Here is an 85,480-nt window from a genome sequence, read left to right as displayed (position 1 = left end):
ATCCGAAGACTTATACCCCTCGACTTGCATGTGTTAAGCCTGCCGCTAGCGTTCATCCTGAGCCAGGATCAAACTCTTCATCGTATATTTTTATATTATATCTCGATGGTATCTATCGGTTCTCTTCGAATCTCTCGATTCCATTACTCTTATTTTTTCTGTTCCGATTTGCATCGGAACGGCTGTCAATTCAATATGTCTACGAACGTGTATTTCTTTTTGTCTTCGCCTGTGTCTCAAAGCGGGTGCAAAAGTAGAACCTTTATTTAGATTTACAATGCTTTTTAAAGACTTTTTTATTTTTTTTTTCAACGTTTAACTTAACAATCTGATAATGCAAATTTTAACTTTAAATTTATTTTTCTGTTTCGAAAGAACTTTCTTTCTTTTATTTATGATTCACTAATTTCATGATTGGAAACACCTTTGCATTTACGGATTTCGCATTCTTATTAAATGCCTATCATATATAATGTACAATATTTGAAAGAAACAAATTTGCTCCTATTCCTTCAAAAATCGAATAAAAACTAACATCAATTCTTAAACAACCAATTATATTCAGATCTAAACTTTATTTTACCAGTACACTCCTATATTTAGTAATATTTTTTAATACAATACCAGTTCCCCTAACAACTGCCCTTAACGGATCTTCTGCAATATATACTGGAAGATCTGTTTTCTGAGAAATTCTTTTGTCGAGACCACGAAGCATTGCTCCTCCTCCTGCAAGATACAAACCAGTATTATAAATATCTGCTGCTAACTCAGGTGGCGTTACTGAAAGCGTTACCATAATAGCATCTTCAATTCTAAGTACTGATTTATCCAATGCCCTTGCAATTTCTCTTGATGTAATCTGCACCTCTTTGGGTTTACCTGTAAGTAAATCTCTTCCGCGAACCATCATATCAGCAGGAGCATCTTCTAAAACTTCTATTGCCGCACCCACTTCTATTTTTATCTGCTCAGCGGTGGCTTCTCCGATATACAGATTATGATGCGTTCTCATATAATATAGTATATCTCCCGTAAACACATCTCCAGCAATTTTTATGGATTTATCGCAAATTATTCCTCCAAGTGCCACTACAGCAATTTCTGTGGTTCCTCCTCCAATATCCACTATGATATTTCCTTTGGGTTGCATTACATCCAGCCCCATTCCGATAGCGGCTGCCATCGGCTCATGAATTAAAAAAACTTCTTTTCCATTTACTCTTTCGCAGGATTCCTTAACTGCTCTCATTTCAACTTCTGTAATACCGCTTGGGATACAAACTACCATACGCAGAGCCGGCTTAAAAAGATTTTTCTTTATGTCCGGTATGTTATTTATAAACCAGTTAATCATTTTCTCCGAAGCATCGAAATCAGCAATGACACCATCTTTAAGTGGCCGTATTGTTTTAATATTCTCATGCGTTTTACCTTGCATTAAGCTTGCTTCTTTGCCTACAGCTATAATTTTTCCGTTTCTAATATCCTTTGCTACAATTGAAGGACTGTCAACAACAATCTTTCCTCCATGAATTATCAAAGTGTTAGCAGTTCCTAAATCCATAGCGATTTCCACTATCATAAAATCAAATAAACCCATAATATCGTTTTATAAAAAAACGCCATTATGAGAGTTTTATTCTACTTTTTAAATTATTTAAGAATCAAATGAAGATAAAATATGCTTTCATTTTAATATACAAAGCTTTTTTCTCAAAGAACGAAGACTACATTTCAACGACTCATTTTGCCTGTTTACCTAAAAGTAAATACTCTGGAGATGTTTTCTAATGACCTTTACATAAGAAAACAAAGCAATACTGCTTATAACTTAAAACTCTAGATTATGAAAGCAACCATTGGTATTACAGAAAAAAACACAGATGCAGTTTCTAATGAATTGGCAAAATTATTAGCTGATGAATTTATTCTTTACACAAAAACCAGAAACGCGCATTGGAATGTTACAGGAGATAATTTTCATGCAAATCACATTTTCTTTGAAAATCAGTACAAACAATTAGATGAAATTATTGACAGTGTTGCAGAACGCATGCGTAAAATAGGTCACTATGCACCTGCAACTTTGAAAACTTATCTTGAATTGACGCATCTTACAGAATACAGCGAGAGAACAAATGACGGTTTAGGCTTTATGAAAGATTTATTGCAAGACCATGAAAGCATTATCGAATTTATTCGCGGTAACATCACTCCTTTTGCCAATGATTACAAAGATTATGGTTCAAGCGATTTTATTACTGGATTAATCGAAATTCACGAAGAAATGGCTTGGATGATTCGCTCTTACTTTAGATAAACTAACAAGGAATAAGTATATTTGTCTAAACCAAAAACCAAATACCATGAAAGCGTTAATCGTTGATGACAATGATATTGCAAGAACCACTTTGTCTCATTTGGCAAAACAAATTCCAAATCTTATTGTTATAAATGAATATTCGAATGCCATTGAGGCGTATCATCATTTGCAGGAAAATCATGTAGACTTGATCTTTTTGGATATTGAAATGCCAGAAATGACGGGAATAGAATTGACAAAAAATCTATCGGGCAAAGACATCATAATCATTTTTACATCTTCTAAAAAAGAATATGCACTGGAAGCATTTGAATTGAATATCGCAGATTACATTTTAAAACCGGTTACTCCTGCCCGATTTTTACAAGCAGTAAGTAAAGCACAGTCTATAATTGAAAGCCGAAAAGAAAATGTGCAATTTAGTAAAGAAGAGTTTTTATTTGTTAGAGATTCTAACATTACAAGACGCTTAAAACTGGATGATATTTTTTATGCCGAAGCAATGGGCGATTATGTAAAGTTTTACACGAAAGAAAAAATGTTTGCCATACACGGTAAAATGAAAACTGCCGAAGAACGTTTGCCAAAAGATGATTTCATTAGAGTACATCGTTCTTATATTGTTTCGATTGGAAAAATTGATACTTTACAGGATGGCGGTATTATGATTAACAAAAAATTCATTCCCGTTGCCGATGCTTATAGAAAAGCACTTAACACCAGAATGAATGTTTTTTAAACAATCTCTTTTTCTGCCTGCTGCGTAAATTACAATCCTCTCTTATTCAATTAAGATAACACAATTTCATTTACACTTATTTTATGATAAATACGTCTACCGTAATGGGCAATAAACGCTTTAGCTATTTTATAATAAGCAGTTTTATTTTGTGCAGTATTTTATTGATTGCAGTACAGATTAATTCAGCTCAAAATACTAAAGAGCTCATACGAAATAATAATACACTTTTGAACGAATTGCGTTCGAGCAATCATTTAAGAGAGATCGACCGTGATATTTTGGGCGTTGAAAGTCGAATTAGAGCTTCAATTGCCACCAATGACACTACGCATCTGGAAGGCATTGATCAAAAAATTAAGCAGATTAGAAATTTTCTCGATTCGCTTTCTGTAGATAACGCAGATCCAGAAGAAGAAAGACTAATACAAAGGCTGGGCGTTTTGGCGCAGGATAAAATGGCGACTAAAGGAAAACTTTTGCATCGTTACGACTCTTTAGGAAATATGGATGATGAAAGTTCAATAGCTAATCCTAGAGCCCGAATAATCTCTAATGAAATTACGGATATTACCGCTAAAATTTACCACAAGCGTCAATTACGAATGGTAGAACTCAGCGATCTAAGCCTTGAAATGGGCAAAAGAGCAAAACTGTATGACATTTCTTTATTGATCTTATTAGTCTTAAGCGGCGCGGTAATTGGCTATCATATAATGCGACAATTTAGAAGACAACATTTTCTGATTAAGGAATTGGATATTGCGGAAAAAAAAGCATCGGTTGCAGCACAAACCAAAGAAAACTTTCTCGCCAATATGAGTCATGAAATACGAACTCCGTTAAGTGGTATTTTAGGTTTTACTAATTTATTACAGAAAAGACCTTTAGACGAAACTGCTTCAGAATTTGTAACTTCTATTCAGCGTTCTGGCGAAAATCTAATGACTATTATTAACGATATACTCGATTTATCTAAAATCGAAGCAGGAATGATGCGCATTACACCTGGAATATTCAGTATCAACGGATTATTAAATTCGGTTGAAACGCTTTTTTCGGAACGGGTAAAAGAAAAAAAATTAATAATTTCCAGTAAAGTGGACAGCTCCATTCCAGATACTTTGATTGGCGATGCTACCCGACTGACTCAAATATTGGTAAATCTTATCGGTAATGCGATAAAATTTACGCATCAAGGAACAGTAAACATTGAAGTTTATAACAAAGAACAAAATGAAAATCAAGTTGTTATCGGCTTCACTATTACAGATACTGGAATTGGAATTGATAAAGAAAAACTAAACGAAGTTTTTGAAAGATTCAATCAGGGTGAAGACTCAACAACCAGAAATTACGGTGGCACCGGACTTGGATTATCGATTGTAAAAAAGTTGATTTTATTGCAGGACGGCGATATCGAAGTAAGCAGCGAACAAGGAAAAGGAACATCTTTTAGTTTTTACATTCCGTATGAAATTGCTAAAGAACAGCTCAATACAATTCCTGTAGCCAATATTGATCACTTTAAAAGTATATCTCATAAAGCTTTGAGAGTCCTAGTTGTTGATGACAATGCAATCAACCAAAGTTTAATGAAGCATTTACTCTCACAATGGAATATTGATTTTGACATGGCATCTAATGGTTTAGAAGCTGTAGAATACCTTAGAAAAAAAGACTGTGATCTTGTTCTAATGGATTTACAAATGCCACAAATGGACGGATATACCGCGGTACAGCAAATTCGAGATATGTTAAAACTAAATATTCCGATAATCGCAATGACGGCGCACGCGCTTCCTGGCGAAAAAGAAAGATGTCTAAGTCAAGGCATGAATGAATACATTTCAAAACCTATAAAGGAAGAAGAACTTTTTAAACTCATCGCTAATTTCGGATTGAAAGAAACAGATTTAGAAGAAGTAAAAGTTCCTGAATCTAATTTAATTTTTCAACATATTGATCTTACTTATATGCAATCTGTAAGCGGCGGTAATAAAGCTTTTGAAGAAACAGTGACTAATCAATTTATTGACAATGTGCCATCGCATTTAGACCAACTTATAACGGCTTATCAAAATCAGGATTTTAAAATAGTAAAACTTAGAGCCCATGATTTACAATCTAGTGCTGCTATAATGGGATTACTGCCTCTTTTAGAAGAAAAACTTGATATTCTCGAATTGGCAACAGAACAGAATACAACCTTACAGCAGATTTTAGACGATGTAGAAAATATTCTCAATTTGTCACTTTTAGAAGCTAAAGTGTTTTTAGAATCACTGCTAAACAAATAAGAAAACAACTCATTTTAAATTCAAGAAAAATCATCTTGTTACTTATTATTTCAATTGAAAGACTGTCCATTAAAGGCGGTCTTTTTTATTTTATTCTAATTTAGCAATAAACCTGATTCTCTTTGCATCACAGTGGTTGAAACCACTGGCTAAGTTTGCTCATATTGAAATGATTTTCCTCTCCTATTTTAAAACATAGCCCGAGGTTTCAACCTCGGGAAACGTATTGAATAAGTATTGAAATAATCATGTTTTAATAATCCCAGACTTGATCTTCTTTGCGTCCCAGTGGTTGAAACCACTGGCTATGTTTTCTCATATTGAGATTATATTCTTCATTTTTTTTCCTTTCCTATTTTAAACATAGCCCGAGGTTTCAACCTCGGGAAACGTATTGAATGGAAATTTCGATTACGATAAACGAGTGTTTTTGCTTATTAAACGAGTGATTTTGCCCATTCAATGAATAGTATAATGCCACACGAATGCAAGAAGGTAAATTTACTTCAGTAAAACAATTTAAACCAAGAAATCATGGAAATCATTCAAACCAAAGAAAATGCATTATCACATTCAGCAGTAACTGCAATTATCAATGCACCAATTGAAAAAGTAAATATAGCCGAATGGCTTTTAAATCTTCCAGATGCAGAATATCAACGTTGTTCTACACAGCATATCGGTGCAGGAATTACCAGCACTTATGAGGGTGAACCGATGTCAATAAACGTAGAAACAATTGGCGACGCCTTAATGGTACAACATTATGTGGCAACAGTTCACCGTCCCGATTATTGCCGTATGTTATCAATTTCAGATTCTATTACTCAAAACGGACGCACTAAAGTTCAGGTTTTATGGGAACTTAAAGTAACCAAAATAGATGAGAATACCTGTCTTTACACCAACGAAATTCACGCAACAGCAACACCAGAAATGTTCGAATATCTAAAAGAACATAACGTAAATCTTGCAGGTGCAGCAGCTTCAAGACAAGCAGCTTCTGACGCTCACAATCATGAAGAAACTCCTAACTTTGCTAAAAGCATCGAAAACAAAGCATTAACTGGCAAATACAATCAGCCTTTTTAATGATATAAAAATCGAGCGTGCTAATGTACGCTCCTTTTATTTTTGAGTATTATGAAAGAAAATTTATTTAAAAAACTGATTGGTTCCTGGATTTTGGTTGAATTGATTGAAGTACCTTTAGATGGCGGAGAAATTACATATCCGATGGGAATCAAACCAAAAGGTATTATTATTTACAATAATGACGGTTATATGTCGGCACAAATAATGAAAACTGATTCTGAAAATTCCGACGCAAAAGATAATGAGAGTTATCTCGCCTATTCAGGACCTTTCAAAACAGACGATGAAAAACAAATAGTCAGTCATACGATGTACGTTTCGCTTTTGGAAAGTTGGCGAAACCAGACACAAAACAGAATAGTTCTTTTTAAAGATAATTTATTGCATTTAGAAACAGAAGAACCTTTTATAAGTAATTCGCGTTTGGTAATTCATAAACTCACTTGGAAAAGAATCGAAAAATCTAATAAAAATCATTAATCCTAAACCAAATGAAAGCAATAGTTATAACCCAATCTGGAACTCCAGATGTACTCCAGTTAAAGGAATATCCAACTCCAGAAATAAGCGGAGATAAAGTTTTAATAGAAGTAAAAGCAGCAGGTTTAAACCGTTCTGATATTTTCCAGCGTGAAGGCAATTATCCTGCTCCGCCGGGTGCTTCATCTGAAATTCTTGGTTTGGAAGTTTCTGGAATTGTTGTAGAATGCGGACCAGATGTTACTGATTTTAAAATCGGTGATAAAGTTTGTGCCATTCTTGCTGGCGGTGGTTATGCAGAATACGTTAGCGTGCGTGAAGGCCAATGTCTTCCTATTCCTTCTGGTTTGTCTTTTGCAGAAGCGGCAAGTCTTCCCGAAACAGTTTTTACAGTTTGGTCAAACATTTTTCAGAGAGGTGCACTTAAATCTGGAGAAACCCTTTTAATTCACGGCGGTAATAGTGGCATTGGCATTACGGGAATTCAAATTGCGCATGCTTTAGGACTGCGCGTAATTGTAACAGTAGGATCCGAAGAGAAAGGTCTAAATTGTCTAGAATTAGGCGCTGATTCTTATATCAATTACAAAACACAAGACTTCGAAAATGTTTTACAGGAAGAAGGTGTTGATGTTATTTTAGATATGATTGGCGGTGATTATCTCAGTAAAAATGTCAACATCCTAAAACCTGAAGGCAGATTAGTTCATATTAATGCTGTAACTGGCAGTCATGTAGATCTTGATCTTTGGAAAGTAATGACAAAACGTTTAACGATTACCGGAAGTACATTAAGAAGCAGAGATTATGATTTTAAAAGGCAATTAGCCAAAGAAGTACAAAAAAATGTCTGGCCATTGATTGAATCAAAACAATTTAAGCCGATTATTTTTAAAACCTTTCCTTTTACAGAAGCTCCTGCAGCACATCGATTATTAGAAGAAAGCAATCATACCGGTAAAATTATCCTTGTTCGATAATATTCAAAAAACAAACCTCAATCAAAAACAGTAATATGGAAAATCAAGGCGCATCTGTTGTTATTACGCATCATATTTTGGATGGAAAAGAACTTCAATACGAAAAATGGCTAGATGAAATTGTTCCCATTACTAAGTGTTCAAATGGGTTTATTGATTTGCAGATTGTACGGCCTATTCTGCATTTAACTTTTGTTTACACAGTTATTATCCGTTTTGATACTATTGAAAACCTTAAAAACTGGATGGAATCAGAAGACCGAAAAATGCTCATTAAAAAAGCGAATCCGTTATTTAGAAAAAATGACAATTACCAGATAAAATCAGGTTTGGATTTTCTTTTTAATACCGAAAACCAAGGAAACAAAGTTCCTGTACGCTGGAAACAATTTCTTGTAACCTGGTCTGCTATTTATCCTTTATCGCTATTAATTCCGTTACTTGTATTACCCTTTTTGAGGTTTTTGAAAATTCCTGCTTATCATTATTTTGATGCATTGATAATTTCAGGATGCGTTGTTTTTTTGATGGTATTTGCCGTAATGCCAAATTATACTAAACTGATCAAAAAATGGCTGTTTAAATAATAGTTTTTAATCCTTTATATAATAAAAAAATCACTGTATATGCAGTGATTTTTTTTATGTTTTCATTTTAAAAAACAAAAACTAATGATTTAAAAAACGCATAAAATCTCTATATAATTTACTAAAGTTTCTTATACTAAATTCAACGACTCATTTTGCCCGTCTAACGAATTCAAAACATAGTCAGCGTATATCTTCAATAGCTTTACAATAGAATTAAAAACCAATACAATTAATCACCAAAAGCTATTATCATGAGCAGTGAATTATTAAGTTTTAAATACGAATTAGAAAAAAAAGAACCACGCACCAATGACGGCGGTACAACAAGAGGAGCTTCTGTAAAAGATTTTCCAGCATCTATTGGCATCGCAGGAGTTTCAATGCGATTACAGCCCGGAAGTATGCGCGAACTGCATTGGCACGCAAATGCTGCCGAATGGGCTTATGTTATTTCAGGAACGGTACGTACAACTATTATTCATCCAAACGGTCACAGTTATACTGATAATTTTGAACCAGGCGATGTTTGGTATTTCCCAAAAGGATATGGACATTCGATTCAAGCCACAGGAACAGAAGAATGTCATTTTATTTTAATTTTTGATAATGGTAATTTTTCCGAAGATCATACTTTCAGCGTAACCGATTTTGTATCGAGCATGCCACCAGAAATTGTTGCTCAAAACTTGGGAATTACTTTAGAAGAAGTGGCATCATTACCTCAAAAAGAAGCCTATTTTGCAACCGGAATTGTTCCTGACGAATTATCCTTTGCAGCCGCTTCCCGCCCTGAAGAATCAGATATTGAATTGACCAATTTGCACCGTTATCCTTTGCATGCTCAACAACCAAGAATAATTCCGGGCGGAGGCTTGCAAAGATTGGTTACAAGCAAAGAATTTCCTATCAGTACAACAATGGCAGGATCTATTATAGAATTACAGCCAGGTGCTTTAAGAGAAATGCATTGGCATCCGAACGCTGATGAGTGGCAGTATTATATTTCCGGTCAAGCCGAAATGTCTGTTTTTCTGGCAGAAAGTACCGTGGTCACCGAACAATTCAATGCAGGAGATGTTGGTTATGTATCAATGGGTGCTGGACATTATATAAAAAATACGGGGAATACAGTTTGCAAAATCTTAATCGGATTTAACAGTGGTGTCTATCAATCTATTGATTTGAGTGAATGGCTTGCAGGAAATCCAAAAGATGTTGTTATAACCAATTTTGGTCTAGCAAAAGACGAAATAGAAAAATTTCCTAAAAGCAAACTGTTTATTCAACCTGAAAAATAATCATTTTGGATGCTGAAACAGAATTCACAGTTTCGCCTGATCAAATCAGAATGCAGGAGAAACTAGCCATATTCTTAGCGTTTATTGCAGGATATTTAGATGCTGCTGGTTTTCTTAAATGGAAAATATATGTCTCTTTTATTAGCGGCAACAGTACACAATTAGGAATTGCTTTTTCAAGTGGTAAATCAGCAATCATTATTTCATCGTTAGCAATAATTGGCTGTTTTGTTTTTGGAATATATGCAGGCACTTGTCTCTCGTTATGGAGAGAATCGAAGTTTGAGTCCTTACCTTTTTATATTGTTTCAGGAATATTGATTGTCTATACAATTGCTTCTCACTATTACAATATAAATAATGGACTTTCAATACCAATAATTGTTTTTTCAACAGGAATTATGAATACGATTGTAAGTTCAGTAGGAAACCAGAAAATAAACACCGATTTCGTTACAGGAACTTTAAATAGTCTGGCAAGAAATACAGCAATGCTAAGTATGAGTACTAATGAAGTTAATAGAAAACAGTACAAACTCAATGCTATTCGGTTATTCCTCCTGTGGATTGGCTTTCTATTAGGAGCATCCGTTGTACCTCTGGCACTTCCGTTATTAAAAAACTGGACACTCGCCTTTCCTGCACTGCTATTAATTATTTGCGCATTGCTAATATCCAGTACTGATTTTAACCTAAAAACTAAATCTTATGCTACAGAAAAATGACGTTGCGCCAGATTTTACATTATTTGCAACACCCAACCAAAAAATCACTTTATCTGAAATTAAAGGAAAAAACGTGATTTTAGCTTTTTATCCTGCCGACTGGAGTCCGGTTTGCAGTGATCAGATGGCACTTTACAACGAGATGCTGAAATACTTCAAAAAATACGATGCTGAAATTTTCGGTATTTCGGTGGACAGTAAATGGTGTCATATGGCCTTTTCTCAATCTAGAAATCTGCATTTTCCTTTATTAGCCGATTTTGAACCAAAAGGAGAAACATCAAATAAATACGGTGTTTACAATAAAGAAGAAGGTGAATGCAACCGTGCTCTTTTTGTAATCGATAAAGAAGGAATTATACAATGGAGTTATCTATCTCCAATGGCAGTAAATCCAGGAGCCGATGGAATTCTGGAAGCTTTAGAAAAACTTTAAAATCAATTAATTATGTCACTAAAACCAGCGGTCAATAAAACGGACCATATACAAGGAAAAAAAAATGCTAAAATAGTAATCGTAGAGTACGGAGATTATCAATGTCCGTATTGCGGAGCAGCTTATCCGATTCTTAAAGAAATGATGAAGAAATATGGAGAGCGAATACAATTTATTTTTAGAAACTTTCCGTTGTCCGAAATGCATAAATATGCGCGCTCGGCTGCCATTGTCGCAGAAGCTGCTGCATTACAGGGAAAATTTTGGGAAATGCACGATGCTATTTATGAAAATCAAGAATATTTGAGTGAAACTTTTCTATTAGAATTAGCAGAGAAATTAGAACTAGATCCGCATCAGCTTAACATTGATATTAAAAAATCTGAACTTGCCTCTAAAGTCGATTCAGATTTTGAAAGCGGAGTTTTAAGCGGTGTAAATGGTACTCCATCTTTTTTTGTTAACGGCAGAAAATTTAACGCTGGCGCAGATGATCTGATGCAACTGATGAGCGAAATTGTAAAATAATTTGGCCTAGAATTAAACCTAAAAATCGGATAGGATTCTTTCAATTAATGAGTGAAAGTATATTTTCTGAACCTATTTTTAATTAAATTTACGTAACAACTTAAATTGCAATATCATGGAAATAAATTATACGGAATTAGTTTCCATCAAACACGTAAGTATTCAAAGAATAGACGGCACAGAAACGGCAGCTTTTTTAGATACACTTTCAGTCGAAGAACCTCTGGAAATTAGATTGTCTTATGGTTCTAACGTAGAGAGGATTCAAAAGAATATTTCGGTTACGATGCGTACGCCGGGCAATGATGTTGATCTCGCAATTGGTTTTCTGTTTACAGAAGGAATTATTACTTCTTTTGAAGACATACAAGAGGCTTATGCTATAAAAATGAATTGTTTGTCTCAAAAGCAAAACATTGTTCAAGTTGATCTTAAGGAGGATTTCATTCCAAATTTGATGCAGACCGATCGAAATTTTTACACTACTTCAAGTTGCGGCGTATGCGGGAAAAGTTCGATTCAATCTATAAAAACGGTAAGTCCTTTTGCTAATTTAATACGCCCGAAAGTTACGATTGAAGCCTCTGTTTTTTATGAATTGCCTAAAAAATTAAGAACAGCTCAAAGCGATTTTGCTTCAACTGGAGGTCTTCATGCATCGGGACTTTTTAATACAAATGGCGATTTGATTCTTTTAACTGAAGATGTTGGAAGACACAATGCATTAGACAAATTGATAGGCAAATCACTCACAAACAATTCATTGCCCTTAAGCGAACATATTTTACTTCTTAGTGGAAGAGCCAGTTTTGAGTTAATTCAAAAAGCCGCAATGGCAGGGATTTCTATTATTGCTGCTATTGGCGCTCCGTCGAGTCTGGCCGTCGAACTTGCATCAGAGTTTAATATCACACTTTTGGGATTTCTAAAAGAAAACAGATTTAATATATACAATTCCTCAGATCAAACTGTGATTGTAACAGCCTGAAAATAATTTAATCCGATAGCAATACCAATTAAACCAAAATGTAATGAAGGAAGATCAACAACAAAATACAGACGATTTAGCCAATAAATTACCCGAAGCAGAGAATCCGTATCAACTTTCAAAGCTTAAATTAACCAAAGTAGAAAAATGGGCTGCGGGTGTTCCTGCTGTTCTCGCGGCGGCGAGTGATCTTATTGAAGATAAGGCTGTTGTTCGCGGTGGTAAAGCTTTGTTTAAAATGAATCAAAAAGGAGGTTTTGACTGCTCCAGCTGTGCGTGGCCAGATCCAGATGACGATCGTTCTCCTTTGGGCGAATATTGCGAAAACGGAGCTAAAGCATTGGCAGAAGAAGCTACAACTAAAAAAGTTACGGCGGATTTCTTTAAAGAAAATTCTGTTTACAGTCTTTCAAAATTAGACGATTACCAAATTGGAAAAATGGGAAGATTAACCGAGCCCGTTTATTTACCAGTTGGCGGTACACATTATCAACCAATAAGTTGGAATGATGCTTTTGCCAAAATTGCTTCCCATTTAAATGCACTTGAATCTCCTAATGAAGCAGCTTTTTATACTTCGGGAAGAACCAGTAATGAAGCTTCTTTTTTGTATCAGCTTTTTGCAAAAGAATTTGGAACCAACAATATGCCGGATTGTTCAAATATGTGCCATGAAACTTCTGGAACAGCTTTGAAAACCACAATCGGAATTGGAAAAGGAACGGTTACTTTAGAAGATTTTTATGATACCGATGTCATTGTGATAATCGGACAAAATCCGGGAACTAATGCACCGCGAATGCTGAGCGCTTTAGAAAAAGGCAAAAAAAACGGAGCAAAAATTATTGCGGTTAATCCGTTGCCAGAAGCGGGTTTAATGGGGTTTCATAATCCGCAGGCGATAAAAGGAATACTAGGTTCTGGCGGAAAACTTACGGATCTTTTTCTTCCTATAAAAATAAATGGCGATATGGCACTTTTAAAAGCTATTGAACTTTTGTTAATTGAACTGGAAAAGAAAAATCCGGGTGAAGTTTTTGATCATGAATTTATTAAAAACAAAACAACAGGCATTGAAAATTTTGAGAAACAGTTTGAACATTTAGATTTAGATCATCTTGCTTTTCTTTCGGGAGTTCCTAAAAATTTAATTATCGAAGCGGCAGAAATCATTGCCTTCAAAAAAAGGATTATTATTTGCTGGGGAATGGGACTTACGCAACAGCCAAATGGTGTTGACATGATCCGAGAAATTGTCAATATACTATTAATTAAAGGAAGCATTGGTAAACCTGGCGCGGGAGTCTGTCCAGTCCGCGGACACAGTAATGTTCAAGGAAATAGAACTATGCTTATTGATGAGAAACCTACAAATGAACAATTAGATCGTCTTCAGGCCTATTTTGGATTTAATCCGCCAAGAAATCACGGTTATGATGTAGTTGGCACGATAAAAGCTATTCATGAAGAAAAAGTAAAATTCATGTTTTGCATGGGTGGTAATTTTCTATCGGCAGCGCCAGATACTACTTACACTGCAGAAGCTTTTAGAAAACTGAAACTGCTGGTTTGTGTATCTACAAAACTGAACAGAGGTCATTTAATACACGGAAAAGAATCTCTTATACTTCCTACGCTTTCCCGAAGTGATATGGATATTGTAAACAACGAAGTGCAGATTATTAGCACCGAAAATTCTATGGGCGTGGTACAGTCTTCAAAAGGTGTACTTAAACCGATTTCGGATCAGTTTATAAACGAAACACAAATTGTCTGCCGTATGGCGATGGCAACTCTAGGAGACAAATCAGTTATTGATTGGAAGCGTTATCACGATAGTTATGACGATGTGAGAGAAGCTATCGAAAATTGTATTCCAGGTTTTGAAAATTATAATGTTAGAGTTCGCGAAAAAGGCGGTTTTTATCTGCCAAATGCGCCTCGTCATGGTGAATTTAAAGCTGCGGCATCAGCCGATCGTGCTGCCTTTACTTTAACTGAAATTCCGGATAATGAATTGGAACCAGATCAATATATGATGGCGACAACTCGCACGCACGATCAATTTAATACTACTATTTACGGTCTGGACGATAGATATCGAGGTATTAAAAATGAAAGACGAGTTATTTTCATGAATCAAAATGATATTGATAAAGCCGGATTCAAAGCGGGAGATAAAGTAGATTTATTTAATTATAATGATGGTATCGAAAGAATTGCGCCTTTATTTCTTATCGTTTCTTATGAAATTCCAGAGCGAAATACAGTCACTTATTTTCCGGAAACAAATGTTTTGGTTTCTGTAAATAATGTGGTAAAAGAAAGCAATATGCCGGCATCTAAATACGTAAAAATAAAAGTAAAAAAACACGATCCAGCCATTTACGAAAAGATAAAACACCTGTAATCTTTTCAATACAAAACATTTAACGGAAGAATTTCAGAGCGTTTCTCTTAGATTATAAAAATAAAAATCATTACTTAATCTAGGTTAATCGACCGCTCTTCTCTTCCTCTATAAATTTGTCAAAGAAATCTAAGCCAAATAAAAAACAGATAAAAACTTAGAATTTAATGACAATACCAAAATTAGGATATTCTTAATTTTATTAATCTTAAAACCAAATAAAATGAGCACAATTACAGTAAAAGACGGAACAGAAATTTATTATAAAGATTGGGGAACAGGACAGCCGATTGTTTTTCACCATGGATGGCCTTTATCAGCAGACGACTGGGATGCACAAATGATGTTTTTCCTGAAACAAGGATATAGAGTTATTGCTCATGACAGACGCGGACATGGTCGTTCTGGTCAAAGTTCAGAAGGAAACAATATGGAAACTTACGCAGCAGACGTAGCAGAATTGACTGCAGCTCTTGACTTAAAAGATGCCATTCATATTGGTCACTCGACTGGCGGCGGCGAAGTAATTCGTTACGCTGCAAAATATGGAAAAAGCCGTGTGGCAAAAGCGATTATTATTAGTGCAGTAACGCCAATCATGATCAAAAATGAAGCTAATCCTGATGGTGTGCCATTGTCTGTTTTTGATGAAATTAGAGAAGGTACCGGATTTAGCAGAGCACAATATTTTTATGATTTCCCAATCGCTTTTTACGGATGGAATCGTGAAGGAAAAACAGTTCAGGAAGGAATCAAACATAATTGGTGGCGTCAGGGAATGATGGGTTCTGTATTGGCTCATTACGAAGGAATTAAAGCTTTCTCTGAATCAGATTTTACAGAAGATCTTAAAAGTTTAGACATTCCTGTTTTGGTGCTTCATGGAGAAGATGATCAGATTGTTCCTTACAATCAGGCTCCTAAAGCTGCCGCTCTTTTGAAAAACGGAAAATTAATTTCTTATCCTGGGTTTCCTCACGGAATGCCAACAACAGAAGCAGCAACTATTAACAAAGATATTTTGGCTTTTATTAAATCCTAAATGATACATTCTTCAATAAAAAAAGCTCCTTTGTTAGAAACTGAGGAGCTTTTTCTATATGACAACTATTACATTCGACTAATTTTAGCTAGATATAAGAATAAGATTTGTTATTTGAAGTTTTACGACAGATTTCTGGTCCTTATTGTTTGGAACATTTTCTAATTTGTCACAAAAGGTTAAGATGGTTTTAAAGTTATTCCATTAATCTAAGTTTTGAAAAAATCAATTGCTAAAGTGGCAATAAATACCATAAAAGAAGAAGCATGATTACAGCGTAGACGGCAAACAAAACAAAAAGTTCTCTGTTGTGTCGCCTTTTAATCTGGGCCAGTCTAGACTTTAGGGCGTCCTTCTCTGCTGCAATAATATCATGATATTTGTCTGTCATAACTACAAAAATTAAAAAAATCTAAATTCGATGCTCTCTACAATCCTGGCATAACCTGAATACCTACTACCACTTTACTACTTCTAATTTGCTCATCGCTTCCAAAAAAAATGTATTATGGCTGATATTCTGAATCATTCATACAATTACGTCTTAGTTTCTAATAAAGTACAACACTGGTCTAGAGTTCAAATGTATTGCTTTAACCTAATTCATCACTGAGTATTTATACGTATTTTTTTATTAAAAAAATAATTAATTATAATTCGCAGTAATAAAGTCAAGCATAATCTAAAATAGATTACTTGTAAATTATTTTCACGTCAAAGAGTATTTCTTTGATGTTGAGAGGCATACATTTCCATTTAGTTATTTAAACATGCTCTCCTTCAGCAGACTAAAATATTGTCTTTGACTTTTCCTTACACCCTTCATTTTTTGGTAAATTTGCATTCTCCAAAATATAATCATTGAATATGCTTATTTAAACCTAAATTGAACCTAAAATAAGCCATACCATATTCCAATCCGAAAGTCAGCAAATGAAATTAGACAGAATTGAAATCAAGAAAAACATTCAAAAAGCAGCAGACAAAAATTTATCTTTTCGTGTTTTTGATTTAGATAACACGAATATTGAGAATTATCTTCATCCACACAAAAAAGATCATTTCTGCATTATAATTGTTGAAAAAGGAAAAATTGATTTACAGATTGAAGAAAAAATGCATGTGCTTAAACCTGGAAAAATCTCCATTATTTTCCCAGAGCAAATTCATTTCGTATCTAATTTGCACGAAGATTCAAAAGGCCGTATTATTTTGTTTGAAGAAGTATTATTTTGCTCGGATATATTAAAAAACGAATTAAGCGCCTATAATGTTAATCTATCCGCTAATCTAAACTGTACTGCCCTGCCAACTGAAGAGTTTGAACAGATGCTTTCAATCATACAAAACATTGAGGCTGTATATCAAAACCCCAGCCTGATAAAAAAGGAACAGGCTCGTTTTTATATTAAAATATTTCTGCTCGGACTTATAGAATCTATTCATGGTAAGCATCCTGTCTTACATCAGAAAACAAATCAGCATCTCTATATTGATTTTAAAAAATTATTAAATGAACAGTTCAAAAAAGAACGGACAGTTCAGTATTACGCAGAATCTCTAAATGTTACCAGCAAAAAACTCAATGAAATAACAAAAAAACACTGCGGAGAAACAGCCATCAATGCTATCCATAATCGAATACTTATCGAAATAAAACGGCAATTATTGTTTTCTGATCTCTCTCACAAAGAAATTGCATTTGATCTCGGATTTAGTTCTCCTTCGGCACTTAACAAATTTGTGAGGGCAAAACTAAAAGAAACACCGACCGAGCTTCAGAACGAATTGGCACAAATTTATAACGCGTAGTATTGTATTTATAACATCTCACTACAAGTCTTCATCTACATTTGCAGTAATAATTAATACTAATAAAGATGAGCAAATTATTTGTTGCAGCAGAGGTTTTCCACGGTCCTGGAAGCCTTGAAGAATTAAAGAATATAAAAGGAAAAAAAGCTTTCGTAGTAACTGGAGGAAGTTCTATGAAAAAAAGCGGGACACTAGATAAAGCTATCGCATTTTTAAATGAAGCGGGAATCAAAACTGTTCTTTTTGATGGTGTCGAAGAAGATCCGTCATCTGCAACATGTTTTAAAGGCGCAGAAGCAATGAGTAAATTTCAGCCAGACTGGATTGTAGGTTTGGGAGGCTGCTCAGCAATTGATGCTGCTAAAACTATGTGGATTTTCTACGAGCATCCAGAGATTGAATTTGATTCTCTTATTAAACCTTTTAGCGTGCCAACCCTAAGAAATAAAGCTAAATTTATAGCCATTCCATCTACCAGCGGAACAGGAACAGAAACTACTGGATTAGCAGTAATTACTGATCGCGAAAAAGGAGTTAAATATCCAATTGTATCCTACGAACTGACACCCGATGTTGCAATTATTGACGGTGAGATCTGCGCATCTATGCCTGCCCATGTAACATCAAATACTGGATTAGATGCTTTAACACACTGCGTTGAAGCTTATGTATCCAACATTGATGATAATTTTGCAGATGTACTGGCTAAAGGTGGATTAGAAATTGTTTTTGATAATCTGGAAGAAGCAGTGCAAAATCCTTCAAACATAACTGCGCGCCAAAATATGCATGATGCTTCTTTTATGGGCGGACTTGCTTTTAATAATGCATGGCTTGGAATTGTACATTCGCTTTCACATCAGGTAGGGGCTTTATACGGTATTCCTCATGGATGTTCTAATGCCATTTTTTTGCCTAATGTTATTCGTTATAATGCTCTAGCTACTGATAAATATCCTGCATTAGCAAAATTAATTGGCGGAGAAACTGCTGAAGATTTAGCGCAGGCTGTTGAGCAATTGAGAAAAAAGGTAAATAATATTTCTTCTATTAAGGAATTTGGAATTTCTAAAGAAGACTGGGACAAAAATCTGGATTACATCACTGGCAATGCTTTAATTGATCCATGTACTGGTTTTAACCCAAGAGTACCTTCAGCAGAAGATTTAAAAAACATTTATAATGCATGTTATGAAGGTCTTGTATATCAAGAGACTGAAGTTTTAAGTTAATTTAGATTTTACTAAAGTATCTTTTACAAGCCACCTCGCTATTGAGGTGGCTTTTTTATAACAATTATTCAAGTGAATTCTCAAGTAATTGAAAGACTAATTTGTAACCGTAATTATTGATTGTATTTTCACAGTGCCGCAACGCCTTTAACTAATATGTTCTTAAATAAAAAACTATTTCAATTCCTTGATTTTAATACTTCTAAAACTTACTTCATTACCATGATCCTGTATTAAAATATGCCCTTTTTGCGCCTCACCAAAGTCTGGCCAAACTTTGTATTTGCTTTGCGCTACCAAATCACGGTATGCTTGCGAACCTCTGTCATATTCCAAAACTTTAACGCCATTTAGGTAATGTTCTACATGATTATTAGGATAAACAATTACACGGCCTGTATTCCAATTTCCAGGTTTACGAAAAAATCGTTTTGTTTTATTTGCTTTAATTAAATCATAAAGAGAACTAAGTGTACGGTTGCCATCTCTGCCTAATTTTGCATCAGGATGAAGATCGTCGTCAAGTAATTGATATTCTAATCCTATTGCAGAACCTTTACTCTGTTCATTTAAGGTTACAAAATATTTTATACCGCTGTTTGCTCCGTCTGTTAGTTTAAAATCGAATGATAAATCAAACGCTTCAAATTCTTTCTGAGTTACAATATCTCCTCCATTTGTAGATTCATCTCCGTTTGATGCCATTACCTGCAAAACTCCTTCCTTCAATCTCCATCCTTTATCTGGAAAAGTTTTTTTATGAGCCCCAACCCATCCATTTGTGGTTTTTCCATCAAATAATAATTTCCAACCATTTTGTTCTTCGTATGGAGTTAATTTATTAGGAATTAAACCCGCAACATAAACTCCTTTAGAAAAAGGAAGTTCTTTTATGTTTTTTGTCTGAACCCTGATATTTTTCCAGTACATTTTAATTCCTGCATCTTTAGCCTTGCCAATAGCGTGAACTTGCAGCGCAATAATTCCTTGATTTGCCGATAAAGTATCTACCAAAAAAGAAACTGGCTGCTTGTCAAGCCATGTTTTCACTTTCTGACCAATACATTCAATACGAATCTTATGAAAAACATTCGGAGTAAAAAGAATCTGTCCTTTTGGATTGTTTGAAACTGGGTAAAGCCATTCTCTTCTTCCTTCATCATAGATTCCGCCGCTCCATTTTCTTGCTGTCGGATCTACATCATATTGATAACCATACACTTTTCCTTTTCCGTCATTTGCTTTAGGGTCAAAATTACTTTTAAACTGTACTCCCGAATTAGAAATACTATCAGACATCATGGTTTCCATTTCCAGTACAAAGTCTCCCGTTATGCGCGTATCAGATGCCAAAAAAGAATTGGGTGATTTTTCTACCGTAGTACCAACGATCATTCCGTTTTCTACTTCGTAATTAGCTGAACCAGTAAGCTGTTTCCATCCATTCAGCGTTTTTCCATCAAATAACGATTGCCAGTTACCTGATTGTGCGTTGCAAAATAATGCTGTAAATAAAAAAAAGAGTGTTGCAATTTGTTTCATACTGTATGTGGTTTAGATATTAGTAAGATTAAATTCAGGTTTCCATTTTTGGATGGAGTCTTCATATATTGATTTATTCATTAAGTGTACACAGAAAGCAGTAGTTGCACCTGTAATAACATTTGATGCTGGTAAACTACCTTCGTTAATCGTTTTATAAAATTCCTGAAGTGCGTACCAGCTTCCGTCTTTTGATTTCTCTTTCAAGATTGGAATTCCTCCGTCGTTGTTCCATTCAATTTTTGTAGCACCCGTAACGCCATCGACAACTTCTAATTCTTTTCTTGTTTGTTTTTCAGGAAAGAAAACACCTTCATCAACCAATAATTGAATCGTACCTTTTGTTCCTTTAATTTTAAATAAATAATCGTCTTTTGCATTGCTGCAAGTGGCACCGAAATTTCCAATCATGCCTTCTTTGCTGTATCGCAGAATAGTCTGAACATTGTCATAAGTTTCTCTACCATCTTTATAATAATCTACTCCGCCCGTTCCGATTATTTCATCAGGATGTGTATTGAATGCCCAATTGATAAAATCAACCTGATGAGAAAGCAATTCAGCGGGCAGTCCTCCAGAGTATTCTTTATACATACGCCAGTTAATTTGCCTATCTGTACAGCCTTCGGGAACAGGTCTTCGCCAGCTTGCATTACGATCCCAGCGGCAGTCAATTTGTGTAACCTTGCCAAGATAATTTTTATCAATCATCTCTTTTACCTTAAAATAAAGCGGCGTGTATCGGTATTGATGTCCAACTTGGAGTACTTGCTTCGGATGCTGTTTCATTAAATTGACTAAAGCAAGCGCTTGATCTGCATCATAAGTCATTGTTTTTTCTAGATAAACATGCTTACCTGCTTTAATTGCAGCTGAAGCTATTTCGTAATGAAGATATAAGGGCACGGCAATAATTACAGCATCAATATTTTTGTCATCTAGAACTTTACGATAATCTGTTTCGCAATTTAAGTTCCTTGTTTTATTGATTGTTTTAGCCTGATTAAGTCGAAATGGCAAAACATCACAAACTGTTTTAAGTGTAAAATCATCTGGCATTTCTTTAAGAACAATGCTCAATCCGTTTCCTCTGTCGCCGCAGCCAATTACTGCAACGGCAATATTTTTTTTCTTCTCATTTAAAACAGCCGCTTGTAAAATCTGCTGATGCAGTAATAAGCCCGTTGTAAATAAGCCTGTTTGTCGTATAAAATCTCTGCGTGTCATGTGGTTTATAATAGTTAGTCTGTTTTTAATTTTAGAAAAGCACTGCTCGCTTTTGTGGAAACAGTGCCAGAATTATTTCTATAAATAAAATAAGCAGCAATGTTTTTTCTTTTTTCTACAAAATCCAGCGCTTTTTCGAGTCCCATTAGCATAAGGGCATTGTCATAAGCATCGGCAGTTATCGCATCATCGGCATATACAGTAACACTTATGAGTTCATTATCTTGCGGAAAACCTGTTTTAGGATTTATAATATGTGTAATTTTTCGGCCATTGCTTTCATGAAATTTTCTATAGCTTCCAGATGTGGTGACAGCTCCTTTATTTAAAGAAATAATTTCGTTAAACGGCTGAAGATCAAATTCATCTTCTGAAGGCGATTCAATACCAATTTTCATTTTCTCTCCAGAAGGCTTTTTTGTTCCTTTTACTCTTATCTCTCCTCCTAATTCTATAACATAATCATTGATGTTATATTGTTCCAATAAATCTGCCAAAACATCGACGCTGTAACCTTGAGCTATTCCATCGAGATCAATTTTTACGCATGGCTTTTTTTTAGACAGATAATTTCCTTTCAATTCTATTAATTTGCTGCTTACACAGTTTCGAAGTGAAAGTATTTCAGAATCATCTGGAATATTGTTTGTCTTTTTTTTACCAAATCCCCAAGCTTCCACTAAAGGATAAATCGTTATATCAAAAAGTCCATCTGTATCTTTATTTACGAGTAATGCTTTTTTGATAACGGAAAGTAAATGATCATCCAGAACGATTCCTTTTGCAGTATTATTAAACTGATTTATCCTCGAATAGCTTTTGTATAAGGAAAGCGAACTGTCTAACTCCATTAATTTTTCATCAATTTTTTTCTTTGTGATAATACTGTCTTTTCCATAATAAACAATACTGTAAGTTGTTCCCTGAGCTTTTCCGGTAATAGTATAACGATTCCATTCAACTGGACGAAATGATGTCAAGCAGATCAAAAAAACAATTGAGATAAATGATTTATTTAATAGAATTTTAGTCACCAGTAAATAATTAATTTGATTTTTTATTCAAGCTTACACTTTATAAAATTGTTCCCATTCTTTACGTGGCGGAGGTCCGACAAGAAGTTCATTTGCATTTTTACTACTTGTGATGATTTTATTTTTTCTATCAAAAACAATCTTTTCACCAGTCCATTGCGCTAAAACTCCAAGACAGAAAACTTGACTTAAAGGCCCAGCTATTTCAAAAGGAGATCTCGTTTTTTCTTCTCCTTTACATGCTTTTAGAAAATTAGCAAAATGATTGGATGTACTTTCTGGAACAAAAGGCAGACGTGAAGCCATTTCTTTAGCCTTCTCCTCAGGAATAATCGACAAAGTACTTCCGTGCGAACCTCCTTTAAAAGTCAAATCTTTACTATAAATAATTTTACCCGGATTTAGTTTAGCAGGTAAAACGGCACCATTGCTTGGCGGTGGAATATTCGGATCTAATCCCTGTTCTCCATAACCTGAAGGTATGGGAGGAAGATTATCGACACCATCATACCATTTTATTTCGACTGGCGGTTTACTATCTCTTTTTGGAAATTTAAATGAAAGTGTAGTCGACATCGGAAAGAAAAAATCATTGTGCCCGTCTAACTTGATAGGATCAACTTCGTAAGGAAGTCCAAGATCTAAAAACTGATGAGCCGTATCTAGAATATGTGCTCCCCAATCTCCTAAAGCTCCCATTCCAAAATCAAACCAGCAACGCCATTGACCGTTTACAAATTCTTTATTAAATTGATGTCCGTAAGTCTGCATCTGCCAAATGTTCCAATCTAAAGTCGTTGGTATAGGTTCAGCAGGTGGAAACGAATTGATTTTAGGATCCCATCCGTGCCAGCGTCTAGGCGAATTCATATGCGCAGTAATGGCAGTTACGTCTTTTATAATTCCTGCTTCCGTCCAAGCTTTAAACTGAAAATAATTAGCTTCAGAATGTCCCTGATTTCCCATTTGGGTTACTACTTTTGGATGTTTTTTTGCAGCTTTCATCATAAGCTCGACTTCGTTAAAAGTACGTGCCATTGGTTTTTCCACATAAACATGTTTCCCAAGATTAATTGCCATCATTGTAATGGGAAAATGAGAAAAATCAGGAGTACCAATGCAAACTGCTTCTATTTGATTTCCCATTTTATCGAACATTTGTCTGAAATCCTTAAATCGAGGCACATCAGGAAACTGTTTCAATATATCTAAAGTTTGAGGCGCTTCCATATCTACATCACATAGTGCTACGATATTTGCCAATCCTGTATTGTAGAGTTCACGAATTATATCTGCACCCCGATTACCAATTCCGACACAGGCAAGATTTACTTTGTCGGCAGTTTTTCCTTTAAATTTTAATTCACTTGAAAACAAGAAGCTTGGTACTGCGGTTGCAGCGGCGGCAGCTAATAAAGTATCTGCTAAAAATTTTCTTCTTGAATAATTGCTGTCTGACATATATATGTTTTTTTAGATAGTCGGTAAAGAGATGTGATTTTTTAAATAATCAGAACTTCGGCATTTGCCAAAGCATCAATAGATTTATATTTAATGGAAGAACAATCTTGGAAAAAATTCTATCAGGAATATTTTTAAAAAATTGTAAGAAAGTTCACTATTCAAAGAACAATATTATTATTGAATTTAAAAATACAAATTGTGTCAATTTTTAAACTTTTTGATTCATATAAGGGCTGAATCTATCTACAATGCATGATTTACAATAAAAAAATAAATAAATCCAATTTCAAGCTTTTTGATAAAGATAAAGAAAAGTCAGTTTCGAAAGCTCTAGTGATTATGCAACTTTTTATTATAATTCAATAGGTTGCAAAAAAATTAAATAATCCCTTCTCTTTTATGACTCAATTTTTTACAAATGAAAATTTGACAATACTGAAAGAAAATCATATAACTAATCTGATATTCTAAACTGTAATTTAGAATAATCTAATTGAAAAATTAGATATGTTTATTTACTCTTTAAAACTTATCAATATGAGATCTGACAATTACGCATCTAAAGAATTTGATTTTGAAATGAATTCTTATGAGGAACAGCTACTATTAAATTACGACGACTATTTAGAAGGGGATTACAATAATAGTCTGACATCTTCTAATCATTATAATCTAGAACTTGGAGATTTGGAAGATAATTTAGAATATGATTTCGAATCAGAGTATGATGAAAATGATTGGGAAGAAGAAGATCTAAATGAAAATTCTGCGGGAGAATACGATGCAAATGAAGAAAAGCCGGGAAGTTTTGAAATGCTCAGCTAAAATTAGTGTTTCCTTACCTATACTATAAATAAAAAAGCCACTCCGTAATGGAATGGCTTATTATTTTTCGTTGCTTTCCTTGCGATTATATTATTTCGCATAGAAAATTACTGCTGCTACAATCTAAAGTACATTTGTTATAGGGAAACATAATTTTATCCATCACTGCGCAAACTCAGTTCCGTACAAAAAAACAAGAGCTATATATATGAATAGACAAAGTGAGTCTATTATAAGATGATGTAAAAATTGTGCAAACATAATTTGAATATGATATTGCTTACACCAAAAAATGCTTTAACAACACTATGCTACTTTCGAAATCAAAAACAGTGCTATAACACCTGCAATGGATAAAACTGTGAAATTGATGATAAGATCCTTTCTTTTTCTGGATTCAGTACCATAATGCATATTATTCTTTTTATATTTTCTATTCGTTTTCATTTTCGTTTTCATATTTCTTTACAATTAGACATGAGATGCGAAGCACAAACGCTGTGCCGCAAAATTATTTACAGGATTAGATATTTGAATGAGTACAGAATCTGTTACAGCTGTTACTTAGAAGTTGGAACCGGTAAAAGTATGTGCTGTAGCAAACCAGTAAGATCTTTCAAGCTTTGCTGCTTTTTTAGAAACTGAACTTTTTTGAATTTTGTCGCAGCATCTTTAACAAGTGCTCCCGAATGTCCTGAGTAAAGCACAACAGGAATTTTTTCAAGCCCTTTAATTTTCCTGAGCAGTTTAAGAAATTCCGATCCGTCAAGATACGGCATATGATAATCTAGGAAAATTATATCAGGAGTTTTCTTTGGAGCTTGCAGCATTTTCAAAGCATCAAGCGCATTATTTTGGATTGAATATTTAATATTTAGATCAATCGCATGGAGCGCGATACCGAAAATTTCGGCATCGTCGGCATCATCATCCACCATTAAAATATTCCTGTATTTCATACTGCTAAATTAAAAAGTCCAAATGGATGTTCTTCATACAATTTCTGCGCATCATTATACAATTTCCACTTCACAATTCAGCTTGATCTTCACTAAACAAAAAAGCCTCCAAAATCAAATAACTTTGGAGGCTGTCAATTTTATAAACAGTTTACTTTTTACTTAACTGAATTTGATAATTGAAAGAAATTGACTTGGCATATAGCATAATTACGGTCGGCATAGTTTTCTATTTGACGACGGCCTAGATAATCGAATTGGTAAATTTCTTTTTCAAGAACATACGAACACCGATTCTTGCCAAAATTACTTTTTTCGACAACATCTGATCGTTTATCAGATAAAATGAAACCTTAACAAAATATTCAGCACCTGTTTTGGCTGTAATAGTGAATGAAATTTTTATAGCTTTTTCTGCGCCTGGATTGATGGTTTCTACTTTAACTTTCCGAAGATACAGGCATCTCATTCTATGTGACTAAAAATAAAGATCTTAATCCGTGATTTGAAAAAGCAACTCTTAAAATTTTGCATTTTTTCTTACTAATTATCAAAAGGAGGTAGTTAATTTTAAAAATAGTTACTAAAACGTTTTATTAATTAGCAATTGTAAATTTTTATCATTTATTTAATACTAAAAATACATATATAGTATTTTTTTTACTATTATTGTAAATGATTAATAAATATATTATCCTCAATAAATAAACAGTATTATTAATATTTTGTAAATGGAAAGAAGAGAAGCATTAAAAAAGTTTGCTTACTTATTGGGTGGAGCACTTTCTGCCTCAACAATGGGCGTTTTATTTGAAAGTTTTACTGTATTTGATCCGACAAACAATACTTACATTTTTTCAAGTACAGATGAAGAAATATTAGCTGAATTTTCAGAAATAATTTTACCAACAACTGCAGCTTCACCCGGAGCGAAAGACTCAGGTGTAGGTGCTTTTATTCCACTGGTTATAAAAGAATGTTATCCTCCAGATTTGCAGAAAGTTTTCAAAAATGGATTTGATAATATGCTGGTAAAAAGTAAAACCAAATTCAATAAGGAATTCTTAAACCTTAATAATGACGAAAAAAAATTGCTGATAACTGATCTTCGACAAGAATCTATTGACAACAACAAAGAACCTTCATTCTTTTTAATTGCCAGAGACTTAACTCTCTTAGGATATTTTTCTTCTGAAATTGGCTGTACAATCGCGAGAGAGTATTTACCAATACCAGGCAAGTATGATGGTAATGTCGATTATGTTGCCGGTCAAAAAGCCTGGGCGGTATAAAAACAAGACACTTTTAATTATTAATTACTAAAAAGACATTCGTGAATATCAATACTGATTTAAAAAAGCAAAATACTTATGATGCAATTGTCATAGGTTCAGGAATAAGTGGCGGATGGGCTGCTAAAGAATTAACGCAAAAGGGATTAAAGGTCTTAATGCTGGAACGTGGAAAAAACATCGAACATGTTAAAGATTATGAATCAGCAATGAAAGCACCTTGGGAAATTGCCTATTGCGGAAAATTGACTGAGGAACAAAAGAGAACGCATCCTGTACAAACCAGAGATTATCCATATAGTCAAGCCAATGAAAGCTGGTGGGTAAACGATTTAGAGTGTCCATATACCGAAGACAAGCGTTTTGATTGGTACAGAGGTTTTCACGTTGGTGGAAAGTCTTTAATGTGGGGACGTCAAAGCTATCGTTTTAGCGATCATAATTTTGAAGACAACCTGAAAGACGGTCATGGCAATGACTGGCCAATCCGATATAAAGATATTGCTCCGTGGTATGATTATGTAGAAAAATTTGCTGGAATAAGTGGTCAAAATGAAAATTGGCCTTTATTACCAGATGGTCAATTTTTGCCGCCAATGGATATGAACTGTGTAGAAAAGTCAGTAAAAGAACGTATCGAAAAACACTACAATAAATCAAGAATTTTAACTATTGGTCGTTCAGCAAATCTAACTGTACCTCATTTAGGAAGAGGAAATTGCCAATACAGAAATTTGTGCAGCAGAGGTTGTCCCTTTGGCGCTTATTTCAGTACGCAGTCTTCTACTCTTCCTGCTGCTATGGCTACAAAAAAACTGACTGTTCGTCCTTATTCGATTGTTAATCATATTATTTATGATAAGGAAACAAAAAAAGCCAAAGGTGTAATGGTAATTGATTCGCAGACTAATGAAACCATGGAATTTTATGCCAAAATTGTTTTCGTAAATGGTTCAACACTAGGTTCAACATTTGTTTTATTGAATTCGACTTCTGAAGCTCATCCTAATGGTTTGGGCAATGGCAGCGGACATCTGGGCCACAATTTAATGGATCATCACTTTAGATGCGGTGCAGAAGGAACTGTTGAAGGTTTTGAAGATAAATATACCTATGGAAGAAGACCTAATGGTATTTATATCCCAAGATATCAGAATTTTAACGGTGATAAAAGAGATTACTTACGTGGTTTTGGATATCAAGGTGCAGCAAGCAGAGGCCATTGGCATAAAGAAGTAGCCGAATTAGATTTTGGCGGCGATTTCAAAGATATTTTATCAAAACCGGCTGACTCGTGGACTATGGGATTGGGAGGCTTTGGAGAAATGCTTCCTTACTACGAAAACAAAGTGTACATCGATCATTCCAAAACAGACAAATGGGGACAACCTGTTTTAGCTATAGATTGTGAATACAAAGAAAATGAAGCTAAAATGCGAGAAGATATGATGTACGATGCCGCAGAAATGCTTGAAGCTGCCGGCGTTAAAAATGTAAAAGCTTACGATAATGGCTGTTATCCCGGGATGACAATCCATGAAATGGGAACTGCCCGTATGGGAAATGATCCAAAAGAATCTGTCTTGAACAGATGGAATCAAATGCACGAAGTGAGCAATGTATTTGTTACTGATGGATCTTGCATGCCTTCAAGTGCTTGCCAGAATCCTTCTTTAACCTATATGGCTTTAACTGCCAGAGCTTGCGATTATGCTGTAAAAGAATTAAAAAAGAAAAATATTTAGATTCAGGATATTTAATTATGAGAAAATTAAAAATGGGAATGATTGGCGGTGGTAAAAATGCTTTTATTGGAGCAGTTCACCGCATTGCCGCCAACATGGATGGATTAATCGAATTGCATTGTGGTGCTTTTAGTTCGAATCCTGATGTATCTCTTGAATCTGGTAAAGAATTAGGTTTATCTGAAGATAAATGTTATAAATCTTATACTCAAATGATTGAGACGGAAGCAAAACTCGCTCCTGAAGAACGAATGGATTTCGTCTCGATAGTAACACCTAATCATGCTCACTTTGCACCTGCAATTTTAGCATTAGAAAATGGTTTCCACGTTGTTTTAGACAAACCAATCACTTTGAACTTGCACGAAGCAAAACTATTAGCACAAAAAGTAAAGGAAACTGGACTTTATCTCTGCCTGACCCATACTTACGCTGGATATCCCATGGTTAAGCAAGCCAGAAGTCTGATAGCCGAAAATCATCTGGGAAAGATTCGAAAAATAATGGTCGAATATCCTCAAGGCTGGTTGAGCAGTGATTTTGAAAACGCTGGAAACAAGCAAGCCGCTTGGAGAACAGACCCTTCAAAAAGTGGCATCAGCGGTTGCATGGGAGATATTGGAACTCACGCTGCACACTTAGCAGAATACATTTCAGGATTAAAAATTACTCAAATTTGTGCTGATATTAATACTGTAGTCGCAAACAGAAGATTGGACGATGACGGCAATGTGCTGCTTAAGTTTGATAATGGCGCTAACGGAATTTTAGTCGCCAGCCAAATTGCCGCTGGTGAAGAAAATAGCTTAAAAATAAAAGTCTATGGAGAAAAAGGCGGTTTAGAATGGCATCAAATGGAGCCGAATACCTTAATTGTAAAATGGCCCGACTCCCCTGCTCAATTATATCGCACCGGAAATGGCTATTTGTCGCCTAAAGCAACTTTTAATACCCGAATTCCGAGTGGGCATCCTGAAGGTTATTTGGAAGCATTTGGAAATTTATATAGAAATTTCGCGCTGACTTTACAATCAAAACTAGAAAATAGAGAACCAACACCATTTATGCTTGATTTTCCATCTGTGGAAGAAGGTGTTCGCGGAATGGCTTTTATAGAAAATGTAATAGCTTCTGGAAAATCAACTCAAAAATGGACTGAATTTAGTATCTTAGGCACTAAGACGCTAAGGTCCTAAGATTCTAAGGTATTGCAAGAAATACCGCTTAAGAATAGAGCGATATGAATGAATAAATATATAATTATACTTTCTATACTCAGAACCTTAGAACCTCAGTCCCTTAGAAATTTGTTAAAAAATTTAAATTAAAAAGCATGACAACAATACAAGGACCAGCTGTCTTTTTAGCGCAATTTATTTCTGATGAAGCGCCTTTTAATTCTTTAGAAGGAATTTGTCAATGGGCTGCCAATCTCGATTTCAAAGGAATACAAATTCCCACTCTAGATACTCGTTTTATTGATTTGCAGAAGGCGGCAGAAAGCAAAACTTATGCTGATGAACTAACAGGAATTGTTGCTTCCTATGGATTAAAAATATCTGAACTGTCTACTCATTTACAAGGTCAGTTAGTTGCTGTTCATCCTGCTTATGATGATTTTTTTGATGGATTTGCTCCAAAAACTTTAAGAGGTAATCCAAAAGCAAGACAAGAATGGGCTGTTCAACAATTACATTATGCAGCAAAAGCTTCTCAAAATTTAGGTCTTAATGCACACGCTACTTTTAGCGGTTCGTTATTGTGGCAATATTTTCATCCGTGGCCTCAAAGACCGCCCGGCTTAATTGAAGACGGTTTCAAAGAACTGGCTAATCGATGGTTGCCGATCCTTAATGAATTTGATAAAAATGGTGTGGACGTTTGTTATGAAATTCACCCGGGAGAAGATTTATTTGATGGCGAAACTTACGAAATGTTTCTTAAAGCGGTAAATAACCATCAGCGTGCCTGCATACTTTATGATCCTTCACATTTTGTACTACAACAGCTCGACTATATTCAATATATCGATTTTTATCATGAACGAATAAAAGCTTTCCACGTAAAAGATGCTGAGTTTAACCCCACAGGAAAACAGGGTACTTTTGGAGGTTACCAAAATTGGGGCAATCGTGCAGGTCGTTATCGCTCTCCGGGCGATGGTCAAATTGATTTTAAAACCATTTTTAGCAAATTAACGCAATATGATTATAAAGGCTGGGCAGTAATGGAATGGGAATGCTGTTTGAAAAACCAAGAAGATGGTGCCCGCGAGGGAGCCGAATTTATAAAAAAACACATTATCAAAGTGACTGATAAAGCCTTTGACGATTTTGCTGCTGTAGAAACGAATACACAGCTTAATAGAAAAAATTTAGGACTTTAAATTATTAAATAGTATAAGATGAAATTATTTTTATTTATTGCGATAATAACCTTGAATGGATCAACCTCTTTTTCGAATTATCAAGCAATTCCGGCTGTATATAGTACGCCCCAAGAAGGACAACATACTGAAGCAGAAGCAATATTAAAAAAATTAGATTGCGCTACCTGCCACAAAATAGAAAAAAAAGTTGTAGGTCCCTCCTATTTGGATATTGCCAAAAAATATCCAAATAATGAAAAAAACATGAATTACTTATCGGATAAAATTATAAAAGGAGGCTCTGGAGTTTGGGGCGCTATTCCAATGGCTCCTCATGCTTCATTAAAGAAAGATGATGCAAAAAAAATTGCAAAATACATTCTCTCTCTCAATAAATAAAATATACTCTATATGAATCAAGACTTCAATAAAAGTAAAGAACCTGAATCGAATGATCGCAGGGATTTCCTAAAGAAAGGAGTACTAGCTGCTGCCGCTTTTATGATTATTCCCAGACACGTCATGGGAAGAGGTTTTGTAGCGCCTAGCGACAAATTAATAATTGCAGGTATTGGTGTAGGCGGAAAAGGAAAATCTGACCTTTCTTCTTTTAATGCAAGTGGACTTGCAAATATCGCATATCTATGTGATGTTGATACAAGAAGAGCCTCCGATAGTGTAAAAGCCTATCCGAAAGCAAAATTTTATAAAGATTGGCGTGAAATGCTTGATAAAGAACATAAAAATTTTGACGCCGTTTCTGTATCTACACCCGATCACAATCATGCTATTCAGGCCTTTTCGGCTATGCAGTTAGGAAAGCACGTGTATGTACAAAAGCCACTTGCGCACGATATTTTCGAAGCCCATATGATGACGCAGGCTGCTGCAAGATATAAAGTTGTTACACAGATGGGAAACCAGGGGTCATCCAATGATGGTACCCGACTTTTAAAAGAATGGTATGAAGCAGATTTGATTGGTGATGTTCACACTGTTTATGCTTGGACCGACAGACCGGTTTGGCCACAGGGAATTCCGTGGTCGACAGCAAAAATAGAAATTCCTAAAGAACTTGATTGGGATTTATGGCTTGGTACTGCTCCCAACAAAAACTATGTAGACAAGTTAGTACCATTCAACTGGCGCGGCTGGTGGGATTATGGAACGGGAGCTCTTGGAGACATGGGATGCCATTTAATGGAAGCCCCATTTTCGGTCCTAAATCTAAAATATGCCAAAGATGTACAATGCAGCGTTGGATCAGTCTATGTTGATGAGTTTAGAAGAGGATATTTTCCAGATAGCTGTCCACCGTCAAGTCACGTAACATTAACATTTCCAAAAACGAATAAAACGAAAGGTGATGTTAAAGTGCATTGGATGGATGGTGGTATTCAACCGGATCGCCCGGAAGAATTAGGAGCAAATGAAATTTTCGGCGATGGCGGAAACGGAACTTTATTTATTGGAACAAAAGGAAAAATGATATGTGATACTTATAGTGAAAATCCAAGATTATTGCCTTTATCTCGTAATGAAAATCTAAAAATAGCCGAGAAATATTCCCGCGTAAAAGATGGCGCTAACGGACACTACAAACAATGGATTGAAGGCTGTATTGCAGGTTATGGCAAAAAAGAATTAAGTTCTCCTTTTGAAATTGCCGGTCCTCTAACAGAAGCATTGCTAATGGCCAATCTTGCGGTAAGAGGTTATGACTTGCATAAGGAAGTATTAGGTGAAGATGTATATCCGGGACGTTCCGTTAAATTACTTTGGGATAATGATGCCAAGAAAGTAACCAATGCAGACGATGTAAATCAATTTGTAAAACGAAATTATAGAGAAGGCTGGAAAAACTTAAGCTTTTAAATTTTAAATAATAAGAATCATGATAAAAATTATAACAACCGCAGTATTATTCGCTTTTTTACAAACCGCACATGCTCAAAAAGGATTCAAACCTATTTTTGATGGAAAAACCACAACAGGTTGGCATACTTATGGAAAAACTACCGCTAGTGCCGGCTGGAAGGTTGAAGACGGAGTGCTGCATTTTGATCCCGAAGCAGCAAAAAATGGTCAGGGAGGAGATTTGGTAACCGATGCAGAATATGAAAATTTTCATTTAAAAGTAGATTGGAAAGTTGCTCCAAATGCGAATAGCGGTATCATTTTTTATGTTAATGATAATCCGCAAAAATATAAAAACACTTACGAAACAGGTCTAGAAATGCAGGTTTTAGACAATGACGGCCACCCTGATGGAAAAATAACAAAACATCGTGCAGGAGATTTGTATGATTTAATTCAAAGCAAATCAGAACCAGTTAAGCCAGTTGGCGAATGGAATACTGCTGAAGTTGTTTGTAAAAACGGAAAATTGACTTTTGTATTAAACGGTGTTATTGTAGTTGAAACAGTACTTTGGGATGACAACTTTAAAGCAATAGTTGCTGGAAGCAAATTTGCAGGCTGGCCAGGTTTTGGAACTTTCAAAAAAGGTCATATCGCATTACAAGATCACGGCAATAATGTGTGGTACCGTAATATTTCTATTAAAGAATGGAATACGATGGAAACTACTACAGGCTGTAAATAATTGCACCAAAATACTATCAACCCAAAAACCAACCACATTTTATGAATACAACAATCCGAATTAAGCTATCTGTAATGATGTTTCTCGAATTCTTTATCTGGGGAGCATGGTTCGTTACCCTTGGTACTTTTCTAGGCAACAATTTAAAAGCTTCAGGATCTGAAACTGCTGCTGTTTTTTCTACGCAATCTTGGGGAGCTATTGTAGCACCATTTATCATTGGCTTAATTGCAGACCGTTATTTTAATGCAGAGAAAATTTTAGGCTTTTTACACTTAGCGGGAGCTTTTTTAATGTATCAAATGTATCAATCGACAGATATTGGATTGTTTTACATCTATGTATTGAGTTATATGGTATTGTATATGCCAACATTGGCTTTAGTAAATTCAGTGGCTTTTAACCAAATGCAAGACCCCGAAAAAGAGTTTGCCAACATTAGGGTGTGGGGAACTATAGGCTGGATTTTAGCTGGTTTAGTAATTAGCTTTTTGTTTCATTGGGATTCTGCCGAAGCTGTTTCTAATGGATTACTTAAAAACACCTTTCTTTTAGCTGGAATAGCCGCCTTAATTTTAGGCTTATTAAGTTTTACATTACCAGCAACACCACCAAAAGTAAATGACGAAAAAGTCAAAATTGCCGACATTATAGGTCTCGATGCCTTGAAACTTTTAAAAGATAAAAATTTCTTAATCTTTTTTATTTCTTCAATTCTAATTTGCATTCCACTAGCTTTTTATTATCAAAATGCACATCCGTTTTTGACTGCCGCCGGAGTTGAAAATCCAACCGGAAAAATGGCAATTGGACAAATATCCGAAGCTTTATTTTTATTATTTATTCCGGTGTTTTTTGCTCGTTTTGGATTTAAGAAGACAATTTTGGTCGGAATGCTCGCGTGGGCAGTTCGTTATGTTTTGTTTGCCTATGGAAACGGCGGTGATTTGAGTTTTATGCTCATTACCGGGATTGCTTTGCATGGAATATGTTATGATTTTTTCTTTGTTTCAGGACAAATTTATACCAATTCAAAGGCTGGAGAAAAATATAAAAGTGCTGCTCAAGGCTTAATAACGTTAGCAACATACGGTATCGGAATGTTAATTGGATTTGCAGTTGCAGGCTGGATTACAGATAATTATAAAACTGTCGAAGGAGCAGTAAACTGGTTAATAGTTTGGATTATTCCGGCAGGAATTGCTTTTTCTGTATTCTTAATTTTTGCTTTTCTATTTAAGGATAAAAGTAAACTTGCAAATGAAATTTAAGCATTATAAAAAACAAAGAAATGAGTATGACTTTTGACAGAAGAACTGCTATAAAAGGTATTCTTGCCGGAACTGTAACTTTGGTAATTCCATCAGATTTATTGGCATTATCAAATCCTCAAGAAGAACTGAAATTAAATTCGAGTACTTTGAAAGGAAAAATTAATCATTCTGTAGCCCGTTGGTGTTTTAACGATTTGGATATCGAAACACTTTGCCAGGAAGCTAAAAAAATTGGAATTACCGGTATTGATCTGGTTGGTCCAAAAGACTGGCCAATACTTCAAAAATACAATCTTGTTTCGACTATGTGCAATGGCGCCGAAATAAATCTTGTGGATGGTTTCAATGATTTAAAATTTCATGAGCAGCTGATCAAAAATTATACAGAAATGATTCCGTTAGTCGCAAAAGCAGGCTACAAAAATCTGATTTGCTTTAGTGGAAACAGAAGAGGAAAAACAGATGAACAAGGTTGGAATAATTGTGTAGTTGGTCTTCAAAAATTAATTCCCTTAGCCGAAAAGCACAAGGTAACCTTAGTTATGGAATTGCTAAACAGTAAAATTGACCACAAAGATTATCAATGTGACAAAACCTCTTGGGGAGTTGAATTAGCGAAACGAATCAATTCGGAAAATTTTAAACTGCTGTATGATATTTACCATATGCAAATCGATGAAGGTGATGTAATTAGAACAATCAAAGAAAATCACCAATACATTGCACATTATCATACTGCCGGAGTTCCCGGACGAAACGAAATCGACGAAACGCAAGAACTCAATTACATTGCCATAATGAAAGCTATTGCCGATACTGGCTTTAGTGGTTTTGTTGGACAAGAATTTATTCCGAAACAAAAAGACAAAATCGCTTCTTTAAAAAAAGCAATTGAGATTTGTGATATTTAATAAAAAATAAAAACTATGATAAAGAGAAGAGATTTCTTAATTACTAGCGGTTTGGCTTTAGGTGCAGTAGCAATTGCTCCTTCCCTTGCATTTTCGGCTAAGCCAAAAAATATTGGGCTTCAATTGTATACGTTAAGAGACGAATTTTCCAAAAACGTAAAAGGAGTTTTAGAACATGTAGCCAAAACGGGTTACAAAGAAATTGAAACTTACGGATACTCAAGTGAAAAAGGCTTTTTTGGAACTTCGCCAAAAGATTTCAAAAAAATAATGAACGATAATGGCCTAAAAGCACCAAGTGGACATTATGATTTTAATTCTTTTATAAAAGATAGTAATACTGATTTTCTAAAAGCTTCAATCGAATGTGCGAAACAATTAGAAAGCGAATATATTACCGTTCCTTATTTAGATGAAAAGTTAAGAAGCGATTTAGATGGCTTTAAACGAATTGCCCAAAAAATAAATGAAGCTGCCGTTTTATGCAAACAGTCAGGTTTAAAATTAGCATATCATAATCATGATTTTGAATTTAAAAAATTTGGAGATAAAACAGGATATGATATTCTATTACAGGAAACAGATAAAAAATTAGTTGATTTTGAATTGGATCTATACTGGGCAGTTCGTTCAGGAAATGATCCGTTAGCCTTATTTAAGGTTCATCCGGGTAGATTCACAATGTGGCATGTGAAAGATATGGATAAGTCTAAAGCCGAATGGAATACCGAAATTGGAGAAGGAAGCATCAACTTCAAGACCATTTTTGCAGAAGCTAAATTATCTGGAATGAAACATTTTTTTGTAGAACAAGAGACGAATTATTCGCCAAATCCGACAGAATCAATTAAAACAAGCTGGGATTTTGTGTCTAAACAGTTAATTTAAGCATCGCTTATTGAAATACCAGACGTTCCAAATAAGCCACTCCGTAATGGAATGGCTTATTATTTTTCGTTGCTTTCCTCGCATCGGCTAGCTAATTATCGTTGCGGGTGCGAAGTCAGAGAGATTCCCACAGCCTGTGACATTTTGGAAATCTTTTTAGAGCTGACTAAACTGGTCTTTAAAATGGTTTGAAAGAGGAATCTATTTAATCGCAGGAACATCAAAAAAACCTTCGGGCAAAGTTGAAAATCCTACAAAAGTGGATTCAACAACGGATAAAACTTTTTTCAATCAAAACATACACAGGACTTCTTATTTGGTTGGGAAGAAAGAAAAAAGTCGTTAGTATTTTTTCTGAAAGTAAAGATAATTTGTTGTTGTAGCTGCATCTCGCAATCGTATCTGAGAACTATTAAATTCAAACAGCTTCCAGTTAAAATTCAATTTAGAAAGCACTCCTGTATTGAAAATTACTTTAACTTCTCTGACACCATTTTGAACAGAACTTTCCCACTGTCCCATTTCTGAAACTCCACTTTTGGTGGCAACTACAGATTGATCGGTTTTAAATACAAATGTGTAGTCGCTGTAATTTGAAGTCTTTACAGTACCATCGTAAAAATAGGGTATTTCCCAAGTACCTTTTGTAATAATTGCAGCAAAATCTAGTGTCACAAGATTATTTTCTGGGCAATAATCTATGGCATATTTAATAGCGTTTTCGAAATCCTGATTATTTGAAATCGTTTTTGTCTGATTATTGTAATCTGCAATTGTGATAGGATATTTTAGAGATATGTACTGGCTTTCATTTAAATTATTAATAAAATTAAAAAAGGCCTGATCGCTTACTATCAATTGAGAACTCGCTGCTTGATTAATGATGTTATAGCTATTAATTGTGATGGGATAATTGATATTCAGACCGTTGATTTTGGATAAAAGATCTGGATAGAGATTCCAGTAGTCTATTAAAGAATCAAAATCTGCCTGATTTGGAATCAGTTTTTCGATGTAATTATAATATACCATCGTTACAGGAAAATCTATTTTTACAATATCATCATCATAATTGCTTGCGTTGATATTATTCAAAACTTTTTGATAATCGGCAGTTGCGTTTACTGCAATCTGCTCATTATTTACTGTAACGGTGTAAGGGAGTTTTATGGTGCAATAACTAGATCCGTCAATCATATTATCCTGTACAGTTCTAACCATAGCAACCCTTTGCAAATAAGTTGTAAGTGGGGAAACAGTAGTAATGGTTCCCTGCGAATTATTGTTTTGCTCATCTATTTCACTTTGACAGGAAAACAGTAAGAATAGGAAAACTGCAAGTGATAAATATTTTTTCAAAAGGAGCATATTTATGTTTTTACAAAGGTAATAAATTTTAAAAGAAACTGTTTTTTAATAACCTAACAGCAAGGCTTGATAATTTTCATCTATACTAAATTATCAAAAACCAATAGCATTTTATTCTTCTATAAAACAATCATCTCTACTTTTACCCTACTTAAATTAAAAACAAATACTTTTACGCTGAAAAAATTGAAACTCTAAATGCCAGATCAAAACCAATCTAATACTTGTGATGAAATCATTTTTTCGTCTTTCTTCAAAAGTCATGTAAAAGCACTTCGGAATTTTCTTTTTTACAAATTTGGAAACGCAGAACAAGCAGAAGATATAACCCAAGAAGCATTTGTAAAGCTTTGGCAGAACTGCGCTTCTGTACCTTTAGAAAAAGCAAAATCATACCTTTACACGATCGCAAATAACAGCAGTCTCAACCAGATTGCGCACCAGAAAGTGGTTTTGAAATATGAAAAAAACTTCACTGGTCTGGATAAGACCAATGAGAGTCCCGAATATCTTCTGGAAGAAAAACAATTTCAGGCTAAACTTTTAAAAGCCATCGAAAACTTAAACGAAAAACAGCGCATTGCCTTTTTGATGCACAGAATTGATGGCAAAAAATACAGTGAAATTGCCTTAGAGCTCAATATTAGCGTAAAGGCAGTAGAAAAACGCATCCATTTGGCCCTGTTAAGCTTACGTAAAGAAATTGATTTATAAAAGTAGGGTAAATTTAATTCTAATTGTTTTAATAAAATAATACGATAAAATGAAAAAAGATCGCTTATTGGCAAAATGGCTCAACGACGAATTATCTCCGGATGAATTGGCCGCATTTGAGGCAAGCCCCGATTTTGAAAAATATCAAAAGATAAAAAACTATACCGCTCATCTAGAAACAGGCGATTTGGATGAAAATGCCATGCTGTCTACTATTTTAAGCCAGAAAAAAACAGCGCCAAAACTAGTGCCACTTTACAAAAAATGGGCATTTAAAGCCGCTGCCATATTTGTTATCGCACTTGGAATTACGTTTGCGATGAAACTTTTTGTGCCTCAAATAGAAACTGCCGATTTTGGAAAAAAGACTGCTTTTTCATTGCCTGATAATTCGGAAGTAGTTTTAAATTCAGGTTCTCAAATACACTATAAAAAGTGGAATTGGGACAACAACAGACATTTGGAACTTAAAGGAGAAGCTTATTTTAAAGTTGCAAAAGGCAGAAAATTTGAAGTGCAGACCAATCTTGGAAAAGTAACGGTTTTAGGAACGCAGTTTAACGTTAAAGCCAGAAAGAACAGGTTTGATGTTGTGTGTTATGAAGGCCGTGTGAAAGTAAATTATAACAACATTCAAGTTTTATTAACTCACGGACAAAGTGTTCGTTTTGAAAATGGTAAACAGGCAAAAATGACTGTAAATTCACCACAGCCAGAATGGATGGATAACCAAATCTGTTTCTATAAAGAAAACATTCGAACAATTTTAGATGAAGTTGAAAGGCAATACAATATTAAAATCGATTTAAATACCAAAGATACCATCTCCCTGTTTACAGGAAAATTACCGGCAAAAGATCTCAATACAGCTTTGCAGATTATTAGTACGACTTATCATTTAGAAGCTAGAAAAGTTTCGAACAACAAAATAATTTTTGACGAAAAATAAATGTTGCGCCCCAAACAATTTCATTTTTTGTTTTTTCTCTTTTTTCTTGTCCTGAATATTTTTGCTCAGGACAAAGGAAAAGTTATGCCTTTTAAAAAAATAATAATTGATATTGAAGAACAACATGGCGTCAGCTTTAATTATACCGAAGATAATATTAAAGGCCTCGAATTAAATCCTCCCAAGAATTCATTTTCGTTAGAACAAAAATTGGAATATCTCGAAAAAAGAACCCACTTGTCTTTTGAAAATATAGGCAACAAATTCATTAATATCTATAAAAAGGATACTATTTCAAAAATGATTTGTGGCTATGTTTTATCTTCTATTGATAAAAAGCCTCTCGAAAATGCCAACATTAGTTTAAATAATAAGAATCACTTTACTACTGATTCAGAAGGTTATTTTGAGTTTAATAAAGAAAACAAAAATACTTTTGTAATTAGTCACGTTGGTTTTGCTTCAAAAAGAATTACGGCAGGAAATACAAAGGTTAAAGATTGCATTCAAATCCTGTTAGACCCTGAAATTACAGAATTGCACGAAATTAAAACCAATGCCATTTTAGCTTCGGGTATTTCAAAAAACACTGATGGATCTCTTGAAATTAAGCCTAAAAAATTTGGTATCCTTCCCGGACTTATTGAACCCGATGCGTTGCAGACCATGCAGCAGATTCCGGGTGTAAACAGTTTGGACGAAAGTGTATCAAGCATCAACGTTCGCGGTGGCACGCACGATCAGAATTTATTTTTGTGGAATGGAATACGAATGTTTCAAACAGGACATTTTTTTGGTTTAATATCAGTTTTCAATCCAAATCTGGGACATACCATTTCCATCTATAAAAACGGAAGTTCTGCCTTTTACGGAGAAAGCGTTTCAAGCGTAGTCGCGATTTCTTCTACTCCAGAAAAAGCCGAAAAAAACTCTTTTAGCGCGGGAATCAACATGATTAATGCTGATGTTTATGGAAAATATAATCTTTCTAAAAAAAGTTATATCGAAATTTCGGCACGCAAATCGATTACCGATTTTGTAGAGACTCCCACTTATAAAGAATATTTCAATAAAGTATTTCAAAATACTACCATTACCGATTTTTCGCAGAACCAAAATCTTAATTATAAAAGTGATAAAAAATTTGGTTTTTATGATGCTACTGTAAAATACGCGCAAAAAATAGGACTCAAAGATCAAATCATACTTGATTTAATAACGATAAAAGATAATCTGGAAGTTACTAAAAGTGCTGCTTCATACAATATAAACAAATCACAAACCAATGTTTTACGCCAGCAGAACTACGGTGCAAATTTGTTATGGAAAAGAAATTGGAATAAATTCAACACGACCAAAATTAATGTTTACAATTCTTCGTACGAACTTCTAGCCGATCAAAAGTCAATTTACGAAAACCAGACTGTTATTCAAGAAAATACGGTAAACAACAATGGCGTTAATTTAGAAAATAATCATATTCTAAACTCCAAATTTAGTTTCAGCGACGGATATCAATATAATGAAATTGGTATTACTAATTTAGAGCAGGTAACTAATCCTGATTTTTATCGTAAAGTAAAAGACGTATTACGAACTCATGCTTTAATTGTAGAAGGTAAATATAATGATACCATTTCCAGAGTATATTTTAAAGGCGGAATGCGGCTTAATTATATCGAAAAATTCAAAAAATATATTGCAGAACCTAGAATCCAATTGGATTACGGACTTAGTAAAAATGTAACTTTAGAACTTCTCGGCGAACTCAAAAGCCAAAATTCCCAGCAGATTATTGATCTTCAGAAAGATTATTTTGGCATCGAAAAAAGACGCTGGATTATCTCGAATAACGGCACAATTCCTATTCAAAGAAGCAGACAGCTATCTTTTAATTTGTTTTATCAAAAGAACAACTGGCTTTTGGACATCGAAAACTTTTACAAAAAAGTAACAGGAATAACAACCTCTAGCCAAGGTTTTCAGAATCAGTTGGAATTTGTCAGAACTACAGGAGATTATGAAATCTGGGGAACAGAAATGCTAGTTCAGAAAAAAATAAACCACTTTCTTACGTGGTTAAGTTATACATACAACGAAAACAATTATCATTTTACTAATTATGAATATCCTCGATTTCCCAACAACTTTGAGCTAACACACACGTTGTCATGGGCGGCAATTTATGAGAAAAACAATTTCAAGATTGCTTTAGGAACAAAATGGACTTCCGGAAGGCCAAAAACATCTCCAAATTTATCTCAAATTGATCTTTCTAATCCTGTTTTGGTTTACAACAAACCAAACGACAGTAATCTGAATATGTTTTCTCAGGTTAATCTTTCTTCAACTTACAAATGGGAAACCGAAAGCGGAATTCAATACAAAATAGGAATCTCAATCTTAAATATCCTAAACAGGAGAAATGAAATCAGCGAATATTATAGAATTAATTCTTTAACCAATTCTATAGAAGAAGTGGATACTTTTTCACTGCAAAGAACTCCAAATCTGAGTTTTAGAGTTTCATTTTAATATCGTTTCTAAAAGAGTTTTTAAAGCTCTCCTTCTACATTTTTATTTTTTTTCAAGAAATTACAATTCTTTGGTAGGGTAATCTGTACTAAGGCTGTTTCACTATAGAATCATCATTTGATTTGAGACATTTTTAAGTATGAATAAACCAGAAAATTCAGCAGTTGAAAGAAATGAAACTAAACGGATTTGTTGAAAAGAAAATAGATAATAAAAGCCTTACCAAAACCGAATATCAATTAACTGATTAAAATTCAGCACTTAAACCTATTATCAAATCATTACGGGATTTTGGCATTTAGCATAAAAAAAAACGTGATGAAAGCCATCAGATAAAAAAACGCTGACTGATTATTATTTATCACCAATACAAACCAAATATGAAAAGAAAAAAAACAGCAATTCTAACCGCGGTATTACTAATAATGCTTTCAGCTGGCGTCTACTTTTATTACGGAATCATCTTTAAAGAAGCCCGTAACATAGAATCAGAAGCTCCGGATTTTAGTTTAACTGCAAAAAAACTACTTGAAGATTACAACGCAGATCCTAAAAAAGCAGATTCACTATACCTCAACAAAACTATTGAAATAACGGGTAAAGCAACCAAAGAAACCGACTCTGTAATTATACTTGAAAATACTGTTTTCTGTCTTTTTAAAGAAGAATTAAAAAACAAAATGATCAACAATAAAATAACGATTAAAGGCAAATGCATTGGTTATGACGAACTATTTATGGAAGTCAAAATAGACCAATGCACTGTTAAATAAACCAAACAAATAACAATTAATTTATGAAGAAAATTCTAGTTCCGTTCTGCCTGTTTTTAGTTACAATGGCTTATTCTCAGGATGATTTATTGAAGAGTCTTGATTCTACACAAACAGAAGAAAGCTATTCTACAGCTACTTTTAAAGCTTTACAGCTGGTAACCTTACAGACCACAAAAATGCCTGCAAAAAAAGAATTTTATTTTGTGGTTTCGCATCGTTTTGGGACTGTAAAAGATGGCTTTGACAGTTTTTTTGGACTTGACAATGCAACCACAAAACTTGGAGGAATCTATGGTGTCACAGATTGGTTATCTGTCAGCCTTTCGAGACATACTTTAAACAAAATGTATGAAACCGGATTGAAGTATCGAGTAGCACGACAAAACGATAATTTTCCGCTGGACATTGTTGGGTATAGCGTTGCAGATATTAATACTTTTTTAGAAAAAGACCAATATCCGGGTTTAGAATTTAAACATCGTATGACGTACGTGCAGCAGGTTTTAATATCTAGAAAAATCAGTGAAAAATTCTCATTAGAATTAGTACCATCTTTTATACACAAAAACCTTTACACTCCTGATATCGAAAGAGACAATCAGTTTTCTTTTGGAGGTGGCGGACGCTATAAAATCACAAAAAGATTATCTGTCAATTTAGAATACATGCACAATTTTGACAAGCCTGACTTTTATAAAAATCCATTGTCTGTAGGTCTTGATGTGGAAACAGGCGGACACGTTTTTCAATTAATCTTTACCAATTCACAATCTATGAGTGAGAGCGGATACCTTACCAATGCTTCTGGCGACTGGGGTAAAGGGGATTTCTTCTTTGGCTTTAACCTATACAGAGTTTTCTAACAATTAAAAACAATAAATCATGAAAAAAACAATCGTACTTACAATTTTACTAGCTGTACTGGCAAGCTGCAGCGATTCTGATACAATGCAGGATATAGAAACACCACCTACTACACCTACAAATCCAACGAACCCAACAAACCCAACAACTGCGGTTACCTACAGTAAAGATGTGAAATCTATTATTGACGCCAACTGCGTAAGCTGCCACTCAAGTGGAAGATCTGCTTCTTTTAGACCGCTGACTACTTTTGCACAGGTAAAAGCTGCCGTAGAAAGTGCTGGTTTATTAGGGAGAATACAGCTTCAAAGCGGCCAACAGGGACTTATGCCTCAAGGTGGCAGAATGGCTCAGGCTAATATTGATCTAATTGTGAAATGGAACACCGATGGTTTAAAAGAAAATTAATTATTATGAAAAAATCATTTATTAATTTCTTTGCGTTCCTGCTTATTATAATTGCAAATAATGAAGGCTTTGCACAAAAACTGATTACAAAAACAGGGAATATAAAATTTCAGGCTTCTATGCCTTCTTACGAAGAAGTCGCTGCAGAAAGCAAATCAGTTTCTGCTGTTCTGGATCAGACTACAGGAGATTTTGCCAGTTTGGCGCTTATAAAAGGCTTTCGATTTAAAGTAGCGCTGATGGAAGAGCATTTTAATGAAAATTATATGGAATCTGAAAAATTTCCGAAAGCAACTTTCAAAGGTAAAATTGAAGATTTTGATAGTTCAAAAATTACAAGTTCTCCTAAAAATTTCACATTCAAAGGAGATCTTACTATTCACGGAAAAACAAAACCAGTCTCTGTGATTGTAAAAATTTCCAAAGCTCCAAATGGAGTTAATGCTATTGGCACATTTGAAGCAAAACCTGAAGATTTTGATATTGAGATACCAAGTCTTGTCAGAAAGAAAATTGCTGACAAAATAAAGATTAATTACAGTTTCTTATTAGTTAAATAATCCTTTTAAGAATAGGATCCATTCAGATTTGCAAGAGTATTAAACATGACTAATGTTCTGGAGGCCGGTAAACTTATTACGCCGGTCTCTTTTTTTAACCTTAAATCACATTAAAATGATCTGTAAAAATTATGTTGTTACCGGAGAAGATGTAAATGATTATATGGTTATGGAAGATTCCGCATATATCTCATATACGGTCAGATTGTTATACCATTTTTTGTTTTACAACGGGTTTTCCAAAGAAAAACTTAATGATATGCATTTAGGTTTACAGGAAGGAAATCATGAATTAACCATCCATAAAGACCTAATGTTTACAGAACATTTTTTAGTTGAAATGAAGCATTGTTATATAGAAGATAAAATTAATATTAAAAGCTGCTTTTTTAACACAAAAAACGAATGCTGCGCTGAAGTAACAAAAGAAGTAAAATGGTTTGACGCAATCGGTAAAGAAGTCATTAAAACACCAAATCAAATTCTTAGACATTTTTATCCAAAAGTATAAATTCAACTTAACGGGAGTAATAAGAATAATCTAAAAAGAATCAATTTTCGTATATAACATTAAAGCGATTATATATGGAACCATCTTCTGTTTTTTTTGTAAAAATCCTTAGGATACTAGCTGAAAAATATAGCATGGGCTGCACTTTCGAAGAGTTAACAAAGCTTGTAACATCAGTGCCTAATGTTTCAAAATTTACTGATAATAGTGCTGCTGGAAGGGAAAATCAGGCAAAACTGATGGAAGCCTTAGTCTCGATGAACTCTGAAGGTTACATTTTTCTTAATTCATATACTGATCAAAGTTTAATTACCATAAAAGGTCTTATTGCGATAAACAGTAAGATTCTTTGGAATTAACTTTCCAGAAAACTCATTAAAAATTGAACTGATTACATTGATTAAAAGCTTAAAAAAGAAAGAGAATTCAATTGAATTCTCTTTCTTTTTTAATTGCTATTATTGTTTTTTACTTTCATTTCGTATTTTTTCCCTATGTTGTATCCCCCATTTGGTCATCGCTCCCACAACTTCTTCCAAAGTTTGGCTGTAAGGAAGCAGTTCATATTCGATACTTACAGGATATCCTACAGCCACTTTTTTAAGTATAAAACCGTTTTGCTCTAATTCTTTAAGCTCACTCGAAAGAACCCTTGCAGAAATCCCAGTAACCTGTCTTTGAATTTCTGTAAATCTTTTATTTCCTCTCGCCATTGCAATGATAATCATCAATTTCCATTTCCCTCCAATGGCATATAATGCATCAGAAACCGCCATAAGTACAGTATTGCATTCTTCCGTAAATTCCTTGTTTTCGCTCTTTTTTTCTTTGGATTCTGACATAACTATCATTTTACAAGTCACTAACCTTTTGGTAACGACTAACAAATTGTAAGCAAATGTACTTTAATTTTGCTGAATAATTTTAAAAAAAATAAAATCATGACATTAGAAAATCTAAAAGTAAAAGAGGAATTAAGAAGCCTAATAGATGATTACGCTACTCTAGGTGACGAGAAAAAAATCTCAGAGGTAATGGATTTATTTACCCCAGATGTTACTTATAAAGTTTATATGAATGGAGCTTTAGTTTCTTCGGTTTCGCAAAGAGAAAACATGGAAAAAGAATTCAATCAGCATTCTGGACATGTAAAAACCTACTTTACATTGAATGGACAGCATAAAGTAAAAATCGATGGAGATACTGCTTCGGGCATTTCTTTCTCTCAATTAAAGATGATTAGAGAAGTGGAAGGAAAAGATATTCTTTCAGAATACAGCGTTAAATATGAGGACGAATATATAAACCATAATGGAAAATGGCTGATAAAGAATCGTATCGGGCATTTTATCATGATAGAGGTTAGAGAACTTGCTAATTAATTTCATTAAACACCGATGAAAACTAAAAAATATCTTGCAACCACCCTACTCATATTAACTACTGTGATGGTAATTTTAAGCGGTCTTATGAAAGCCATCCAGCTTCCGTGGTCCGTTAATGGACTCGTAAAATTCAATCTGCCTCATGCAGCGACGGCTCTCGGTTTAATGGAAATGACTTTTGCGGTCTTATTTATCTTTCCCAAAACCATGCGCATTGGTTTTATCCTTCTTTCCTGCTATTTTGCTGGAGCAATGGCAACAGAATTATCACATGATGGTTCAATGCTTAATCCAGCGGTACCGTTGTCCCTAATATGGATCACAGCATTTCTTCGTGACAAATATATGTTTATAGGAGCTCCGAAATCAGTATAAAAATCAAAAAATAAATAAACAAAAAATGAAAAGAATATTAGAAAACAAAGTGGTCGTAATAACTGGCGCATCTAAAGGAATTGGTGCTGGTGTGGCAAAACAAATGGCTGCATCTGGAGCCAAAGTAGTAGTGAACTATGGTTCAAGCAAACAAGAAGCAGAAGAAGTTGTAGCTGCAATAATTAGATCTGGTGGTAGCGCTGTTGCAGTGCAGGGAGACATATCTATACTGGCAGATGTAAAACGACTTTTTCAGGAAACAATAAAAGTGTATGGCCGTTTGGATGCATTGGTAAATAATGCTGGTATTTATGAATTTGAGTTATTAGAATCATTTACAGAAGAATCATATCGAAAAACATTTGACATAAATGTGCTTGGTGTTCTTTTAGCATCAAAAGAAGCCGCACCTTTGTTTGATGAAAATGGAGGAAGCATTATCAACATCAGTTCGTTTGCCGGCACTAGACCAGAACCTTACTCTGTGGTATATGCTGCTTCAAAAGGCGCTGTTGATTCTATAACCTATGCGCTGTCACAAGAACTAGGACCGAAGAACATCAGAGTCAATTCTATTAGACCGGGCGGAGTTTTTACTGAAGGTATTGCAAAATTAGGAGCCAGTTTAGATTCAGATGTCATTTTGGGAACTGTAAAACGAAGCGCTTTAGGCCGCATGGCTACGCCCGATGATATCGGAAATATGGCCGTATTTTTTGCTTCAGAAGAATCAAAAATAATTACAGGACAAACTGTAGAAGTATCAGGTGGATTCAAGTAAAACAAATAGTATAAGTGACAATTTTAAAAAGAGAGAACTTTTCGGAGTTCTCTCTTTTTATTTGAATGAGATTTTACAAAATGATGTTCAATTTAGATTATTTTTTTTTCATACGATTTTAATAATATGTAAATTAGTGTTTAAAGATTTTATGAAATTTAGATTTCTGCTTCAATCATGTAGAAGTTTTTAAAAGAAATCATTTTCAGAATTAAAAGTAACATCAATAAATTATTATGAAGAGATTTAGTATTTATCTAACAGCATTTTTATTTATAATAATAAGTTCTTGTAAATCCTCGAAGACAGCAGATTTTAAGGAGTCTATCAATCAATGGGAACGCAGAGCTTTTGAAATTACTATTGGAAAAGAAGGTCCCGGAGAAAAAAAGCTTAATTGTCTAGTAAAAGAGGATTACAAAGGAGCTTTATCAGCTGTTGATCAGCAGCGTAAAGAGTTTGACGTACTTATTGATGATATAAAAAAGCTTTCTACTGGCGGCATTCCAAAAGGTGAATCCCTTAAAAATGCCTCACTAGAATACTATAAGTCGCTTAAAGAACTTCATCTATTTGATAGAAAAGAAATAGAGCAGCAAGAAATACTTCAAACATTAAAGAACAAAAAATTGAACGTTGGCCTGAATAACCTTATGACACTGGCACGACAGAAAAAGATGTTATATACCGCAGTATATAAGAAGGAAGCTCTCCTTCAAACTGCGACCGAAAATTTTGATGCTGTTAATGGCTATTAATAAAGTTTTTTTTGAATTTACCCGATTTGTTATTCTAATTTTTAGATTAAAATTATATACTTTTCCCACCCTGTTGCAATCGTCCCGCTCGTACACAGAATAATAGTCAATTCACATGAATTTATAAAACAGTATAAACCTTTTTCAACTCAAGAAGATTATAAATAAATAAGCCACTCCGTAATGGAATGGCTTGTTATTTTTCGCGATCACATCAGTTATTTGGTCGGAACTATGATAGAAGTTCCAAGAGCCATTCTTACAGCCGATGAAATCGCACAATATGCAGAACTCGTTTTTTTTGAAACCATTGATCATTTTTTTTTAAAAAATTGTTTCAGGCTTTACTGAAATTACAGCGTTTTAATCTAATATTTTTTTTTAAGTCTATAAGAGCTGTCTTCTGGCAGTTCTTAAATTATAATTCGTTCCCTCACTTCTATTTCAATAAAATTTTTCCGATAATCAAATCTGCTTGGCACTTATCCGTAAATTACCTGTTCGAAGATTGTGCGCCGAAACCTCAATATTTATCGGTCCTATTTTCTTATTCGATTTTACCAAAACAACTAGTTTTCCACTGAAAAGTTTCATAGTATCTTTATGGAATACTTGCAAAGATGTTGCATCTCCATTACAAGCTGCGCGGTAGTCAGCAGCTCCGCTTACTTTGAATTTCATCTCATTGTCTGCTAATGGGCAGGTGACTCCATTTTTATCCACAACACTCACAGTGATGTAAGCTATGTCTTCACCATCCGCATCGATAGTCCTGCGATCTGCCTCAAGAACTATTTTGTATGGCTCTTCTGCGGTTTTCACTTCGCTTTCAGCTGCTTTTTTTCCATAGGAATCAAAGGCGATAACCTTGATGACTCCAGGCTCATATTTAACGTCATTCCACATCAATCTGTAACGGTTCTGTGGAGTTGAATTATTCTTTTTCTGAACACCCATACTTTTTCCATTGACAAAAAGCTCAGCGCTGTCGTAAGTAGTGTAAACAAAAACGGGGGTAATTTCTCCTTCCCTTCCTTTCCAGTTCCAGTGCGGCAGTATGTGAAGCGTTTTATCCTTGGTGTTCCATCTGCTTCTATACAGATAAAAACGGTCTTTAGGAAGTCCTGCCAAATCTGAAATTCCAAAATAAGAACTTCTTGAAGGCCACTTTTCGTCATAAGGCGTAGGCTCTCCCAAATAATCAAAACCAGTCCATACAAATTCTCCAATAACCCACGGTTTGTCATCCTGAAGCACAAAATCTTCATCAGGAACATTTGACCAGCTGCAGGCTTCAAGATCATAAGACGAACATTGAAGATCATCATATTGCTTTTCTTTTTGCTGCACTACGGGAAATTTATAAATACCTCTTGAACTCACTGTCGAGGCCGTTTCAGATCCTAATATAAATCCTTGTGGAAATGCTTTATAAGCTTCCTCGTAGAGATGAACCCTGTAATTCAGTCCTGGAATATCCAACAAAGATCCAAAACCTGATGCCATAGTCTGCTTCACCTGATCCATTCCCACCGTTACGGGACGTGTGGGATCTTCTCTGTGAAAAACATCCTGCAAAAATTTAGCTCTTGTCAATCCTTCGGCTCCGTACTGATCCGGAACTTCATTTCCCGAACTCCACATTACAATGCAAGGATGGTTTCTTGTTGCCCGCACTAAATTCACAATATCTTTTTCGGCATATTGTTCAAAAAAACGATGGTATCCATTTTTTACTTTTGGCTTTGCCCACTCATCAAAACTTTCTGCCAGAAACATAAATCCCATTTCGTCAGCCAGTTCAAGCTGTTCAAAAGAAGGCATGTTGTGGGAACTCCGGATGGCATTACACCCCATATCTTTTAGAATGGTAAGCTGTCGACGAAGAGCGGCTTTGTTTACAGCTACACCAAGAGGTCCTAAGTCATGATGAAGACAAACTCCCTTAAACTTTGTCACTTTACCGTTAAGACTGAATCCTTTATGGGGTTCGTATTTAATAAATCGTATACCGAATTTTATGTTTTGTTCATCTTTTAAAGTTCCATCTGCAGCAAATAATCTGATTACTGCTTTATATAGATAAGGCGTTTCCGGACTCCATAAATGCGGCTGGGCTACTGAAATTATTTGATGTAATTTTCCATCAGCTGTTTCAGCTCCTTTTTGAGTTGCCACTATTTTATTATCAGCATCTTTTATGTGGGTAACCATCGATACATTTCTGCCATGAAATTCAGCTTTAATATCAACAACTGCGTTATTTCCTCTCATTTCTGGCGTTGTAATAAAAGTTCCCCACTGCGCAAAACTTTCCTGTTCTCTTACTACAATACTAACTTTTCTGTATAGACCTGCTCCCGGATACCATCTTGAAGAAAATGGCAGATTTGTTAATTTTACAGCCAGCACATTTTCTGAACCTGATTTAAGGCTTTCCGTAATGTCAATATAAAAATAGCTGTAACCATATCCCCATTCCCCAATCTTTTTTCCATTTAAAAAAACCTGGGGTTCACTCATGGCACCTTCAAAAACAAGAACCGCTTTTTTTCCTTTTTTAAACTCCGGAACAGAAAATGTATTGCGATACCAGCCAGTTCCAATATGAGGCAATGCGCCGGTACGACCCGTTTTTTCTGTTGGAATTTTTTCTCCATTTTGCTCAATTGCTGCAACCTGTTTGTCCCATTCTTTATCAAAAGGTCCATAAATAGCCCAATCGTGGGGTACACTGACCTTTTCCCATCCCGAAGCATCAAAATCGACAGAAAAGGCATCTTCTTTAACCTCTTTAGAAAAACGCCAGTTATCTTTCAAAACAACGGTTGTTGATTGTGACATCATTCTTCCAGATAAAAAAAGGAGCAGCAATGCGAATAATATTGATTTTAAAGCTAATTTCATTTTTCTTAGTGTTCTTTAATCATTAAATCTTAAACTGATTTAGGACATTAATTTCCTATACGTGAATTTAATTATTGAAATTGTCTCGCAGCGCAAAGTTTTTATTTAAGAATTCAGACAGCAGACACATGTTTAATTATGCATCAATACAAAATCATCTACATAACAAAAAGCTCCTGCTCTGCCATCAGCAAAAAAACCAATCTCAAGCTTCCCCCCTTTTACAATAATGTTTGAAATGGTAATGGTTTTCCAAGCCGCATTTTCTTCTTTAACAGCTGATGAAAATCTTTTGTTTCCACTGACAGCATACATTTCTAAATTCTTAAAATCGGTACTGTTTTTTATTTTGGCAGAAAGCGTATAAACACCGTCTTTCAGCTTAACGAATGGAGAAGAAACAATGGTTTGAAAAATCTTTCTTTTGAAATCTATTTTATCGCTGATTTCAAGGCTTTTCTCACCGATTACTGTCCCGCGCTCTTCTTGGGTATTGAAATGATTTAAAACAGGGGAGATAGAATCTAACGAAATCTTATTTCCCTGAATCACTTCAGAAAACCAGCCCGTGAGCTGAATCTGAACAGGTTTTACCGGACTAGGAATATGCCTGCGGTCAGCTTCGAAACTGGCATTTTTGACGTAGTTATTATCTTTTGCTGCTTCCCATTTTCCTGTTTTTTCTTCCAGATTCCATGAATTCAGCGAATTAAAATAAGGTATAGTCCCTTCAAACGAAATCGGGCACCATTGGTTGTAGCCCAATCCGTTTCCTGCGAAATCAGCCCAGCGGTCACCGCAATAAACAATTGTTTCCTGGGTACTGCCTTTTACGGAAACAAAAAATCCGGTTTGTGAGACGTGCGCAAAATCATCTTCCGTTCCTTTCAACACTTTCATGTCATTTACAGGTATATAAGGTCCGCGAATATCGTCTGCCACCAGATAATAAGCAAAAGAGGCATCCCAGCCGTAAATATTGGACGCAAACATATAATATTTGTTCTTGTATTTAAACATGCAGTTTCCTTCGCGACTTTCACCTTTAAAAACTTCTGTACAGTCCAACAGATTTACTTTTCCGTCTTTTATGCCAATTTCAGAAACATAGATTTTATTTCGACCCCTACCGTAAGAATAGATCAAATAAGATTTTCCGCTATCTTCATCTGTAAAAACAGTCTGGTCACCGGTGTTGCTCGTTCCTATCATCTTTTCCATATTGATTTTCTGATGCCATTCAAACTGTCCTGCCGGCGAGTCTGAAAGCGTAATCAATACTTCTTTGTCATGCTGTACGAACATCGCATATTTTTTCCATTCCTTGATGTAAGCCACTCCCAAACGGCCAACCCATGTTTTTCCATTTCCATTCACTTTTTCTTTGGCCAAAACATCAGCTTCGAAAGTCCAATTGACCAAATCTGTCGAACTGTAGCAGGTAACTGACTTAAAAGTGGATGTGGGCAGAGTAACAGCCGGATTATCGCGATAAACAGCTGCTTCTTCATATTCCACTCCATACCAATAATATTTCGGGACACCACTTCTCGGATCTGTAAATTTAAAAATACCGCCTCCCTGGCTGTAAATTGGTTTTCCGTCTTTGGTTTTCCAAAAAGAATCATTTTTAATATTCAATAATTGCGCTTCAACAAAAACACTGTTAAAACAGCATATAAAAACCAAAAGTATTTTGAACAAAAGGGTATTGATATTCATGTTCTGAAATTTTAAATCAATTTGGAGCATTAAAGTTTTTTACATTTTCATGGATGGATTTTTCTCCTTGAATATTCTGGGCCGTTACGTTTTTAAAGAAAATATTTTCGACCGGAAGTTCTTTCTGCCCCAAAATTCTTGAAACAAATTTGACATTTGTAGCTTTTACATTTTCAAGATACACATTCTGAATCGGCGTGAGTCTTCTCTCGATTGTCGGGACTAAATTTCGCCATTGGTACAAAACATCGGTTTCAATTCCAAGAATCCCCTCGTCAATTTTTCCTGAAGTTATGTTGGTCATGTGAATATTTTTTACATAACCACCTCTTCGTTCATTGGTTTTAATAAATAACAGATGATTGAGTTTGGCTCCATCTACTACCGTACAATTATCAATAAAAACATTTTCTATACCGCCCGAAAGTTCACTTCCAATAGCAACCAATTGATGCCCATTTTTAACAGTACAGTTTCGCATTACAATATTTTTTGAAGGCGTGTTGAGTCTCCATGCATCCTGATTACTTCCTGATTTAATCGCAATGGCATCGTCTCCTTGGTCAAAAACACAATTTTCTATCAAAACATTCTGGCTCATTTCAGGATCTACACCATCGTTGTTGTGCCCATGAGCGTATACATTTAGATTTCTAAGCACCACATCTTTAGATAAAAACGGATGAATCGTCCAAAACGGACTATTGGTAATCGTCACACCTTCCATCAGAATATTTTCGCATCTATTAAACTGAATAAACTGCGGACGGAAATTAGCGGTATCATTTACCATCTGTCTTTCTTTCATTGGTTTATTGTACGAAGCCAGATAGTACAGTCTTTTCAGGCTTTCCATATGCGCTTTGGGTCTTGCAAACCACTGCTTCCAGACATCCATTTTTGCCTTTAATTCTCCTTCTCCCGTAATGGCAATATTTTTACATTGATAAGCATAAATCAAAGGCGAATAATTATAACATTCATAACCTTCCCAAGTAGAACGTACGGCAGGCAGGTAATCTTTTGGGTTTTCTGAAAAAAGCAAAACTGCCCCTTTCTTTAAATGCAAGTTTACATTGCTTTTAAAATGAATTTTCTTCGTTAACCATTCTCCTTCCGGAATAACAACTGTCCCCCCGCCTGACTTGCTGGCTTTAGTAATAGCTTTACTGATTGCCTCAGAAGTTTTATTTAAATCTCCCGCCACAGCACCAAAATCTGTAATCAAAAATTCTTTACAGTTGCTGAAATCGGGAATTTTTATCGCTGGCATTTCAAAAGGAGCTTTTACATTCACTTCTTTTAAGGTTACGCAAGAATAGTTTTTCTTAAACGATAAAAAAACAAACGAAAACACTAAAGCTGTACAGAGTATTATTTTTTTCATGATTGAATGGATTTAATCTTCTTAGGATATTCTTCTGCGAATGCATTTAAATTATTTCTTAGCCGGAACAAGGATAATATCTGGTTTGGGTGCAGGCTTCATCTCTGTTCCCATATAAAAGCTGGTATGCGGTGGCTGATTATAACCAACATTCTGCCACGCAATGCTCAATCTGTACTGGGGATCGTGCATGAGCGTATATTGTCTGATCTCGGTCGGAATAGTAGTAGAATAAATCCGTAGCTCTTTATTATCTTCCGATCTTAAAATCAATTCCTCCCGCCAATCGCCCAGAATATCTGCTGAAAGAGCTGGAGTGGATTTCGTGCCATTGTTAGAAACTGCTCCAGTTGCTGTAAACAAACGGCCTTTTTGATATTTGTCAATATAATTTGAATTCAGGAGTTCACGTGATGCATCTCCATCCCAGTATATCAAGAAATTAGCCGAACTTGGTGCCTTTCCTACCACATTGCCTTTCATATCATATAAATTAGGAGAACCGAGCCACCAGCATTGAGCACCTTTTCTCGTCGGATCAATATTGTCTGCCACTCCTCTTCCGACATCTTCATTTGGAGAATCGGTAAACAAAACTTTTCCATCTGCAGCGGCAAAAACAGCAACCCCAGGCCCTTTAGTTCCATTTTCAATTTCATGAATTCCAAAAACTTCTAGACCTGGAAGATCCGGATCAAAATCTGAAACATGAATAGCATCCCCATGTCTGAAACCCGTTGTATACAAACCTTTGCCGTTGTCATCAACACACATTGAACCATAAATAATTTCATCTTTTCCGTCATTATCCACATCAGTAACTGTAAGATTATGATTTCCCATTCCCGAATATGGATTTTCAGAATTTTTACTATCAAAAACCCATCTTGAAGTTAGTTTTTGATCTTTAAAATCCCATGCTGCCAAAACTGTCCTTCCATAATATCCACGACACATCACAACGCTTGGATGAATTCCGTCGAGATAAGCAACACAAGCCAAAAAACGATCCATACGATTTCCTTTAGTATCATTTCCGCCGCTTCCGCCATGTCCTCCCCAGCCAGCTAAATCACCTCTTTCAGCAATATAATCGACTGTTGCTATCAGTCTTCCTGTTTTTCCATTAAAAACGGAAAGATATTCAGGGCCTTTTAAAATTTTTCCGAAAGCTGCTGAATTAGGATCTCGATCAACCCAGTCTTTTGATGCATCTCCTACAACATTATTTTGACTGTCTCTGGTTCCGTCTGCTGTTTTACAGACAAATTCTGAAATTCCGTCACCATCCAAATCATACACCATAAACTGTGTATAATGCGCCCCTTCACGAATGTTCTTTCCTAAATTAATTTCCCACAAAAATTTTCCTTCCAAAGTATAAGCCTGAAAAATAGGAGGATCTGTAATTCCTGTATGTGAATTGTCATGACCTTTTCCAGTCATATGCACCACAAGATCGTACTTTCCATCTCCATCCAAATCGCCAACCGAAAGATCATTTGCAGTATAACCATCAATTTGCTTTAATGCAATTGACAAATAATCTTTGTCAGGACTTGAAGCCGGAATCGTAAAACTTCCTTTTTCATCAGATTCTTTTCCTTTTAAAACCGTTTTTACAAACCAAGTATTTTCTTGTTGAACATTCGCTTTTGTATCTGCAAAGTTTGTTGCGCCAGAAATTGGTTTATCATTTAATTTCACTGCTTTTTTAGTACCGCTTTTACGATATAAATTAAAAGCCAAATCGTCTGGATCAGTTCCCAAAACACGCCATCCAATAAAAAACTGACCATTGTTTTTTACAGCAACAATGCCTCGATCGAGTTTTTCCATTTGCCTTTGTGCAAAAACATTTAGACCTAAAAAAAACATTATTATTACAAAGTACTTACTATTTTTCATATTGTTTTTAAAGATTTTAATTTGTTGTTTTTAATCTCGCAAAGTCGCGAAGACGCAAAGAAAATTAAAAGCTAAACTTCGCGATTCTGCGTCTTTGCGAGATTATCTATTTTTTCAACTTAAAAAAACTTAGAATATTAGAATCTCAGCAACTTAGAATTTTTTAAAAAAACTTCTTAAATCCCTCGCTTTTTACCTTCCATGTTCCATCTTTCGGGAAACCTGGATTTTCTTCATCTGTTCCGTCCCAGCCCCCGCACATCATGGCTATTGCGGTCAGCAGTCCTCCATTCCCAGGAAGATAAAGTGTTAATCGTTCTGCCTGATAATTATGTCCGTTTTTCAAATAGGTATTCGTAGTCACATTCATAAACAAAGCATCAATTGCTTTTTCTGGCATCTGCAGACGAGCGGCAGACATAGCCGTCATAGGGAAATCCCAGCCCCAGGTTTTATCCCATGACCAGGTATTCCAAACCAGATCAAAAGTATTTTTCATGATTTTCTTATCTAGCAAAGAAGTCTCAGGAAGCATTCCGAAAGTGCCTAAAACGGAAGGATGATCGGTTTTAAATTCTGGATTGGTATAAGAATCCGTTGCGCTTTCTGTGGCGAGATAAACCTGATCTGAAACTGGCAGAGGAGATAATTTAGCTAAAACCGTTTCCCATTTTTCAGGAACTTTTTGGTTTAATTTTTTCTTCCATGCAATAGCCGTTTTCAAAGCCCAATTCCAATACGCCAGCTCGTAAGTAGGATTAAAAGTTACCATAGCCTTAAAACGTTCCTGCGCTGGAATAACGCCCGGCCCTAAAACGTAACGGTCTTTTTTAGCATCATAATCAGCAAACGAAGCCATAAAATCTGCGGTTGCAAAAACTCTTTCGCTGTATAAATCTAAAGTTGCTTTTTCGGGTTTACTACGGTATATTAATTCAGCATAAGTAATAAAATGAGGCTGCTGCCAAATCAGAAATGATCCTACAGATGACGGACTTTCATTGCCGTCAGGATCGGTCATTTTCTGCCATCTTGCCCCTTCAAAACCTTGTCTTTTGGCAATATTTTTTGCTTTATCAAAAACTTTTTGATACCACGGAAGGCTTTTTTCTAATAAATCTGCTCTGTTCCAAAGCGCAAAATGAACTCCGTGCCACCAATGCATTTCCAAATGCGGTTTTCCATACCAGCTGTTGTAGGTTAAACCAGTTTCCTGCGGAGGCACTTTTCCCGTACACTGCACTTTGGTTAGATACTGCGACAGAATTACCCTGCGCTCCAATTCGTTGGCACGAGGATCTGTACTTCTAGAAAAATCAACTGCGGCACCGCTTTTCCAAAACTTTTCCCAGCCTTTGCTGCTACTGTTTTCTATAGCCGAAAAAGAAGAATTTGAAACTGCTTTTTCCGCTAAAGCGAACAAACAGCTTAATTCTAGTATATCTGTATTTGAGGGTTCTAAAACAAAATAATGTTCTCCTGTTTTCCTAATCTGGGCATTTCCTTTCCAGTTTAAATTCACATTGTACGATATGCTGTCCATAACATGCTTTACAACCGCCTGCGTTTTAGATTTTTCTATCATAGTGCTTTTGTAATCCTGGTTCCCTTCCCATTTCGTCCCCATATCAGCCCACTCTCCTGTCGGAAAAGGAATTCTTAAACTGATTTTCAATCGTTTTTCTTTCAATAAATCCGATTTAACTTTTACTCCGATTTCATCTCTTTCCTGATGTGAAACTGTATAAACGGTTACCGGAGTTCCTTCAACTTCAAAATAACTTTCAATTTCGCCCGTCCATAAATTCAATTTCTGGGAAATCGCCTTAAGATCGCTTGGCAGTATCATGCTTCCGTCTTTTTTAGTGATTTCAAAACCTAAATTTCCCAATTGCAGTAAATGCGGATTCTGCCTGAACCAGTTCACCGCCTCCACTCTTCTTGCTGGTTCTTTAATCTGAACGGTGTAGGAAATGTCTCTTCCGTACTGTTTGTAATCTCTTAAAGTCTCTGAAAATTTGTAGCCGTTTATATTCTTATAACTGTCCCAGCCCCATTCTGACTGAGTTCCTAACGGAATGCCATTTTGATACGTTTTTGGAAAAGTCTGAAGTCCAGTTGCATCTACAGTAAAGGCAAAAGCACCATTCCCGACTGTCAAAGAAGCCAGCGTATCGATTGCCGTAATTTGAACATTATGTCGTGTGACCAAGGCTTTGCGGTCTATTTTCTCCTGTGCCGACAGCGAAATCGAAAATAAGGCAGCGATAATTAATTGATATTTTTTCATTGGGTTATTTTTTTGTTTCAGGTTTCAGGTTTCAATAACTTTGTAAAAGTTTGGCATCCAGCAAATTATCTAAATTATCAAATTAACATATTATCTAATTAAAGTCACTCCCATCAAACCAATTACAACATCATTTGCAATTGCTTTTAGGGTCAGGTTTTTAAGGGCTTTATTTTTATTTAACGGAAGGTCCAAAATGGTTCCTGCTCCTCCATCAACACCGTAATTCGTAAAACCTTTTATGGGTTTAAAATCTTTAAAATCTCTCGAAATTTCTCCCGATTTTAGATAAACTCTTGGTGGTTTTTGAGCATCAGTGGTAAATGCTAGTCCGTCAATAAAATAATCCTGTTCGATCGGCCACCAGTTTTGTGGATTTTTGAGTGCTAAAATTTCAGAAGTTCCGTCTGTGTAATTTACTGTGATTTCGCCATTTGTCATTCGGCTCTGCATTGGATTTGTCATTCCTGCAACCATAAAATAAACATGCGATGCTTTTCCAGATAACCGAATAGTAACAATTTCTGGATAATTATCCCACATGGAAGTGAAAACAATATTTTTTTGGTCTGCTGCAGAAGGCGTTTTAAATACAATTCCTTCGGGAGAAGTAATTTGTTCTTTGTTTTTTGCTTTTTCACGAAGTCCGCTGTCGTCGATTTTTACCTCTAAATTTGGATAGCACCAATTTCCAATTCCTTGTTTGGGAAGCTGTAATGTCGCAGTTTTCGGTCTTGGCGAAAGATATTCATTGCTAAAAACATCCGTAACTTTAGCATTAAAATATGAGGAAAGCACAATAGATTCTTGTTTATGGGAAGCCGAAAACGGAATATCCCAATTAATTATTTCCATGTTTTCAATGGATGAACTGCCATTTTTAATTTCCAATCTGTTAGTTCCCGGCATTAAATCACGAACTGGCATTTGAACTTTTTTATTTTCCAGTACATTAAAATTAATTGGCTGGCTGGCTTTTTCCTGATTATTCACAACTAAAGAACCATCAATCTTTTTTACGGTATTGTTTTTAATGGAAACTTCTAATGTATTGGCTTCTGTAAGTTTTGCCACAGCTTCTAATTTTGGTTTAAAATTAACTTCGACAGGATGCCACCAAGACATTTCGCCTTGTTTCAGTTTTATAAAAAACACGCTGTTTCCTTCGCCTGTAACCTTTGCATAAAGCTCTTTTTCAGTTTTTGATACAGCACTTAAAACCGACTGTGGGTCATAAACCGAAATAATTTCAGCTTTAAAAGTCAGCATATTTAAATCCTGGCCGCTGGTGTAAAAGGGTGTTTGTTTTTTTGTTTCTAGTGGAAAACCTTCCCAGTTTACAGCCACATCATAAACAGCGTTGTAAGGCACTTCAATGCTTATTTTTGGTTTTCCGATGCTTTCCGAAATCAATGTATAGGAAGCAATCTTACCGTTTATCAAGATACTTTGGATTTTATCATAGGGCGCATCCAAAAGCAGTTTTAAATTCATTTTGGAATGAAAACGATTTTCGATTTTATAGCTGTCTTTTCTATTTTCCCTTTTAAAAGAAAAGGAAATATCCGGAATTTCAATGGAGGCTTGATTCCATTGAGAAGGAAAACCCGGAGAAATAGTCAAAGTTCCCGCTAAAGCATCGGGCTGAATTCCGTAAAGTCCTTCGACCAGAGTCCTTGAAGCCATTCCGATTGGATCGGCAAAATCACGATACAACTCGCCGCGCATTGCATCCTGATACAAAAGCTGTTCAAAACCGCCGGGCGAAGCTCCTAGATACATGCTTTCTATCAAGGCACTTTCCCATAAATGATACGCTTTTTCGCTCTGTCCGCCCTGCCAGAAAGCCAGAGCCGTGTGCAGCTGTTCGGCCAATGCCACATTATTTATAGACCAGGTATAAGGCTGCCAATTGGTCGTACTTATTGTAAACAAGTCAGTTCTATCTAATCCTTCTGCTTGAATCGATATTCGGGGAATCTCTTTATCTACATAATGCAGCATCTGAAAACTTTCAAAAGGAGTAACCATTTCAGAGTCAATCGTATGATAAATACTCCATATTCCAGGAGTTTCATGTAATAACTTATTTCCTAAAGCATCCTTGTATTCAGCAAAAATTCCTTTTTTCGGAAGCCATAAATTTTGATTGGAAGCCTTTAATATTTTGTCTGCCTCTTTTGAAAATGGAAGCCCATCTTCCTGTATTTTTTGTGCTGCCGATGCAATTGTTTTGTTAGCATAATAATTATAAGCCGAAGAATGAATTACGCCGCCACCGCTGTATTGAAGTGCATCGCTAGCCCAGATAGAAGCGTATGCATCATAAAGTCCATCCCCGTCTGCATCGAAATTTCGTTTTTCCCAGTTAATATGCTTCTGAAGCATCGTCCACATTTCTTTCATAAAATCAGTATCGCCCGTCCATTTAAAATGACGCAGCATCTGATCTATGAAAACCAGATTCATATCATAATGATGCGCCACAGTATTTTTGTTCGGGTTTCTGCTGATGTAACCGCTGCTGAACATGGATGTTCCTATTTCTTCTTTCTGTCTCGCAAGATTTTTTTCAGAATCAAACACCACCGGGCCATTTTCAGGACTTGTAACCTGTGAGTTGCTGTAACTCTTAAAATGAGATTTTGCACGATCATGCCATCCTAAAGGATCAGCTGTGTAAGCACCGCGCCAGGCATTAAGATGCATTCTCCATGCTACTGCCCCATGAAGATAAGCTGGACTTTCCCAAATTCCGTCAGAAGCAATGGAAAGTGCAACTCCCAAGGTATTGATGTAAGGATCTGGCGTAACTACCTTTACTCTATTCGCCAAAACCGCTGTTTGCTGAACAGCTTCTTTATACATTGACTCAATATGTTTCTGAGTAAGATTTTGTACTTTTTCAGGAGTCAGAAACCAATAATTTTCGTTTTGAAAGTTCTTGACTTTTCCCGCAACCACCATTAGTGATTCTGAATTGGAATTGTATAATTCTAAAGGAGAGTTTTGTTTTTCGGCATTTGCCAAATGAACAGCTGAATCAGGAAAATAACCTGTTAAACTCTTATTATTACCGTCTTTTTGTTTGTTGCTTTCTGAACCATATTTCAATAGAAAGGACTCTTTTTCTAAAGTATACTTATTATTGATACAATATTCAGGTTTCAAATAAAACACCGATTCGGGGTCGGCTCCGATATCTCCGTCACGGCTGAACTTTTTCCCTGTCGCACCACCATAAACCCAAACAAGACTGCAATCTTTTGGCACATTGCTGCCTGATACTCTAATAATAAAACCTTCTTTTTCTCTTAAAGCCACAGCATCAACAATCAGTTTTCCGCTGCCCAGAAGAACATCTTGAATTTCGTAATGCATGGTTCCTTGAACATAGGTGGTTTGAATTTTTGATGATTCAGTAATCCATCTGCTATTTTTACCGCTTACTAAACCCAGCTTCAGATTGCCTCCCATTCCAGGCATGTAGAGTGCAAACTCAGGCAGATCTCCCGCCTCTGCCCTAAATCCGGTATTAGAGCCGTAAAGTGCCCTATTGAATTTTCTGCCACCATTTTTTAATACAAAACTATTTCCCTCAGGTGCGTAATGAATTTTGCGGGCTGTTTTTTCCTGTCCGCTTATCATAAACGAAATCAAAAATAAAATGCCGATAAATACTGCTGTAAGGGACGTTTTAGGTTTCATAAAATGGCGAAAAGATTATGTTTTTAAAATAAACACAGAACAGAATTATTTGTTGATTTTTTTTTCAATCTATTAATATATTGATGCAATTTCTTTGTTTTTTCAACACATCGTATCCTGTACATACCTGACTCAGACAATAATAATTTTACTTTTTCCATTATTTTTTAACATCATAGTACAGGATACTATCTAAAAACAGAACAATTAGATTTGAAAATAAAATAAATTAAAATCTTAAAAATTTGACTAAATTTTTCACATATTCGTATTTATTCTTGTTTTCTGTCGTGATGCCGTTTACTGTTTTTTCAAACAATGCAGCGAAAAATGCGTTTGATAATAAAATGGCCTCTGAAGACAGTATAAAAAAGACATTGCTCTTCCAGTTTGGAAGTGATTTAAAAATCAAAAAAGGAATTTTGGTGACAAACTCATTAAAATACAAATCTGATCCAGGATATGGATTTGACTTCAACACCGAATCAAGCCTAAAATTTAATCCAAATTCTTTTTCTGCTGAAAAACCAGTCTATTTTTCAGTTAAACTTCCCGAAGGAAATTATCAAATAGAAGTAGTTTTAGGAAATCCTCAAAAAGATCTCAAAACTACGATAAAAGCAGAATCCCGCAGATTAATGGCCAGCGAAATTATTGTGGCAAAAGGAAAATCGGCCACACAGGTTTTTAATGTTAATGTCAGAAATCCTAAAATTGATGAAAATTTGAATGTCAGTCTTAAAGACCGAGAAAAAGACATCTTAGATTGGGATGATAAATTGACACTTGAATTTCTAGGCGAAACAGCCGTACAAAGTATTAAAATCACAAAAAAAGAAAATTTAACCGTTCTTTATTTAGCAGGAGACTCTACGGTTACTGACCAAGACGTGGAGCCCTGGGCATCGTGGGGGCAGTTTATTACTAATTATTTTAATGAAAATGTTGTTGTGGCAAATTATGCCTATTCAGGTTCTTCATTAAGTTCTTTTAAAGCTGGAAAACGGTTGAAAAAAATACTTTCGCAGATTAAAAAAGGAGATTATCTTTTTGTGGAATTTGGTCATAATGATGAAAAAATCAAAGGCGCCGGCAATGGCCCATGGGAATCCTATTCAGATTTATTGGTTGAATTTACTCAGGCAGCTAAAGATAAAGGCGCAATTCCGATTTTAGTTACTCCGACGCAGCGCCGTTTCTTTAATGAAAACGGAACTCTGAAAGATACGCATGGCGATTTTCCTGCTGCGATGCGTGCTATTGCTCAAAAAAACAATACAGCTCTCATTGACATCACGAAAATGACAACCGAGCTTTACGAAACCTGGGGCGATGAAGTATCTAGAAAAGCTTTTGTGCAATATCCGGCCAACACCTTTCCAGGTCAGGAAAAAGCATTGGACGACAATACGCATTTTAATAGTTTTGGCGCTAATGAAATTGCACTTTGCATAATTAAGGGAATCCGACAGCTTGATGTTCCGCTGAAAAAACAACTCAAAAAAGATATTCCAGATTACGATCCGAAAAAACCTAACTATATTTCGAGTTGGACACTACCAACGAGTGCCCGTTTTGAAATTTCTAAACCAGATGGAAACTAACCAAAGACCAACTTTTATGCAACTAAAAAAATTTAAAAGTCAGTGGATCAAAGCCCTGACCATTTTTATTTCGCTGCACGTCACAGCACAGCAGACTGACAAAATTTATCTTTCAGGAAAAGATTTTGAACATCCTGTACAGTGGGATTTCTATTGCACCGATGGAAATAATAGTAAAAAATGGTCAAAAATAAATGTTCCTTCCCAATGGGAGCTTGAAGGTTTTGGAGAATATACTTATGGACGCTGGTATAAGGAACTAAACCAAAAAGAACCAAGCAAAGAAGAAGGTTTATATAAATACGAATTTGAAGTTCCTGCATCTTACAAAGACAAAGAAGTGAAAATTGTTTTTGGCGGCGCTATGACGGACACCGAAGTAAAAATAAACGGAAAGCTTGCAGGCGCTATTCATCAGGGAGGTTTTTATGAATTTAAATATGATGTATCGTCGTTATTAGCCTATGGAACCAAAAATATTCTGGAAGTCCATGTCTGGAAACATTCTGCCAATAAATCGGTTAACGCTGCTGAAAGAAGAGCCGACTGGTGGTTGTTTGGAGGTATTTATCGTCCAGTATGGCTTGAAGTCTCTCCTAAAACAAATATTCAGCATATAGCCGTAAATCCAAAAATGGATGGCAGCATTACAATTGATCTGGATTTAAAAAATATTGCAAAAAACACCACTTTAGAAGCCTCGCTAAAAGGCTTAAACGGAGAAAATCTCGAAACTTTTTCTTTTCCGCTTAAAGCGAAAACTACTAAAGAAACTATTTCTGCACAATGGAAAAACATCAAACCTTGGAATCCAGAAAATCCTAATTTGTACGAGTTGCAACTGAATTTAAAACAAAACGGAAATAGCATTCATCAATACAATAAAAAAATAGGTTTTAGAACTTTAGAGTTTAAAAAACAGGATGGGATTTACGTGAACGGAACCAAAATTATCATGAAGGGAATTAACCGTCATTCATTTTGGCCAGAAGGAGGACGAAGTACCAGTAAACGAATCAGCGAACTGGATGGAAAACTCATTAAAGATATGAATATGAATGCTGTCCGCGGTCATTATCCTCCAGATGAACATTTTCTAGAAGTTTGTGATTCACTAGGAATTTTTGTTCTGAACGAACTGGCTGGGTGGCAAAACTCATACGATACCGAAACGGGAACAAAATTGGTCGCTGAAATGGTAACACGCGATGTCAATCATGCTTCAGTCATTATTTGGGATAATGGCAATGAAGGCGGCTGGAATTATGAAGTCGATAAAGTTTTTGCCGAAAAAGACCCGCAGAAACGAATTGTGATTCATCCATGGGCTGATTTTAATGGTTGGGATACGCATCATTATCCAACATATCTAACTGGAATGCACCGTTTTAATTCGGGTGAAAATGTATTTTTCCCAACCGAATTCATGCACGGAACTTATGATAACGGTCATGGAGCCGCACTCGAGGATTTCTGGAACCGCTACAAAGAAAGTCCCCTTTTTGCCGGAGGCTTTATGTGGGCGATGCTAGACGAAGCCGTAAAACGATCAGATTGGACCGGAGATGTAAAATTTGATTCTAAAGGCTCTCTGGCTGCCGATGGAATTCTTGGCCCTCATCGCGAAAAAGAAGGAAGTTATTATACGGTAAAGGAAGTTTGGGCACCAATCCAGTTTCTGCCAAAACAAATTACTCCGAACTTTGAAGGTTCTTTTCTAATTGCCAATGACTATCTGTTCAGTAATCTGAACTCGTGCAGAATGGAATTTAAAGTGCTAAAATCTGATTCAGACGTTTTATACAGCAATAAAAATGCACAAGCAATAAGTTCTGGCAAAATTCAAATTCCAGATATAAATCCAGGAGAAACACGTAAAATTCAGTTTGCGGTTCCTAACAATTTTGCTGAAGGAGATATACTTTCCATTACCGCTTATGACCAGTTTAATAAAGAAATTTATACTTGGACATGGCCTATTCATAAGGCACTTTTTTATGCTGAAAAATTCTTAGTGAGACAAAAAACAAGTAGCAAAGCATCGGCAGTAAAAACGGCTAGCGAAATTACTTTAAAAGGCGGTTCAGTTACTGTCAATATTGATGCTGGGACAGGAGAAATAACCGGAATTAAAAACGGCACCTCTGTTATTCCGCTTACAAACGGCCCACGTCCAATTGGAATGAAAGCCAAATTAAAAGACATTAAAGTTTCGCAGGAAGGAAACAAATCAATCTGTCATGTTTCTTATTCGGGCGGTTTATCTTCTGTAAAATGGATTATGGAAGCAGACGGACGATTAAAAATGGAGCTCACTGCTTTAAAAAATGCGTCAGGAGGAGAAGGCTTTGACGGCGCTTTCTTTGAAGATAAAATCAATTCCTGGGGCATTACTTTCAGTTTTCCTGAAAAAGAAGTCACAGGCATGAAATGGTTTGGGAGAGGACCGTACCGCGTTTGGAAAAACAGAATAAAAGGCACCACCTACGGAATCTGGGAGAAGGATTATAATACCACCATAACAGGCGAAAGTTTCGAAAACCTGGTGTATCCTGAATTTAAAGGCTATCATGCCAATGTTATCGGAGCAGATCTAAAAGCGGGAACTTCTTCTTTTAAAGTTTTCAGCGAATCTGACAATCTGTTTCTGAGATTATTTACTCCTGATCTGCCCAAAAATGGTTTCCCTGGCAGCTATCCGCAGCCGGCTTTTCCAGAGGGAGATATTTCGTTTATGTATGAAATTCCAGCTATGAGAGATTTTAAACCTCTTGAACAGCAGGGACCTCAAAGCCAGCCTACAAATATCCGCATTAAAAGCGGAGACGAGGGTATAAAAATGACTCTATGGTTTGATTTTAGGGATAAAATTTAGTTTCAAGTTTAAATACTAAAATATTTTAACCGCAAAGAACGCTATGATTTTTATCTGTTTATATTGAAATAAATAAGTTCGCAAAGCTTTGCACTCATTACCTAGACCCTTGTGAACTTTACGGTAAACAAATATGTAAAACATTATTCTCAAATTTATAATTCAAACCATGAAATTCTTTAAAATACTTTCCGTACTATTTTTGGCTGTATTATTTTTCAATTTCACTTCCAAACAAGATAACAGACCCACTCTTTTTATGGTAGGCGATTCGACTGTAAAAAATGGTAAAGGAGATGGAGCCGGCGGTCTTTGGGGCTGGGGAGATTTCATTGGACAATATCTCGATACGACAAAAATCAGGATTGAAAACCATGCTTTGGGAGGTACCAGCAGCCGTACATTTCAGGATAAGGGGCTTTGGACTGCAGTTTTAAATAAGTTAAAAAAAGGCGATTATGTGCTGATTCAGTTTGGACACAATGACAATGGCCCAGTAAATGACAGTCTCCGCGCAAGAGGCACCATTAAAGGAATTGGTTCTGAAACAGAAGAAATAGATAATATCCTAACCAAAAAACATGAAATTGTACATACTTACGGCTGGTATATTCAGAAGGTCGTTCGTGAAGCGAAATCAAAAGGCGCAATTCCGATTATCTGTTCTCCTATTCCACGCAATGACTGGCAGAATGGGAAAGTACCTCGAAATGACAAATCATATGGATTATGGGCCAAACAAATTGCTGAAAAGGAAAAAGCAACTTTTATCAATCTGAATGAAAAAATGGCTCTTGAAATGGAAAAATTTGGCGAAACAAAAGTTACCGGTACTTATTTTTATAAAAAAGACCATACACATACCTCGGCAAAAGGAGCTGTACTTTCGGCTTCTGTTATTATTGATGAATTGAAAAACAGTAAAAATTCATTAAAAAAATACATTTTAGACAATCCAAAAATTATACTTCCTGCCAAGAAAAAGGTCTTTCTAATTGGCGATTCGACTATGGCGAACAACAATAATAATCCAGATGCAGTTGGCTGGGGAGTTCCATTTCCTCAGTATTGCGATACGACCAGAATTGAAGTCATCAACAAAGCGCGTGGCGGGAGAAGCACGAGAACTTTCGATTACGAAGGTCTCTGGAATGAAGTAAAAAACCAGCTGGAACCTGGAAATTTCATCCTGATTCAGTTTGGTCATAATGATGCTGGCGATATTGACAAAGAAAAATTCAGAGGTTCCTTGATAGGAAACGGCGAAGAAACACAGGAAGTTATCCGTCCAGACGGTACTAAAGAGATTGTTCATACTTTTGGCTGGTATATGGAAAAATTCATTCGTGAAGCCAAAGAAAAAGGTGCAGTTCCGATTGTATTAAGCCAGACTCCACGTAATGAATGGCCGAATGATAAAGTAGAGCGAAGAACTGATACTTATGGCAATTGGTCTAAAATTGCTGCAGAAAGACAAAATGTTTTTTATATTGATTTAAATGAAATTGTGGCGCAAAAATATGAGTTGCTCGGAAAAGAAAAAGTAAAAGCATTTTTTCCAAAAGATCATACGCATACTGGTTTGGAAGGCGCAAAGTTGAATGCCCTTACAGTAGCTGAAAGCATTCAGAAAATAAAAAACTGCAATTTGAGGGATTATATTGAAATTCCGAAATAAAGAAGTTATAGACGTGAAGTCCTCAAAGTCGTAAAACTTGATTTTAACTGCAAAATGCACAAATTTCCGCAGATTAATTTGCGGAAATTTGTGCATTTTAAGTTATTTTTTTTTTTAACCTGAATGTGAAGCATACAAAATTACATCCTTACTTATAAATTTTATTTGATTGGAATTTCATAAGTTCCTCCCTCAGCAGCTAAGTAAACTGCTAATTGGTCGAGTACAATTCCGGTTTGATTGACTTCAATCTTAACAGCATGTTTGCCTTTGGAAAAATTTGATGCTGGAATTTTTACTATTGCACTGTTTCTAAGTACATTTTCTTTCCAAGTTTTATCGCGGTCTTTTGTGTTTATTTTAAAGTATTCTGCATTATTTTTGTCAATTTGGATCCCAATTTCATGATCAAAAGCATTAGAATGCGTGGGAAGGAGACGCACTTCAATCTCATAATCGCCCGCTTTTTCAATTTCAAATTCATAAGAAAGAGACGGTTTTTCATTCTTAAAATAACTTTGCGTAAACGGAAACAAAGTCACAGCATTATTGCTGTATCCTAAGCCTTGAATTGGTTTCCATTGATAATTTTCGGAGTCTTTTTTAGAAGTAAATTGGCTGGCTTGGATATTGATTCTTTCTGATACGGTTTTTGGTGGTTTTTCCTTTAAAATTTCACTCGTTGTAACTGCATCAAAAACAGGCAGTTTTCGAGGTTGCATCGACATCATGTAATTCCATTTGCCATTGCTTAATTTTTTATTATAAAAATTAGTCAATTCTTGAATTTTCTCAAAAGCCTGAGCAGCCAAAGCATTATACTTTTCTTTCTGGGCAGCATCTGAAACCATTGACGCTAAATTCCAATACAAAAATTTATAATTCATATAGGCCGCTCCATTGACAGGATATGCCATCAATTGAAACCAGGCATCTTTTCTCTCTTCAGGAATCAGCTTTTCGAGTTCTTCTATTTTCCGTACTAGGTTTTCATAAGCTTTTATTCGTCTCAGGGATTCATCCTCAGAAAAATCAGAAAATCTAACCTGCGTTGTCGGCTCGGTCTGGCTCCATCCCATATATTCCGGCTTTCTGAGCATTGCCAGACGGTAGTATTCTTTTACAACCAAAGCTCCTTCGCGGCTTACCGCTGAAGAAAATTCTCTTGCTGTCCAGTTTTCCAGATATTCATCAATTCCATCAGATTTGATGCTATCGGCATTCCACGCCAGATCCAGAAAAAATTCGATATCGTACTCCGCCGGTTTTATATCTCCGACATTTACAATCCACATCTTTTTTGCGCCGTTTTGATACGCTTTTGTCATTTCATACCAGATTAAGCCAGGCTGCGTGGTGCTCAGCCAAAGATAATCATGAGGACGTCCCCAGTAGCTGATGTGATAATACACACCGCTGCCTCCTGCTCTCATTTGTTCTTCCACACTGCTCAAACGGCGGATATAACCGTAATTATCGTCAGGCCATACCAGGGTTATATCATCCGGGACTTTGAGTCCTCTATCATATAATTCCAATACTTCTTTGTAGGGAACAAAAGCCTGCGGAATAGCCGAAAGCGGTTTTTTGAAAGTATTTGAAAGCATTTCACGCTGGTTCAGAATAATCTTCTGCACCATTGCAATCGATTCCTTTAAATCTTTTGCCCCTTCCATTTTACTGTCGTGGACACCGCGCATTCCTAGCGTCATAATAGTTTCATTGTGAGCCGATTTTAATTCATCCAAACGTTCCTGCCAATATTTATCCACTTGGGGTTTATTGGTAAAATAATTGTAATCGCCGTAAATTTTCGATTTCCATTCATCAACGTTGTTTCTAAGCATCGGCTCGGCATGTGAAGAACCGATCACGATTCGATATTTCTGTGCCATTTCCTTATTCCCCGGAATTGTAAAAAAGCCTCTAGTGGATGGATGCATTGCAGGCCAGATGGTATTGGCTTTCAGGCGCAGCAGGAGCTGAAAAATTTTCTCATAGGTTTTGGGACCGATATCTCCCGTTTCTGGTTCAAAAGTTTTCGCAGCCCATGGCTGTAATCCCCAGTCTTCATCATTTAAAAAAATACCGCGGTACTGCACAGAAGGAGATTCAGTAATTCCTTGTGACGGAAGATACAATGAAAGGTTTTCTTTTTTTAAAGGATGTACATCTGCCCACCATTTCCACGGAGAAATACCCAGACGTTCGGCAATTTCAAAAACCCCGTAAACAGTTCCCCTCACATCTGAACCAATAACGAGAAGGTTTTCCTTTGCTTTTCTAATTGAAAATTTCTCCCATTGATTTACTAATTGTTTCTGAATATTTTTGGATGAAAGTAATTTTGAAGAAACCTGGCCAACATAAATTCCTTTTTTTGAAATAGTACCCGCAGTAATAATTTCTGGACGGTGTCCGCTAATTTCTTTGATATCATCTGCCAGTTCCTTTACTGCCCAGACAATCAGCGGATCAGTATTTACATCAATATAAATTGCGGCCAGATTCTTGGAATTGGCTATCTCAAATTCAACCAGTTTTTCTTTCTGGCTGAAAGAATTTACCGCTTTAAACAGTAAGACAAAAAGAAATATTTTTTTCATTTTCTATAATATAAAATGTTGGGCAGGTATTAAATTTTGCTTGTTATTTGGTTTCAAGCCAAAAAATTATTCAACCAATACTTTATTGACATATACATTTTTAAAGCTCACGCCATTTATCAAAGTCTTGTCGATCTTCGTTTTCACTGATTCTATATTCAGATTTTCGAAAGTGAAATTAGACAGACGGACATTAGGATCGTTTTCTACACCGTAAAAAGTATCGCATTTCAATTCGATGTTTTTCAAAGTAACATTCTCACCGTATGAAAGCGGAATATCAGGACGCCCTTTCAGATCAAAAAATTGTTTCCAGGCAAAGACTCCCAATCCGGTTTTTGCTTCTCCTTTAATATCTTCAACTCTGATGTATTCGTAACGTTGCGGCGTGTCAGGTCTCATTTTCAGCCACAGCAATCTTGAAGCACCGTCAATTTTACAATTGCGCATCACTATATTTCTATTGTGAATTGCCTCGCTTCCGTTTGTTAATGCAGAATGGCAGAATCCGAAATTAGAGTCTTCAATAATGATATTCTTGTTTGCTCCATTGTTAGGATCCTGATCTGCATAGGGGCCTTTTCCGCCTTTAAGCGCAACAGCATCGTCATTAACTGACATGTAGCAGCCTTTAACCAAAACATTCGTGCAGACATCAATATCAATAGCGTCGGTACTTGGAGCCTTATCTTTAAGGTGAGGAGAAAAAATATACAGATCCAGCAGCTTAACATTATTGCATTTATAAAAGTGATTGGTCCAGAAACCAGAATTAATCAATTTCACATCCTGAAACTGCACATTATTTGAATTCCACACAAATACCAATCTGGGTCTGGAAACTTCCAGATTCGTACATTTTGGATTTTCCTTTCGCCTTGCCCAGAAAGCATCCCAGTATTTTTTGCCGTTTCCGTTAATAGTTCCTTTTCCGGAAATTGAAAAATTATCAACTCCGTAAGCATTCACTACAGCTGGAAAATAATCCAGATTCTGCCCTTCCATTCTGGAAGCCATAATTGGAAAATCAGCAATATTATCAGAGCCTTTCAAGACACCGCCCTCGCTGACATACAATTTAGTTTTAGGCTTAAAAAACAAAGCCCCGCTCAGGAAAACTCCTTTCGGAATCACAATGACGCCGCCACCGTTAGCAGCGGCTTTATCGATCACTTTCTGAATGGCAGCTGTCTGTATTTTCGTACTGTCAGTTCCAACTCCGTGAGCTGTAATTTTATACTGTTTGCCCAGATTTTTTAGCTCCAGCTTGGCATACTCTTTAAACCATGATGTGATTTCGCTTCCATCGGGAAACTTATCATTGCTGTATTTCTGGGAAGATGCGTTTTGGACCATTCCCAAAACGCATAAAACTAAAGTGAAAAACTTATTCATTGTGTCCTATTTTTTTTTATTATCTAATTGAAATTTGGGTTACAGAAATATAATTCCCTGTACTGCCGTAATTTGACTTTCTTTTATCTGACCAGTTTGGTCTTTCTCCAGTTCCGTAAACTGATAACACATAGGTGTCTTTTTTTAAAACTGGAGATTTGTAGACCATTGTTTCCATTGGACTTTTACTGTACATATCCACCGTTGCAGCGTTAACTGTTTTTCCCTTTTTATCTGTAACAACGATTCTCGCATACCCATTTTCAATGCCGGTAAAACTCGAAAAACCAATCTGCTGCCCTTTAAACTCTATCGAAAATGAGGCGTTTTTATCATTTGACCTGCTTTCTGAAAGCCTATTCCCTATTTGCTCCTGTTTCCAATCGCCGGAATACTTAATTCTTGAATCAGTATTTTTTAAAATATTATCTGATTTTACCATTACAGAAACAATTCCGCTTGGTATGTCAATCTGCCAGCTTTGCTGATACTCTGGAATTTTTAAAGATGTCCCCGAAATAGTAAGGGGCTGCCATACATAAGTTGCCGACGAAGCCTGTTTGGGAAAAGACCAGCGATCGCCCATAAATATGTAAGTTGTTGTTTTTGTTCCCTTAACAGGCAATACAAATGTTGACTGGGAATTCCATGTCAGTGTTCCTTCAGGAGCAATTAAACCACGGGCTTCCCATGGCCCTTTGATTGAGTTTGAGGTGTAATAATAATTGTCATTTCGTTCCCAACTGGTTAGATGTGAACCAATAAAATAATACAGATTGTCTTTTTTAAGCATCGTTGGCGATTCGAAACCAGTTGTAATATTTTCATTTACTTTTTCTGCTATGGATTTATAGTCGTCACTCAATCTATAGATCTCACCTCCATGTATTAGAATATATCCAGATCCGTCATCATCCTGAAATGTTCCCATATCCCATTTTTTTACAGGTTTTCCTTCAAACAGAAGCGGTCCTTTAAATGTGTACGGGCCTTCTACATTCTTTGAAACGGCATAACCGGTAAACTGGTCTTTATACGTTAAAGAATCGGCATGCATGTACATTATAAACTCATCTGTTTTTGGACATTTCATTATTTTAACTCTCTCTCCGACGCGATTTGGTCCCAGTTTTCCAGATTCCTGAACGGGAAGTGCCTGACGTTCAAATTTCCAATTGTAAAGATCTTCAGATGAATAACAATTAAATCCTGCAAATGCATTGCTGTCATCCTTATGAGCTTCTCCAAAAAGATAAAACTTCTCTTTTTCTTTTATAATACAAGCTCCATGCGCACTTACGATATTTCCGTTCTGATCAAACCATGGTATTCCGGAATACACAGCATCCATCCTGCCCGTTTTTTGAGCAGAAGAGATTATAATATTAGCAAAGAAAACAATCCAGAATACTACTTTTTTCATTGTTTATATTTTTGTTTTAATTGGAATTTGGGATTTAAAATTTGTTTTTTTATAAAGCTACTTCCTATTTAACCAGTCTTTAGGCACATTTACAATACAGATATTTAACGTCCTGTTATCCTCAGAAAGCATCGCCGACTGGATCTGAATTTTAGTTCCATCTCTGTTAAAAGTCGGATGCACATGATCTGCTGCGGTTTGTTTATGTCCTGTCGTCAGCATTATCATTTCATTGGTTTTACGATCGATCAGATATAAACTTCTGGAGAAATCATCCCCTACAGCCCATCTTCCGTCAGCAGAACCGTGTACATGCCATAATCCACTGCCGCTTTTGGTTTGTCCGGCAATAATCATTTCGCGGGTTCTTAAATTTACAATAGCTAAACCTGTCGGTTTTTCGCGGGTTCCAGAATTTCCCCAATTACTTTCCTGTCCGGGATTCTGTGTATTTCTGATTTCCGTACTTTCAGTAACTTCCACCAGATTTTCTTTTTGAATATCAATTTTTCGGTGTCCCATAATAGCCAGTGCAACCTCATCTTTGGAAATTACCGCTTCATGTGTTACCCATTCATAATCAGATTCAGGATATAACGGTCTTAAGCCCGTCCCATCTGCCATAACTGTCCACGTGCGCTGAGGCGATTTACCGCCAGTTTCCCAGCAGAAAACAAGTTCTCCGGGATTCCAAATATTCGATTGAATATGCCCCACTTGAAACGGTACTGAAACTACATGCTTCAACTCCCCAGTCTTTATATTCATGCTGCCAATTCCTCCAGGACCCGCACCCATATTTCTAGGCCCGTAGCTTTTTTCAATTTTCACATTTGGATCTAAATGTTTTGCGGCTTCTTCTCTTCCAATCCTAAAATACACACGATCTTCATTGGCATCTAAAGCCATGTCCCCAGAAGCCCCCATCTCTGATGGCGTTATGCCGCAAACACGTTCGTAAGCAGCAATAGGTTTCATTTTTCCAAATTGACTGTCAGTAAAAACCGCTTCCAGGTTTACTTCCATAATCTTCATTGTATTTTCATTTCCCTTACGCATAAAATACAATTTCATCGACTTTTGTGCCATACACAAAGTACCGCTGTAGCCTCCTTCGGTCACTTGGACCATTACACCCGATTTTTCATGTACTGCAACTGCATCGCCATTGGCTCTTTTAGTCCTAAAAATAAGCCATTCGCCGTCTGCTGTCCACTGTGGATGGGTAGGATATGTCTTGGAATCGCCTGCTGATTTGGTCGTTAAAAAAATCAAATCAACACCAGTAACCGGATCTTTAATGATTTTTTTCTCAGAAGGAAAACCTTTCCCAATCTGGCTGAAAACCGTTACCTTCAAAAACAGGAAACATATAATTAATGCTAATTTTAATTTCATCTGTCTATTTTTGATTTCTTATTTATAAAATATTGTAGTAAGCTATACTAAAACGACTATCCCTTAATTTGAAGCTGAATAGAACTGTCATTCATTTCAAACTGGTTATTTTTCAAAAGCGTTAATATTTCAGCCCCGGCCAATAAAACTGGCCCGTAACCGTGAGCAGCATATAAATTTATAGGACGATAGTAATAAAAAGCAGGGTCAAACGCCATTCCGGTTCCCACACAAGTTCCTTCTACCTGACCTTTTTCATTTACTTTGGAAGCTACTGCATTCCATGCCAATAAAACTGCCGGCGCATAAGCCAATTTATCCACATATCCTCGGTTGATTGCCCTTGCAATAGAATACGTATAAATAGCTGTTGCCGAAGTTTCAAGGTAGGTGTCGTTTCGATCCAGCAATTGATGCCAGAAACCTGTTCCATCCTGATATTGCATTAGCCCAGTGATATGCTTTTGAAGCTGCGCTAGAACCTGAGGATAACCTGGGTGGTCTTTTGGAAGCACTTCCAATAATTCTATCATAGTCATAACCGCCCAGCCATTTGCCCTTGCCCAATGAAACTCAGGATGCATCTGCATTGACTCTACCCAGCCGTGCATATAAATTCCCTTCTGGCTGTTAAACATTCTTTCTGAAAACTGATTGACCTGTTTTACAGCATCATCAAAATATTTTTTATCTCCCGTGTAACTGCCCATCTGTGCCAATGCCGGAACACTCATAAACATATCGTCCAGCCAAAGCGTATTATTCTGCGGCCTGTTTCTAGCCAGAGTTCCATCTTTTAAACGGTGTTCTTTTTCGCTTATGTATTTAATGAAGTTATTGATAACAGGGTCAACATTAGCATTCAGCCCTGCTTTTTTTGCTTTGATAAAAGCAGCGCATAGTGCTCCGGCGTCGTCTAATGCATGGGGTTGCAAAACAGTGCGGATAGGTGAATCGCTTACATTTTCGCTTTTAAAATTTTCAGCAAGGTCTGCTATTAGTTTAATCCGCTTATTGGCATAATCTGCATATTCTTTTTTTCCTGTTGCCTCCGCCGCCAAAAGCATTCCGGCATAAGTAACACCCCATTCATAGCTTGTAAGCCTGAAAGAGCCTGGAGAAAAAACAAGTCTACCTTGGGCTTTTCTGAAATCTTTTACTTCTAAGTTATCACTTGCCCTGAGAACTTTTGAAGCGGTATTTTCTTCAAGGAAATTATATACCCGATTTAAAACGGCCTCAATATTGCTTTTGTCAGGAACAGCATATGGAGTTATGTAATCCGGCTGCATGGCGTGCAGCGGCGTGGTTACATCATTTGTCTGCGCAGTGGCGGAAGCAAAAAAACCAAATGCAGTTAAGGTTAGAATTTTTATTGGTGAATAGTTCATAGTTAGTAGTTTTTGGTTAGTAAGAGTGAGCTTAACGTTGCAATAACAAATTTGGTTTCCCAAAACGGTCTATTGTTATTGAAAGCGAAGAAATTAAAAAATACTTTTTTTTATTCTAAATGAAAAACCTCTTTTAACGGAATAGCAATCGGCGAATGATCCGGATTGGTATCCATTATGTCTGCCATGTAAGCCCACCATTTTTTCACTAAAGGATGGCTGGGCAGACGTCTTTGATCAAAATCAGGACTGATTTTCTGAACTGCAAATAAAATCAGTGTTTCTTCATCTAAAAAAATACTGTAATCCTGTATGCCTGTCTCAGACAGCAGACGCTGCAGTTCCGGCCAAATTTCATCATGCCTTTTTTTATATTCTGCTTCAAAACCCGGTTTTAATTTCATTTTGAAAGCATTGCGAATGGTCCTTTTATTTTCCATTTTCTATTGTTTTAATTTGATCTGGACTAATTTGTCACGATTGCAGCTGATTTCTCCGTTGGTATATTCAAGCTCTGCCACCTGTATAGAGCTTCTTTTGGTTTCATAATTGTCAACCCCTTTGTTTTCTGGAGTCCTCCCTGGATGAGTGAAATAAAATACATACGCTTTTGCGCCATTCACCACCACATCTGCATGACCTCCGATCACTTTATCATCCTGGCCTTTTCCGGGAAGCTGCAGTATGTTTTTCTCCTGGTGGTTCCAGTTTAGAAAATCTTCCGAAGAATACACGCTTAGTCCTCTCCACGAATCAGTAATCATCCAGTTTTTTTCTTTCCATACAAAAACTTTTGGCCCTTCGCCGCGGTCTTTTATAACTTTTGTGCCACTGTCATTCCAGTTGTACAAATCATTACTGTCTGCATAATATATTGACTTTCCATCATTTTCATTATTGTAAAACATTCTCCATGTTCCATTTGGAAGCCTAAACACCGAAGCATCAATGCATCGATCGGAGGCCAGTTTTAGTTCTGATTCAAATTTCCAATCCATCAGATTGCTGCTGGTCAGATGAATTATCGAACGCGGATGATACCAATCATTAAATATTCCGGGTACAACCGTAAGATACATATGGTATTTATTTTGGTATTCAATTACCTCTGGAGCCCAATACGTAATATCTTTAAGTTTATAATTGATACTGCAAGTGTCTTTGTAGGTCCACTCAGCGCCGTCTTTTGATACTGCAATTCCGATTTTAGTGCCGTGCACCCATGTTATTCCCTTAGCGTCAGAATCGTTAGCTCTTCTGTTGGTATAGAACATATACCATAGCTTTTCTTTTTTGTTCCAGATTATCACAGGATCTGCAGCACCATCGTAAACAGGATCACGATACAATGGCTTTGGCGCTGTATGTTTATTTTCTTTCCCATTCTTATTCTGAGCCATAATTGAAAAGCAGCATAAGAGAAAAAAGAGTTGCAAAAAATCTTTTAAGTTTATTTTTAACATCGAGCTAAATGGTTTATTACAATAATTACTAAATCTTAAAATCTATTTTTTCTGAACTCCAATCTCCCAGTCATCAGTCCTAAAAGGAGATGCAGGCAGGTTTTCGGAATTAAACAAATTGGGGTTCGGAACAGCTTTCCACGCAAAACGCACAGCTTGCGGACTTTTTACTTTTGTTGAAGAAACGATAATGGTCTTTCCCTCAATTTTTGCATCGGCAGGATAAAAAACCTGATCGCTTCCTGCAATTTCAAATTCTCTTAGACTATCTGTCTTTTTAAATCCATTTGCTGTTTCATCAAAAAACAATTGAATCTTTTGCTTTTTGATTTTCATATGATTGTAAACCGGTCCCGAACAAACCAGATTCTTTTCGTTATAAGTCTTAGATCTTGCCAGTAAAGCTAATCGATAACCAACTGTCTGTTTGTCTATAGGGTGGATATTGGTTTCATTTCCGACATCCGTAGTCACAGCCATTCCTGTATTTGGGATCGATTTTGAAACCAGGAACTGCGCTTCTCTTATATCAGGATTCTGGCCTTTGTGCGGCGTGATCTGAACAAAATAAAATGGAAAATCTCCCTGTTTCCAATCGCTTCTCCAATTTTTTATCATAGCCGGAAAGAGAGTTCTGTATAAAAATGCTTTTTCAGCATTACTCTCACCCTGATACCAGATCGCGCCTTTAATGGTATAATTGATTAAGGGATGCAGCATGGCATTGTATAGCACATAAGAAGTTTTATTCTCTTCTTTTTTTGGCTTTTTGAGCGTAGTTTGGGTTAAATCGTTATTGGCAGAAATTCTTTCCGCTTTCAAATCCGCGTAATATTTTTCCAGTTTGTCTTGAAATAGCTTCTCATTTCTGGCATCGTTTTCCAATATTTCCAAAAAATCAGGGTTTTCTTCCAGAACCTTCTGTGAGGTCCAGGCTTCAGCTTTAGTTCCTCCCCAGGAGGAAGAAATTAATCCTATTGGGACCTTCAAATTTTGATGCAGATCACGTCCAAAAAAATAAGCCACTGCAGAAAATGTCCTTATTGAAACAGGCGAACATTCTTTCCAGTTTCCGCTCAGGTCGTCCAATGGTTTTTGAGAAGCTCTGGTGGGAACGCTAAATAGTCTGATGGATGGAAAATTGGCCTTCTGAACTTCTTCTTCATAATTTTTGACACCGGTTTTCCAAGTTCCCTCTTCTTTTCCCACAGGAAAATACATATTAGATTGCCCGGAACAAACCCAGACTTCTCCAATAAGTATATTTTGCAGAATGATTTTATTTGAAGCTTCAATTTTGATCTCATATGTTCTTTCGCTTCCCTCTGGCGTTTCAACAGTCGTCTTCCACATACCGTCAGAATCGGCTGTAACTTCTATTGCATTCTCCAGCCATCCTGCTTTAATATTAATTTTTTCGTCAGGGGAAGCCCATCCCCATAAATTAACTTTAGAACGTTGCTGTAAAACCATATTATCTCCTACCAAAGAAGGCAGTTTTACTTGTGCTGTTAAAGCTGCTCCAATTCCAAAAAAAATAGATAATAGAAAATATTTTACCGAATAAATCATTGGCTATACAATTTTAGTCCTAAAAACTTAAAGATATGACACTAAATTACAAACCGTATCCTGTAGTTCCCTGTCTGCAGGATACATCAGATCGATATGGCTTATAAATTAAAAAAGTCTATTATTGCTGGTATCACCCTACTGCATAGATATCGAAAAAAAATCGTCTCAAATGAGACGATTTCTTTCTTCAAAAAAATAAAATATACTAATATCCTGGATTCTGCCATGCCGCTTTTTGTGCACTGGACAGATTTGAACCATCGTCATTTAACAATCCGTCAATAAAGGATTGCGGAATTGGACGCAGTTCGTGTTTATTGGCTGTAATATTAGGTGCCGCCTCGGCATTGAATGCTTTAGCACGTTTGATAAGCATTCCAGTACGGGAAAGCGTTTCCCAGCGCTGCCATTCTCCCAGAAGCTCACGGGTAGACTCATTAAGAATAAAATTGATGGCACGCTCTTTATCTGTTGAAGCTCCAACTTTAACCATAACAGCCTCGTCTTCAGGCGGCAGATTATTAGGAAAAGAAGTTAATCTTAAATCTGAAGCCGCAGTTGTAACGGCAAGTGTCGGATTAGACAAATAATATGTATTCATATCTAAATTAGAAGCTGCAAAGGCTGTAGCCGAAGTTCCTGTGTTTAAAGGATTAACTTTAAATGCCTGAGAACCGTCATTATAATAAGATCTATTTTCTCCAGCCTTCCACTGTGCTCTAACTCTCACTGTGTTGATATCCTGCATTGCATTGCCATACTGCCCAAGACGGACATAACACTCTGCACGCACTAAATAAGTTTCTGCCAAACGGGCCATGATAACATCACGGTGCGAATCCCCTCTTTCAGCAGTACGAGATCCACATTCTGTTTTATTAATACCCGCGAAGAAGTTACAGATTGGCTGGTTTTTAAAGGTAGGCGCTACATAAACTCCATTTTGGTACAAGACCGAAGAGTTAGGCACAAACTGCCCTTTTTTTACTGCCAAAGTTCCCGCAGTAGCAGTTTGTCTTGCTCCAGTGTTCCACTCTGGAAGACGACCGTTAACATCTGTCCAGGTTGGCGCTTGTACGCTGGCACCAAATTTAGCGCCGTTATAGGTATTATCATTTTTAGTATTCAGGATCATTACAATACCAGGATCTCCAACTTTCACGCCGGCGCTTGCTGTCACTACCGTATTGGCTCCATAAACAGTTCTAAACGTTTTCCACATACGCGCATCATTTACGTGGTCAAATATTCCGTAGGTGTACTCTGTTGGACGGCAACGCTGAAAATCCATACTTCCAATCCAGACACCACGCCTTACCCATCCTCCGGAGAAACTTGAAAACTGAGGGGCAAAGTAGCTGTAGGTGCGGTTTCCAAAACGGCCCACTGTAGCAGCATCTGCATTATGGCCTGCAGCCATTAAAATTTCGTTCAGCTGCTCATTCGGACAGTCGATTCCTGTCCAGTTTGCGTATAAATCACTATAATTAGGCGTCAGTGGCCCTCGTGCCGTAATCGCATACGAACAGGCATCGATCGCTTCTTTAAGATCAGTATCCTTGTAAGCATTATTCCAGGCATCATTACGCTCGGACGAACGGAACAGTAAAGCTTTTGCCAGGAAATGTGCCGCAGTAGCTTTTGTCCAGGTAATCCCTTTTCCATAAGTAAAAACTTCACCCTCAAAAAGCGTGTAAGCATTACGGAAATCAGATATTACCTGTTCCCAGCATTTCTCCTCTGTAGCACGCTCGTAGTTTCGGACAACTCCTTCAATGGGTTTTGTCTGAAGTACAACTCCACCGTACTGTGCTACAAGTCTGTAATAATTATAGCCGCGCAAAAAATAGGCATGCGCTAAGCAACGGTTTCTGATTTTTAAATCTGAAATCACCGTTTCTGCTTTAGCAATAATAGTATTACAAGACGCTATGCCATAATACATTTCATCCCAAAGCGCATTTGGATTAGTTGCATTCCCATTAGCCGCTCCTGTTGCAGTTGATGCACCAACGGGGCCAAAGCGGTTATCATATGTATTCCACATTTCATTGGTAAGGTCATTTGCATTGGTAAATTCATCTGTTCCGTACAGTGTGTTTCCGTAGGACCATTCAAAACCAAAATGCCAGCGGATATTTCCATAAAGCGATACCGTCAACGCCTGAAGACCTTCTGGCGTATCAAAATAAGCTGTAGAATACGCATTAGTTTGTTCTTCGTCAAGAAAGTCTTCTGAACACGAGGCAAAAAACACTCCTGTCATTAATAAAAGACCGATTCCTATATTTTTTAAATTATTCATTTTTTTTGCATTTAATGTTATACTTCAATTCGCCACACTTCATTAAAACCCAACTTCAACTCCCATAACAAAACTGCGGTTGAAATATGTTCTATTAGTGTCAAAATCATACCAATCCAGTGATTGGTAAATACTTCCAGGATTGACAGCCTGTACATAAAATTTCATGTTTGCCAGCCCCACTTTATTTGCAAAATCTTTGGATAAATTATAGCCTAATGAAATATTACGGATTTTTACAAAGGATGCTTTCTGGAAGCCAAGAAGACCGGAAAAAGCATCTGCTGAACCTGAAGTTGCTTGGCCTAAAATTGGTTTTTGAAATTCAGCATTTGGATTATCCGGAGTCCAGTAATCTGTTTCACGCTGGTTAGAATGCGCTGTTAAAGCCTCACCTCCTAAAGAAGCAGTGTACCCCATGCGTCCGTAAAGATTTATTCCTAAATCAAAACCTTTATAAGTAAAATTATTATTCCATCCCATTGTCCAGTTTGGATTGCTGTTTCCTACAACAACACGGTCAGTGCCATCCATTTTATAATCGCCGTTTTGATCTTTAGGCCTCACGTTACCCGGCGTAAATTTATAGCCATTAGCATTCCATTTAGCCATCTCGGCAAGATCTTCCGGAGTATTCTGCCACATTCCCTGATTATCATAACCGTAACGCACAGCAATAGACTCACCAATAAACCATGAGTTGCTTACCATGTCCTGCGCGCCGTTTGCCAGGCTAACGATTTGATCTTTCTGCCATGCGCCGTTTAAATTGGTTTCCCATGTAAATCCGCTTGCTGTTTGAATAGGAATAAGATTAAGCGTTACTTCAACACCGTGATTTTTTGTCTGCCCTATATTGGAAACAATGTATGGATAACCTGACACCGGCGGTATATCAACTCGCAGCAGCAAATCTTTAGTATCCGATTTATATGCATCGATTGCACCGCTGATTCTATTGTTGAAGAAACTAAAATCAAACCCAAGATTATACTGGGTAGTTTTTTCCCAGCCCAGATTTTTATTGGGCATTCCTGTTTGTGTATCTGTGTAATACGGTTCATTTGTTGTAAAACCGATTGCATTGCTCTGGCCATTGAAAGGAAGGAATATCTGGCTGATATTTCCTAAAGTCCCGTAAGGATCAACCGAAGAGTTGCCGGAAGTACCAACGCCTAAACGAAGTTTCAGGTTTTCAATCCATCCCACATTTTTTAAGAATTTTTCATTGTTGATACGCCATGCTAATGCCGCAGAAGGAAAGAAGTCCCATTTATGGCCTTCAGACAGCTGTGTAACTCCATCCCAGCGTCCTGAGACGGTCAGTAAATAGCGGTTATCGTACCCATAATTGGCACGTGCCATATAAGAACTGATAGCACGTTCTGTAATACCTGAACTCATACGCGCATTATTAGCCGCATTTGTAGCGTCTACAGAGCCCATTGCATTCCATAAAAACGATGGTTTTGGAATATTGTTAGCGCTCATAGAAGAGTTCTCTATATTCCAAGAAGATGCAGTCTGCAGTAATGTCAAACCAACTTTATGCTTTACAGCAAATGTACGGTCGTAGTTAATAATATTATCTACAGTCCATGAAAGATCTCGGCGGTTCTGCAGACGGGCATAATTAACGCCTGGGCTTCCGTTTGAATTTACTTTCAGCGCCGAAGTCCCGTCAATATAAGCCCCTTCTCTCCAGCTTCGAAAATCCGGTCCAAAATTTATCTTGTAAGAAAGTCCTTCCAATGATTTTGTCATTTTGCCGAAATCTAAAGTGGCAGAAAAGTTAGCGAGAACACGCATGGTCTGTGACTGCTGCGTACTTTTATTCCACTCTTCCATAATGGTGTAAACTCCTGATTCACCTCCCGGGTTAATAATCAGATTACCGTTTGCATTGTAAGGCACAGCAATATTGTAAATTTGTTTAGCTGCACCATAAATGGCATCTGGAGCTGTACCGCTTCTGGCGCTTAAAGTTGACATTCCGTAATCCTGCTCGCTCCATGAAACATTAAATGAGGCATTCATTTTAAACCATTCTACCGGAGTGATATTGGAGGTAAGTTTTGCAGTATAACGTTTGTACCACTGTCCTTTCTGTGTACCCTGATTATCTAGATATCCGACAGAACCATATGTATTCACTTTTTCAGAACCGCCGCTTGCACTGATAACGTGCTCAGTGCTAATACCTCCCTGAGTTACTAAATCGGTCCAGTCTGTGTTGGTTACTTTAGAAGCATCCCAAGTACCGCTGGCCCATCCTTTCAGCACATTATCTCTGGATGTCTGACCGTCTAAAGCACTGTCAAAAATCAGCCTGTCATTTGCTATATTAGGTGTATCAGGATGTGCATATTTAGATGGATCAAGATTGTAAGCAGCCCATCGTCTGAAAGTAATAAAGTCGGATGCGCTCATAGACGGCGCCCTGTCCACAATTTGAGACGTGGTTACCGTACCAGCATAATTTAAAGTAAATCTGCCTGCCTTTCCCTGTTTGGTTGTCACGATAATAACTCCGTTAGCTCCGCGCGATCCATAAATTGCCGTTGCTGAAGCATCTTTTAAAATATCCATGGATTCAATATCCCTCGGATTCAAAGTTTCAATTGCGGATGCAGACATCAACGGCACGCCGTCCACAACATAAAGAGGATCGTTACTTGCAGTCAAAGATCGAGTACCTCGGATACGGACTGTACCAAGACTTCCTGGACGTTCGTTTGTGGTA

Annotated in this window: 69 protein-coding genes and 1 rRNA gene (1 of these 70 running past the window's edge); 43 read left to right on the top strand and 27 right to left on the bottom strand. The window is 36.2% G+C overall.

All coding sequences use genetic code 11. The features are described from left to right. From LL966_RS21760 to LL966_RS21750, 3 genes are all read right to left on the bottom strand, one after another. A 16S ribosomal RNA gene (locus tag LL966_RS21760) occupies nt 1–84 on the bottom strand; the annotation flags it as partial. Nucleotides 85–90: 6 nt separating this feature from the next. Beyond that, the gene (locus LL966_RS21755; protein ID WP_229356210.1) at nt 91–312 is read right to left on the bottom strand and encodes a hypothetical protein; all 222 of its coding nucleotides are present in this window, start codon (nt 310–312) and stop codon (nt 91–93) included. A gap of 262 nt (nt 313–574) precedes the next feature. Beyond that, nucleotides 575–1,603 carry a rod shape-determining protein gene (locus LL966_RS21750; RefSeq protein WP_229356208.1) on the bottom strand — a complete coding sequence of 343 codons (1,029 nt, stop codon included), beginning with the start codon at nt 1,601–1,603 and terminating at the stop codon, nt 575–577. Nucleotides 1,604–1,849: 246 nt separating this feature from the next. Between LL966_RS21750 and LL966_RS21745 the strand changes: the two genes are divergently transcribed. The 16 genes from LL966_RS21745 to LL966_RS21670 all read left to right on the top strand — a co-directional run bounded on the left by LL966_RS21745 (nt 1,850) and on the right by LL966_RS21670 (nt 18,984). Further along, nucleotides 1,850–2,323: a Dps family protein gene (locus tag LL966_RS21745; protein ID WP_155104369.1), complete on the top strand. Its 474-nt coding sequence runs from the start codon at nt 1,850–1,852 to the stop codon at nt 2,321–2,323. A gap of 46 nt (nt 2,324–2,369) precedes the next feature. Beyond that, nucleotides 2,370–3,065: a LytR/AlgR family response regulator transcription factor gene (locus LL966_RS21740; RefSeq protein ID WP_229356206.1), complete on the top strand. Its 696-nt coding sequence runs from the start codon at nt 2,370–2,372 to the stop codon at nt 3,063–3,065. 83 nt (nt 3,066–3,148) lie between these two features. Further along, nucleotides 3,149–5,365, top strand: a complete 2,217-nt coding sequence (locus LL966_RS21735; protein ID WP_229356204.1) for a hybrid sensor histidine kinase/response regulator — start codon at nt 3,149–3,151, stop codon at nt 5,363–5,365. A 534-nt stretch (nt 5,366–5,899) separates the two neighbouring features. Beyond that, nucleotides 5,900–6,457, top strand: a complete 558-nt coding sequence (locus LL966_RS21730) for a hypothetical protein (protein ID WP_229356202.1) — start codon at nt 5,900–5,902, stop codon at nt 6,455–6,457. A 51-nt stretch (nt 6,458–6,508) separates the two neighbouring features. Next, nucleotides 6,509–6,940: a lipocalin-like domain-containing protein gene (locus tag LL966_RS21725; protein WP_229356201.1), complete on the top strand. Its 432-nt coding sequence runs from the start codon at nt 6,509–6,511 to the stop codon at nt 6,938–6,940. Nucleotides 6,941–6,951: 11 nt separating this feature from the next. Next, a complete protein-coding gene (locus LL966_RS21720) occupies nt 6,952–7,920 on the top strand; it encodes an NAD(P)H-quinone oxidoreductase (protein ID WP_229356199.1) in 969 nt (322 codons plus the stop codon). Between the two features lie 35 nt (nt 7,921–7,955). Next, complete coding sequence (locus LL966_RS21715) at nt 7,956–8,507, top strand: antibiotic biosynthesis monooxygenase (RefSeq protein WP_229356198.1); 552 nt, start codon at nt 7,956–7,958, stop codon at nt 8,505–8,507. Between the two features lie 254 nt (nt 8,508–8,761). Continuing rightward, the gene (locus LL966_RS21710; RefSeq protein WP_229356196.1) at nt 8,762–9,808 is read left to right on the top strand and encodes a cupin domain-containing protein; all 1,047 of its coding nucleotides are present in this window, start codon (nt 8,762–8,764) and stop codon (nt 9,806–9,808) included. A gap of 5 nt (nt 9,809–9,813) precedes the next feature. Then, entirely contained in the window at nt 9,814–10,533 is a 720-nt protein-coding gene (locus LL966_RS21705; protein ID WP_229356194.1) for a YoaK family protein, read from the top strand. Next, nucleotides 10,517–10,969, top strand: a complete 453-nt coding sequence (locus LL966_RS21700) for a redoxin domain-containing protein (RefSeq protein ID WP_229356192.1) — start codon at nt 10,517–10,519, stop codon at nt 10,967–10,969. The genes LL966_RS21705 and LL966_RS21700 overlap by 17 nt, the downstream gene beginning before the upstream one ends. Before the next feature lie 12 nt (nt 10,970–10,981). Beyond that, the gene (locus LL966_RS21695) at nt 10,982–11,497 is read left to right on the top strand and encodes a DsbA family protein (RefSeq protein WP_229356189.1); all 516 of its coding nucleotides are present in this window, start codon (nt 10,982–10,984) and stop codon (nt 11,495–11,497) included. Between the two features lie 115 nt (nt 11,498–11,612). Continuing rightward, entirely contained in the window at nt 11,613–12,485 is an 873-nt protein-coding gene (fdhD, locus tag LL966_RS21690; protein WP_229356187.1) for a formate dehydrogenase accessory sulfurtransferase FdhD, read from the top strand. 43 nt (nt 12,486–12,528) lie between these two features. Further along, nucleotides 12,529–14,895, top strand: a complete 2,367-nt coding sequence (locus LL966_RS21685; protein WP_229356185.1) for an FdhF/YdeP family oxidoreductase — start codon at nt 12,529–12,531, stop codon at nt 14,893–14,895. Between the two features lie 223 nt (nt 14,896–15,118). Then, the gene (locus LL966_RS21680; protein ID WP_229356183.1) at nt 15,119–15,937 is read left to right on the top strand and encodes an alpha/beta fold hydrolase; all 819 of its coding nucleotides are present in this window, start codon (nt 15,119–15,121) and stop codon (nt 15,935–15,937) included. A gap of 933 nt (nt 15,938–16,870) precedes the next feature. After that, on the top strand, nt 16,871–17,749 hold the full coding sequence (locus LL966_RS21675) for an AraC family transcriptional regulator (protein ID WP_229356181.1): 879 nt from the start codon (nt 16,871–16,873) through the stop codon (nt 17,747–17,749). A 68-nt stretch (nt 17,750–17,817) separates the two neighbouring features. Then, on the top strand, nt 17,818–18,984 hold the full coding sequence (locus LL966_RS21670) for an iron-containing alcohol dehydrogenase (RefSeq protein WP_229356179.1): 1,167 nt from the start codon (nt 17,818–17,820) through the stop codon (nt 18,982–18,984). Nucleotides 18,985–19,158: 174 nt separating this feature from the next. Here the strand turns inward: LL966_RS21670 and LL966_RS21665 are convergent, their stop codons facing one another. From LL966_RS21665 to LL966_RS21650, 4 genes are all read right to left on the bottom strand, one after another. Next, nucleotides 19,159–20,526, bottom strand: coding sequence for a 3-keto-disaccharide hydrolase (locus LL966_RS21665; RefSeq protein WP_229356177.1), 1,368 nt, complete (start codon nt 20,524–20,526; stop codon nt 19,159–19,161). A gap of 12 nt (nt 20,527–20,538) precedes the next feature. Further along, entirely contained in the window at nt 20,539–21,753 is a 1,215-nt protein-coding gene (locus tag LL966_RS21660) for a Gfo/Idh/MocA family protein (protein WP_229356176.1), read from the bottom strand. Between the two features lie 14 nt (nt 21,754–21,767). Beyond that, nucleotides 21,768–22,733 (bottom strand): FAD:protein FMN transferase, encoded by a 966-nt coding sequence (locus LL966_RS21655; RefSeq protein ID WP_229356174.1) that lies wholly within the window; start codon nt 22,731–22,733, stop codon nt 21,768–21,770. An 87-nt stretch (nt 22,734–22,820) separates the two neighbouring features. After that, nucleotides 22,821–24,248 (bottom strand): Gfo/Idh/MocA family protein, encoded by a 1,428-nt coding sequence (locus tag LL966_RS21650; RefSeq protein ID WP_229356172.1) that lies wholly within the window; start codon nt 24,246–24,248, stop codon nt 22,821–22,823. 540 nt (nt 24,249–24,788) lie between these two features. Between LL966_RS21650 and LL966_RS21645 the strand changes: the two genes are divergently transcribed. Continuing rightward, the gene (locus tag LL966_RS21645) at nt 24,789–25,076 is read left to right on the top strand and encodes a hypothetical protein (RefSeq protein ID WP_229356170.1); all 288 of its coding nucleotides are present in this window, start codon (nt 24,789–24,791) and stop codon (nt 25,074–25,076) included. 560 nt (nt 25,077–25,636) lie between these two features. Here LL966_RS21645 and LL966_RS21640 read toward each other — a convergent pair. Together LL966_RS21640 and LL966_RS21635 are read right to left on the bottom strand one after the other, a co-directional pair. Next, entirely contained in the window at nt 25,637–26,035 is a 399-nt protein-coding gene (locus tag LL966_RS21640; protein ID WP_229356169.1) for a response regulator, read from the bottom strand. 244 nt (nt 26,036–26,279) lie between these two features. Beyond that, nucleotides 26,280–26,504, bottom strand: coding sequence for a DUF4981 domain-containing protein (locus LL966_RS21635; protein ID WP_229356167.1), 225 nt, complete (start codon nt 26,502–26,504; stop codon nt 26,280–26,282). Nucleotides 26,505–26,766: 262 nt separating this feature from the next. Here LL966_RS21635 and LL966_RS21630 point away from each other — a divergent pair, with 262 nt between their 5' ends. The 10 genes from LL966_RS21630 (at nt 26,767) to LL966_RS21585 (ending at nt 37,118) form a co-directional block, all read left to right on the top strand. Beyond that, on the top strand, nt 26,767–27,327 hold the full coding sequence (locus tag LL966_RS21630) for a gluconate 2-dehydrogenase subunit 3 family protein (RefSeq protein ID WP_229356165.1): 561 nt from the start codon (nt 26,767–26,769) through the stop codon (nt 27,325–27,327). A gap of 41 nt (nt 27,328–27,368) precedes the next feature. Further along, entirely contained in the window at nt 27,369–29,072 is a 1,704-nt protein-coding gene (locus tag LL966_RS21625; protein WP_229356163.1) for a GMC oxidoreductase, read from the top strand. Nucleotides 29,073–29,089: 17 nt separating this feature from the next. Next, complete coding sequence (locus LL966_RS21620) at nt 29,090–30,268, top strand: Gfo/Idh/MocA family protein (protein ID WP_229356161.1); 1,179 nt, start codon at nt 29,090–29,092, stop codon at nt 30,266–30,268. Nucleotides 30,269–30,405: 137 nt separating this feature from the next. After that, nucleotides 30,406–31,458: a sugar phosphate isomerase/epimerase family protein gene (locus LL966_RS21615; protein WP_229356160.1), complete on the top strand. Its 1,053-nt coding sequence runs from the start codon at nt 30,406–30,408 to the stop codon at nt 31,456–31,458. A gap of 18 nt (nt 31,459–31,476) precedes the next feature. Further along, a complete protein-coding gene (locus LL966_RS21610; protein WP_229356159.1) occupies nt 31,477–31,839 on the top strand; it encodes a c-type cytochrome in 363 nt (120 codons plus the stop codon). A gap of 12 nt (nt 31,840–31,851) precedes the next feature. Further along, nucleotides 31,852–33,315, top strand: a complete 1,464-nt coding sequence (locus LL966_RS21605) for a Gfo/Idh/MocA family protein (protein WP_229356158.1) — start codon at nt 31,852–31,854, stop codon at nt 33,313–33,315. Nucleotides 33,316–33,334: 19 nt separating this feature from the next. Next, nucleotides 33,335–34,045: a 3-keto-disaccharide hydrolase gene (locus LL966_RS21600; RefSeq protein ID WP_229356157.1), complete on the top strand. Its 711-nt coding sequence runs from the start codon at nt 33,335–33,337 to the stop codon at nt 34,043–34,045. A gap of 41 nt (nt 34,046–34,086) precedes the next feature. After that, nucleotides 34,087–35,316, top strand: coding sequence for a nucleoside permease (locus tag LL966_RS21595; RefSeq protein ID WP_229356156.1), 1,230 nt, complete (start codon nt 34,087–34,089; stop codon nt 35,314–35,316). Nucleotides 35,317–35,336: 20 nt separating this feature from the next. Further along, complete coding sequence (locus LL966_RS21590; RefSeq protein ID WP_229356155.1) at nt 35,337–36,230, top strand: hydroxypyruvate isomerase family protein; 894 nt, start codon at nt 35,337–35,339, stop codon at nt 36,228–36,230. 15 nt (nt 36,231–36,245) lie between these two features. Next, a complete protein-coding gene (locus LL966_RS21585; RefSeq protein WP_229356153.1) occupies nt 36,246–37,118 on the top strand; it encodes a sugar phosphate isomerase/epimerase family protein in 873 nt (290 codons plus the stop codon). Between the two features lie 342 nt (nt 37,119–37,460). On the opposite strand, the gene LL966_RS21580 is transcribed toward LL966_RS21585, so the two are convergent. Beyond that, a complete protein-coding gene (locus LL966_RS21580; RefSeq protein ID WP_229356151.1) occupies nt 37,461–38,486 on the bottom strand; it encodes a hypothetical protein in 1,026 nt (341 codons plus the stop codon). 198 nt (nt 38,487–38,684) lie between these two features. Between LL966_RS21580 and LL966_RS21575 the strand changes: the two genes are divergently transcribed. The 9 genes from LL966_RS21575 (at nt 38,685) to LL966_RS21535 (ending at nt 46,162) form a co-directional block, all read left to right on the top strand. Further along, a complete protein-coding gene (locus LL966_RS21575) occupies nt 38,685–39,200 on the top strand; it encodes an RNA polymerase sigma factor (protein WP_229356149.1) in 516 nt (171 codons plus the stop codon). A gap of 49 nt (nt 39,201–39,249) precedes the next feature. After that, nucleotides 39,250–40,149: a FecR family protein gene (locus LL966_RS21570; RefSeq protein ID WP_229356147.1), complete on the top strand. Its 900-nt coding sequence runs from the start codon at nt 39,250–39,252 to the stop codon at nt 40,147–40,149. Nucleotides 40,150–40,233: 84 nt separating this feature from the next. Then, a complete protein-coding gene (locus tag LL966_RS21565) occupies nt 40,234–42,684 on the top strand; it encodes a carboxypeptidase-like regulatory domain-containing protein (protein ID WP_229356145.1) in 2,451 nt (816 codons plus the stop codon). Between the two features lie 380 nt (nt 42,685–43,064). Further along, nucleotides 43,065–43,457 carry an OB-fold putative lipoprotein gene (locus LL966_RS21560; RefSeq protein ID WP_229356143.1) on the top strand — a complete coding sequence of 131 codons (393 nt, stop codon included), beginning with the start codon at nt 43,065–43,067 and terminating at the stop codon, nt 43,455–43,457. A 23-nt stretch (nt 43,458–43,480) separates the two neighbouring features. Beyond that, a complete protein-coding gene (locus tag LL966_RS21555; protein WP_229356141.1) occupies nt 43,481–44,323 on the top strand; it encodes a DUF5777 family beta-barrel protein in 843 nt (280 codons plus the stop codon). A gap of 19 nt (nt 44,324–44,342) precedes the next feature. Then, the gene (locus LL966_RS21550; protein WP_229356139.1) at nt 44,343–44,732 is read left to right on the top strand and encodes a cytochrome c; all 390 of its coding nucleotides are present in this window, start codon (nt 44,343–44,345) and stop codon (nt 44,730–44,732) included. A 5-nt stretch (nt 44,733–44,737) separates the two neighbouring features. Beyond that, nucleotides 44,738–45,292 (top strand): YceI family protein, encoded by a 555-nt coding sequence (locus LL966_RS21545; protein WP_229356137.1) that lies wholly within the window; start codon nt 44,738–44,740, stop codon nt 45,290–45,292. Nucleotides 45,293–45,407: 115 nt separating this feature from the next. Further along, a complete protein-coding gene (locus LL966_RS21540; protein WP_229356134.1) occupies nt 45,408–45,803 on the top strand; it encodes a hypothetical protein in 396 nt (131 codons plus the stop codon). A 74-nt stretch (nt 45,804–45,877) separates the two neighbouring features. Next, nucleotides 45,878–46,162: a hypothetical protein gene (locus LL966_RS21535; protein WP_229356132.1), complete on the top strand. Its 285-nt coding sequence runs from the start codon at nt 45,878–45,880 to the stop codon at nt 46,160–46,162. Nucleotides 46,163–46,261: 99 nt separating this feature from the next. Here LL966_RS21535 and LL966_RS21530 read toward each other — a convergent pair whose 3' ends face one another. Continuing rightward, on the bottom strand, nt 46,262–46,645 hold the full coding sequence (locus LL966_RS21530) for a winged helix-turn-helix transcriptional regulator (protein WP_229356130.1): 384 nt from the start codon (nt 46,643–46,645) through the stop codon (nt 46,262–46,264). A gap of 99 nt (nt 46,646–46,744) precedes the next feature. Between LL966_RS21530 and LL966_RS21525 the strand changes: the two genes are divergently transcribed. The 4 genes from LL966_RS21525 to LL966_RS21510 all read left to right on the top strand — a co-directional run bounded on the left by LL966_RS21525 (nt 46,745) and on the right by LL966_RS21510 (nt 49,102). After that, nucleotides 46,745–47,185, top strand: coding sequence for a nuclear transport factor 2 family protein (locus LL966_RS21525; protein WP_229356129.1), 441 nt, complete (start codon nt 46,745–46,747; stop codon nt 47,183–47,185). Nucleotides 47,186–47,200: 15 nt separating this feature from the next. After that, a complete protein-coding gene (locus LL966_RS21520) occupies nt 47,201–47,563 on the top strand; it encodes a DoxX family protein (RefSeq protein WP_229356127.1) in 363 nt (120 codons plus the stop codon). Between the two features lie 25 nt (nt 47,564–47,588). Continuing rightward, the gene (locus LL966_RS21515) at nt 47,589–48,344 is read left to right on the top strand and encodes an SDR family NAD(P)-dependent oxidoreductase (RefSeq protein ID WP_229356125.1); all 756 of its coding nucleotides are present in this window, start codon (nt 47,589–47,591) and stop codon (nt 48,342–48,344) included. A gap of 236 nt (nt 48,345–48,580) precedes the next feature. Next, nucleotides 48,581–49,102 (top strand): hypothetical protein, encoded by a 522-nt coding sequence (locus LL966_RS21510; protein WP_229356124.1) that lies wholly within the window; start codon nt 48,581–48,583, stop codon nt 49,100–49,102. 465 nt (nt 49,103–49,567) lie between these two features. On the opposite strand, the gene LL966_RS21505 is transcribed toward LL966_RS21510, so the two are convergent. From LL966_RS21505 to LL966_RS21480, 6 genes are all read right to left on the bottom strand, one after another. Next, nucleotides 49,568–52,009, bottom strand: coding sequence for a DUF4982 domain-containing protein (locus LL966_RS21505; RefSeq protein WP_229356122.1), 2,442 nt, complete (start codon nt 52,007–52,009; stop codon nt 49,568–49,570). 132 nt (nt 52,010–52,141) lie between these two features. Then, nucleotides 52,142–53,731 carry a family 43 glycosylhydrolase gene (locus tag LL966_RS21500; protein WP_229356121.1) on the bottom strand — a complete coding sequence of 530 codons (1,590 nt, stop codon included), beginning with the start codon at nt 53,729–53,731 and terminating at the stop codon, nt 52,142–52,144. A 16-nt stretch (nt 53,732–53,747) separates the two neighbouring features. After that, complete coding sequence (locus tag LL966_RS21495) at nt 53,748–55,118, bottom strand: glycoside hydrolase family 28 protein (protein ID WP_229356119.1); 1,371 nt, start codon at nt 55,116–55,118, stop codon at nt 53,748–53,750. Nucleotides 55,119–55,169: 51 nt separating this feature from the next. Continuing rightward, on the bottom strand, nt 55,170–56,957 hold the full coding sequence (locus tag LL966_RS21490; protein WP_394799468.1) for a rhamnogalacturonan lyase: 1,788 nt from the start codon (nt 56,955–56,957) through the stop codon (nt 55,170–55,172). Between the two features lie 232 nt (nt 56,958–57,189). Continuing rightward, nucleotides 57,190–59,316, bottom strand: a complete 2,127-nt coding sequence (locus tag LL966_RS21485) for a hypothetical protein (RefSeq protein WP_229356117.1) — start codon at nt 59,314–59,316, stop codon at nt 57,190–57,192. Nucleotides 59,317–59,406: 90 nt separating this feature from the next. Next, nucleotides 59,407–63,024, bottom strand: coding sequence for a DUF4450 domain-containing protein (locus LL966_RS21480; protein WP_229356116.1), 3,618 nt, complete (start codon nt 63,022–63,024; stop codon nt 59,407–59,409). A gap of 245 nt (nt 63,025–63,269) precedes the next feature. On the opposite strand from LL966_RS21480, the gene LL966_RS21475 reads away from it, so the two are divergent. The 3 genes from LL966_RS21475 to LL966_RS21465 all read left to right on the top strand — a co-directional run bounded on the left by LL966_RS21475 (nt 63,270) and on the right by LL966_RS21465 (nt 69,181). Then, nucleotides 63,270–64,628 carry a rhamnogalacturonan acetylesterase gene (locus LL966_RS21475; RefSeq protein ID WP_229356115.1) on the top strand — a complete coding sequence of 453 codons (1,359 nt, stop codon included), beginning with the start codon at nt 63,270–63,272 and terminating at the stop codon, nt 64,626–64,628. Next, a complete protein-coding gene (locus LL966_RS21470) occupies nt 64,618–67,503 on the top strand; it encodes a glycoside hydrolase family 2 protein (protein WP_229356114.1) in 2,886 nt (961 codons plus the stop codon). Before LL966_RS21475 ends, LL966_RS21470 begins: the two co-directional genes overlap by 11 nt. Before the next feature lie 169 nt (nt 67,504–67,672). Then, nucleotides 67,673–69,181, top strand: coding sequence for a rhamnogalacturonan acetylesterase (locus LL966_RS21465; protein WP_229356113.1), 1,509 nt, complete (start codon nt 67,673–67,675; stop codon nt 69,179–69,181). 161 nt (nt 69,182–69,342) lie between these two features. On the opposite strand, the gene LL966_RS21460 is transcribed toward LL966_RS21465, so the two are convergent. The 10 genes from LL966_RS21460 to LL966_RS21415 all read right to left on the bottom strand — a co-directional run. Then, nucleotides 69,343–71,787, bottom strand: a complete 2,445-nt coding sequence (locus LL966_RS21460) for a glycosyl hydrolase 115 family protein (protein WP_229356112.1) — start codon at nt 71,785–71,787, stop codon at nt 69,343–69,345. A 66-nt stretch (nt 71,788–71,853) separates the two neighbouring features. Next, nucleotides 71,854–73,182, bottom strand: a complete 1,329-nt coding sequence (locus tag LL966_RS21455; RefSeq protein WP_229356111.1) for a rhamnogalacturonidase — start codon at nt 73,180–73,182, stop codon at nt 71,854–71,856. A gap of 19 nt (nt 73,183–73,201) precedes the next feature. Further along, nucleotides 73,202–74,605 carry a family 43 glycosylhydrolase gene (locus tag LL966_RS21450; RefSeq protein WP_229356110.1) on the bottom strand — a complete coding sequence of 468 codons (1,404 nt, stop codon included), beginning with the start codon at nt 74,603–74,605 and terminating at the stop codon, nt 73,202–73,204. Nucleotides 74,606–74,662: 57 nt separating this feature from the next. After that, on the bottom strand, nt 74,663–75,964 hold the full coding sequence (locus tag LL966_RS21445; RefSeq protein ID WP_229356108.1) for a hypothetical protein: 1,302 nt from the start codon (nt 75,962–75,964) through the stop codon (nt 74,663–74,665). Between the two features lie 95 nt (nt 75,965–76,059). Further along, the gene (locus LL966_RS21440; RefSeq protein WP_229356106.1) at nt 76,060–77,394 is read right to left on the bottom strand and encodes a glycoside hydrolase family 88/105 protein; all 1,335 of its coding nucleotides are present in this window, start codon (nt 77,392–77,394) and stop codon (nt 76,060–76,062) included. Nucleotides 77,395–77,504: 110 nt separating this feature from the next. Then, a complete protein-coding gene (rhaM, locus tag LL966_RS21435; protein WP_229356104.1) occupies nt 77,505–77,834 on the bottom strand; it encodes an L-rhamnose mutarotase in 330 nt (109 codons plus the stop codon). A gap of 3 nt (nt 77,835–77,837) precedes the next feature. Next, nucleotides 77,838–78,794, bottom strand: a complete 957-nt coding sequence (locus tag LL966_RS21430) for a family 43 glycosylhydrolase (protein WP_229356102.1) — start codon at nt 78,792–78,794, stop codon at nt 77,838–77,840. A gap of 105 nt (nt 78,795–78,899) precedes the next feature. Continuing rightward, complete coding sequence (locus LL966_RS21425) at nt 78,900–80,429, bottom strand: sialate O-acetylesterase (protein ID WP_229356101.1); 1,530 nt, start codon at nt 80,427–80,429, stop codon at nt 78,900–78,902. Nucleotides 80,430–80,637: 208 nt separating this feature from the next. Next, nucleotides 80,638–82,737, bottom strand: a complete 2,100-nt coding sequence (locus LL966_RS21420) for a RagB/SusD family nutrient uptake outer membrane protein (RefSeq protein WP_229356100.1) — start codon at nt 82,735–82,737, stop codon at nt 80,638–80,640. Between the two features lie 42 nt (nt 82,738–82,779). Continuing rightward, nucleotides 82,780–85,480 carry the 3' portion of a SusC/RagA family TonB-linked outer membrane protein gene (locus LL966_RS21415; protein ID WP_229356099.1) on the bottom strand. 455 nt of this gene lie beyond the right edge of the window, so 2,701 of the gene's 3,156 nt are visible here — the last part of the coding sequence; the start codon falls outside the window, past its right edge; it ends in the stop codon at nt 82,780–82,782.

The sequence above is a fragment of the Flavobacterium chungbukense genome, assembly GCF_020805785.1.
GTDB classification, from domain to species: Bacteria; Bacteroidota; Bacteroidia; order Flavobacteriales; family Flavobacteriaceae; genus Flavobacterium; species Flavobacterium chungbukense.
The sequence above is the reverse complement of the archived record's forward strand: the minus strand, read 5'-3'. Positions and strand labels throughout refer to the sequence as shown.

Excerpts from the sequence above, each read along its gene's own strand:
- LL966_RS21750 (WP_229356208.1), bottom strand. The coding sequence starts at position 1,603 with ATGGGTTTATTTGATTTTATGATAGTGGAAATCGCTATGGATTTAGGA.
- LL966_RS21745 (WP_155104369.1), top strand. The coding sequence starts at position 1,850 with ATGAAAGCAACCATTGGTATTACAGAAAAAAACACAGATGCAGTTTCT.
- LL966_RS21740 (WP_229356206.1), top strand. The coding sequence starts at position 2,370 with ATGAAAGCGTTAATCGTTGATGACAATGATATTGCAAGAACCACTTTG.
- LL966_RS21735 (WP_229356204.1), top strand. The coding sequence starts at position 3,149 with ATGATAAATACGTCTACCGTAATGGGCAATAAACGCTTTAGCTATTTT.
- LL966_RS21730 (WP_229356202.1), top strand. The coding sequence starts at position 5,900 with ATGGAAATCATTCAAACCAAAGAAAATGCATTATCACATTCAGCAGTA.
- LL966_RS21725 (WP_229356201.1), top strand. The coding sequence starts at position 6,509 with ATGAAAGAAAATTTATTTAAAAAACTGATTGGTTCCTGGATTTTGGTT.
- LL966_RS21720 (WP_229356199.1), top strand. The coding sequence starts at position 6,952 with ATGAAAGCAATAGTTATAACCCAATCTGGAACTCCAGATGTACTCCAG.
- LL966_RS21715 (WP_229356198.1), top strand. The coding sequence starts at position 7,956 with ATGGAAAATCAAGGCGCATCTGTTGTTATTACGCATCATATTTTGGAT.
- LL966_RS21710 (WP_229356196.1), top strand. The coding sequence starts at position 8,762 with ATGAGCAGTGAATTATTAAGTTTTAAATACGAATTAGAAAAAAAAGAA.
- LL966_RS21700 (WP_229356192.1), top strand. The coding sequence starts at position 10,517 with ATGCTACAGAAAAATGACGTTGCGCCAGATTTTACATTATTTGCAACA.
- LL966_RS21695 (WP_229356189.1), top strand. The coding sequence starts at position 10,982 with ATGTCACTAAAACCAGCGGTCAATAAAACGGACCATATACAAGGAAAA.
- fdhD (WP_229356187.1), top strand. The coding sequence starts at position 11,613 with ATGGAAATAAATTATACGGAATTAGTTTCCATCAAACACGTAAGTATT.
- LL966_RS21685 (WP_229356185.1), top strand. The coding sequence starts at position 12,529 with ATGAAGGAAGATCAACAACAAAATACAGACGATTTAGCCAATAAATTA.
- LL966_RS21680 (WP_229356183.1), top strand. The coding sequence starts at position 15,119 with ATGAGCACAATTACAGTAAAAGACGGAACAGAAATTTATTATAAAGAT.
- LL966_RS21675 (WP_229356181.1), top strand. The coding sequence starts at position 16,871 with ATGAAATTAGACAGAATTGAAATCAAGAAAAACATTCAAAAAGCAGCA.
- LL966_RS21670 (WP_229356179.1), top strand. The coding sequence starts at position 17,818 with ATGAGCAAATTATTTGTTGCAGCAGAGGTTTTCCACGGTCCTGGAAGC.
- LL966_RS21665 (WP_229356177.1), bottom strand. The coding sequence starts at position 20,526 with ATGAAACAAATTGCAACACTCTTTTTTTTATTTACAGCATTATTTTGC.
- LL966_RS21660 (WP_229356176.1), bottom strand. The coding sequence starts at position 21,753 with ATGACACGCAGAGATTTTATACGACAAACAGGCTTATTTACAACGGGC.
- LL966_RS21650 (WP_229356172.1), bottom strand. The coding sequence starts at position 24,248 with ATGTCAGACAGCAATTATTCAAGAAGAAAATTTTTAGCAGATACTTTA.
- LL966_RS21645 (WP_229356170.1), top strand. The coding sequence starts at position 24,789 with ATGAGATCTGACAATTACGCATCTAAAGAATTTGATTTTGAAATGAAT.
- LL966_RS21640 (WP_229356169.1), bottom strand. The coding sequence starts at position 26,035 with ATGAAATACAGGAATATTTTAATGGTGGATGATGATGCCGACGATGCC.
- LL966_RS21635 (WP_229356167.1), bottom strand. The coding sequence starts at position 26,504 with ATGAGATGCCTGTATCTTCGGAAAGTTAAAGTAGAAACCATCAATCCA.
- LL966_RS21630 (WP_229356165.1), top strand. The coding sequence starts at position 26,767 with ATGGAAAGAAGAGAAGCATTAAAAAAGTTTGCTTACTTATTGGGTGGA.
- LL966_RS21620 (WP_229356161.1), top strand. The coding sequence starts at position 29,090 with ATGAGAAAATTAAAAATGGGAATGATTGGCGGTGGTAAAAATGCTTTT.
- LL966_RS21615 (WP_229356160.1), top strand. The coding sequence starts at position 30,406 with ATGACAACAATACAAGGACCAGCTGTCTTTTTAGCGCAATTTATTTCT.
- LL966_RS21610 (WP_229356159.1), top strand. The coding sequence starts at position 31,477 with ATGAAATTATTTTTATTTATTGCGATAATAACCTTGAATGGATCAACC.
- LL966_RS21605 (WP_229356158.1), top strand. The coding sequence starts at position 31,852 with ATGAATCAAGACTTCAATAAAAGTAAAGAACCTGAATCGAATGATCGC.
- LL966_RS21600 (WP_229356157.1), top strand. The coding sequence starts at position 33,335 with ATGATAAAAATTATAACAACCGCAGTATTATTCGCTTTTTTACAAACC.
- LL966_RS21595 (WP_229356156.1), top strand. The coding sequence starts at position 34,087 with ATGAATACAACAATCCGAATTAAGCTATCTGTAATGATGTTTCTCGAA.
- LL966_RS21590 (WP_229356155.1), top strand. The coding sequence starts at position 35,337 with ATGAGTATGACTTTTGACAGAAGAACTGCTATAAAAGGTATTCTTGCC.
- LL966_RS21585 (WP_229356153.1), top strand. The coding sequence starts at position 36,246 with ATGATAAAGAGAAGAGATTTCTTAATTACTAGCGGTTTGGCTTTAGGT.
- LL966_RS21580 (WP_229356151.1), bottom strand. The coding sequence starts at position 38,486 with ATGCTCCTTTTGAAAAAATATTTATCACTTGCAGTTTTCCTATTCTTA.
- LL966_RS21575 (WP_229356149.1), top strand. The coding sequence starts at position 38,685 with ATGCCAGATCAAAACCAATCTAATACTTGTGATGAAATCATTTTTTCG.
- LL966_RS21570 (WP_229356147.1), top strand. The coding sequence starts at position 39,250 with ATGAAAAAAGATCGCTTATTGGCAAAATGGCTCAACGACGAATTATCT.
- LL966_RS21565 (WP_229356145.1), top strand. The coding sequence starts at position 40,234 with ATGCCTTTTAAAAAAATAATAATTGATATTGAAGAACAACATGGCGTC.
- LL966_RS21560 (WP_229356143.1), top strand. The coding sequence starts at position 43,065 with ATGAAAAGAAAAAAAACAGCAATTCTAACCGCGGTATTACTAATAATG.
- LL966_RS21555 (WP_229356141.1), top strand. The coding sequence starts at position 43,481 with ATGAAGAAAATTCTAGTTCCGTTCTGCCTGTTTTTAGTTACAATGGCT.
- LL966_RS21550 (WP_229356139.1), top strand. The coding sequence starts at position 44,343 with ATGAAAAAAACAATCGTACTTACAATTTTACTAGCTGTACTGGCAAGC.
- LL966_RS21545 (WP_229356137.1), top strand. The coding sequence starts at position 44,738 with ATGAAAAAATCATTTATTAATTTCTTTGCGTTCCTGCTTATTATAATT.
- LL966_RS21540 (WP_229356134.1), top strand. The coding sequence starts at position 45,408 with ATGATCTGTAAAAATTATGTTGTTACCGGAGAAGATGTAAATGATTAT.
- LL966_RS21535 (WP_229356132.1), top strand. The coding sequence starts at position 45,878 with ATGGAACCATCTTCTGTTTTTTTTGTAAAAATCCTTAGGATACTAGCT.
- LL966_RS21530 (WP_229356130.1), bottom strand. The coding sequence starts at position 46,645 with ATGTCAGAATCCAAAGAAAAAAAGAGCGAAAACAAGGAATTTACGGAA.
- LL966_RS21525 (WP_229356129.1), top strand. The coding sequence starts at position 46,745 with ATGACATTAGAAAATCTAAAAGTAAAAGAGGAATTAAGAAGCCTAATA.
- LL966_RS21520 (WP_229356127.1), top strand. The coding sequence starts at position 47,201 with ATGAAAACTAAAAAATATCTTGCAACCACCCTACTCATATTAACTACT.
- LL966_RS21515 (WP_229356125.1), top strand. The coding sequence starts at position 47,589 with ATGAAAAGAATATTAGAAAACAAAGTGGTCGTAATAACTGGCGCATCT.
- LL966_RS21510 (WP_229356124.1), top strand. The coding sequence starts at position 48,581 with ATGAAGAGATTTAGTATTTATCTAACAGCATTTTTATTTATAATAATA.
- LL966_RS21505 (WP_229356122.1), bottom strand. The coding sequence starts at position 52,009 with ATGAAATTAGCTTTAAAATCAATATTATTCGCATTGCTGCTCCTTTTT.
- LL966_RS21500 (WP_229356121.1), bottom strand. The coding sequence starts at position 53,731 with ATGAATATCAATACCCTTTTGTTCAAAATACTTTTGGTTTTTATATGC.
- LL966_RS21495 (WP_229356119.1), bottom strand. The coding sequence starts at position 55,118 with ATGAAAAAAATAATACTCTGTACAGCTTTAGTGTTTTCGTTTGTTTTT.
- LL966_RS21490 (WP_394799468.1), bottom strand. The coding sequence starts at position 56,957 with ATGGAAAAACTCGATCGAGGCATTGTTGCTGTAAAAAACAATGGTCAG.
- LL966_RS21485 (WP_229356117.1), bottom strand. The coding sequence starts at position 59,316 with ATGAAAAAATATCAATTAATTATCGCTGCCTTATTTTCGATTTCGCTG.
- LL966_RS21480 (WP_229356116.1), bottom strand. The coding sequence starts at position 63,024 with ATGAAACCTAAAACGTCCCTTACAGCAGTATTTATCGGCATTTTATTT.
- LL966_RS21470 (WP_229356114.1), top strand. The coding sequence starts at position 64,618 with ATGGAAACTAACCAAAGACCAACTTTTATGCAACTAAAAAAATTTAAA.
- LL966_RS21465 (WP_229356113.1), top strand. The coding sequence starts at position 67,673 with ATGAAATTCTTTAAAATACTTTCCGTACTATTTTTGGCTGTATTATTT.
- LL966_RS21460 (WP_229356112.1), bottom strand. The coding sequence starts at position 71,787 with ATGAAAAAAATATTTCTTTTTGTCTTACTGTTTAAAGCGGTAAATTCT.
- LL966_RS21455 (WP_229356111.1), bottom strand. The coding sequence starts at position 73,182 with ATGAATAAGTTTTTCACTTTAGTTTTATGCGTTTTGGGAATGGTCCAA.
- LL966_RS21450 (WP_229356110.1), bottom strand. The coding sequence starts at position 74,605 with ATGAAAAAAGTAGTATTCTGGATTGTTTTCTTTGCTAATATTATAATC.
- LL966_RS21440 (WP_229356106.1), bottom strand. The coding sequence starts at position 77,394 with ATGAACTATTCACCAATAAAAATTCTAACCTTAACTGCATTTGGTTTT.
- rhaM (WP_229356104.1), bottom strand. The coding sequence starts at position 77,834 with ATGGAAAATAAAAGGACCATTCGCAATGCTTTCAAAATGAAATTAAAA.
- LL966_RS21430 (WP_229356102.1), bottom strand. The coding sequence starts at position 78,794 with ATGGCTCAGAATAAGAATGGGAAAGAAAATAAACATACAGCGCCAAAG.
- LL966_RS21425 (WP_229356101.1), bottom strand. The coding sequence starts at position 80,429 with ATGATTTATTCGGTAAAATATTTTCTATTATCTATTTTTTTTGGAATT.
- LL966_RS21420 (WP_229356100.1), bottom strand. The coding sequence starts at position 82,737 with ATGAATAATTTAAAAAATATAGGAATCGGTCTTTTATTAATGACAGGA.